Raw genomic sequence first — 112,350 nt, forward strand, 5'->3', positions numbered from 1 at the left:
CGCCGCCCTCCGCGCACAGGGCGACGGCGGCCTCGACCACTCCGCCCTCCTGCGCGGCGTCGAACGCCTCTCCGGACACACCACCGAAAGCTGAGCCGGTTCGGGAGAGCGTGCCCGGGGCCAGGCAGGCGTGATGGTCATCACGTCGGCGTTCTGGAACGCCCACCTGTTGTTCACCGTTCAAATGGGTGTGGGTGTTGAGGCACCCCTCCCGAGCCGCCCCGGCCAGCGTCCCCCCGTCTGGCCGGGGCTTCCTCTTGCCCGCAGCGCACTGCACCGCCCGACGGGCCTCGTGCGTCACCGGATCAGGCGCCGCTACGCCCCGTGCGTATCCAGCGGATTGGCGGAGATCCGCGCGGCGATGCCCTGGCGGACCGAGGCCGCGGCGGAACTGTCCGGCTTGCGCTCCGCCTGGTTCCGGAAGCACGCCAGGAACTCCTCGCCGAGGCCCAGCCGGGGGTAGCGCGCCAGCACCTCGGTGCGGAGGTCCGCGGGCAGCGCATCAGGGCGCTGTCCGGAGATGTCCAACGAGGTGGAGAACACCAGCAGATGTGCTTCCGGATCCATTGCCACGTCCACCGCGTCCCACATGTGCCGGACGATCACTTCGGACGCCCGTACCCGCCGCTCCACCGGCCACCCGGCGCCCGCCCCGAACACCCACGCCACATGGCCGCCCGCCCCCTCGAAGGGCACGGTGTGGCTGTCGAACTCCTTCACCAGCCCGATGTCGTGGAACATGGCCGACACGTAGAGGAGTTCCGGATCGAAGGCGATGTCGTTGGCCGCGGCATAGCCGGCTGCCCAGAGGTACGCCCGGACGGAATGGTTCAGCAGCGCGGGCGAGCAGTAGGCACTCGCCACTTCCCGTGCGGCACGGCAGGCCCGGGTATCGGGAATCACAAGATCATCCATGGTCATGCCCCTGATTGTCCCGTAGGGCATGATCATCGGTGGAGTATCGCGGGAATGCTCGCAGGCCGCGCATCAAGCGCATGCGCCGCCGGTGGGATGGCGTACCGCGACGGCGGAGGATTGACGCTCACGGCGGCTGCCGAAATGCGCGAGCGCGGAGCCCGGCGCAGTCTGGAGGCATGACCGAGCATCCGCCTGTCATCGTGCACCCGCCGACGCCGTCCGGCGGCCGACGGGTGACCGTGCGTGGGCAGATCGTCGGCCTGGCCCATGGCCGCGGCGATGTTGCCGAGTTCCTCCGCCGCGCGGGCGTCGCCGCCCCGGCCGGGGACATCGCGCTGGACGACCCCCGCCTCGTCGAATGGCGCGGTGGCTCGCTGGACGACTGGCCGATGCCGCCCGCCTGACGGGCGTCCCCACTCGGCAGGAGTCCTGGCTCCGGCCGGCTCGCGGACGCGGGCCCCGTGCCGTGCAGCCGCCGGCCGGTACCTGTCTCAGCCCGAGGCGACACACATCCGCCACCATCAGCTGCCACCATGAGCCGTAGCCGTAGCCGTAGCCGTAGCCGTAGCCGTAGCCGTAGCCGTAGCAGGGGCCGGGGCCGGAGTGGTAGCCGTCTCTCGGCGCCGCGGGGTGGGGGATACGCTGATGACCGACGATGGGAACGCCGTCGGCTGGTGAGCTGACGGCGGGGGAGTGGGAGAGCGGGAGTACGGCGTGAGCGACAGCGGAGACAGCGGGAACAGCGACGACAGTTCCGACAGCGGGTACTCGATGCCGAGCAGCGGGTCGGGGAGGTCGGGGAGGTCGCTGGATTCGAATGTTCTGCAGAGGGCGATGCGCTGGGAGACGTTCGCGCTGGTCGCGTTCCTGGTGATCCTCGCGGTAGTGGCGTCGTAGGGCCGGTTCGACACGGCGGGATTCCTCAACTCGGTTGACTCGACGACCTCGGCCAACTCGGCTAACTCGGCCAACTCGGCCAACTCGGATAAATGTCCTGGGAGTTCGGGTCCCGAGCGTTGACCGGGATCCGAACGCCACGAGCGGGGGCGCGAACGGGGAGGGACGTGAGCCCCGCACGCCCACTGCTTTTGGGACCGTGCGGTCCGCAGAACCGCGCAGACCCACGGCGCCCCACCCCACCCCCCGAATGCTCCGTCCGATTTCCGCCAGCACCGCCGCCTGACCTGCTGCACAGTGGACTCTGTGAGGAACGAGGACAGCAGATACGAGGCGGTGCGCAGCAGGGACGCCAGATTCGACGGCGCCTTCTTCTTCGCGGTGTCCACGACCGGGATCTACTGCCGGCCGAGCTGTCCCGCCACCACGCCCCGACGCCGGAATGTCGCCTTCTTCCCGACCTCCGCGGCCGCCCAGGGCTCCGGCTTCCGTGCCTGCCGGCGCTGCCGCCCCGATGCGGTGCCCGGATCGGCGGAGTGGAATGCCCGCGCCGATCTCGTCGGACGGGCGATGCGGCTGATCAGCGAGGGTGTGGTCGACCGGGAAGGTGTCTCCGGCCTGGCGGCGCGGCTCGGCTACAGCGCCCGGCAGGTCCAGCGCCAGCTGAACGCCGAGCTGGGCGCCGGCCCCGTGGCCCTGGCGCGGGCACAGCGCGCCCACACCGCCCGGGTCCTGCTGCAGACCACCGGGCTGCAGGCGGCCGAGATCGCCTTCGCGGCGGGCTTCGCCAGCGTGCGGCAGTTCAACGACACCATCAAGGAGATCTACGCCCTCACCCCGAGCGAGCTGCGCGCCGCCCGCCCCGGAAAGGGGACTCGGTTCGGCCCGGTGGCGCCGCCCACCACCCCCGGGGTGCTGCCGCTGCGGCTGGCCTTCCGTGGGCCGTATGCGGCGCGGCAGCTCTTCGACCACCTCCAGCGGCGCGCGATCACCGGTATCGAGGAGGTCAGCGGCGAGCCCGGTGACCGTACCTACCGGCGCACCCTGCGGCTGCCGCACGGAACCGGGATCGCCGAGGTCGACGAGGTGGCCGGTGACGGCTGGCTGGACTGCCGGCTGCACCTGACCGAGCTGCGGGATCTCACCACCGCCAGCCAGCGGGTGCGCCGCCTCTTCGATCTGGACGCCGATCCGTACGCGGTCGCCGAGCGGCTGGGCGAGGACCCCGTCCTGGCACGACTGGTGGACCGGCGCCCCGGCCTGCGCTCCCCGGGCGCTCCCGCCCCGGACGAGCTCGCCATCCGTGCCGTTCTCGGTCAGCAGGTCTCGGTCGCGGCCGGCCGTACGCTCGGCGGCGCCCTGGTCGCCGCCTACGGAGAGCCGCTGCCCGAGCCGGCCGGCGCGCTCACCCACCTCTTCCCCGCGCATCGGCGATCTGGCGCAGGCCACTCTCACCGAACTCGGGATGCCCGAGTCACGGCGGGCGACCCTGCGTACCCTGAGCTCCGCACTCGCCGACGGCACGGTTGTCCTGGACGCCGGAGCCGACCGTGACGAGGCCGAACGCGCGCTCCTCGGGCTGCGCGGCATCGGCCCGTGGACCGCCGGATACATCCGGATGCGGGCCCTCGGGGACCCCGATGTCCTGCTGGCCGGCGATGCGGCCGTACTGGCCGGCATGCGCCGGGCCGGTGCCCCGACAGCCAGTCTGACGGAGCGGGCGAACGGCTGGCGCCCCTGGCGCTCGTATGCGATGCACCACTTCTGGAACGTGCCGGTCACGGAACCGGCGAGCCCCCGCCCCACCACCACGGAAAGCACCGGACCATGACGCTCTACACCACACTCGACAGCCCGTTGGGCGAACTCCTGCTGGTGGGCAAGGAATCGGCCACCGCGCCGGGCGGCACCGCGCTCGCTTCGCTGTCCGTGCCCGGACAGAAGGGCGGGGTGACCGTCCAGGACGGCTGGACGCACGACCCCGCTGCCTTCGCCGGCATCGCCCACCAGCTCCGCGCCTACTTCGACGGGAAGCTGACCCGCTTCGGCATTGCCTACGCCCCCACTCGGGGCACGGACTTCCAGCGGCGGGTGTGGCAGGCGCTGGAGGCCATTCCGTACGGCACCACCACCACGTACGGGAAGATCGCGGCCGACATCGGTGCGGCGCGGGGTGCGGTGCGCGCCATCGGCACGGCGATCGGCGCGAATCCGCTGCTCATCGTCCGGCCCTGCCACCGGGTGATCGCCGCGGACGGTTCCCTCTCGGGTTACGCGGGCGGGCCCGTACGCAAGCGGCAGCTCCTCGGCATCGAGGGCGCTCTGCCGGATGCCCTCTGAGCCGCCCGACGCCGGCGGGATGGCCGGGCGCCGCCCCTCCCATGCCCCACTGGAGCATTCCATGACCACTACGGCCACTACGGCCACTACGACCACCGGGGACACCACGGACACCACGGCCACCAAGCGCCGCGCCCGCCCCGGCACGCTCGCCCAGCGCGTCGCCGCCGCCGACTGGACGGCGCTGGCCGGCGAACTCAACACCCTGGGCTGCGCAGTGACCCCACGTCTGCTCGGCCCGGCCGACTGCCGCGCCCTCAGCGCCCTGTACGACGAGCCCGCCCCGGCTCATGGCCCGGCATCCGGAAGCCGGGCCCAGGGCGCTGCCCGGCGGAGTCAGAGCAGGGAGCCGCCCGTGACGTCGAGGCGCTGGCCGGTGATCCAGCGGGAGTCGTCCGAGGCGAGGAAGGCGGCCACGTCCGCGATGTCCTGGGGCTTGCCGATCCGGTTGAACACCGAATAGGCCGCCAGCGTGGCCCGCCCCTCGGGTGTCGCCCGCCGCGCCGCGGTCACATCGGTCTCGACCCAGCCGGGGGAGAGGGTGTTCACCGTGATCCCGCGTGCCCCGCACTCCTTGGCGAGGGCGAGCGTGAGGGTGTCCACCCCGCCCTTGGAGACGCTGTAGGCGATCTGCCACGGGTGCGCCGTACTGGTCACCGCCGACGAGATGTTGATGATGCGTCCGCCGTCCCGCATCCGGCGCAGACCGTGCTGGGCGATGAAGAGGGGCGCCTTGATGTTGACCGCGATGGTGCGGTCGAACTCCTCGGGGGTCACCTGGTCGATGCGCCCGGGGAAGTTGAGCGCTGCGTTGTTGACGAGAATGTCGAGTCCGGGTTCCGCACCGCAGGCGGCGAGTTCGGCGTCGAAGCCGGCGAAGAGGGCTTCGACATCACCGGCAACCCCCAGTTCCGCGCCGACGATGAAGGCCCGCCCACCCGCCATGGCGATGCTCTCGGTCGTTTCCTTGGCCGCGGTGTCATTGCTGCCGTAGTGGACGGCGACCAGCGCACCGTCCTTGGCGAGGCGCTGGGCGATGCTCCGGCCGATGCCCCGGCTGGATCCCGTCACCAGCGCGGTCTTTCCGTTGAGGTCACCCATGAGTGTGATTGGCCTTCCGTGTACCAGCGGCGGACGTGCTGCCGCCTTGACCTTCAAATTGCTGTGCTGTGCTGCGGTTCGGCTGCCGGGGGCCGGCTGCCTCTGCTTCAAGAGCCGCCACCGCTCGTGATCTGCGGTTGCCGATCGCGCGGTGCGGCGGCCATGCAGTGCGGATGTCCGTCACGCGGCACGCGGCTCGTGAGCAGTGCGTTCAGCGCCGGGTGTCCAGCGCTGTCAGGGTGGAGACGAACACTGGCTGCCCGTCCTGGGAGCCGGTGACCTGGATCGTCGTGGTGCAGGGGAGCGCGGACGGGACGCGGTGCGCCTTGAGGACGCAGGGGATGCCGTGCTCGGCGTAACGGCGGAATTCCGTGCCGAAGGCGTACGGCACGAAGGCCCGGGGCGCGGTCAGTGCCCGGGCCGCCTGCTGTGCGGCGTCGAGCAGCAGCATTCCCGGAATATGGTCGTTCGCCGGGTTCACCATCGCGGCATGGCCGGGCGCGATACGCAGCTGCCAGCGGTCGGGCCGGTCGGTGGGGGAGAGCAGGACATCGCTGTCGTGGGCGCTGCCGGTCAGGTGGTGCGGTACGGCTGTGGGGAGCGGGCCGAGCGGCCGACGTGCGGCCAGCCGGTCGCCGCGGATCCGGCGGTAGACGGCGGGGGAGGTGACGGTGACGTCGGAGTGGCCGGTCGCGACGATCCGGCCCGCCTTGCGGATGGTCATGTCGAAGTGCCCGCTGGTGAGCGTGCCCGCCCGCATCCGCATCCGGCTGCAGGTGACCTCGATCGCCAGCCGGGTGGGGCCACTGCCAACGACCAGATGCTCGGGGTGGGTTGTATATACCAGGTCCCCGAGGATGAAGTGATGGCCGACCGGAACGCCGAGTTCGGTGTGACACAGCAGCAGCCCGGCCTGGCGAATGGTCTCGCCGGTGAGAATGAGATGGTGACGGCCATGTACCGGAGTGAAATACCCGTGATCGTGCGGCCACTGGGCGGTCAGCGAGAAGTGGGATGTGTCCCGGCGGTGCCATGAGGTGACCAGAATGTCGTCGATGAGGGGACGGTGCACGAATTCCCGTGGGACACCGGGACCATGGCGATGCCCGGCGGTGCTGTGGTGGTTCCGCTTCGGCTGCGTCTGGTGTGGAGCCCTGGGCTGAACAGTGCCGCTGACGTGCATCGTGTCGCTCATGACTGCCCCCAGGCGTCTCAATGGGATGAGGTCCGGCGCTGTTAAGATACGTACCATCCGGTTTTATTTTCAATGCCGGGCGACGAAATGGAACAAGTGGCTGGTCCAGGCGCGACTTGAGCGGTAGCTAACTGATGCGGAACGTGAAAAACATCGAGAGACAGGAGGCGTCCTGTGGCGCAACAGGACCGCGCGATCCGGACTCGGCGACTCATCTTGGAGGCGGCCGCCTCGGTCTTTGACGACCTCGGCTACGACCGCGCGACCATCGCCGAAGTCCTCGAGCGCGCCGGCGTGACAAAGGGCGCCTTGTACTTCCACTTCGCCTCCAAGGAGCAGCTCGCGCTCGCGGTACTTGACGAGCATGTGCTGGACATCGCGGTGGAGCCGCAGAAGATCAAACTGCAGGAGTTCGTCGACGCGGGACAGGTGCTGGCCTACCGGCTGCGCAGCGACCCGATGCAGCGCGGGGCGGCCCGATTGGCCGTCGAGCAGGGCTCCAACCACCTTGACCGCAAGCAGTCGATGCTCGCCTGGACCCGGTTCGTCGAGGAGTTGCTGAACCAGGCGCGGGATCGCGGCGAGATCCTGGAGAGCGTCGTCGTGCCCGAGACCGCCGAACTCTTCGTCGGAGCATTCGCCGGCCTGCAGCTGATGTCGCATGCCCTGACCAATCAGGCCGACCTCAGCCACCGCCTGACGATCTTCTTCCAGCACACCCTCCCGAGCATCGCGGTGCCTGCCATCCTCGCCAAGCTCAACCTGGACCCGGAGCGCGGGGCGAAGCTCGATGCCGCCCTGCAGGGGAAGGCGCTGGCGGGTGTCGCGGACGATACCGAGGCCGACGTCGCCACGGGGTGAGCCCGGCCGGGCGGCCGGGAGCCGGGACAGGTCACGTGGGCTGTTCGGTATCTTCAGGGCGGCAAAAACATACCGCGCAGACGGTGTTGAATGGTGAAGTGTGTGCAAGTCGTGGATGACTTGTGCAGGTCAGAGGCGTCGCGGAGGAATCGCGGCGCCTCTCGCGGTTGGCGGGTACGGCAGTGCGTGAGCAGTCGCGAGCGGTGGCGGCGGGGGTGATGGCCGCTGCCGCACAGATGGTCAGTACGGATTGTCAGTGGTGTGCGGTTCACTGGATTCCATGGGTTTGCTGGATCCGGCGGGTTCACGGGATTCGGCGGGTCCGCTGAATCCAGCGGGTTCAGTCGATTCGGCGGGATCAGTGGATCCGCATCGAGGGTGAGATCAGGGGGAGGTCCGATGAACGGGGCGGGGGAGTGCAGGGGTCGTGGCGGCGTGAGGCGGATCACGGACGGCGGGGTGAGAAGCGGGGCCGCGCGGCGGAATAAGGCTCCCGGATAAAGCGTTCGTCATGCATGTATCAGCCTGGTGCGTAATCGACCCGCCCTCTGTCCACGGCCTGATCGTGCCCGTGCCCATGCCCATGCCCGTGGACAACGCCCTGTGCCCGAACGACGGCCGCTCGCCCTTGCTTCGCCAGCCCCCTGACGACACCCACCACCTCTGCCGCCCTGGAGGCCGCACGCATGAACCGGACGACGACGGACCAGCTCCCCGGAAGGACGGCGGGCGCCGCAGCCGTGCCACCGGTGCCCGACCCGGCCGTGGGCGGGCAGCGCAGAACCCCCGGCGGCATCGTTCCGGTCCTCGCCTTCTCCGGCATCGTCGTCGCGGTGATGCAGACGCTGCTCGTGCCGGTCATCAAGGACCTGCCGGTGCTGCTCAACACGACGCCCAGCAACGCCACGTGGGTCATGACGGCCACCCTCCTCGCCGGCGCCGTCTCGACCCCCATCATGGGGCGCCTCGGCGACCTCTACGGCAAGCGGCGGATGCTGCTGGTCAGCCTCGCGGTCATGGTCGTCGGCTCGCTGATCTGCGGCTTCACCAGTGATCTGGTCACCATGATCGCGGGCCGGGCGCTGCAGGGCTTCGCCATGGGCGCTATTCCGCTCGGCATCGGCATCATGCGCGACGAGCTGCCGCGTGAACGGCTCGGCTCGGCCATGGGCCTGATGAGCTCATCGATCGGCGTCGGCGGCGGACTCGCACTGCCGGCCGCGGCCCTGGTCGCCCAACACGCCGACTGGCACACCCTGTTCTTCGGTGCCGCCGGGCTCGGCGTGCTGTCGATGCTGCTCACTCTCCTCGTCGTACCGGAGACCTCGGTACGGGCCCGGGGGCGGTTCGACGTGGCGGGTGCCATCGGGCTGTCGGCCGGTCTGGTGGCCCTGCTGCTGCCCCTCACCAAGGGCAGCGACTGGGGCTGGGGTTCGCCGACCACCCTCGTACTCTTCGGTGTTGCGGCCCTGATCCTGGTGCTGTGGGGCGTGCTGGAGCTGCGTCTCGCCGATCCGCTGGTCGACCTGCGGACCACCGTGCGCCGTGAGGTGCTGCTGACCAACCTCGCATCGATCACGGTCGGTGTGGCCTTCTATGCGATATCCCTGGTGCTGCCGCAGCTGCTGCAACTGCCCACGTCGACCGGCTACGGCCTGGGCCAGTCGATGGTGGTGGCCGGGCTGTGCATGGCGCCGCTGGGCCTGACGATGATGTTCGTCGCCCCGCTGTACGCGCGGATCGCCGCGCGGCGCGGCCCCAAGGTCTCGCTGCTGCTCGGCATGCTGGTCATCGCGATCGGCTACGGCGCGGGCATCGGCCTGATGGATGCCCCCTGGCAGACCGTCATCATCGCGGTCGTCGTCGGCGCCGGCATCGGCCTGGCGTACTCCTCGCTGCCCGCACTGATCATCGGTGCCGTCGACGCCTCGGAGACCGGCGCGGCCAACGGCCTGAACACCCTGATGCGTTCCATCGGCACCTCGGTGTCCAGCGCGGTGATCGGCATGGTGCTGGCCGATATGTCCCAGAAGGTGGGGCCGGCCACGGTGCCCACGCTGGCCGGCTTCCGGGTCTCCTTCCTCATCGCCACGGCTGCGGTCCTCGTCGGCGTCGCCCTGGCATGCTTCCTGCCGTCACAGCGGAAGACGTCCCGTCCGACCCTGGTCGCGCAGAGCACCGATGACGCGGCGGACGCAGTCGACACCGGCAGCAGCACCGACACCGACACCGGCACTCACACCGGCACCGGCACTGACACCGGCACCGACGGGGCGCGCGGTGCGGCGCGTCCGGCGGCGATGCCCGATGCGCCGACCGCCGTCACCCTGCCCGCAGACGGTGGCCCCGCCGCAGCGGCCGAAGGAGCCGAAGCAGCCGAACCGGCCGGGCAGATGGCCCCTTTGGTGAAGTCGGTACCGTCCTGGGCGCAGCCGGTCACCGAACGGCATACGGCCCTGGCCCCGCCCGCCCCCGACGCGGCGACCGCGAGCGCCGGCGCCACCGGTTTCCGGGGCCGGGTGGTGGACACCTCCGGCGGCCCGGTCCCCGGTGCGAGCATCACCCTGATCGACCGGCAGGGCCGCCAGGCCGGCATCACCACGGCCGACGCCAACGGCCATTACGCGCTCGAAGCCCCCGGGGCCGGCACCTACGTCCTCACGGGCGCTGCGCCTGGCCACACCCCGCACGCGGCCTCCGCCACGTACCACGGTGAGGGCGGTGCGACCCGGGTCGACCTGATCCTCGCCACCACCGGCCGACTGGGCGGCACCTTGCTCGGTGGCACCGAAGGCACCCCGCTGGCCGGCGGAAGCGTCGTCGTCACCGATGCCGAAGGCACTGTGGTGGTCCGTACGACGTCCGGCGCCGACGGGAGTTGGGACGCCCCCCAGCTGCCGCCCGGCCGCTACACCCTGGTCCTCGGCGCCGCCGGCCACCAGCCGCAGGCCCGCGCCGTGGAACTGCCCGGCGGCGCACCGGAACGGCAGGACGCCCGCCTGCAGCCGACGGCCGCCGTCCGCGGCACGGTGCGGGGCCCGGACGGCCGGCCACTCCCCGACGCTGCTGTGACGCTCGTCGAGGACGGCACGGTCGCCGGACACACCGTCACCGGACCGGACGGCGCCTTCGCCTTCTCCGACTTGAGCGGCTCGCACTACACCCTCACAGCGGCCGGCTACCCGCCACACGCCGCCCCGATATCCCTCACCGCCGGCGCCGCCGAAACCCTCGACCTGGAGCTCGCCCAGCGACCGACAGCCGCAGGCTGACGTGCTCCGGCGCGCGGAGGCACCCACGCCTGCGCAAGCGCACGCCTACGCAGAGGTGCGCAACCCGCTCCGCGGTTCCCCCTCGTCCGCTTCCCTCTTTCTCTGCTCTCCTTCTCCTCCCTCCCGCAGATTTGCCGGATGGGGGAGGAGGAGGGAAGCACCAGGGCAAGGCTCCCTACGGTTCGCCTGAGAGCGGCGAGCCGAGCATGGGGCGGAGAGCCGGGTGGCGGGGGCGGCCGGGGTGACGCGCTGGCTGACGCCCGGTGCCCGGCGCGCCCGACACCGACACCCGACACCGCCACCCGTGCCGACACCCGACACCGCCACCCGATGCCGCCCCCCAGACCGCTCAGCCCTGGTACTCCGTGAGATCGATGCTGTGCACCGTCAGCGCATGGCCGTACTCCGGATGTGTCGCCTCGCGTTCGAAGGCCATGCCGAGTTTGCGTACGACGTTCTGTGAGGACTCATGGCCGAGCCGGTTAATGGCGATGACGCGGTCCAGGCCGCGGTCCTGGAGGGCGAACTCCAGCACGGCCTGGGCGGCTTCGGAGGCATAGCCCTGCCCCCAGTACTGCCGGCCGAGGCGCCAGCTGATCGCCACCTCGTGCCGGGCCTCCGGCAGGAACTCGGGTACGGACAGACCGGCGCATCCGGCCAGTTCGCCCGAGGCGAGCAGTTCGACGGCGAAGAGGCCGAAACCCTCGTCGTCCCACTCCTCCTCCCACCGTTCGATCTCCTCGGCGGTCCGGTCCAGGTCGAGGGTGGAGCCGTCGCCGATCCAGCGCATGACGAGCGGGTCCGCGTTGATGTCCGCCAAGGGGGCGAGGTCGTCGTCGGTCCAGCGGCGGAGGATGAGGCGGGGGGTGCGGATCTCGGTCATGCCTCCCATCCTGTCGAATGCGGGGGTGTGGCGGTAATCGGCGGGTGTCTGTCGGCGGGCCGTGCGGCGCAGGTCAGCGGCCCAGCAGCTGCGCCAGTGTCTCATCGAGTTCGGTCTGCAGGACGCGGCTCGCCGCCTCCCCGTCGCCCTCTGCCACGGCCTCGACCAGTGCCGCGTGCCGGGCGTCACCGTGCTGCGGATCCTCGTCCCCGAGCCCCAGCAATTCCACCAGGTCGATCAGCCCCTGGCGCAGGGCCGGCGCGAACTCCGTGAACAGATCGGTCAGTACGGGGTTGTGCGCGGCACCGACCACGGCCGTGTGCAGCGCGATGTCCGCGTCCACGAAAGCCGCGTGGCCGGCTCCGGCGGCCGTACGCCGTCCCTCCAGGGCGGCGCGCATCGCCGCGATATCGGCCTCCGTGCGTCGGGTGGCGGCCAGCCGGGCGGCCTGTACCTCGACCATGGCCCGGACCTCGTAGACATCGGCGACGGCCGCGCGGCGCAGGCGGGTGGGCCAGTCCTCGGTGGGCTCGGTGGCGATCACGAATACGCCGGCGCCCTGGCGTGGCTGCACCAACCCGGCGCCGGCCAGGGCCCGTACGGCCTCGCGGACCGTGGAGCGGCCGACGCCAAGGGTTTTGGCCAGCGTGGTTTCGCCGGGGAGTTTGGTGCCCACCGGCCAGTGTCCGCCGGTGATCTGGTCGCGCAGCCGCTGGGCGGCCTGTTCGACCAGGGGGCTGGGGCGGAGAGCTTCGAGCGACATCCCGTCATACCTCTCAGGTTGTCTGAGGAGTTGTTCCGTGGTTAGTGTACCGGCCATGAAGCTGCGTGGTCTCCTTCTCGGCCGCCGCGGCGGGGCCTGACGCGACCGGCACCCCGCCGCGGGGCTCGGTGCTGCCGGTCTCCCACCGGCTTGTGAAGGACTGTCATGCCCCGTACCAGCTCCGCCGATCCCACCGCCGCGCGCGCCATCCCCACGCTCCGTACGCCCGCCGGCCCGGTACCCGCCGACGCGCCGGCGTGGAATCCGCAGCGCGGCAGCGCGATGCCCGCCCACCGTTACCGGCCCGCGCAGGACCGCGTCGAGGTTCCGCTGACCGGACGGTCCTGGCCCGCCGCCCGGATCGAGCGGGCCCCGCTGTGGGTGCCGGTCGATCTGCGCGACGGCAATCAGGCGCTCGCCGAGCCGATGGACACTCCCCGGAAGCGACGGATGTTCGACCTGCTCGTCGCGATGGGCTTCAAGGAGATCGAGGTCGCCTATCCCTCCGCGAGCCGTACCGACTTCGACTTCGTCCGCCACCTGGCGGACAGCGGTGCGGTGCCGGACGACGTGACGGTGGTGGTCTTCACCCCGGCCCGCCGGGAACTGATCGAGCGGACCTTCGCGGCCGTCGAGGGGCTGCCGCGCACCGTCGTGCACCTCTACACGCCCACCGCACCCACGTGGCGTGAGGTGGTCCTCGGCCGCAGCGGGGCGGAGGTGCGCGACCTGGTACACGAGGCCGCGACGCAGATGGCCCGACTGGCCGCGGCACGGCCCGGGGCCGACATCCGGTTCCAGTTCTCGCCGGAGGTCTTCAACCTGACCGAGCCCGATCTCGTGCTGGAGATCTGCAACGGTCTGACGGACCTCTGGGATGCCTCGCCGGACCGTCCGGTGACCCATAACCTGCCGGCCACCGTCGAGGTCGCCACCCCCAATGTGTACGCCGACCAGATCGAGTACATGCACCGTCATCTGGCACGGCGGGATGCGGTGGTCCTCTCCGTGCACCCGCACAACGACCGCGGTACCGGGGTGGCCTGTGCGGAACTCGCCGTGCTGGCCGGGGCGCAGCGGGTGGAGGGCTGCCTGTTCGGCAACGGGGAGCGCACCGGCAACGTCGACCTGGTCACTCTCGCCCTCAATCTGCACACCCAGGGCGTCGACCCGATGATCGACTTCTCGGATCTCGGCACCGTCCGCCGCACGGTGGAGGACTGCATCCGGCTGCCCGTCCACCCACGCCACCCCTATGCCGGAGAGCTCGTCCACACCGCCTTCTCCGGCACCCACCAGGACGCCATCAGCAAGGGCCTGGCCCACCATGCCCGGCGCGCGGCCGGCCTGGGCGTACCGGAGTCCGAGGCGCCCTGGACGGTGCCGTATCTGCCCGTCGACCCGGGCGACCTCGGCTGCAGCTACGAGGCGGTCATCCGGGTCAACAGCCAGTCCGGCAAGGGCGGGGTCGCGCACCTCCTGCAGCTTCACCACGGCCTGGACCTGCCGCAGGACCTGCGGCCCGACTTCTCCCGCACGGTGCAGCGCGCCACGGACGACAGCGGCCAGGAGGCCACCCCGAAGGAGCTGTGGGAGCTCTTCCGGAGCACTTATCTCGCGCCGGGCGAGGAGGGCCCACTGACGCTCGACTCCTGGAGCGCCACCGAGCCCGCGCCGGGTGAGCACCGTGTGCTCTGCGACCTCGGCGGGGGCGACACCGGGGACGGCTGGGGGCGCTACGAGGGCTCCGGCAACGGCCCGCTCGCCGCCTTCGCCGACGCGCTGGCCGCCGCCGGGCACCCCGTCGGCATCATCGGCCATGCCGGACACGCCCTCGCTTCGGGTCCGGACAGCGCCGCGGTCGCCTACGTCCAGTGCCGTATCGGCGGTGCCACGTACTGGGGTGCGGGCCAGGACACCTCCGTCCTGATGGCCTCGGTGCGGGCGGTGCTGTCGGCCGTGAACCGTGCGAAGGGGGAGGCCCCGTAGGGGCAGCGGACGGCGGGCGCTCCACGGCGCCCGCTCTCCGGGGCATGGACACGGGTGCACCACAACGGTCCGTCGCCCCCGATGATGTGCGGCTGCGCACCCGTTTCCCCGGCCCTGGGCGCGGGCGTACGTGTCCCGGGCGGGGGCGACCGCGACTTCTACGGCGATCCCGTCCCCGACCCGCCGGACATCGGTGCCGGCCAGGGACACGGGCAGGAGCGGGCCCGGCTACCCGCAGGTCCACCGGGGCCGATGGGCCTGAAGGGACCAGTGAGGCCATTGATCCGGGTCGGCGGAACGGCCGAACTCGGCGGTGCCGCATCCGCAAATCGGGAATTTTCTGCGAGTCTGAGCGGCACGCCCCAAAACCCGGCTGGTCACACCGGTTGCCGGGGTGATCGGCGTGCCGCGCACACCAGGTCGTTAGTGGTGTGTTAGTGCCTCGTTAGCGGACTGGCAGTGCCCAGGGCCACGCTGGAAAGAGCAACGGACGGACCGCACCCCACTACGAGAGCTCGCACCTACCAGACGAGGGGGACACTTATGTCGCTCACCATCAAGACGCTCGGCCGCGGTCGTCGTGTCGCCGCCGGATCGCTGATCGCCGTCGCGGCGCTTGCGCTCACGGCCTGTGAGGGCGGCCCCGACGCCGCATCCCGCCCCTCGTCGGCTGCCGCACCCGTCACGTCCCACGACAAGGCGAGCGGCGGATCCAAGACGTCCCATGGCAGCGCAGAGCCGACCGGTGCGAAGGCGCAGTCCTCTGCAGGCGGTCAGCGGCCGTCGGCCAAGGCGGCAGCCTCTCCGGGCGGTAAGCCGACGGGCAAGGCCCCGAGCGCCGCGGAGGCCAACACCTCCACCGCGGCGACCTCGGACCGCTGCACCGCCGCCGATATGTCGCTGCGCCTGGGGGCCTCCGATGCCGGTGCGGGCAACATCCGCTACCCCCTCGTCTTCACGAACAAGGGCAAGAAGGCCTGTTCGCTGCGTGGCTTCCCGGGGGTCTCGCTGATCAACCGGGACGGCTCGCCCGTCGGCAAGCCCGCCACCCGCGAGGGCGGCGCCGGCGGTGCCGTCCGGCTCCAGCCGGGCCAGAGCGCACACGCCCTGCTGCACACCCTCAACGAGGGTGTCTCGGACACCCCGTGCTGGGCCAACTCGCAGATCGTTTTCGTCTACCCGCCCGGCTCCAAGGAGTCGATGACCACCGGCAGCCGCGGCCTGCGGGTATGCGGCGGGCGGTTCGACGTGACCGCGGTGGCGCCCGGCTCCCTGGGCTGACGGCCCGGTCCGCGGACCCGCGACAAGGACGGCCGCGGACGACCTCACACGACAGCACGCCCCCGGCGCACCGTGCGCCGGGGGCGTGCTGTCGTGCGGGGCGGACCGGCACCGCTCGCCCCCACGGGGGACGGTGGTCGACGGTGACCCGCTGTGGTGCTGTGGCCTTTGGTTCGGACGCTCGGGTGGTACGTCACCGCAACGGCCCCTGGTGACCGCCCCGTGCCTGCGGATCGGTGTTACCAAGGTGGATGGAAGCCTTGAATGAGCGCTTTCGTTGCAAATCTGCCTAGGAGACATCCCCATGTCTGCAGCTTCGAGCGTGGCCGACCAGGCCGCTGCGAACGGAAAGCCGTCCGCCGAGGACGAGTCCCCGATCCACATTCTCTGGATCAACGCCGGCCTGAGCTGCGATGGCGACTCCGTGTCGCTCACCGCCGCGACGCAGCCGAGCATTGAGGAGATCGCGCTCAGTGTGCTGCCGGGGCTGCCCAAGATCGCCGTCCACTGGCCGCTGATCGATTTCGAATGCGGCCCGGTCGGCGGCGCGGACACGTTCATCGAGTGGTTCTTCAAGGGCGAACGCGGCGAGATCGACCCGTTCGTGCTGGTCGTCGAGGGGTCCATCCCCAACGAGTCCATCAAGCCGGAAGGCTACTGGTGCGGCTTCGGCGACGACCCGGAGACCGGCCAGCCGATCACCACCAGTGAGTGGATCGACCGGCTCGCCCCCAAGGCGCTCGCCGTGGTGGCGATCGGTACCTGTGCCACATACGGCGGTATCCATGCGATGGCGGGCAACCCGACGGGGGCCATGGGGGTGCCCGACTATCTGGGCTGGGACTGGACGTCCAAGGCCGGGATCCCGATCGTCTGTGTGCCGGGCTGCCCGATCCAGCCGGACAACTTCTCGGAGACGCTGACCTATCTGCTGTACCAGGCGACGGGCGCGGCCCCGATGATCCCGCTGGACGACCAGCTGCGGCCCACCTGGCTCTTCGGGGAGACCGTGCACGAGGGCTGTGACCGGGCCGGCTACTACGAGCAGGGCCAGTTCGCCACCACCTACGACTCGCCCAAGTGTCTGGTGAAGCTCGGATGCTGGGGTCCCGTGGTCAAATGCAACGTGCCCAAGCGGGGCTGGATGGACGGCATCGGCGGCTGTCCGAACGTCGGCGGCATCTGTATCGCCTGCACCATGCCCGGCTTCCCCGACAAGTTCATGCCGTTCATGGACGAGCCGCCCGGCGGCAAGCTCTCCAGCAGCGCCAGCGCCGCGTACGGCAGCGTCGTCCGCCGTCTGCGGAGCATCACGGCCAAGACCGTCGATCACGAGCCCAAGTGGCGCCACCGCGGCGACCAACTGACCACCGGCTACCGGAAACCGTGGTGAGCACACCCCGCCCGTAGCCGTCCGGCACCTCCCGGACCCTCCGTCCGACCCCACCTCCGCGCGCAAAAGAAGGGCACGGCACTCACGATGGCACCGAGAACGAAGGCGGCCGACGGCAGCGGTCTGACGGAGATGTCCTGGGATCCGATCACCCGGATCGTGGGCAGCCTCGGCATCCACACCAAGATCGACTTCAAGCAGAAGCGGGTGGCCGAGTGCTACAGCACCTCGTCCGTCTTCCGTGGCTACAGCGTCTTCATGCGGGGCAAGGACCCGCGTGACGCGCACTTCATCACCAGCCGCATCTGCGGCATCTGCGGTGACAACCACGCCACCTGCTCGGTGTACACGCAGAACATGGCCTACGGGGTGAAGCCCCCGCACCTGGGGGAGTGGATCATCAACCTCGGCGAGTCCGCCGAGTACATGTTCGACCACAACATTTTCCAGGAGAACCTGGTCGGGGTCGACTACTGCGAGAAGATGGTCCGCGAGACCAACCCCGGTGTGTGGGAGCTCGCCCAGCGCACCGAAGCCCCGCACGCGGGCGACCACGGCTACCGCACCATCGCCGACATCATGACCTCCCTCAATCCCATCGAGGGCGAGTTCTACCGCGAGGCCCTCCAGGTCAGCCGCTACACCCGGGAGATGTTCTGCCTCATGGAGGGCCGCCATGTGCACCCCTCCACGCTCTACCCGGGCGGTGTCGGCACCATCGCCAGCGTCCAGCTGTTCACCGACTACCTCAGCCGGCTGATGCGCTACGTCGAGTTCATGAAGCGGGTCGTCCCGCTCCATGACGACCTGTTCGACTTCTTCTACGAGGCGCTGCCCGGGTACGAGGAGGTCGGCCGCCGACGCGTCCTGCTGGGCTGCTGGGGCGCGCTCAATGACCCGGACCACTGCGACTTCACCTATCGCAACATGACGGACTGGGGACGGAAGATGTTCGTCACCCCGGGCATCATCGTCGACGGCAAGCTGGTCACCAACGACCTCACCGAGATCAACCTGGGCATCCGGATCCTGCTGGGCAGCTCCTACTACCAGGACTGGGAAGGCCAGGAACTGTTCGTCACCCACGACCCGCTCGGCAACCCCGTCGACCCGCGCCACCCGTGGAACCAGCACACCATCCCCGCGCCGCAGAAGCGGGACTTCAACGACAAGTACAGCTGGGTGATGTCCCCGCGCTGGTTCGACGGCAAGGAGCATCTGGCCCTGGACACCGGTGGCGGCCCGATCGCCCGGCTGTGGTCCACCGCGCTGTCCGGGCTCGTGGACACCCCGTACGTGAAGTCCACCGGCCACAGCGTCACCATCGACCTGCCCCGCTCCATGACCCGGCCCGCGGCCCGCTTCGAGTGGAAGATCCCCAAGTGGAGCAACGCGCTGGAGCGCAACCGGGCCCGCACCTACTTCCAGGCCTACACCGCCGCCATGGCGCTGCACTTCGCTGAGCAGGGTCTGGAGGAGGTCCGCGCCGGACGCACCCAGACCTGGGAGAAGTTCGAGGTCCCCGACGAGTCCATCGGCTGTGGCTTCACCGAGGCGGTGCGCGGTGTCCTCTCGCACCACATGGTCATCCGGGACGGGAAGATCGCCAACTACCACCCGTATCCGCCGACCCCGTGGAACGCCAGCACCCGGGACACCTACGGCACCCCCGGCCCGTACGAGGACGCCGTCCAGAACACCCCGATCTTCGAAGAGAACTCCCCGGAGAACTTCAAGGGCATCGACATCATGCGGGCGGTGCGCAGCTTCGACCCGTGTCTGCCCTGCGGCGTCCACATGTACGTCGGCAACGGGCAGTCCGTGCAGAAGATGCATGTGCCCACCGGTCTGAGCGGGCTCTCCGGATGAGCGCCGGGGCCACCACGGCGCCGGCCACCACGGCGCAGTCCGCCGCACCGCAGTCCGCCGCCGTGCCGAACGCCGAGGCCACCGGCCGGCGCGTGGAAGAGGTGCTGGACCGCCTCGCGCAGCGTGACGACCGCGAGGCGAGCGCCGCCGCCGAGGAGCTCGTCCGGGTCCTGATGGACTATTACGGCGCGGGACTCGCCCGGATCGTGCACCTCCTGGGCAGCGGCACGGACGACAGCGGCCCCGGGGCGGCGCTGCTGCGCGACGAGCTGGTGACCAGCCTGCTGGTACTGCACGATCTGCACCCCGAGGACACCGCGGCCCGGATCGGCCGCGCCCTGGACAGCGTGCGCCGTCAACATCCCGCCGAGGTCGCGGAGTTCGACGCGGACACCGGAACGCTGCGGCTGCGTTCCGGCGACTCCGGCGGCTGCGGCTGCCCGAGCACCGACCAGCGGGCCCAACAGGCCGTCGAGGCCGCGGTGTCCTGCTTCGCGCCCGAGGTGACCTCGATGCGGTGGGAGGCGGCAGGCGACCGGGCCGAGCCGGCGCTGCTGCAGATCTCCCGTCGCCCGCCGACCGCCGCCACCGCCTCGTGAGCGGCCGGCCGGCGGCACCCCCGCGCCTCGGACCGCCGCCCGCCCACCGCGGCCTGCGCCGCTTCCGGGCACCGGTGCCGGCCGCTCCCGAACGCTGCGAACTGTGCGCCGTGGTGCTCGCCGAACACAACCACCGCCACCTGGTCGACACCGAACGCCGTGCGCTGGCCTGTGCCTGCACCCCGTGCGCGCTGCTCTTCGACCGGCCCGGCGCCGGCACGGGACAGTTCCGTACGGTCCCCGACCGCTATCTCGTCGACCCCGGCCACACCCTCGACGACGCGGCCTGGGACCAACTCCAGATCCCCGTCGGTGTCGCCTTCTTCCTGCGCAACGCCGACCAGGACCGGCTGGCCGCCCTCTACCCCAGCCCGGCCGGCGCCACCGAGAGCGAACTCGACGCGTCGACCTGGCAGACCGTGCTCTCCGCCAGCCGGCTGGCGGCCCTCCTCCGGCCCGATGTGGAGGCGCTGCTGCTGCGCCGCTCCGAGGGCCGCATCGACTGCTATCTGGTGCCCGTCGACATCTGCTACGAACTCGTCGGCCGGATGCGCCTGTTGTGGCAGGGTTTCGACGGCGGTGCCGAGGCACGCGCCGCGCTCTGCGACTTCTTCACCAAGGTCGCCCGCCGGGCCCGCGAGCCGAAGGGGGCCGACCGGCCGTGACCGAGCTGTCCTTCGTCTGCACCGGCGTACGCGCCGACCGCTATGCCGCCGCCCCCACCCTCCTCTTCCGGCTGCGCATCACCGCCGCCGAAGCGGCCCGGGTGCACGCCCTCGCGCTGCGCTGCCAGCTCCGCATCGAACCGGCCCGGCGCGGCTACCGTCCCGACGAGGCCGAGGCGCTGTCCGACCTCTTCGGCGAGCGGTCCCGGTGGGGAAACACCCTGCACCCCCTGCAATTCGCCCAGGTCTCCCTCGTCGTGCCCGGTTTCACCGGCGAGACCGAGGTGGATCTTCCCGTCCCCTGCACCTACGACCTGGACGTTGCGGTCGGCCGCTACTTCCATGCGCTGCGCGAGGGCGAGGTCCCGCTGCTGCTGCTGTTCTCCGGCACGGTGTTCGCCGGCGCCGGCGGCTTCCAGGTCCAGCCGGTGCCGTGGAACAAGGAAGCGTCCGTGCGGATGCCGGTGGCCGTCTGGCAGGAGATGACCGAGACGCACTTCCCCGGCTGCGGCTGGCTGCGGCTGCCCCGCGAAACCCTCGACGCGCTGCTCGCCTACCGCTCCCGGCGCGCCCTGCCCTCCTGGCAGGCGACCGTCGAGTCGCTGCTGGCCGCCGCCGACGGCACCGAACCGCCGGCGCCGCGCGCCCGGCTCTTCCCGGGCGCCGCCGCCCGCCCCGCCAGCGAGAGGACCGCGCCGTGACGACCCGCGTGCTGCCCGAGGAGACGGCGGACCGCTTCGCTGCCGCCCGCCAGGTGGCGGACGCCGTGCTGTTCGAGGGCTATGTGCTCTACCCGTACCGCGCGTCCGCCGCCAAGAACAAACTTCGCTGGCAGTTCGGGGTGCTCGTCCCGCCCCACTGGGGCGCCGGCAGCGCCGAGCACTCCTTCCAGCGCACCGAATGCCTCATGGAGCCCCGCTCCGGGGCACGGCTCTCCGCCGAGCTGCGGTTCCTGCGCGCACAGCGGCGTACGGTCCAACGCCGTTGTCCGGACGGCGGGTTCGAGACCGTGGCGGAACTCGAACTGCCCGACCGGGTGCTGGTCCCCTGGGACGAGGGCGTCGAGGAACGCGTCACGCTCGTGGCCGATGTCTCCAAGCTGACCGGCGAGGGCGTCACCGTCCCGTTCACCCGGCCCGCGCGTGAGGAGACCGAACAGGTCCACGACGCCGACGGACAGCTCGTCGGCCGCCTGCTGCGCCACAGTGCCGAGCTCGACGGCCGGGTCCGGCTCACCGCGAGCGAACTCGACGGCCCGTACGCGGCGTTCCGGCTGACCGCGACCGTCGAGAACACCAGTACCTGGCAACCGGACGACGCCGATGCCGACCGCGCCGCGGCGCTGCCCCGCTCGCTGGTCGGGGCCCATCTCCTCCTCGGCCTGAGCGCGGGCGCGTTCGTGTCCATGACCGACCCGCCGGAGTGGGCCAGCGGCGCCGTCGCGGCCTGTCGTAACGAGCACGCCTGGCCCGTGCTGGCCGGCGAGTCCGGCCGCGCCGATGTGGTGCTCTCCGCACCGATCATCCTGGAGGACCACCCGGCCATCGCCCCGGAGAGCCCCGGTGCGCTCTACGACGCCCTGGAGATCGACGAGATCCTGGCCCTGCGCACCGCGGCCCTCACCGACGAGGAGAAGCGCGAGGCCCGCGGCACCGACCCCCGCGCCGCCGAGGTCATCGAGCTCGCCGACACCATGCCGCCCGAGGTGCTGGAGCGACTGCACGGCGCCGTACGGGCACTGCGCGAGGTCACCGGACCCGGCCCGGCCGCTCCGGACGAGCTCGCCCCGGATGTGCCGGGCCTCCGCCCGGACACCCCCTGGTGGGACCCGGAGAGCGACCGCAGCGTCGATCCCGTACGCGACCGGATCACCGTCGACGGGCGGTCGGTCGGCGCCGGCAGCCGGGTGCTGCTGCGCCCCGGCCTGCGTCGCACCGACGCCCAGGACCTCTTCCTCCAGGGCCGCACCGCGCACGTCGAGGCGGTCCTGCACGACGTCGACGGCGGGGTGCACCTCGCGGTCACGGTGGAGGGCGACCCGGGCGTCGACATCCGGCGCGAGCAGGGCCGGTTCCTCTACTTCCAACCCGACGAAGTCGCTCCCCTGGAGGACGCGTGAGTCCCGAGGCAGCCGCCGCCAAGCGGCCCGCGAAGACGCTGATCGCCGGCGTCGGCAACATCTTCCTCGGCGACGACGGCTTCGGCGTCGAGGCCGTCCGCAGGCTGGATGAGCACCAACTCCCCGACGGCGTCGAGGTCGTCGATGCCGGCGTACGGGGCGTACACCTGGCCTACCAGATGCTGGACGGCTACCACACGGTGCTCCTCGTGGACGCCTCCGCGCGCGGCGGTGAACCCGGCACGGTGTACCTCCTCGACGCCACCACCCCAGCCGCCCACCCGCCGGCCACCGCGCTGGACGGGCACCACATGACCCCCGACGCCGTGCTCGCGCTGCTCGACACCCTCAGCGCGGGCACCGGCGGCCGGCGCCCGGAGCGCGTCCTGGTCGTCGGCTGCGAACCCGCCGATGTCGGCGAAGGCATCGGGCTCAGCGAACCCGTCGACGCCGCGGTCGACGAGGCCGTACAGCTCATCCTGCGGCTGGTCGGCGCCGAGGAACCGGCACCGTCCGCTGCCGGACCGCACACCAGTGAGAGGAACACGACACCATGCTGAAGCTCGCCCTGAGCGGGGCGCTCGCCGCCGCGCTCGCCCTCGTCGTGAAGTCCGTGCTGCCCGACATCAAGCGCTATATGCGCATTCGGTCCATGTGACGGGCGGGCGCTGCACCGAACGGTGTACGCCACCGCGCCGCCCCGGCGAGGCACCCCGGCCCCCCTCCGGACGCGCCGTCTAATGAAGCCGAGCGGCACCCGTCGTCCCCGCACCGGAGAGGGACCGATGCACGAGATGTCCATCGCGCTTGCGGTCGTGGACCAGGTCGAGAGCGCGGCCCGGCCCGCCGGGGCCACCACCGTCAACAGTGTCCGGCTGCAGGTCGGCGAACTGGCCGGGGTGGTCCCCGACGCGCTGGCCTTCTCCTTCGAACTCGCCTGTGCCGGAACGGTACTGGAGGGGGCGGAGCTGCTGACGGAACCCGTCGTGGCCCGCGCCCGCTGCGGCCCCTGCGCGGACACCTGGCCGGTGGGCATGCCACCGCAGCTCAGCTGTCCGGGCTGCGGCGGTGCCACGGCCGAGCTGCTGTCCGGCCGTGAACTGCAGATCGTCAGTGTGTGCTGGAACGACGCCCCGGTACACGTACCGACTCACGAGGAGCGCTGAACCATGTGCCGTGTCGTCGACCTGCAACAGGCGGTCCTTGCCAAGAACGACGCCTGTGCCCACACCCTGCGCGAGGACCTCGCCGACCGTGGCACCGCGCTGGTCAATCTGCTCTCCAGTCCCGGCAGCGGCAAGACCGCGCTCCTGGAACGTGAGCTCACCCTGGCCCGCAGCCGGGGCATCCCCGTCGCGGCGCTCACCGCCGACCTCGCCACCGAGAACGACGCCGTCCGGCTGGCCCGCTCCGGAGTACCCGTCAAACAGGTGCTCACCGACGGGCTGTGCCACCTGGAGGCCGAGATGCTGGGCGGGCACCTCCACGGCTGGCTCCCCGCGGACACCCGCCTGCTGTTCATCGAGAACGTCGGCAATCTGGTCTGCCCGGCCTCCTACGACCTCGGGGAGACGCTGCGCATCGTGCTGGCGTCGGTGACCGAGGGCGAGGACAAGCCGCTGAAGTACCCCACCGCCTTCGGACTCGCCCATCTGGTCGTGGTCACCAAGACCGATATCGCCGAGGCGGTCTCGTTCGACGAGAAGGAGTTCCGCGCCAACGTGGAACGCATCAACCCGGGCGTGGAGGTCGTCCTCACCTCGGCGCGCGGCGGTGAGGGAGACGGTCTGCTGCTGGACCGGGCGCTGGCGGCGCGTGACGGCGCGCCGGTGCACATCCCGGTCATGACCCGTAAGTCGCACCACGTCCATGACGCCGAGGACGGCCAGCCGTGCGACGAGGACCACACCCACGAAGCAGGCCACCCGCACGGCGGGGAGCACACCCACGGCGGTGAGCACTCGCAGAGCGGTGCGCACTCGCACGGCGCTGAGCACACCCACGCCCACCGGGTGCCGGGCGGCCCTGCGCACACCACCGACCCCGACACCGTGGCGCCGAGCCGCTCATGACCACCGGGCAGGCCGAGGGAGCCACCGCGACGGCCCCTCCCACAGCCGCCGCACGCCGCCGGATCACCGTGCGCGGCGTCGTCCAAGGCGTCGGCTTCCGCCCGTTCGTCCACACCCTCGCCACGGAACTGGGCCTGACGGGCCATGTGACCAACACTGGCGAGGGCGTCGTCGCCGAGGTCGAGGGCGCCCCCGCGGCGCTGGCCCGCTTCGGCGAGCGCCTCAGCGGCGAGGCGCCACCGCTGGCCGTCGTGGAGACCGTCGACGGCCAGGACATCGCCGTGGCCGGCGAGGCCGGCTTCCGTATCCTCCCCTCCCGCGCCCACGGCCCCTCCCGCACCCTGGTCGCCCCGGACGCCGCCACCTGCGAGGCCTGCCTCGCCGAGCTGACCGACCCGGCCGACCGCCGCCACCGGCACCCCTTCCTCAGCTGCACCCACTGCGGGCCGCGCTTCACCATCGTCACCGCGGTCCCCTACGACCGTGCGCTGACGACCATGGACCGCTTCCCGATGTGCCCCCGCTGTGCGCGGGAGTACGCGGACCCGGGCGACCGGCGGTTCCACGCCCAGCCCATCGCCTGCCATGACTGCGGCCCCCGGCTGCGGCTGCTGACCGCGGACCCCGCCGACCGCACCCGGCCGCCGCGCCCGGCGCCCGGCGCCGACCCGGTCGCCGACACCCGGCGGCTGCTCGCCGACGGCGCGATCGTGGCCGTCAAGGGCCTCGGCGGCTACCACCTCGTCTGCGACGCCTCCAACGACACCGCCGTCGCCCTGCTGCGCCACCGCAAGGCCCGCGGGGACAAACCCTTCGCGCTGATGGCCCGTCATATCGCTGATGTGGCACACCTGGTGCGGGTGGGGACGGAGGAGCGCGCGCTGCTCACCGGGCCCGTGCGCCCGATCGTCCTGCTGCGCCGCACCCCGCATCCGGCACCGGCCCGGGGCGCCCCCACGCTGTCCGATGCCGTCGCCCCCGGCAGCCCCGACCTGGGCGTCATGCTGCCGTACACCCCGCTGAACCACCTGCTCCTCGGACTGCCCGGCGACCCTCCGGGGCCGCGGCTGCTCGTCATGACCAGCGGCAATGTCGCGGGCGAACCGATCGTCACCGATGATGACGAAGCCGTGGGGCGCCTCGCGCACCTGGCGGACGCCTGGCTCACCCACGACCGGCCGATCCGCATTCCGTGCGACGACTCCGTGGTCCGCATCAGCGACGGGGAGCCGCTGTTCGTACGCCGCTCCCGCGGCTATGCGCCGTTCCCCGTCCCGCTCCCGGTGCCGGTCCGGCCCGCGCTTGCGACCGGCGGCGACCTCAAGAACGTGCTCTGCCTCGCCGAAGGGCACCGCGCCTGGCTGTCCGCGCACATCGGCGACATGGACGATCTGGCGACCCAGCAGGCCTTCGAGCGGGCCGAGGCGCATCTGGAGACGGTCACCGGGGTGCGCCCCCAACTCCTCGCCGCCGACCGGCATCCCGGCTACCGCTCCGGCCGGTGGGCGCAGTGCCACACCGACGGCCGGCCGCTGGTGCGCGTCCAGCACCATCACGCCCATATCGCCGCGGCCATGGCCGAACACGGTCTCCGCGACGGCCGCCCCGTCATCGGGGTCGCCTTTGACGGCACCGGCTACGGCGACGACCACGCCGTCTGGGGCGGCGAGATCCTGCTCGCCGACTACGACGGATACCGCCGCTTCGGACAGCTCGCCTATGTCCCGCTGCCCGGCGGCGACACCACCGTACGGCGTCCCTACCGGATGGCCCTCGCCCACCTGCGTGCCGCCGGTATCGACTGGGCCGAGGACCTGCCCCCGGTGGCGGCCTGCCCGCCGGACGAGCGGCCGCTGCTGGCCCGGCAGCTCGAACGCCACCTCAACTGTGTGCCCACCTCCAGCATGGGCCGGCTCTTCGATGCCGTCTCCTCGCTGGCCGGGGTCTGCCACCACGCCGGATATGAGGCCCAGGCCGCCATCGCCCTCGAAGCCGCGGCCCTGACCGCGGGCGAGGACCACGGTCCCGGCTACGCGTTCGCGCTGCGCGCCGGGCCGGCGGGGGCGACGGGCGCCGACCTCGTCGCCGACCCGGCACCGGTGCTCACCGCCGTCGTCGAGGACCTTCGCGCGGGCACCGCCGTACCGCTGATCGCGGCCCGCTTCCACACCGCGGTCGCCGGTCTCGTCCGGCGCGGCTGCGCGCTGGCCCGGGAGCGCACCGGCCTGACGATCGTGGCCCTGACCGGCGGAGTCTTCGCCAACACCCTGCTGGCCGAGGCCACCGCCGGCCTCCTGCGGGAGGACGGCTTCACCGTCCTGCGCCACCGCCGCGTCCCGCCCAATGACGGGGGACTGGCGCTCGGCCAGATCGTCGTGGCGGCGCGCATGGCAGGAGCCGCGGTGCGCTGAGCGGCACCGCGGCACGGCGGACGCAACGTACCCACGACGAGGAGAGGCCCCATGTGCCTGGCGGTACCCGGCAAGGTATTGGACATCGAGGAACGGGACGGCACCCGCATGGCGACCGTCGATTTCGGCGGTGTGGTCAAGGAGGTGTGCCTGGAGTACGTCCCCGACCTGAAGGTCGGTGAGTACGCGATCGTCCACGTCGGCTTCGCGCTGCAGCGCCTGGACGAGGAATCGGCCCGGCACACCCTCGCCCTGTTCGAGGAACTGGGCCTGCTGCAGGAGGAGTTCGGCGACCCCTGGGAGGCGGCAGCCGCCTTCCAGGGCGGGGACGGGGCGGGCGGCACACCCCCGGCCGCCCGCAACGACGGAGCGCGGGAGACGAGCCGGTGAAGTACCTCGAAGAATTCCAGAACCCCGAGCTGGCCCGGCGGCTGCTCGACGAGATCCGGGCCACGGTGACCCGGCCCTGGGCCCTGATGGAGGTCTGCGGCGGACAGACCCACACCATCATCCGTCATGGCATCGACCAACTCCTGCCGGATGAAGTCGAGTTGATCCACGGGCCGGGCTGTCCGGTCTGTGTGACGCCGCTGGAGGTCATCGACAAGGCCCTGGAGATCGCCGCCCGCCCCGACGTGATCTTCTGTTCCTTCGGCGACATGCTCCGGGTGCCCGGCAGCGACCGCGATCTGTTCCAGGTGCGCAGCCAGGGCGGCGACGTCCGGGTCGTCTACTCCCCGCTCGACGCCCTGAAGGTCGCCCAGCAGAACCCGCACCGTGAGGTGGTGTTCTTCGGCATCGGCTTCGAAACCACCGCGCCACCCAACGCCATGACGGTCCATCAGGCCCGTAAGCTCGGCATCCGCAACTTCAGCCTGCTGGTCTCGCACGTCCGGGTACCGCCCGCGATCGAGGCGATCATGACGTCGCCCAGCTGCCGGGTCCAGGCGTTCCTCGCCGCCGGTCACGTCTGCAGCGTGATGGGCATGGGGGAGTACCCCGAACTGGCCGACCGGTTCCAGGTGCCGATCGTGGTCACCGGCTTCGAACCACTGGACATCCTGGAGGGCATCCGCCGCACCGTCCGCCAGCTGGAGCGCGGCGAACACACCGTGGACAACGCCTATCCGCGCGCCGTCCGCAGCGAGGGCAACCCGGCCGCTCAGGCCATGCTCGCCGATGTCTTCGAGGTCACCGACCGTTCCTGGCGCGGCATCGGCACCATCCCCGACAGCGGCTGGCGGCTGGCGGAGCGCTACCGCGACCACGATGCCGAGTACCGCTTCTCCGTCGGCGGCATCACCACTCGCGAACCCGCCGCCTGCCGCAGCGGGGAGGTCCTCCAGGGGCTCATCAAACCGCACGAGTGCGAAGCCTTCGGCACCACCTGCACCCCGCGCTCCCCGCTCGGCGCCACCATGGTCTCCAGCGAGGGCGCCTGCGCCGCCTACTACCTCTACCGCCGACTGGGCATCACGCCCACCCCGCAGGAGGCGAGCCCCGTTGCCTGACACCAAGCACCCCACCCCCGGCGGCCCCACCCCGGCCGACCGCGGTCTGCCCACCGTCGACATCTCCGGCTGGACCTGCCCCACCCCGCTCCGTGACCAGCCCCGCGTGGTCATGGGGCACGGCGGCGGTGGCGCACTGTCCGCCGAACTCGTCCAGCAGATCTTCGCCCCCGCTTTCGGCGGCGAGATCCTCGCCCAGCTCGGCGATTCCGCGGCGGTGTCCCTCGGGGGCGTCCGCCTGGCCTTCTCCACCGACTCCTATGTCGTCCGGCCGCTCTTCTTCCCGGGCGGCTGCATCGGCGACCTCGCCGTCAACGGCACCGTCAACGACCTTGCCATGAGCGGCGCCAGGGCCGCCTATCTCTCCTGCGGCTTCATCCTGGAGGAGGGCGTCGAGATGCCGGTGGTCGCCGGGGTCGCGGACGCCATGGGCGCGGCCGCGCGGGCCGCCGGCGTCGAGGTGGCCACCGGCGACACCAAGGTCGTCGAGGCGGGCCACGGTGACGGCGTCTACCTCAACACCGCCGGCATCGGCCTGATCCCGGCGGGCGTCGATCTGCGCCCGCAGCGTGTGGTCCCCGGCGATGTGGTGATCGTCAGCGGTGACATCGGCCTCCACGGCGTGGCCATCATGAGTGTCCGTGAGGGCCTGGAATTCGGCGTCGAGATCGAGAGTGACTGTGCGGCCCTCGGCGGCCTCGTCGAGTCCATGCTCGCCGTCACCCCCGATCTGCATGTGCTGCGCGACCCCACCCGCGGCGGGCTGGCCGCGGCCCTGTGCGAGATCGCCACCGCCTCCTGTACCGGCATCGTCATCCAGGAGCGGGCCATCCCCGTGCCGTCGGCCGTCGCCAATGCCTGCGCCATCCTCGGCCTGGATCCGATGTACGTCGCCAATGAGGGAAAGCTGGTGGCGTTCGTCCCCCGCGAGCACGCCGACGCCGTGCTGGACGCGATGCGTGCGCACCCCCTGGGCGCCGGCGCCACGATCATCGGGGAGACCGTCGAGACCCACCCGGGCATGGTCGTGGCCCGCACTCCGCTGGGCGGCACCCGGGTCGTCGATCTGCCGCTGGGCGAGCAGCTGCCGCGGATCTGCTGAGCACCGTTCCCCCGGAACTCCTGCGCCGCTGACGGTGGGCAGACCCGGGATACGGCCGAGGGCGGCGCCCGGTTCGGGCGCCGCCCCGGTGCGTGCCGCCGGACCTGCTCAGGTCTTCTGCAGCAGCTGGGAACCGAACCAGTCGTCGGCGTCCCGTACCCCGGGCAGAACGAAGAAGTAGCCGCCGCCGATCGGGGTGATGAACTCGGACAGCGGCTCGTGCCGGAGACGCCGCTGCACGGTGGCGAACTGCCGCTCCGGGTCCTGCTGGTAGCCGCAGAAGACCAGCCCGAGGTCCATCCGGCCCTTGCTGTCGTAGCCGGCGTCGTAGTTGTAACTCCGGCGCAGGAAGCGGGACTTGTCGGTCTTCTCGGTGCGGGGGTTGGCGAGTCGGATGTGTGAGTTGAGCGGGATCTTTTTGCCGTGCGGGTCCTCGCGGTACCGCGGCACATCCGACTCGTGCTTGCCGTCCAGGGGCGCACCGCTCGCCTTGCGCCGGCCGAAGATCTTCTCCTGGCGGGCCACCGGCACCTTGTCCCACTTCTCGATGTGGAAGCGGATCAGGCGCAGCACCTGATAGCTGCCGCCCAGCGCCCAGTCCGGCTCCCCGTCGGGCGGGGTCACCCACAGCAGCCGGTCCATCTCCCTGTCCGAGCCGGTGTCCGGATTGACGATCCCGTCCTTGAAGCCGACGAAGGTGCGCGGCGAACCCGAGGGCCGCGACGGGTTGAGAAAGGCGTCCGCACGCCAACGGGGCCGCAGCAGACCCTCCGTCTCCCGCGCCAGATCGCGCAGCACATGGACGACGGCGTCCGGGTGCTGGGCGCAGATCTGCAACGACAGATCACCGTGACAGCGGGCCGGCTCCAGCCGGTCGTCGGGGAACGCCGGCATCGCCTTGAGGTGCCGGGGCTTGTGTCCGGAGAGGCCGAAGCGGTCGTCGAACAGTGAGGCGCCCACGCCGAGGGTGATGGTGAGGGAGTCGGGGGTGGGCTCTTCCGAGGCGACCTGCTCGTCCTGCGGCTTCACGCCGGCCGCCAGCACCCGCGACCGCCTGCTGAGCCTCTGGAACAGGGCGGTCAGGCCGTCGCGGTCCTGGGCGAGCACATCGAAGCCGACAAAGCCGGCGAAGAGCTGCTGCGGGGTCACGATGCCGGCCTGATGGCGGCCATGGAAGGGCACCTTGTCGGGCAGCAGCCCGCCGTCGCGCAACCCGCCCACCGGCCGGTCCGCCGACGCGGCGGACGCCTGGCCGCCGAGTCCCGCGGCGGCCACCCCCGCGACCCCCGCCGCACACTTCAAAAACCCCCGGCGTCCGTCGTGCCGCGGAGGGGCACACCCGTCGTCGGCCTGATCACGTCTCATGGTCCCGCCATCCTGACTGCGTCATCCGGCAGCCGTGTGCCAGCACATACCTGTGCGCGATGCTCGCCGCCCCAGAGGTGAGGGCCGGGAGCAACACGGCCGCGGCCCCCGATATCACGCCTGGGCCGCCGGCGGGTCGTCCGAATGGCGCAGCAGGCGGGCCCACCGCGCGACAGCGTCCCGGTGTGCTTCTAGCGTCGGCCCTGTGACCTGCCCGAACACCCACCGCGCACCGCCGGGCGGTACGTCACGCACCGCGCACCACCACCGAGCCCATGGACCCCCACACATGAGCACATCCACCGACGCGAGCACCGTCATCAGCGAGGCCGCCCCCCTCGGTGAGGGCAGCACCATCGAGGAGCGCGCAGTCAACGGCGCCGCCGCACCCGCCGGCGCGGGCACCTCTGTCAACGGTGCCCCCTCCGTCAACGGGGACGCCTCCGCCGACGTGGGCACGGCCCTCGACGAGAGCACGGCCGCAGGCGAGGGCACACCCACCGGTGGGGGCACGGCCGCCGGGGAGGGTACCGCCGTCGGCCATGCCCCGCACCCCGACGGGAGCGTCCCCGCCGACGACCCGCCCATGTCCTGGCTGCGGATCGAGAAGGGCCATGCCGAGCCGGAGGAAATCGCGGCGATCAGCGTTGTGCTGTGCGCCCAACTCGCCGGACTGCGCGCCCTCGCCGAAGACGGCCGGTCCGCGGAGCAGCCCCCGGGCCGTGCGCACCCTCCGCGCCGCTCCGCATGCTGGTCGGGCTGCTGGACCTGCGGCTGAGCCCCTGGGCCGGGTCCGACGGACGGTCAGCCGAAGAAGGTCAGGAGCGCCGGCACCGGGTGGTCACGCGGCCTCGTGTGTGCCGCGGCCGGCCCGGCCGGCCCGGCCGGCGCCAGGGCCGCAGCGTGCGGCGAGGGCCGCCGCGATGAGGAATCCCGCGGTGCCGATGACCACCGTGAGGGGCGAGGACCTTCGGCGTCCCGGCCGGCCAGGTCCCCTGGCCGTCGCCCGGCGTCGCACCGCACTCAGCGCCGAGGGGAACCGTGCAGGTCAAAGCCGTTGTCAGTGGTGCCGCTCACCCTTCTGATCATGAGTGGGCGGCGCGCGCACCGATGGCACTCTCCAGCACCCCGGCGCTGCGCTGCGTGCCGGAAGTGTCCGCTGGTGGAACGCGAAATTCCTCTCCGGAGATCGTCGAGTAGGGTCCGGCGAGCCGGAACAGTGAATCAAGGAGGCCGTTCTCGTGACGGAGCGTCAGGTATCGGGTGAGGGCGACGGGACCGATGTCCCGGAAGTGCAGGCGCAGGAGCGCCGATTGCGCCGTGACCTGGGCTTCTGGGGACTGACGGGCATCGGCTTCTCCAATATCGTCGGCTCCGGCTGGCTGTTCGCCGCCATGTACGCGGCCCAGACAGCCGGCCCCGCGGCGCTGCTCTCCTGGGTCGGGGCCGGTCTGCTGTGCGGGCTGGTCGCCCTGGTCATGATCGAGCTCGGCGCGTCCCGTCCGGAGGGCGGCGGTACGGTCCGCTGGCCGCTGCTCGCCAGCGGCCGGCTCGTCGGCACCCTCATCGGCTGGTCGACGCTGCTGTCGGTGGGCGGTACCGCGGCCGAGATCAGCGCGATCATGCAGTACGCGGCGCACTACCTGCCGGGCATCTACAACGGCCACACCCTCACGCTCTCCGGGCTGGCACTGGCCGCCGTACTCAGCACCGTCCTGACGACGCTGAACTGGTTCGCGGTGCGGATGTTCGCCCAACTCAACAACCTGGTCTCGGTGTTCAAGATTGTGATCCCGGTGGTCACCGTGATCGCGCTGATCGCCTCCGGCTGGCACTCCGGCCGCCTGACGGACCACGGCGGCTTCGCCCCGTACGGCTATGTCGCCTGCCTGACCGCGCTGGCCGGCGGCGGCATCGTCTACTCCGTCAACGGATTCCAGGCCCCGCTGGACTTCTCGGGCGAGACCCGCAACCCCCGCCGGACCATTCCCGCCGCGGTGCTCACCGGTATCGGCCTCGCCGTCATCATGTACCTGGCCCTGCAACTGGCGTTCCTCTTCACCGTCCCCGAGCATCTGCTGGGCAATGGCTGGAAGGGCGTCTCCTTCGAGTCGCCGTTCGGCCAGCTCGCCCTGATCCTCAATCTGCACTGGCTGGCCAGCCTGCTGTACGCGGACGCGGTGATCTCGCCCGGCGGTTCGGCGTACGTCGGCGTGGCGATCAACGCGCGGCACACCTACGCGCTCGCCAAGAACGGCACCATCCCCCGGTACTTCATGAAGGTCAACGAGCGGTTCGGCATCCCGCGCCGGGCCCTGGCGATCAACCTCGTCGTCATCATGGTCTTTCTGCTGCCGTTCGGCGGCTGGCAGGACATCGTGAGCGTCATGGGCACCATGTATCTGCTGATCTACGCCGCCTCCGCGGTCGCGGTCGCCGTGTTCCGCGCCGAACCGGGCGGCCGCACCGCCGGCTGGGTCCCGGGGCTGCGCTGGATCGCGCCGCTCAGCTTCGTGGTGGCCAGCGAGTTCGTCTACTGGTCGGGCTGGCACGACCTGCGCCTCGCCCTGCCCCTCGTGCTCGGCGGCCTGCTGATCTTCCTGGCCATGCGCCGCCCCGGCGCACGCGACAAGGCCGCCCTGGAAAGCGACGGCGCCGGCCCGAGCCGCCCGCTCGGCGCCGAACTCCGTACCGGTGCCTGGCTGGTGGCCTATCTGATCGCCCTGACGGTGCTCTCCTGGCTGGGCACCTTCGAGGGCTCCGGCCGGCTGCCCGCCCCGTACGACTCGATCACCGTGGGCGCCCTCGCGTTCGGGGTCTTCTTCTGGGCTGTGCGGTCCGGCGTCCGGCATCTGGAGGTGGCCCGTCCCGAGACCGCCTGAACGCAGCCGCAGGAGCGGCTACAGAGGGTGACGGCCAGATGTCGGGCCGCGGTGGGCGGGGCCGTCAAGCGGAAGTCACACCGCAGAAATATGATGAATCGGGAGAGGCGGGCTCCCCAAGAGCCCCCATGAGGCCAGGTCAGGCGGCCACCGCGGAGACGCACGAGCGCGCCCCGCAGTGGCCCATGCACCGACGCAGCTGGGAGCGGTCCATGCTTCGGCGTCGTCCCCCGCGGTCGGCGAGCGCGGACGATCTGCTGACCACGCTCGGGCGACTGACCGCCCAGGCGCGGGAAGGAGCCGAGAAGCAGCGGGCCCGCGTCGAGCTCGCCGAGGCGCTGCAGCGGGAGATGCTGCCGGCCGTACTGCCGGCGATACCGGGGCTGCGCGCCGCCGCCACCTACGCACCCGCCCGGCACGGTCTGGACATCGGAGGCGACTGGTACGACGGCTTCCCCCTGCCCGACGGATCGCTCGCCTTCTGCGTCGGCGATGTGCAGGGCCATGATGTCGAGGCGGCCGCCTTCATGGGGCAGATCCGCTTCGGGCTGCGGGCCGTCGCCGGTCACGCCGCCGATCCGGGAGAGGTGCTGAGCCGGGCCAACGACCTGCTGCTCTCGGTCGACTGCGGGCTCTTCGCCACCTGCACCTTCGTCCGCTTCGACCCGGTCGCCTGGGAGCTGACCAGCGCCCGTGCCGGTCATGTACCCGGGATCTGGGCCACCACCGACGGCCGCTCCGGCCTCGCCGACGACCCGGGGGGCCTGCCGCTCGGCATCGTGCCGGGGGAGAGATACCCGGTCACCCGCCGCCGGTTCGCCACCGCGGGAGCGTTTGTGCTGCTCACCGACGGGGTCGTCGAAGGGCCCTCGTTCCCGATAGAGGCGGGACTGACACAGGTGACCCGTCTCGTCAGCGCCAACGCCGACGGCGATCCGGCCACCGTCGCGGATGTGGCGATGAGCGTCGCCGAGTTCACCGGACACACCGACGACTCCGCGGTCCTCGTGCTGCGCTTCGACGCGGCGCCGCCCAGAGCCGGGTGAAGCGCGAGCCGGGCGTGCGTGTCGCGGACGGCGCCCGGCGGTCCGCGTTGTCTGATGGCTGATGTGGTGCGCACCGAGGAACTCCGCCGTCTCGCACCAGCAGCCCTGGCGATCCTCGTGCTCGCCGGCGTCTACTACGGGACCGCACGGATCGGGCTGCTGGAGCAGGTGGTGATCGCGGGCGCCCGGGTCACACCGCTATGGCCGCCCACCGGCATCTCCCTGAGCTGTCTGCTGCTTCTGGGCCTGCGGACCTGGCCGGGCATCGCCCTCGGCACGCTGCTGATCGTCGCCTCCCTCAGCCCGCTCGATGTCTCGGTCCTCGGCATCATGGCGGGCAACACCCTGGCCCCGGTGTGCGCCTTCCTGATGCTCCGGCGGGTGGGCTTCCATACCGGACTCGACCGGCTGCGCGACGGGGTGTCGCTGGTCGCCCTCGGCGCCTTCGCCGGGATGCTGATCAGCGCGACGCTGGGCAGCGGGACGCTCCTCCTCAGCGGCGCGCTGCCGGCCGGCGGCTTCTGGCGGACCTGGGCGGCGTGGTGGGTCGGCGACGCCATGGGCATCCTCGTCGTCACCCCGCTCGTCCTCGCCTGCCGCAAGGTCCGGTGGCTGCGGGGCGTCCCCGTCTATCGGTGGGCCGAGGCCGCAGCCCTGCTGATCACCTCGGTCGTGGTCTCGCTCGTGGCGGTCACCAGCGAGCTCTCGCTGCTGTTCCTGGTCTTTCCGCTGATCGTGTGGGCGGCGCTGCGCTTCCAGCTCGCGGGGGCGGCGCCCTGTGTGCTGCTGGTGTCCGTCCTGGCCATCAGGGCGGCGACCGGCCGCACCGGACCGTTCGACGGCCAGAGCCTGCTGGAGGCGATGGTCAACCTGCAGGCCCTCAACACGTCCGCGGCGCTCACCGCGCTGCTGCTGTCGGCCATCGTCACCGAGCAGAACAGCATCCGCCGCAAGATCGAGCAGGCCTGCCGCGAACTGGCCGACGTGGTGGACCGGCTCGCCCCCGGGGAGAGCAGGCGCCGATGGCCGCCGGAGGGGAACGACAGCTGACCCGGCGCCGGGACGGTCGGTGCGCTGCCCGTACGGTCAGGCCCGCAGCAGCTCCGCCAGGTCGTAGCCCACCGGCTCCTCCAGCTGGGCGTAGGTGCAGCTCTCCGGCGTACGGTCGGGACGCCAGTGGCGGAACTGGGCGGTGTGCCGGAAGCGGCTGCCCTCCATATGGTCGTACCCGACCTCGCACACCCGCTCCGGGCGCAACGGCACCCACGACAGATCCTTGCCGCCGCTCCAGCGGCTGGGCCCGCCCGGCATCCGCCGCGACGCATGCGCCGCCTCGTCGGTCCACTCGCCCCACGGATGGCCCGAGACCTCGTCCATCCGCAGCGGCGCCAGCTCCTCGACCAGCGAGCGCCGCCTGGCCATGGGGAACGAGGCGCACACCCCGACATGCTGCAACTGCCCGGCGCTGTCGTGCAGCCCCAGCAACAGGGAGCCGACCACCGGCCCGCTCTTGTGCAGCCGGTACCCCGCGACGACGCAGTCGGCGGTGCGGGCATGCTTGATCTTGAACATGGCCCGGTCGCCCGGCCGGTACGGCAGATCGAGCGGCTTGGCGACCACCCCGTCCAGACCCGCCCCTTCGAACTGCGTGAACCAGCGGTGCGCCAGCTCCTGGTCCCTCGTCGCGGGCGCGGTGTACACCGGCGCACGGGCCGGCCGCAGCGCCTCGACCAGGGCTTCCCGGCGCGCCGACTGCGGCTCGTGCACCAGCGCGGCGGAGTCGAGGGCCAGCAGGTCGAAGGCGACGAGCGAGGCGGGTGTCCGCTCGGCGAGGGTACGGACCCGGGAGTCCGCCGGGTGGATGCGCTCCAGCAGCTCCTCGAAGTGCAGCCGTCCGTCATGGGCGATCACGATCTCGCCGTCGACGACGCAGTGCCGGGGCAGCTCGGCCCGGGCCGCCCGGACCACCTCGGGGAAGTAGCGGGTGAGCGATTTCGTGGTACGGCTGGCGATCTCGATGTCCTCGCCGTCCCGGAAGACGATGACGCGGAAGCCGTCCCACTTGGCCTCGTACTGCATGCCGGCGGGAATATCGGCCACCAGCTTCGCGAGCATGGGGGAGACCGGGGGCATGACGGGCAGGTCCATGTCCCGATCCTGCGGGCTGCGGACGCATCCCGCGCGCCGGGGCGGCCTGGCCCAGCGCCCGTCCGGCGCGCGGCGGCGCCGCACGGTACTTAACGTGGAGTCATGGCCGGAGCCGGAGCTGTCGAACTGGACGTCGCGGGGCGAAAGGTACGCCTGTCGCACCCCGACAAGACGTATTACCCGGAGCGCGGCTTCACCAAGATGGACGTCGCGCAGTACTATCTCGCCGTCGCCGACGGGGTGCTGCGGGGCCTGCGCGACCGGCCCACCACCATGCAGCGCTTTCCCGACGGCGTCGAGGGCGAGTTCTTCTACCAGAAGCGGGCGCCCAAGGGGATGCCGGACTGGCTGCCCACGGCCCGTATCGCCTTCCCGAGCGGACGGTTCGCCGACGAGATGTGTCCCACCGAACCAGCGGCCGTGCTCTGGGCGGCCAATCTGGGGTGTCTGACGTTCCATCCCTGGCCCGTCCGCCGCGGTGACACCGAGCACCCCGACGAGCTGCGGATCGACCTCGACCCGCAGCCCGGCACCGACTTCGCGGACGCCGTCAAGGTCGCCTTCGTCCTGCGCGAGCTGCTGGCGGAGCACGGGCTGCGCGGCTGGCCCAAGACCTCCGGCGGCCGCGGGCTGCACGTCTATGTGCCGATCCAGCCGCGCTGGACCTTCACCGAGGTCAGACGGGCCGCGATCACCGTGGCGCGGGCGCTGGAGCGCCGGATGCCGGATCTGGTGACCTCGGCCTGGTGGAAGGAAGAACGCGGCGAGAAGGTCTTCGTCGACTACAACCAAGAAAAGCGCTCTGACCTGCGGAAACCTGGGCCTTAATGGGTAACGGTACGACTGCCCCAAAGGGCCGTCAAGACCCGCATTCGAACGCACATCCGAATTTGTGTCTCAGATCCCGGGTTCCCCAACATGCAGGAAGCTGCATGCGTATACTCGTATTGAACCTAGACAGGCAGGGCTTGACTGTCTTCCCATTGACAGTTAGTCAGGCGCCTGGATAGCTTGATCAGCGAGCATCCCCCACTTCGAAGGACCCCTTATGCCGGCCCCTAGACAGCTACCAACGAGCGACGTACTGAGAAAGCACCGCTCGGACGGCAAGACGTACCAACAGATTGCGGAAATGTACGGGGTAACGAAGGGGGCTGTGTACTGGCAACTTCGGGATGCCGGCCTAGCGCAGAAGCGGCCGGATCATTCGAAGTACCTCCCCTGGAAGGTCAAGACGGAGCACGCGCATGCGCGGCCCGCGATGATGCTGCGCCTTCTTTCGCGCCGGGATCAGGGCGACGCTGTGCCTGACGTGAAAGAGCGGATGCTAGATAAGTGGCTTGGCGAGGTGAAGGCCGCGAACGTCGTGGTTTGCTACCACCGAGACATGGCCCCCAATCCAGCGAATCCGACGACTGGTGGCTTCTACTACTCGAAGCGTCGACCGACGGATGGGGAAAGCCTTGTCCGTGATACGAGCGATGACGATACTTCCAACCTGCCCAAGATCGTAGATCCTTCCGGTTCACGATAGGGCGTGTAAACGATTTACCGGGGGAGCGAATCCGGGCCGTCCCAAGCATGATGGGGCGGCCCTTTCTGCCGCCCTGAAGCTAGTATTTGACTCCGCCAGGGGGGCCGGGCGAAGATGAATGTGTCAGCGAGGGAAGCCACGGAGGAACCGGCGGGAAGTCGGGGACGTGCGCAAAACCAGCGGCCAAACACCCCCGGCATAAGTGAGGCGTCTTGTCGTACCCCTGCGAGGTCAATCCCGAATTCTGGTTCTCCGAGAATTCCCGAGACATGGCACACGCGAAAGAAGCGTGCAGTCACTGCCCGGCCCGCATCGAGTGCGCCGAGCTGGGTGAAGATGAGGAATTTGGCATATGGGGCGGACTGTCCCCGGATGACCGAAAGGCCGCCAAGCGGTTTCGGGTGGTCATGATCGAAGAGACGTTGAACGCGAAGGTCAGAGGCATGCAGGCCGACGGTATGTCGATCTCGGCCATGGCGCGCGAACTCGACATACCCCGTAAGACCCTGGCGGACCGGCTGCGCCGAATCAGCGGCCTTGCCGCATAGAGGGACTTGAACCCCCCTTGAGGTAAGGCGAAGCTAAGTATAACGATCACATAACGCGCTAGTTGAAACGTCAAGGATGTGTAGAGCCTGTGAACTCTACGCGGTAAGCTTTGGTTCCGGGTGCTACAGACGGCGCGCGGGAGTCCGAATTCATATTGGTGTGGTAACGGCCGCCGGGAAATCAAAGAATGCTCGTAGACAGCTCGACCGGGATTGACCTTAACAACGCGGGTGAAGACCTTCAGGGGATTGATGTCCTCATGGATGTTCCCCAAGTGATCTCGGTCGTGAGGGTTCGATACGCTAACGGAACGCGGCTCGAAATCTCTTACTGCGGTAGAAATACCGAAGGTGAAGACGTACAGACCGCCCGCGAAATGATGCCCACCAGAGCCATAGCCCTTAAGGGCTGGTATAGCGACACGCTCGGGTGCGATCACGGCGACGAGTACACGAACGCATATTGGGTTTTTGAGTAACCCAACGTTGGATAACTGAATACTGAATCAGGGGCAGCTAGTCAGGCTGCCCCTTCTGCTTGCCCTGAAGCTAGTATTTGAAAGAGAGAGCCTGTATGACTGCCTTCGACGCTGCGAGCAACCCCCGCACGATGAACTTCACTGACGTTGACGGCCGCCCCGTGACGGTGCGCCCGATCCATGACGCTGGCCTCGGCCGGAACGTGGTCGAGTTGGTCGTGCACGGCGCGACCGTCCGCCTCTCGAACGGTGTCGTCCCCAAGTTCGTGGACGGCGTGACCATGGCCGCTTTCCTCGGCGAGATCGAGAACGTCGCCACCGGGAACCACACGCCCTCTGGGGCGTGACGGTGGCCCATCGCTCCGTATCGCAGTACGGCAGCTTCGTGCGCTGCGGTGAGGCGTACCGGCTAGAGAAGATCGCCAAAGCCCCCCAGAATCAAGCGGGTTGGTTCATCCAGGGGACGGCCTACCACGAAGCCGTAGAGAAGTGGGAGAAGAGCCACCGGGCCTACGGGCCCGACCAGATGGCCGAGTGGTTCGAAGAAGCTTGGGAGCGCGAGCACGCGGCGGCCCTGGCCGTCGAGCCGGACGTGTCCCGATGGCTCACCGGGGGCACCACGAAGCCTGAGAACGACCTGAAGAAGCGCCGTGAGCGCGGACGTGACCAGGTCGAAGCGTACTTCGAGTACGCCATAGAGGCGCCCGAACGTGTCTGGGAGCCGATCGAGGGACAGCCGGCCGTAGAGCTGCCTTTCACGCTCATTCTCGACGGCATCGAAGTCCGCGGCTTCATTGATCAGGTAGTGGAGTACCCCGACGGTCACCTTCGGGTCAGGGACCTTAAGACCGGGACGAAGTTGCCCGACACCGCCTTTCAGTTGGCCGTCTACGACCATGCGCTGAATGCCATGTTCGGTGAAAAGCCGGGGTTCGGTGACTTCTTCATGGCGAAGAACAACCTTCCTACCGACCCGTGGAACCTTCAGGACTACTCGCTGGAGAAGGTGACCAGATGGTTTCGAAACATGGATAAGGCCGTTCGCCTCGGCCTGTTCCTCCCCAATCCTGGCGACGCTTGCCGTACCTGCACGGTCCGGCGCTTCTGCGACTTCAACGGCGTGGACGCACGCCAATTCCCCTACGAGGAGAGTGTGAATGCCTGAAATCAGCGTGACCATGAAGGCTCATGGTGCCCATGACGCTTCCTGGGTTGTGGTCAAGGCCGAGAGCCTGGGAGAGCTGACCGACATCCTCGACGGCTACACGAAGTGCGGGATCTCCGCTCTCGTCGGCGAGGCCGTCACCGCCCTTCGAGCCGAAGAGACCCTTGGGGCGCAGCTCGGCGCGCGGCCCGTCGAGCACCCCGGCAACTACGACCGCGGGGGCCAGAACGGCCCCCAGGCTCCGGCCCAGACCCCCGCCCAGGCTCCGGCCGGCCAGACCCCGTACGGCACTCCGCCCACCTGCCCCCACGGACAGAAGAGGTTCCTGGAGAAGCCGTACAAGAACAAGCCGGGAACCTGGCGGGCCTGGGCCTGCCCGGCGCCGCAGGGAACCCCGGACGCGTGCTCCCTGGAGTTCATTCGGTAGGCCCGAACCTAGTATTTGGAATGGCAGGGGCGCGACTGCCAGGCCGCACGGCCGCCCAACGCGCCTTTCTCATGCCCGTTTAAACCCGCTCAGGGAGCACGCATGCCTACGAAGCTCGACGCCCAGAAGAACCGTGATGCCGCTATCGCCCAGGTCGACAAGAACGCGGACGACGACTGGAGGCGGTACGCCCTCGGCTTCGTCGCCGAAGTGTCCGGCGTCCTCGACGACTTCACTACTGACGATCTCTGGGACCTGGGCTTGATCAAGCCGCGCGAACCGCGCGCCCTCGGCCCGGTGATGCGTCGAGCCGCGAAGCGCGGACTCATCGCTACGACCGGCGAATTCCGTGCGAGCCGCTACCGGAACTGCGCGCCGCTCCCCGTCTGGGCCGCCGCGTAAGAACCTTCCGGAGGACCGCCCTTGTACACGATCGTTCGAGCTAAGGGCGACGCCGGAAAAACCGGTGAGCCCCTTCCCGTTCTCTTCAAGACTTTCGCCGCGAATACCGTGCAGTTCCGCCGAGGGCAATTCACGATCATCTCCGCGGCCCCTGGTGTCGGTAAGTCGGCCCTTTCCATGGCCCTGGCCCTTCACGCCCGCGTGCCGGCCTTCTATTTCAGTGCGGACACCGACCCGCAAACCATGTTCGTTCGCTGTGCCGCGAACGTCTCGGGCTGGTCTACGCGCGACATCGAGAACGCCATGGAGAACGGCAACACCCGTGCCGTAGAAGCCCAGTTGGACGGCTTCGATCACCTGCGGTGGGACTTCACTGCGAGCCTCACTATCGACGACCTAGAAGCCGAGCTGAAGGCTTTCGCCGTCACGTATGGCGCCTGGCCCGAACTCATCATCGTTGACAACCTGAGCAACGTTGTACCGGACGCCGAGGGCGACAGCAGCTCTTACGTGGCCCTGGAAAAGGTCTGCGAGTACCTGCATGAACTAGCCCGCGAAACGGGCGCGTGTGTGGTAGCCCTGCACCACGTCAAGGGCGACAGTAACGACGGCAACCAGCCCGTTCCGTTGAGCCAGATCAAGGGGCAGATAGGCCGCGTGCCGGAAATGATCCTCACCCTTCACCGGATCGGCGAAGACGGTTCCCGCCAGATGGGCGTATCCGTCGTGAAGAACCGTACCGGCAAGGCCGACGCCTCCGGCCAGATGATCCTTTATCTCGATGCCGACATGGAGCGAATGAGGCTCACCGGATGATCGAGATAGACGTGATCGGCACCCCCGCCCCCCAGGGCAGTAAAAGGCACGTTGGCGGGGGTCGAATGGTGGAGTCCTCGAAGAAGGTCAAGCCGTGGCGTAACGCCATATCGACCGAAGCCCTGAACCACACCTTCGGCACCTGGCCCTACGTGGCCGTGTTCGCCACCTTCAGGCTGAAGCGACCCAAGAGCCATTACCGCACCGGTCGCTTCGCCGACCAACTCAAGGCGGACGCCCCCGAGTACCCGGCGAAGTACCCGGACGTAGACAAGCTCTGTCGGTCGACGCTCGACGGCCTGAAGGCCGGCGGGGCCTTCGCGGATGACGCCCAGGTGGTGAAGCTCTACGCGCACAAGGTCTATGCGACCCGCGAGGAAGAACCAGGCGCACTGATTCGTGTCTACCCCGTTCTTTGATTCCGCCACCCACGCGAAACTAGTATTTGGAATGTGAGGCGGATGGAGAAACCGGCGATTGCGGAAGTGCTGGAGCACTACGGAGCAACCGACGTTCCGGAAGGGACGCGCTTCCGAAAGATGAAGTGCCCGTTTCACGAAGACCGGAACGCTTCAGCGTCGGTCTGCACCGAAGAGAACAAATTCCGGTGCTTCGCATGCGACATCTCGGGCGACAGCTTCGACGTAATCGCGGACCAGGAAGGATGCCGTGACTTCGCTTGTACCCGATCCTGCGCTGAAAAGCTTCTTGGAGGAAGCTACGGCCAGGTACGAGGGAGATCTGACCCGCAGTACCGCCGCCGTGGAGTATTTGAAGAAGCGCGGCCTGTCCGAGGACAGCGCAGCCTTCTACAGGCTGGGATACGTAGAAAACCCCTTGCCGGGCCATGAGGCGGCTCGGGGGATGGTATCGATCCCCTATCTCACCAGAGCCGGGGTTGTGACCATTCGATTCCGTCGAATCGGGGACGGGGACGGGCCGAAATACCGATCCGTCCCCGGTGACCCTCCCCGTATCTACAACGCGAACGCCCTTCTCATCCCGAGCGACTATATCGCCATCTGTGAAGGGGAATTCGACACGATCGCCGCACACGAAGCCGGCGTTCGAGCCGCTTCGGGGCGGGCCGTCGAGCTTGCCCTACCGGCCGTAGGGGTCGCCGGAGTGAGCGCGTTCAAGCCCTACTTCGCCCGGTGCTTCAAGGGGTACAAGGCCGCGTTCATGCTCGCCGACGCGGACGACAAGGGGCAAGGAATGGCGTTCGCCGACAAGTTGGCCGGACTCGTCAAGAACCTTCGAATATGCCCTATGCCGGCCGGACATGACGTGAATTCCTTCGTGCTCGAACACGGCTCTGAAGCCCTGCTAGACCTTTTGGAGATCAAGCGATGACCAGCGACGAACTCGCCGACGAAGTAGGCCACTTCATCCGGCAGTGCCGAGGGCGAATCCTCGGAATCGGGGCCGAGCAGTACGAGGAAGGCGGGCGGCAGAAGTTCGAAACCATGCCGCTAGTTGAACTGGTCGTGTACGCCCGTGAAGAGGCGCAAGACCTGGCCGTTTATGCGGCCATGCTCGATATCCGACTGAAGCGACTCGAAGAAGCCCTTCGAGAGAAGGGCGTAACGCTTTGAAGCGCATTGTTGTGCTGTCCGACATGCAGATCCCCTATCACGATAAGAGGGCCGTCCGAAACGTCCTCGGCTTCCTGGCCGAGTACAGGCCGGACGAGATAGCCAGCGTTGGCGACGAAGTCGACTTCCCTCAGATCAGCCGATGGACTCGCGGGATGGCCGGTGAGTACAAGGGAGATCTTCAGGCGCACTGTGACGCCGGTAAGCGCGTCCTGGCCGGCCTTCGCGCCGTGCACGACGGTCCCATTCATGTCAGCCGTTCCAACCATATGGACCGGCCCCTTACCTATGTGCGCACGCGTGCCCCCGGCCTCATGGGCTTGAAGGCCCTCGAAGTGCCGTCCCTTCTCGACTTCGAGAAGTACGGGATCACCTATCACGAAGAGCCGTATGAGATCGCCCCTGGTTGGCTTCTCGCCCATGGCGACGAAGGCGCATCGTCCCGGATTCCCGGCGGAACCGCCATGGCCCTTTCCCGCAAGTGGGGTTACTCCGTCGTCTGCGGCCACACTCACAAGCTCGGAATTCAGCACGAACACACGGCCGTGAATTCGAAGGTGACGCGCGAGCGATTCGGCTTCGAAGTCGGAAATCTCATGGACATGAAGAGCGCCAGCTACCTGAAGGCCGGTCATGCGAACTGGCAACAAGGTCTGGGGATTCTCTACGTCGAGAAGAACCGCGTGACCCCCGTCCCCGTATTCATCCGCCCCAATGGCTCCTTCGTGGTCGAAGGAAAGACGTACGGCCTGAAGGCCGCCTAGGAGATGCCCGTGATTGACTGGACGAAGTTCGAGAAGATCGCCGATAGCGTCGCCCGGAAGGTGTCCGACGAATACCCCGGCATCGAAGCCGAGGACATCCGACAGGAGATCCTTCTTCACGCTGTCGAGAAGCGCGCCGTGTACGAGAGTGCCAACTACCCGGATGGACAGCTTCGGAACAACTTCCGAAAGATCGCCATCAGCTACGCGGGCCGGGAGCGGTACACGTACATCTACCACTCGGCGGAGTACGTTTACACGTCCTCCGAAGTGCGTCAGCTCTTCGAGAAGGCTTTCTTCCAGCCTGAGCTTTGGGAAGCCGCCCCGACGAAGGAAGACGGCGTTTCCGTCACGGCTGGCGGCGTCGTGGTCGCCCTCTGGGATCTCGACCGTGCGTATACCTCCCTGCCCGTCCTCGACGCCGAAGTTATCGCGAAGCGGTACGAGCACGGGGAGGCCCTTTCTTCCGCCGAGACCATGCGGCTCTCTCGCGCAATCGACAAGATCGTTCGCGTTCTGAACAACGGCGTTGTTAAGCGGCAGCAGGAGATGAAAGCCCATTCCGGCGCTCAGCGTCGGACCGTCGGCGCGACCGCCTAACCCCCTGAAGGGAATCCTCAGAATGCGCACCATGAATCGCGTGAAGCGAGTCGCTGTTGCTCTCGCCCTGGCTCTCCTTGCCGCTATCGGCATCGTGTCCTGCGACACGGACCGCGCGTGTGCGGCCCCCGTGGGGTTCAGCGCCCCGCGGCCCGCCCCGCGTCCTCCGTCCTTCTCGAAGCCCGCTCCGGCCCCGCGGCCGGCGCCCGGCCCCCGGCCGGTCCGGCCTGCCGCCCCGCAGCCTCACGGCGGCCACACGACCACCGTCGTTCCCATCTATACCGGGGGCGGCTGTTGAAGATACTCGTCACCGGTTCCCGAGACTGGACCGACGCCCGGAAGATCGAATTCGAGATCTTCCGGGCGCTGTATGAGGCGAAGACGCCATTCAACGACGCCGTTCTGATTCACGGAGCGTGCCCCACCGGGGCCGATGCGCTCGCCGACGAATACGCCCGCGCCACGGGCATGCACATCATCCGCCGCCTGGCCGACTGGGACCGGTGGAGGAAGCGCGCGGGCGCCATCCGCAACGCCGAGATGGTCGACCTACAGCCGGATATCTGTCTGGCCTTCATCCGCAACGGAAGCCGGGGGGCTTCCATGACCGCCGATCTCGCCTCGAAGGCAGGGATCGAGACCCGGAGGTTTCTCGCATGAACCCGTACCGTACGGCCGCCGCCATGACGGCCGAGCTGATCACGGCGGCCGAGGCCCTGGCCGCGTTCTTCGACGCGCTGAAGAGCGCTGGCTTCTCCGAGGCCCAGGCGTTCGCTCTGGTGCGCGATGTGGCCCGCACGGGGGGCGCCCAGTGATACAGGTGATCATCGACAACCCGCACGCCTACTACCCGAAGTTTCCGCGGGTGATCGAGGGCGAAACCGAAGAGGCTGTTCACCGCCAGGTGCAGCGCTGTCTGTCCGGCATGAAGGGGCAGTACGGCGCGAAGTTCGCGAAGACCACGGTCACTCGCGTTGTGGCAACCGAGGACCAGTCGGCGCCGTACGTCCTCGGGGGCGTCGAGTGAAGGCTTACCACCGCACGAAGCTCGGGCATCCGTTCTGCCTGTATCTCGACGGCCAGGAGGCGGAAGCCGTCGAGCGGGAGCTAGAGCGACTTGACCCCGAGGACTTCCCCGCCCTGACGAAGGTGGAGCGATACCTAGCGCGCGTCCACGGGGCCGCTAGTGAGTGAGTTGGTCGTGGTCCTGGCGGGAAGCCTGGCCCAGTTCCGGCAGTGGTGCCGTTCCGCCGGCCTCGACCCACATTCCCGCAGGATGATCTATGCGCGCGACGCCGAGGCCCTGCGGGGCCTTCGCGGCGCCCGTGTGGTTCGCTGCGGAACCTGGTATTTGCGGCCCGACGCGTCCTCTCTGGAGGATGCCGCCCGTCGACTCGAAGCCTGAACCGAAATGGATTCCGCCGGAAGGCTTCCGGTAGTCTCGACCCCGCACCCTCCCCTTCTCTCGCTGACACGGTGAAGGTCGGTGCAGCGGCCCCCGCTTCGGCGGGGGCCGTTTCCGTTCCCCCAACCTAGCATTGAATCCAGCTCGTTTAAACGTTGCGCTTCACTCCAAATGCTAGTAACGTTCTTCCTGTCAGCGAGACGGGGGCCGGAGCGGCCGGCCTCCGGTGGAGAAGGGGAAGAATGATGAACGTTGTTTCGGTGCTCGGCGGCAAGGTGCACACCCGTCAGGAGTTCGGTGGGGACGGCCCGGAACATTTCTTCCCCCTCTGCCGTACCGGCTCCATGACCAACCGGGGCACGAAGTACCGGGGCACGGACGTTGAGGTGACGTGCACGGTGTGCCTCTCGTACGACGCCCCGAAGCCCGAGGTTGAAGAGGCCGCGCCGATCGCCCCGAAGGGTGCTCCCGAGCGTCGCATGACGCGGGAAGAGTGGCTTCATCTGGCGATTGACGCCCTGCGGCCGGAATTCGAGAAGATTGAGTTCCCCCTTCCCGAGCGAATTCACGTCTCGGTCGGCTTCGGGTACGGCGCTAAGCGCGAGTCCGCGACGATCCTTGGTCAGTGCTGGGCGCGTCGCGTGTCCGAGGACGACGTGAACCATATTTTCATCTCGCCCGAGATGAACGACACGGCCCGCGTGCTCGACGTGCTGATTCATGAGCTGGTGCACGCGGCCGACGACTGCCAGAGCGGCCACAAGGGGGCCTTTGCCAAGGCCGCCAAGGCCCTCGGCCTCACGGGGAAGATGACCGCCACGATTGCTACCCCGGAACTGACCGAGAAGCTAAGGGAGTTGGCCAAGACTCTCGGCCCGTACGCCCACGCCACTCTCTACCCCATGGGTAAGCCGCTCCAGCCCAAGGGAGAGCCGAAGCCGGAAGACCCCGAGGAGTCCCCGGAAGAGCCGCCTGTTTCCTCCGGTCCGAAGAAGCAGGGAACCCGCATGATCAAGGTGACTTGCAACTCGAAGTGCGAGTGTGGTGGGTACGTCGTCCGTACTACCGCGAAGTGGATCGAAGTGGGAATGCCCGTCTGCCCCTTCGGGACGGTCATGGAAATTGCCTGACCCTCACCAAAGCCCCCGCTTCGGCGGGGGCTTTCTTCGTTCCCGGAAGCTATGACTTGAAATAGTGGTGCGCCAAGTGCTAGATTCCCAATGTCAGCGAGAAACGGCCTTCGGGCCGGAAGGGGAATCCATGCAGAGAACTGACCGGGCCGCCGCTAGCGTGGTGGCGGGAATTGCGGCAGGCGCCTTCACCCTCTCTTATGAAGCGCTCCGGCGCGTGTACTTGGAGAGCACCGGGAATCATGACCTTTCGGTGGTCTACCCCCTGATAGTGGAAGGCTTCGTCACGGTGGCCGTTTGGGTCGCCTATCGGCTCCGTGACTATGGCTGGAAGGCCACGGCCTACCCGTGGACCCTGGCCGCTCTGTTCTTCGCCTACTCGTTGTGGTCCAACTCGTTGCCGGACACGGTTCCGGCCCCGGTAATCCGCGGAGTGCCGTCCCTGGCCGTTCCGTTGGCCGTGCATCTCTTCACGCACTTGGTGAAGTGTAGGGAGCCTGCCCGCGTCGAGCTGGTCGAGCTGGTCACCGACCACGGCCAGGACGACGAAGAGCCCCTGTCGGATGACCCTTGGCCGGCCTGGGACCTTCCGCCGGTCACGGTCGAACAGGTCCCCATCTTCGAGGCCGTACCGGCCGCCGCACACGTCTCGACGGACACCGGGCCGCTCATCCGGTCTTGGGCGCGGCGCAACGGCTACGACGTGAAGGACACGGGCCGGATTCCCGAGGCGGTCATTCGAGCCTTCGCGAAGGCCCATGGCGGGGATCTGGTGCACGCGTGAGAAAGCTCGGATGGTGCATGACCGGCCATCACCCGACGTGCCCCGTAGAGACGGTTAGCGGAACTCGTTGCGGCTGTCCCTGCCACGCTGATAGACACGACAAAGTCACTGCGCAATTCAGCGCGAACAAGAAAGAGGACGAACAGACCATGGCTCAGAAGGTAATCACGCTCCTTACGGATGACCTCGACGGCACCGAGGCGAGCCAAACCGTGCTCTTCGCCCTCGACGGGAAGTCCTACGAAATCGACCTGAACGACGCCCACGCGGAGAAGATCCGTGAGGCCCTGGCCCCGTTCGTCGGCAACGCCCGGAAGACGTCCGGGGGCCGCGGCACCGTGCGACGCATGGGCAGCAGCAAGCCCAACGAGGACACGGCCGCCGTCCGCGCGTGGGCGAAGGACAACGGCTATGACGTGAACGACAGGGGCCGCGTGCCCGCGAACATCCGAGAGGCGTACGCGAAGGCCCAGAGCGCGTAAGGCGCGACCAGCTCGACCCCGGCCCCCGCTTCGGCGGGGGCCTTTGCGTTGCGGCACAGACCGCCTGTGCGCCTCCCTGGGCCCCTGCTTCGGCGGGGGCCTTCTCCATGCCCGCACTCGCCCCGAACGCCCCTCCACGGCCCGTGGGACGACCCGCGACCGGCAAGGCCGGCCATCCTCCCTGAACCCGCCCGGATGCTAGCACTTGGAAGACGTTTAAACGCGTGACCTTGATCACGTCGGTATAGGTTGCTCGTCTAGTTTCAATGCTAGTAACGTCAGCGCCGCACGGTCTGAGCGATCAGGCCGTGGCCGCGCACGACGGCCCCGAGGGATGGCACCCAGGGGAGACGACATGCCAAGGGAGAGCGGCCCCAGGAAACCGCCCTGCGGCCCCGGGTTGACGCCCCGGGGAGTCCAGAGAGTCAGCGGTGAGAGAACGGCCCCGCTACACCAAAGGTCCGACCCCGGATTCAGCCACCGGGAGGTAGAGAAGCCCCGGAGGGGGCGTGACGGCATACCGAGTGACAGACAGACCGGGTGAAGGCAGGCCCGGACCGGTGCCCCCGCAGAGGGGGCGGGCATGCGGCCCCTAGCTCTGATCACACATCCCGGCCCTGCGGTGAGGCTAATTCCCTTAACCGGTCCTGTAAGCGACATACCGCGACAGGCGTACCGAGTACGGCTGACAGGCTCCCCTCTTGAAGTGAGCAACCTCCATGCGTGGGGGGCCTATTGCTTGCTTCAAGGGGGGTCCAATCCACTCCACCCTCTCTAGGCACCCGAGGCATGGAGAAAGACGAAAGGCAACAGCAACAACCCAACCACCTAGCCGTTAGACAGGGATTCCAAATACTAGTAACGTTCCCCCTGTCAGCGAGAGACGGCAAGGGAAGGGTGCAGCAATGGCGAAGGTCAAGCGGACTCCGGAAGGTCTCGCAAAGGCAATCAAGGCCGAGGGATTCAAGGTCGAGTGGAGAACTCACGGTTGGCTTTGCTATCCGAAGGCTCCCCAGTCTCCGACCGAATGGATAAGTCGGAACACCGGGGGCCGAGGACAGCGCAACAATGAGGCAGTAGCCCGGCGGTTCGGGATTCTGTAGCCTCCACGGGGGTCGGGCAACCGGCCCCCTTCACCGTGTCAGCGAGAAAGAAGGTTTAAACGATGCGCGACTATCAGGCCGTTGTCAGAGTGAGGCACCAGGGCCTCAACCTTGCCGAGCATCCCCGCGAACTCGACGCCGTGACCGGCGAACTGGTCGACTACGGGGCCACGGCCCAGATGTGGGACGGCGTGACCGAGTGGACCTTGACCGTGCGCGTTCCCTCCCTGTGGGACGTTGCGGCCACGGCCGGCCGAGCGGTGCGAGCCGCGTACCACTCGGCCGGGTGGACCGTGAACGTCGTCCGAGCGGACGCGTGGCAGGTCACCGAGTGGGAGCAAGCCAAGGGGCTAGGCGAATGACTCACGCTCCGCGGCGACGCCCCGAAGGCCGGCACCAGTGCACGCAGTGCCGGGCCGCCTGGACGGATGCGGCCTCGGCCTCGCGCTCCGCATCCCCCTGCCCTGGAGTCCCGTTGGCTCATGGCCACCCGTACAGCCGTGAGCACGTCGTCTATCCGGCGTCCTGGGCATCCCGCGCGGGCAACTGCCGCGAATGGGAGTGCACCGAACCGGGCTGCCCCGGATGGCACGGGCCTGATAGCCGCTTGTGCGACGACTACGGCTGCGGACGCTGCGTTGGGCATCACTGCGATTGCGACGCGTGCACGGGGAAAGTCGACGCCCCGGGGTTGAGGGTCCTTCTCGACGTGTAGAGGGGGTGCGCCAGGGCCGGGAAACCGGCCCTTCTCTCTGCGGCGAAGCTAGCATTTGGAATCCCGTTTAAACGCTGCTACCGTCTCCCTTGTCAGCGAGAGAAGCCCCCGGAACGGGGGTGATGAAGGGAAGATCAATGGCCGTCAATCTCCGCAAGGGAATCCACCGGTGGGTGCACTTCTACGAGGAGAGCGTCACCTTCTGCCGGATGTGCGGAAGCGTCCTCGATGCGGGGGACTCCCCGGCTAGCGAACTCTGCACCGTCCTGCACGATGCACACTGCGCTTGCGACCGGTGCCGAGAGCTGATCAACGGATAGAGAAACACCAAAGGGGGGCCGGGAAACCGGCCCCCCTTTCTCGTTGCCATAAAGCGGCCCCTGCCATCCGCCACGGGGGTCAGCAGACGGCAGGGGCCTATGTGGTGCACGGCTCGACCGACCGGCCAAGGTAGGAGCCGCGCACCAGCCGGAGAGCCCCTGTGGGGCGTCGAGAGATCCCCGCCCGCCGGCCTCGGGGAAGAAGCCGGCGGGCAGGGCCTCCGGGGGCAATGCGGGCCCGTTCAGGGCCCTGCCCCCTCATCCTCTAAGGCGAACTCCCGATGGCCGCCTAAGAGGGCCACTCCCCCGCCCCGACCGTCTGAACCTCCAGGGTTCGCCGATCGGTTTGGGCGTCCGCGCCTGGCCCGACTGGGCTAGGCTCGCTCTATGGCTGAACCCTTCGTCAACGGTGACGTTCTGCACCTTGCTTGCGGTGTTTGCCCTTCGCGTCGCTTCCCCGTTGGGGAATTCGACGTATTCGAGCGACCGACGAAGGAATGCCCGTTCAATCAGGCGGACGGCCATCGGTACCTCAGCGACGGCACCCCGGTTTGCGTCCACCCGGAAAAGGTCGGGCTGCCTGCGGCTCGCTACAAGAGCGAAAACGTGCCACTTACCGCAGAGTTGCATTTGCCGCCCGACCCTTCCGCGCTGGTGCCGTACTTGCACGACGTGCTTTATGGCGCTGCACCAGTCCTACTCGACCAGCTCATTGCGCAAGCCTCAGCGGAAATCCGGCGACAGTTCCCGGACCTCGACCCGCTTGACGTGCTGCGCCGTGCGTTGAGCTGACGACTACGCCGCGGCGAAGTCGATTCGGTGCGCCTTGCCCGACCGGAGGAACCCCGCCGCCTCGTACTTGGCGTCAAGGATCTGAAGCCGTCGCTGCGCCTCGGTGTGGTCGACCCAGTAGCGCGCGTTGGGCTCGCCCCACGCGGCCATGTACGCCTTGTGCGTGAAGTCGCCCGGCACGTAGTCGTGGTGCTCCTTGTCGGTCTGGTGAATGACCGACACACCGATCCGCCTTGCGATCCGGTCGAGAAGCTGAGGCTGCGCGATCATCGCGTGCATCATTTCGTCCACGGGAACGGCGACGGGGATTTCCGTCATGTCCTCGTCCTGGCCGCCCAGCTCGTACACAGCAGCCTTGAGGGAAAGGGCCCGAAGCCCCTCCGTGAGAAGCGGACGCTTGTCGGCGTCCAAGTCCCAATTGGCGATGACGGGAAAGCCAGTGAAGCACGTCCACGCTTCGTCATACTTGAGCGCGGCGGCACAGAACGCGTCGAACTCCGGGTCAGCCTCGAAGGCCGACATGATCTCTTTCGCTCGCTCCGCTACCCTTTCGGGCGCGGGAAGGGTCGAACTCATTTCGTGTTCTCCTTCGGTTGCGTGCATCTACTAACCCGCCCGACTGCCGCTGTCCATCAAGACAACCGGGCGGGGCCTTGCCCGCCCCCGCTGAGTCTCGACAGAAGTTCGGGAGAACATTCCGGAAGTCTGACAGCGGGGGCGGAGTCTATGGAGGCGCTACTTACGTCCTTCGTCCTTCACCACATAGTTCGGCCCGCACTTATAGACGCCCTCGGCACCGGATGCGCGAACCAATGTCGCGTCATGCGTCGTGCATGCCGGCTGTCCACCAGCGTCTTCGCCATCGGCGTTGCACGGAAGTTCATTCTCCGCCATTTTGCCTAACTTCTCTGGTCGGTTGGAACCCGCCCCGGAAATGGGGGAGTTCAGGAAATGCAGGGTGGGACGATTTGGTGGCCGCCCGAGGCTGCTCCCGTGGCCTCGGGCGGCCTTCGCGCTCCCCTCTTCGTCTCCCAGACGACAGCGGGGGAGACTGGGGCCGACGGGGATGGTTGGGCCCACTGTGAGGAGCGCGCCCGGCGGACTCGATCGCCGGGGGTCTAGGTGGTATTCAAGAACGACCAGAGCAGAACCGACACGGCTCTTTACCCGCCCGCTTGGCCCTTGTGAGAGAGACGACGTGAGCCTTGGGCGAGTTGCACCGACCAAGAACCACGCAATCGCCAGCCATGTGATATCGGCGGCCACTCGGAATGACGTAAACCGATGTGGTCGTTGCCTGCTGTCCGCTCATGGTTTTCCCTAAAATTGGCTACGGAAACTCGTAATTCAGGTACGGCAACTTGCCCACGATCTCTCGCCCTTCCCTGCGGAACACAAGCAGAGGGAGCGAGGTACTGGAGCTGAGCTTGAACCCGTATTGGTTACACAGTCGTTCAAGATCATCCTTGAACCTGTCAAAGGCTGCCCTGTCGGCGGGCGTTGACATCATTAAGTTCCCAGGCAGGACGGGCAATTCACGTTGCGCGCCCACTCATAGACAGGCTCATTCGGTTCGCCGGCCCCACACTTCGGCCTCAACTTTTCGTCGGAATCGACCAGTTCATGAACCGTGCGGACCTCCGCGCCCACGGTCCCGGCCTTCACGTATGCGTCCCCTTCGACCCGGGCCCGCATCCGCGCCAACAAGGCCACTTTCTCAGTGAATTGCTTGTCCGTGTTCCGGTCATGCTTGTCGCACTTCGCATCATTCTTGGCGCTGACCTTCGGCTTACCGAAGTGAAGCGGCCTGCTCATTGCCCATCCCCTTGTCGTTACATGTTTCCCGTGGCGCCCAGCATTAGTACCAAACCGCAGAGGGCGCCCACCGAGAAGGCGAAACACCGCCAAAAGATGCGGCCGAGGAATCGCTTCACCATTTGATCGGCTCCAATATCCCGCCAGAGCACTGAGGGCATGGCACTTGGTACGTGAAAGCACAGGTGTCGCACCCCGCGAAGCCGCAGCAATCCGGGCACCAGATGGCCTGGTGGCCCGTGCACGTTCCGCAGTACGCCACCAGCTCGGGTATCGCGGGCTTCGTCGGGGCGCGCGTCGTACGGCTGGGCCGCCGCTTCCGCTTCCGCTTGCGGGTGCGCTCGGTCGTCGCGGCCGGCGGAGTCACGGGCGCCCACTCGGCCGGTGCGGGTGGTTCCGAAGCTCAGAAGTGCAACGCTCAACAGCGGCAGGGTTTCCGGTGCTACGGGCCTCTTCACGCTGGCCCGCCAAGGCGCCGCACACGTCGCATCCGGGGACGGGAGCGGGTTCGCGACCCAGCCCCGAGGGCGGCTGCGCGGCCATAGTGAGTGCCGTCCGCCCGCTCATGCCGACCCCCGAAGGCAAACGCCGCGTGTCCCCGCTAGCTCTCGCGCGATCACGCGCTCAGGGATGCGAGGCACCGCCAGCGTGGCGAAGACCCACTTGCCGCAGCCCGCGGGCTTCGTGCCGCACTTGCCGCCCCTCTCGGCGGTAAGTGCCTCGACCAGGGCCAGGCCGCGACCACTCTCCGAGTCGGCACTGACGGCCTTCCGGGCGGGCACCTTCGGATTCTCGTCGTAGACCTCGATAGCGAACATCCCGCCGAGAACGGCGAATCGGACGATCGCGCAGATTGAAGCGGGGGCATGCCGTATCGCGTTGGTCACCAGCTCAGAGGTGAGGAGCGTGGCCGTGTCGATCACGTCGTCGTTGTACTCCCACGCGGATAACGCATTGCGTACGGCCCGACGCGCTTGACCGGGCGCCTTCTCGTTGTTCATGAGCGTGATGTACCGCTCCACTCTGGACACGCGCCTACCTCCCAAACGGCGTTGGGGCGCGACGAACTAGCGGCAACGGACGTTAGGTTGATCAATCGTCAGTTGCCGTCGAGCCGATGCGCTGGCTTCGTCGGTAGCATGAAGCACAGGGAAGCCAAGTTGCAAGCGGTACAACTTACTTGTTCACCAAGACGGGTGATTGGCATATTCAGTCGCTTGCGGTCACAACCGATCGAGAGGGAGGGTGACGCATGGCTGTAGTGCAGCGACCAACCGTGCGGCGGCGCGTCCTGGCCGCGAATCTGCGCAGGTTGCGCGAGGAACGCGAGCTTCAGCAGGAGGACGCCGCCCGGGAGCTGAGCTGTGACCCATCGAAGATCAGCCGGATCGAGAAGGCAGAGTCAGGCATCCGGCAAGTCGACCTGAAGCTCCTGCTTCAGCTGTACGGCATCAAGGGCAAGGGCGACCAGGAAGGTTGGCTTGCCCTGGCGCGCGAGAGCCGCAAGCGCCGTTGGTGGCGCGACTTCGAAGACCGGCTTCCGAACGACTTCCTCGATCAAGTCGGCCTCGAAGAAGACTCGTCGCACTGCCGCGGCTTCGAACCTGGAGTGGTGCACGGCTTGCTTCAGTCCCAGCCCTACGCCGAAGCCGTCATTGGGCGCGGTGAACCTGGGCCGCTCAGCGAGGAACGCCAGGCGCGGGTGCAGGTCCGGATGGAGCGACAGAAGGCCATCACCCGCAGCACGCAACCACTTGAGACGTGGATGATCCTCGGGGAAGCCGCCTTGCGGCAGGAGTACGGCGGGCCGGCCGTCCTCCGGGACCAGTTGCGACACCTGACCGAGCTGTCAGAACTTCCGAACGTAACGTTGCAGGTACTACCCTTTTCCGCAGGAGCGTACAGAGGCGGGCCGTTCCCCTTCATGATCTACCGCTTCCCGGAGCCATCGGAAATGGAAGTGGTGGCACTCGAAAACCACACGTCTCAGACCTACTTGGAGACACCGCGTGATACTGGATACTACGGAGATGTCTTCAATCATCTCCGAGCTTCAGCGCTCGGCCCGATCGAGTCACAGTCCCTGATAAGGGAAATCGCTGGGCAACTAAGCCATTAAGGGAAAGAACGTAAATGCACGCAAACAGGTCCGAATGGTTTAAGAGCAGCTATAGCGCCGAAAACGGCGGCTGCGTAGAGGCACGGTTCCGAGTCAACGGGGTGGGCTGTCGCGACTCGAAAGATCCCGAAGGCCCCGCGCTACTGTTCCAGCCGGAGCAGTGGCAAACCTTCGTGGACGATGTGAAGGCAGGCCGGTATCCGGCCCTCGGAGCCTAAATGCTTCACGCACGCGGGAGCGTGTAAACGCACCGACCGGCCAACCCCGCGTGCAGAAACGCGAAGAGCCCCCGACCCTGTGAGGGTCGGGGGCTTCTTCGTCCGCAGGCGAACGAAATGGAGGTACAGGCTATGTCTGCATCCTATGGAGTCCAGCGGCTTTTAAACGGCCTCAGAACACGGCACGTCCGGTGGGTGCTCCCCGGAACCAGCCGTCACGGGCTGGTGTCCAGCAACGGCGTCATCGTGTGGTTTCACGGCAGCGTCCTGGACGTGACCCTTCAACGCGCTTTGGTGGAAGGGCTGGTCACCCTCGGGGCGCCGGCCACCGTGCCGGAGTACGAGCAGGGCCGGGGGCCCTGGCGGTACGAGGAGGGGCGGACGGGCAGGCCGATCGACATCACCGAGGCTGGCTTCCGAGCGGACCGCGGACGCTGACCGGTCGCGGTGGAGCGGCCTATGATCGACGAGAGCCCCCGGCCGCCCAAGAGGGCGCCGGGGGTCCGGGCATCAGCCTTCGTCCGCCAGGTCGACGTGCCCAGGCGACGGAGTGAGAAGAGCGTCACGGGTCTTCGCGTCCTCGACGCGCTGAACGGCCTCACCACCGATCAGGCCGAGGACGGCCGCGACCACGCCGAGAACCTGCCCCTCGGGGACATGCACGCCGAGGGCGGCCACCAGGCCGAGGACGGCCACGGCCAGCGCGTAGACGCGCGCCGGATGGGTCTGGAGAAGCTTCACGGTGATCCTTACTTGCCGTAGGCCAGGGTGAAGAGGTGGGCCCAACCCTTCGGGCCAATCGCTACGTCCCAGGTGGACCCCTGGGCCGCGTACTGCGGGTACTTCCGGAGGAAGAGACCCACGCCTTCCTGAGTCTTGGGGCCGTAGTTGTCCGACTCAGGGACGCTCTTGTTCATGAAGCCCGCAGCCTTCAGCGCACGCTGAAGCGACTTCGCCGAGGGGGTCGAACTGTTCGGCTTCAGCCCGCTCGGGAAGGCCGGCGGGGTGTACCGCGACGGCTTCGGCTTCGAGGGGGACGGGGGAGCGGGCTTCTTCGGGGCCATGTGCGCGCTCACACGCGAAAGGAAGTGGTCCCAGGGGAAGTTGGGCCCGGGGTCCGAGTGGTCAGTCTGACCGTAGGCCGCCGACACGTCGCGGTGACCGACGATGCCGCGCTGACCGGCCTTCAGGTCGGCGACGGACAGCTTCCGGGCCGGGATGTTGTGCTTCTGGCACCAGTCGGCCACGATGCGCGCGGCCTGGTCGAGCACGCCCTTCGAATACTGGTCGAGCCATTCGCCCCGAGACTGCCGCGCGTACCCGGCAAGCTCGATGCCCAGGCCGTCACTGTTCGCCCCCGGCGCGTGCCAGGCCCGGTCACCATCGGCGACGCAGCGAACGGCGCTGTTGCTGTCGACGCAGACGTGAGCGGAAGCCTTCGAGTCCGCGCTCATGGTTGCGAACCAATGCGCGATGTTCTCCGCGGTGAGCGGCCCCTCGGGCGCCTCCATGTCGTGAATGACGATCACGCGGATAGGGACGGTACGGCCGGGGCCGTACCACTTAGCCTGTACGAAATCCATCAGGGTGCCTCCGAACGGAATAGGGAAGTAAGTTCCTGGTGCTGAGCCACGACAAGGGATCGAAGCTCAGCTATGGCGGCTTGGCCGGTGACCAGCTCGGAAAGGTGCCGGTTCTCGGCTTCGAGTCGAGCGACACGGCCGCATAGTTCGTCTAGTTGCGCTTCGAGCCGATCGGCTCGGGCCTTTTGCGCCTCCGCTTCGCCCTTCCAAATCTCCGCCGTTTGGTTGTCGACGGAGGATCGGACGCGGACGTACGCGGCGGCCAGGGCGCCAACGGTGGCCAATGCACCGAACGCCCAACCGGCAAAGCCGATAAGTGTCATCGGGGATGTTCTTTCGAGTCGTCCATCACGCGGTGTTGTTCGTGCCAACCCAACGGGCCATAACCCCGGTGACGCGTTCGCCGGAATCGAGTCCCAGGTTTCCGCCGCTCGATTGAGTCACGAATAGCTCGACGTAATCGCCACCGTTCGTGATCAGGAGATCGAAGGTCCGGCTGATAGACGTGGAAGTCGTAGGGCCAGCGGCCTGGGCGAAAGTCGTGAGCGTGCTCCCGAGGCCAGGATCACCAGCGCTGTTCAGGCGCAAGTTCATCTGGCGATAGCCAGTCGCATTCACCTTGAACCGCGCGAAGATGCTGACCTCGTACAGGCCAGGGGTGTTGAACACAACTCGACTCGGGTTCACCGTCGTCGAGTGCATGGAATCCGTATCCCAGCCTTCAGTGCCGAAGGGGATCAACGTCGCGGTGCTGGTCGCAATCATGTCCGAGGCGATGTCACTCGACCTATAAGCAACGGAACACCGGGGCGGATTCATCAGGAAGTCAATCGGGGTCTTCGTCGCGGCCGTCAACTTCGAGGCCGTGACTTTCTCCCCCGCGAGGAAAGTTTGAGTAGCCGGAACGGTAGCCATAGCGGCCGTGACTCCAAAGGGGATAGGCATGCTGAGGGCGGCCGGCCGGCCGCCCTCAGAGCGTGTAAACGGGCTAGTAGGCCAGGACCGTTGTGCGGTCGAGCCTGCCTAGCGTTGGATCTTCGAGAACCCACACATCGGAATTCTCGGCAGGCGAGAGCGCAAGTGTGGTGACCCATTGCAGCGTTCCACCGTCGACCGACACATCAGTTTCGATGGCCTCGACGTAGTAATCGAGGCTGGATTCCGGGGCCTGGGATGGCAGATCGGAAAGCGTGATCCGGTCGCCGATCTCGACACCTAGCGCGACCATAAAAAGGCCCGGGGTGGCCGTAGCGTTCAGCGTCACCGAATCGCAGCGAACAACAGGTGTCGAATAGTGATTCAGCAAGGTATACGCAGCATCCTGAACCGCGCTGTCCGAACTCAGCCGAAGCTCAATACTCTTCGACTTTCGGCCGAACGCATCGACAGACACTTGATCCTTCACGACACCTTCGGTGCCGTTGGTCCGCTTGTACGAGACTTCATTGATGATGCGGTCTTCGTCCATCTCGAACTGAAGCCCAGGCTCGTAAGGCAAGCCCAAACTATCGCTCAGTTCGTATCGGACCGCGGCGCCCTGCCGCCGGTCGCGGTTGTGGTAGGTGAGCCGTCCATCACCATCCATGAAGAGGTATCCGGAAGCGTCCTCGGCCGTCTGCTGAAGCTCATCGAGCGCGCTCGCGCCAGCAGACCAATCCGGTCCCTGTAGCGTGCTCATACCGCCGTCATACGCCGTCTCGCCCCAGAAGTTCGCCATAGTGGCAATGCGGGCAATGCGCGTTTGCTCATCCTCGGGGAAGTCGGCCCCGCTGTTATCGCCCAGGCGCCAAATCTCGTCCAACTCAGCGAAAGTAATGCACCTATCCCAGATGGCCAGATGAGCCATCCGCCCGTTGGCGTACTCCCCATAGATCGACCCGGCTTGCCGGCCAGCGAACGAAGCCCACCGAAGGTCTCTGATGTCCTTGTTCGTTGGCGTAGGCCCTTGGTCCAGTAGCCGATAGATCCCGTTCAGGTAAACCCGCGTGACGCCCCGTTCGATCGTGACAACCACGAAGGAAGGGGTCGACGTACTGAGAGATGGCCACACCGGGAAAGTGGTCTGAGTGCCCTCGGTGTACGTCGTGCTTATCTGAAGGTTCCCGTTGGAGTCGAGCCGAATCCAGAGGAAGTCAGCCGCTGTATCAGACCACCCGGCAAAGAGCGTCGTATAGAGCCCCGGGGAGGGGCGGACAGGAAGGCACCAGAAAGCCACCGAGAAATCAGTTCCGAGCGGATACCGCCTCTGCCCGCCGTCGCAGATATCAACGACCGTGCCCTGATTGCTCGCAACGTTTGCCAGGTTGTAACAGGTAGTCGCATCCTTCTTCACGATCGAGTCCGCACCGAGAAGGGGAGTCCCCGCACCGTACTTCGAGGCGACCAGCCGTGCCGGTTGCTGGTCGTTGGCCAGGTTCTCAAGTCGCGTCGAACCCACGGGGTCACCTAGCGGCCAATATCCGAGGGGCCCCGTAGTCAGGATCTCCGCTTGCAGGGCGCCGCGGAGATCGGTGTTCGACAAGACGGAGAAGCCGTCAACGGCGGAAACCTCGACCGTGGCGGTCAGGCCCTCGGAGGTCACCGGCCACTTCTCGATGTAGCCGTGGAAGATGGAACCACCGGGGTTCCAGTCGGCGAGCGTCGCCCCTTGCTCGAACTGAATCTCGTCAATGTAGAAGTACCCGTGGCCCCCTCCGTCTCCGCCGCTCGTACCGATGGAGAGGCCGGCCCAGGCGGCGCCAGCCGGGGCCGTGACGGTCGACAGGGTGACCGGTAGCCACTGACCCGAGACCAGCGCGACAGTTGGACTGTCGCCCGTGCTGGACAGGTAGGCCCCGCTCGCGTCGTACCAGCGGACGAGTTGCTTCACGCTGAGCTGAGGTGAAGCCTCCCCTTGCCGGACCTGGACGCGGGCACTGTACGTCTGGCCGGGGGCAACCCTCGCCAGGCCCACGGGCTTGCCGTTGTCCACGTAGCCGCAGCGGATCGAGGATGCATAGTCAGCGGGTCCGTTGGAGCCACAGTTGAAGAGCACCGACCCCACCCCGGACTTGTGGAATCTCGTCCAGTCGCTGGTAGCCCCTGGGCTGTGTGACGTGGAGAACTGGGCGGATGTGTGGCTGATGTCCCCGCCTGTAGAAACGTCCTTCGGGCTGAGGTTCGCGGTCCGGACGCGCACCCGTCGCCGAGGAATCACGTACGGGTAGTAGGGCTGAGTTTTGTACCACTCGGCCTTCTCGCCGTAAGCGGTAAGACCCGCGTTGCCTTCGGGGTACGTGTCCGCGTAGAGGTACACAACCGCGGTGGCGACCCCGGCCGGCGGGGTCTCTTCGTGCGTGTAAACGGCCGGAGAGGAGTCGGCAACGAACCGCGTGCCCGCCACGAAGCGGAGGGTGCTCCCCGAGGCGTCGAGCCACTTCACTGCGAAGTAACCGGCCACGGGTGCCCCGGACGTGTAAACGGTCCGTGACATGACCCGCGGCTTCTGGTCGTCATCCACCTGGCCCACGTTGATGGAGGACATCACCGTATTGTTCGCGCGGCCGTTCAGGTCCCATATGACTTGGCCCAGGTTGCCGGAGAGGATGTTTCCTCCAGCCTTCCGCTTCCCGGGGGTGAAACGGCCATCCGAGTTATCAAGCGTCACCGAAAGGGTTCCGGCCTCGATCCGGTCCAACTCGTTGTTCCGGCCCCTGCGAACCTGGAATCCCTTCACATAGTCGCTGATGTCCGTCCACGTATACGCAGCGGAGAAGGGGCCACCGTCAAAGGCGACTTCGACAGTGACCTTCGGGATAGAAGCCATGCTTAAAGTCCCGTCCTTCCCCCGTTGCGTTTTCCGTTACGCACGATCTCGTCTCGAATGGTTGAAGCGATGGACTTCGCTAGGGCCTTCTCGGCCGTGACGTTGCCCTGAACGGTGACGTGAACCACCGGGGCAGAAGCCGACTTATCGGCCCGTGCATGGGCTATAGACCTGTTAGCCAGGCGCCCCGTGGGACGGGTGCCAGCCAGCGAGTTGACCGCGTCCTGCACGGCGTCCGCCTGGTCCTCGATGCCGAGGGCGAAGCCGAGGCCCGTGAAGTTGCCCTGAGCCCGAAAGACCCGCGAAGGGGACCGGATGCCCAGCTTCTTCTTCAGGGTCTTCACCATGGACTTCGCCATGCGCTCAATAGCCTTCGTCAGGCTCTTCTCTTGAGTCTGAAGGCCCTTCACAAGGCCGCTCACGGCGTGAATGCCCGCGTCGTAGTAGTTCCCCGACACGAACTTTCCGAGCTGGTCGGACTGCTTCCCGATCTGAGAGTAGGTCGAGTTCAGATCCTTGATCTGACTACCGCCAGCGTTAAGAAGAGCCTGGGCCATCTGGCCGCCCTCTTCCGGGCCGGCCTGGGCTATCTGATTGATGATCCCCTTGCCGAGGCCGCGCTTCGCGAGAGTCTGAAGGTTCTTCCGGAAATCTATGATCCCCTTCAGCTTCCCCTTCAGCCGGCCAATGATCGCGCTAGCCGAGTTGTCCCCGTACTGCGAAGTGTCCAAAGCCCCCATGAAAGAGCCGAAGTCCTTCGCCTTCGTGGAGACCGAAGACGCCATGTCGGCCTTTGCCTTCTTCAGATCGTCCAGCTTCTTTTGCGCGCTCTTCAGCCTGGCCGCGACCTTCTCGCGCTTCGCTGCCAGCCGGTACAGCTTGGTGTCTTCCCGGTGAAGCCAAGCATGAAGGCTCCTGTTCCTTCCCCGGCTGATCTTCCCGGCCTTGAAAGCCTGCGTCACCAACTGGTGAAGCTTCGTCGCGGTCTTCTGCACCGACTTCGTACCGCCCAGCATGCCCTTAACGAGACCGGCCGTGATCCATTTTCCGATCTCAGCCATAACCCGTGAAGGCGAGTGGATTCCCAGTGCCTTCCGGATGGGGCCAGGGATGTGGTCAACGATTGACCGTGCAGCACTCATGACCGCACCCAGGGAGTTTCGAATACCGCGAACCAGGCCCTGAATCACGTTCCTGCCGATCGTGACCAGCGCACCAGGAAGGCCGGTCAGGACGCCCTTCACCTTGCCGGGAATCTCCCGCACCGCACCGACGACGGAAGAGAGCTTTCCCTTCACGGCGTTGTAGAGAGAATGGAATCCATTCACGAAGAAGTTCTTCACAGCGCTAACGCCCGAAGACGCGTAGCCGCGAAGCCTTCCCATCATGCCGGAAAAGAAGCCAACGATGCCGTTCCAAAGTCCGCGAAAAAAAGAGCTGATGCCTTTCCACGCGAGAGACCAAAGCCCCTTCACGGCGTCGAGTCCGAGCTTAAGAATCGTCTTGAGGGTGTTCCAGACGGCCCGAAAAACGCCAACGATGACGTTCCAGATTCCCGAAAAGATCTGCTTTACGCCTTGCCAGGCGCGCGACCAATCGCCCGTGAAGATGCCAATGAAGACGTTATAGATTCCCTGGATGACGGAAAGGACGCCGCTGATAACCTGCCAGATCGCGGACCAAGCGGTTTTCACATAGCCGAGAATCGTGGCGCCGAAAGTCTGCCAAAGCCACTTGACAACGCCGATAAAGCCTTGAATTGCCAACTTGATCAAGTCTAGGTACGTCTTGAAAGTGGACCAGAGTTGAACGAGAACCGGCTGAGCCTTCGCCCAAAGCTCTTGAAAAATCGGCATCAACTGAGTCCGGAAGAAAGTCACCAGACCGCCGAGGGCCGGGCCCACAATCGCCCAGATTCCCGAAAGCTTCTGCCCGAGCTGGTCAAGGGCCGTACGAGCGGCCCCAGTCTCGAAGCTGGTTTTGATCTTCGAGCCGATAGCCCCGAGGCCCCGCATGAAAGGGGCCGCGGCCTTCCCCACCTTGTCGAAGATGGGAGAAACCTTTCTGCCAAGCCCCTCAAGGCCGGTGATCGCGCCGGCCGCCGCATTCGTGAAGCCGTATTCAAGCTTTCGCTTGAAGGTATCGACTTTCGCCGCAGCGTTGTGGTGCATGGTGTCGGCCATCTGCTGAGCCGCACCCTTGACCTTCCCGAGAGAGCCAACGGCACTCTTCGGGTCGATGGAATACAAAGCCTTTCCAAGATCCTCGGCCTGTGTTCCAAAAAGCTGCACGGCCGCCTGGCCCTGCTTCACCGGGTCTTTGATCCCGCGAAGCTTGTCCATGGTTTCCTGAAGCGCGGAAGAGGCAGACTTGCCGCCCTTACCTATTCGCTTCGCCATGTCCCCGGCATTCAGGCCAATGGCTTTGAATCCATCGGCGGTGGTCGTGCTGCCATCGACCGCGCGTATGGAGAATTCCTTGATGGCATCCGCGACAAGATCCGCATCCCGGGCGCCGCCCTTAAGACCCTGGGAAAGGATGCCGGTAGCCGTAGCCCCGTCAAGGCCCATCTTCCGGAATTGGGTTCCGTACTCATTGAGCGTATCTAGGAAGTCTTCGCTCTTGTCGACACCGTGAGTGAAGCCCGCAGCGACAATATCGAGCGCTTCATTCGCGTTCTTCGCCAGGCCGTTTCGCATCAGGTTTGCGACGGCCCGAGTAGTGCCGCCCACGTCCTGATCCATGACCTTCGAAACGGTCGCGACCTTATTGGCTATCGGCTTGAAGTCGACGGAGTTAACCGACATGTTCAGGTCGTCGTGAACGCGCTTAACGATCTGGCCAGTCTCGGCCGTCGACTCGCCGAAGCCGGAAACGTAAAGGTCTCCAGCGAGTGAGCCGGCCTTCGCCGCATCGGCTCCCGTAAGGCCCATTGAAGCCGCGGTCTTCGCGCGGTTGGAAATCTCGTCCAGGCCCTTGCTGAAGGCCATGAGACCGGCCAGGGGAAGGGCGGCCAAGACCGTAGCCCCGAGGCCGCCCAACATCCCCTTGAACTTGCCGAACTTCCCGCCCATGGCCTCGACCTGGCCGCCCGCATCCTCGGATGTTTCGGCAAGCCCCTGAATGGCGTTCTCGGCCGAATCCGCGTTACCAACAATGACAACGCGAAGCGTTCTCGACTCGGCCATTAGAAGGACTCCCGGCTAGCGTGGTATTCGTTCATGTACTCGCAGAAGGCGCGATACTCGGCGGCCGAAAGGCCGCGGACTTCGCCGGGGGTCATCCGGTAGAACCGGCAGAACGCCGCCCGTTCCTTTAGGCGTTCTGCGCGTCGCCGTTTCCCTGGCCGTCCTCGGTGCCGACCAGCTCAAGGGCGGAGACGCGAACGTTCCGCGCGTCGTCAAGGGAGAAGGAAGGGTTGTCGGCCCGCTGCGTAATCCAGATCAGGGCCTTAAGGGCCTTCGTCGGGATCTTCGTCTCAAGCTCGGGGCGGCCCTTCTCGTCAAGAACCTTCTTCCCATCCGGACCGATCACCGGCCGAGGAGAAAGAACGTCGTAGATGGCGGCGCCCACAACGTCCTCGAAATCCTCAAGGTCACCGATCGTCAGAACGTCCGGGTCAATGCGAAGGGAAATGGTCTGCGGGGTCTCGCTCATTCGGGAAAAGCCTCCGACATTAGGCGGTCAATGTGGTTCATGTACTCGCGAATAAGGGCCGGGCCCTTCTCGCGAATCGAGGGGTGCAGGAAGTAACCGGGGCCGCCGTTCCAGCCGTCGAATTGGTTTCCCCTCCAAGGGCGGAAACCGCGGGCAACTCGGCCACGACGCGTGAGCTTCTTTGCGCCGAACTCGGCGCCCAGGGCGTATGGCTTTCGAGCCGAACCCATCCGGACCGACGCATAGTTCTGCGTCTTCGTGGCACGGAGGGATTCGGCCGCGGCCCGCTGTTGGCGGGTTAGGCCGGCGGCCTTCTCCTTCGCGGCCCGGGTCAGCTTGTCGGCGACATCGAAATTCGCCTGTTTCACTTCCTGCTTCGTGCCGTCGACACCGGCACGGGAAAGGGCCCGGGTGAACTGGGCTAGGCCCTCGACATTCGCGTAAATGCCTTCAGTGGGCATAGCCCAGCACCGTTCCAAATACTAGGTTCAGGGCAAAAAAAGAGAGCCCTTACGAGATCGCCTTGTAGGTGATCGTGACGGGAGATGCCGTGCCGTCCGTGAGGGCGATACCGGAAAGATCCTGGCCGACTACTTCAAGGCCGCCCACGGTTACCGGTCCCTCATCGAACCGGGCAAAGGGCATGTCTACCTTGAACTGCGAACCGTCCGGCCCATCCCAAAGAACCGTTACCTGAGCGACAGCCCCACTCGCGAGAGCCGCAGCGACACGCTGAATGTGCGTGGTGCCGTTGAACTCGCCCTTCACGCTCCACTCGTACTTGCGAAGGTCGGACTCCAGCGGCTCACTCTTCTTGCCGCCCGACCGGATGAAGTAGCGATCATCCTTGAGGCCGCTGGAAGCCTTCAGCGAGAAGTCGTTGATCTCGAAGGCCGAACCGCCCACGGTGACCGTGCCGCCACCGAAGCTGAAGAGCTTCGTGTTGGCGACGAAAGAGGGCGTCGCCAGGGCATAAGCCCCTGTACCAGCCCCGATGGTCTCCTTAGCGAAGTCGCACGTCACCGAGACCTTCAGCAGCTCGTCAACGGCGTTCGTAAGCTCCCATTCCTTGACCTTGCCACCCTCATAGGTGAACGGGGTCTTCGTGCCGGTGTTGTCGACGCGGCCGACCTGGGCCGTAAAGCTCTTGCCGTTCAGGTCGCCGAGGGTCGCCGTGTAGGTGGTGAACCCGCCGGACGGGGCGCCGGCCGACACGGAGCCAAGCATGTGCTTAAGCCAGAAGTCGAAGCCGCCCGAAAGGACTTCCATCTTCACGTCACCCTCGGCACCCTTCGCGTTCGGCGCGAAGCGGTCCGCCCGAAGGACGCGGGTACCGGCACGAATCGCTTCGCTGTCGATACGCTCGTACTTCCCCTCAATGCCTTCATCGGTGAACTCGAAGAACTTCGTGGGGGCAACCGCAGTGCCGTAGGTGGACTCGTCCGCCGCACCAAAGTAGGAATCGTGAATGGTGGCCATTACTTAGCCGTCTCCTTCTTCGCCTTGATCTCCTGCCAGCCCTGGCGAATAAGGGTCTGGGCAACATCTTCGGCAACCTCGATCGGGTCGTCCTTCGCAGCGGTGAGCCCCAACGAAGGGACTTCTACCGCCGCATAGGGCCCGCCGTAAGCAATGGTCTTCAACTCAAAGTCTCGCCTTCACGCGAACAACCGCCTCGAACTGGCCTTCATAGACCTGATCTGACGGGAAGCTAGAGAGCTTCTTGGGAACGAAGTCGGTAGTGACTACGCACTGAATGCCGAGATTGGGGGTGGCCTTCATGCCGTCCTCGATACCGGCGGCCATGCGCTGAAGCTCCCCTTCGACTTCTTCCGAAGTCGCTCCGGAGATCTGACAGTTCACAATCACACTGATCTCGAAGACTTCTTCGCGGCTTCGGTTCGTAACCCATTGGGAATCCGGCCACTGAACTTCGCCGACGAACACCCAACGGCGTTCAGGGTTCCTACTCGGGTAGCCCCAGGTGACCTGATAGCCAGCGAGGGCCGGAAGGCCCCTGATCATGTCCCGAAGGGCGGCCTTCGCCTCGAAGGCGCGCGTACTCACTTGGCCACCCCGAACACGTCATAGAAAATCCCGTACTTGTACCGCTTCAGAACCGCGTCTACTTCGGGAAGACCTGTTTCCCAGCCGTTCCGGCCCGCCGTAGCCAGCGTGAAATTTCCGCCCTCGGCGGCCACGAAGGCCGTTGCCCGGTCCGGAATGCCGGACCGCTCGGCCGTGAGGAACGACCGAAGCCGCAGCAAGCCAGCGCGCTTCACGTCCTCGGGGACCTGGCCGAAGCCGTACCCAAAGGTGACCGTGTACCGGTCGCCCTCGGGAAGCCCGCAGGGAGCACGCACGAAGCCCGTAGAGTCGACGCCCCACCCGGTCATGTCCACAGCCCCAGACGGGCCGCTCACGGCCTTCAGCTCTGCCACATCGAAGTAACCGAGATACAGGGTCGGTGTCCCGTCCGCCTCGACCTCGACGCGCGCCGTCCGCGGCACGAACGACCGGGCAGTGATCCGCTCAAACTCGTCTTCGACAACCTCGCGGTAGTGCTTCAGCTCGGCCGTGGAGAAGCGAACCGTGTCCGCTAGGTCCATGTCCGACTGTCGGGCCTCGGGGAGGCTGAACAGGTAGCCACCGACTACCTCGAAGCCGCCCTTGTCGACGGCCAGGCCGGCCGCCGTCCAGTCGACCGTGTAAACGCCTTCCGGCAGGGCCGGGAGTGTGGCCGCCCACTCGTCACCCGAGCTGGTCGCGTCACCCGTGTAAACGGTCTGCCCAGTGGCATCCCGCACGGTCACCGACACGGCAGGGACGACCAGGGGCGATTCGTCGTCAAGGAAGGTGTGCGTCAGCTTGACGCCCCTACCGCTCAGAAACCGCACAGTGCCCCCTTACGCGGCCTTCCGCGGCCTACCCGGACCGCGCTTCTCGGGGGCCGCCGAAGCGGCCGTCTCGCGCTTCTCTGCGGCCTTCTCGGCCACGACTTCAGCGCGCTTGTCATTGATCAGCGACAGGGCAAGCCCCGAAGGAAGCTCGACCTCTTCGCCGACAGAAGGGAACGGGGTTCCGTCGAGAAGCCCCGACCCGCTCACAAGAATGCGAACCTTCATTGCCTCAACTCCCTTTGGAATGACCGAGGGGCCGCCCCGAAGGTCGGCCCCTCAAGCCGCTTACGCGGTAACGGTCAGAGCCTTGACGGAAGCCAGGTCGAAGAGGTCACCCGAACCACGCCAGGTGATCTTGAAAGCGACCACATCACGGTCAAAGCCGTACTCGTCCGAGCGGACAACCCGGAGCGACTTCACCTGACGAATCAGGTACTTCGACGGATCGCCGTAGACGAGAACCTTCGCGCCCGCACCGGACGTGACCACGTTCGGGTCAGTCATGATCGGGGTGCCGAGGATCGTGTCCGGGGCGCCCGCCGTAAGCGCCGGCTGCCAGATGTAGTTACCGGTGCTGTCCTTCAGCTTCCGAAGACCCTGAATCGCGGTGTCGCTGGTCATGAAGACCGCGTTCCGCCTGTAGGGCTTCAGGATGGAGTGCTGAAGGTCAATCAGGTTGTCGGTAGTGACACCCGCGAGGCTGCCCGCGTTCACCGCGCCGGTAGATCGGGTGATCCAGCCCCAGGGCTTACCGGTGCCGTTGCCGACCAGGAGATCGGCCATGACCTTGTCCGCGACAGCCTCGCCCGCGTCCTCGGCGAGAATGCCGAGGATGTCGAGCTGCGAGTCATCCACGATTTCCTGAGTGGCCTCGACAATGACGCCGTACTTGTACGCGCCAATGTTCGTCTTCGTCCAAGAACCGTCGCTCTTGCTGTAGGCCGCGTTCTCGGCCACCTGGGCGGCGGTAGGACGGCCGTTCTTCACCGGGTACTCCAGCGTCTCACCGGAACCCGTGGTGAGAGTGCGGGCCTTCGAGAAGAAGTCGCTCCGCACGCGCATGGCCTCGATGACCTGGGCGACGAACGAAGTCGAGTAGGTGTTGCCCGCGTTGGTCGCGTTCGAGGACTGAGCGGTTCGAAGGTCGAAGTCGACACCGGGCACCTCACCGCGGGCAACGGCGCGAAGCTCGGCCGCCTCGTCGCGCTCGCCCTGGCGGGCCTCGGGAGTGCCGGGCAGGACCAGGCCGCCGGCCCGCTCCGCCAGGGCGCGAACTTCAGCCTCACGCTCGCCACGCTCGACGGCCTCTCGGGCCTCGACCTCCAGGCCGCGAAGGTCAGTGTCGATGCGCTCGACGCGCTCGCGCTTCTCCGCGTCAGACAGGGAACCGTCAGCCTCGACAGACCGAAGCTCGGTCACCAGCGCGGCCCGCTTCTCCAGCGCGGCCTTCGCCATAGCGGCGAAATCCATGTTTGCTCCAAATACTAGGTTCAGGCCAAAAAAAGGGAAGCGACTAGAGCCGCGCCGCACGAAGGGCAAGCGAAAGCGTCAGAGCTTCGTGGTCCCGGATGTGCAGATCGAGGGGCAGGGACCGCGCTTCGCTCAGCGCCGGATCACCGCTGCCCCCTCGGATTGCGGCCCGGATCGCTTCCGGCGAATCCAGCCGCGCTACAGAGAGCCCGCGCTTCTCGGCCAGAAGCTCAAGCGCACGGGAGCCGACACCCGAAGTGGAGTCGGCATAAGCCGGGTAGGTGACCGGCGACACGTCGAACAGAGCGACCCGCTGAAGAGTCCGAAGCGGGAAACCGTCGTCGTCCTCGGCCCAGGAATCACCCTCGGGCCCAGAGGTCTTGAAGCCGAAGCTCGACTGTGAAACGTCCCCCCGCTCCATGGCCGTGGCCAGGTCTCGGGCGTAAGTCGTGTCGGGCATGTCGACTTCGTAATGAAGTCCGGTGCTGTCCTCGGAAAGCCGAAGCGTGCCGCTTCGGTTCCGGCCGAGAATCAGGTTCGGGTCGTGGTTGAAGAGTGCGCGGATGTCGTCGCGCTGGATGCTCTCGGCAGTCGCCCCCTGGGCGACTCGCTCGCGAAAGCCGCCGAGGTTCGAGGAACGGGCGTCCCACTTCAGCGCGTAGCCGTAGAAGTTGAACGCCCCGCCCTCGGATCGAACCTCGAATTCGGTAGGGACTGCCCTACGCTCCATCTGCATTCTGTTGGTCCTTCTGATCCGTAGCGTTCGGGTCCTGTTGCGCGTTTGGGTCCGCGTTGGGATCAGGAGCGACCGGAAGAACCGGCGGGGCCGGTGCAGGTTGGCCGGCCTCGGTCTTCTTCGCGTCCTTGTCTTCGTCGCCCACCACGCCGAGATTCAGCGGCCGGTAATACGCCTGCCCCAGCTTCTTCGGGAGCGGGGCTAGGTCTTCCATTGCGCGAATCTCATCCGCGTTCAAGAACCCGTTGTTCAGGGCGACTTGATACGCCTCGTACCGATCCTTTGTCTTCGCGCGAAGCCGCGCGTCGACGTTGAAGCGGATGTACTGAAGGCCCGGAAGGAGAAACGTCGACACGGCCTGTTCAATGCGAACAATCCAGGGCATCAACGTTTGGTCTACGAAGAACTTGTTCTGTTCCTCAATACCGGTTCCCCAGGTCGAGCTAACTGAGCTGTCGACCAGATACGCCGGAACGCGATACAGAAGAGCGATCTCGGCCTTCTGGAACCTTCGCGTTTCAAGGAACTGCGCCTGTTCTGGACTGAGCGTGATCGGCTTGAAGGAAGCCCCACCAGTCAGAACGCCGACACTGTGGGAGTTCTTCACTCCCGCGTGCGACTTCCGGAACATTGCGCGGAGAAGCTGAGCTTCATCCGGTCGGGGAGTTCCTGGATGCTCGATGACGCCGGCCATCGTCGTTCCCTGCTCAAAGAACCGGGAACCGAATTCCTCGGCCACCAGGCCCAGGCCGATGGCTTCTCGGGCCATGTCGATGGGGGAAAGCCCGCGGCTTGTGCCCGGTACGGTGAACGCCGGAATGTGGAGAAGCTGAGACCGATCGAGGGTGCCTTGAACCGCTCCCTGAGCGTCGCTCACCTGATATCTGTTGTCGCCCAAGGGGCCGTCGACAATGCTGACGTACTGCGGGTGAAGGCAGTACAGGGCCGAGACTTCGCCCCTGTCGTTCCGAAGCGTGTAGAGGAACGCGTTCCCGTCGGACAAGAGGCTGACCACCACGCGAAACCAGAACTCGTAAGAGGTCTGGAAGGGGTTCGGCTGTCGAATCCACCGCGGCGAACGCACCGGATCGAAGCTTTCCTTGCGTCCGTTGGCCTTCGTGTAGTGGTCCACAGGAAGAGAAGCGACCGCATCCCCAATGAGGGACTGGCAGGCGTAAACCGCCACCATCTGAAGGGAGTTGCCGCGAGACACCTTCCGCCCCGAAGAGGTGCGAACCATGCCGACCGACTCGACATCACGCCCCCAATCGGAAGCCGCGCCAGACATGGCCGCGCGAAGCTCACCGATGCGTGTAAACAGGCTCACTGCCGCTTACCCCCGTCCGCCGCGTAACCGATAAGCCCGAGGCACACGGCCACCGCGAAATGCCCGAGAGGGCGCGCAACGTCGTAGGCAGCCACGGCAACGAAGCCGAGGCTGCCCACCTGAAAGACGTTCGGGACAAACGAATTGGCGACCGACCGGAGCGAGCGGCCCAGCTTGGGCCGTTCCATGAATCTCCTAATCGTCGTCTTCTAGGAAGTAATCCCTCTGCCGAACGGCAGGAGTAAGGAGAGCTTCCAAGTCGGAATCCGAGTACTCTTCGTTGAAGTTCACGAAAGTGACGTGAACTTCCTCTTCCGCCGGAAGGGCAGTAAGGAAGAAGGCGTTAGCCAATGCCGCGATACCGTCGATCTTCTCGCCGCTCTTAGCCTTCGAGGGCTTCACCAAACCGTCTCCGGTCACGTCAAGCTCGACGTTGTCCGCCATCCACCGAAGAACGGGGTGCCCGCCGTGGTGCAGTTCCCGACCCGCTAGCGCGCTCTCAATGGCCTTGCTCGGGTCGTTGAGCCTGGCCGCCGATTGAGGCACCTTCACGGCCGTAAGGCCCTGTTCCTCAAGCTCGTTCACAAGCTGAGTGGCATTCCACGGGTCGTAGCCGAAGCACCGAAGGCGGAACGCTTCAGCGTCCCGCGCGATGTGGCGGAAGATGGCCTTGAAGTCCGTGGTCGGCCCCTCGGTCACCGTCAAGTAGCCTTCGCGCTCCCAGACTTCGAAGCTCGACTTCATCGCGCTTCTCTTCTCGACCGCCGGCCGAGGAACCCAGAAGTGGGGGACAACCGTCCACCCATCCGCTTCGGGATCTGTGGGGCTTCCTGGGAAGAGCAGAACCCAGGCGTTGAAGTCGCCTGTTGCGGCCAGGTCGATTCCCGCATAGCAGGGCCGGCCCTTCAGCCGGTCCCGATCCACCTTCAGGGAACCGTTCTCGTCCCAAAGGTGCATGTCGAGCCAGCGATTCGCCTGAGACACCCACTGATTCAGCCGGAACACGCGGAAGGCGTTCTGAGCAGTAGGCTTCTCGGCCGCCTCCATGGATTCAGCCCGAAGGTTGTTGATGTTGAGGAAGGAACCGAGGGCGGGGTTCGCGAGATACCAGCCCGTTCCCTTTGGATGCTCGGCCGAGGGCGGTTTGCCTTCGTCCTTCCAGTCCCAGTCATCGGGAACGTTCCGCGCGAACACGAACCGGGCGGGGTCTAGGTTCTGATCCTCGCGAACCCGAAGCGAGTGTTCGTGTTCCTCAAGCGCGAAGGCCGCGGTTCGATAGGCCGCTGTCGTGGCCGCAATCATGATCGGCTGTCGACGGGTACCGAAACCCTGCCGCATGGAGTCCCAAAGGTGCCGGTCCTTCTGCGTCAGAACCTCATCAAACAGAACCATTGAAGGGTTCGTTCCGAGGGCGCCCGCAGCGTCACCGGGCAAGACCTGATAGAACGAATTCGTCTTCCGGTCGATGATCCGCTTCTTCGAGTCGATGATTTCGAGTCGGTTGTTCAGAATCGGATTCAGCTCGACCATGCGCTTCGCCGTGTTGTAGACGAGTCCGGCCTGATCGCGGTCAACCGCGACCGAATACACTTCGGCGGATTCCTCGAAGTCTCCAACAAGACCGAGCAAAGCGAATGCGGAAAGAAGCTCTGACTTCCCGTTCTTGCGTGCCATTTCGAGCCACGCAATGCGGTACTGACGAACGTACTCGTCGTACTGATCGTCATACATGACCGTCCCGAAGAGCGGTCGAACGATCTCCTGCTTCTGCCAAGGATCGAGAAGGAACGGGGCGCCCGCATGGCGCCCCTTCGTGTGCACAATCAGCTTCTCAATGAAGTTGATGGCGTGAACGGCCTTCTTCTCGTCGTAGTAGAAGAAGCCTTCACGCGCGTTCACGGGCCCGAAGGGGGAAGGAACGATAGCGTCGCCCACTGTCCACCCCCGCCCTTATCGTCTTTGCATATCCCAAAGACCCGTTAAGGGGCGGAATACCTCACACGCGATTTCCCTTGCTGCTGTTGCAGCCGAGATGTGCAGCCTGGCAATTGCTTTCGACATGCCCCGGGGTTCCGGGGCCGTGAGACAGGGGAACGATGTGGTCGAGCGACTTACTGAGCGGCTTCGGGAACCGAATCACCCTGTCGATCGGATCGCCACAAAGCTGACAAACCCAGCCGTCGCGATTGAAGACCTTCGCCCGACTCACCTTCGAGTACGGAACACCCCACTCTTCACAGCGAAGCTTTATGGCGTACTCGCGACGCGACAGCCACCCCGCCGGCCTACGCCTACGGCGCTTCTTCTTCACGGCCTCGGCCATCGGGCGGGTACTCCTCTGCTAAGGGGCTATCGGGTAAAGGTGGGCGCTCTCCGAAGTCGTCTCACTGACCACCGTGGAACCGTAGAAGTCGAGAGAGCGGGTGTTCATCACCCGGCCCGGATTCACGGCCGCGTAGAGCGCAAGCTTTGCGCTCATGTAGTCCATGGCGATCTGATCAAGCTCGGGCGTACGCTCTACGTCCGGCGAGAAGGGAAAGCCTTCGCTCGGGATGTCCTCGGCGAAAGAGAACCGGTATTCGCGCGCGGAAGTCGTCTGAGTCATTGCGGAGCCTCGATCCGGGAAGACGTGTAAACGCATTGGGGCGCACTGCGGGATTCGAACCCGCGTTACCTCCCGGAAGGGGAGGAGTCTTAGACCGCTAGACGAAGTGCGCGTTCCCTCCGTCAGGTGATCAGCCCGAGTTTCAGGAACAGGGGAGCTACCCCATCGCTGGTGTGAAAGGAATCGAACCCTCGACGTGCGGGTTTGGAAGCCGCCGCTCTACCACTGAGCTACACACCACCGGGCGCCAGCGCTTCGCCGAGAGGCTGACTGACGCAAGACATGAAGGGAGCCCCCACGGACCGCGACCGCCCTTCGCGGGTCAACGTGGGGGCTCAACCCCGGCGCCTGGGAGGGCGCCTGAACGCCCCTCTCAGCTCAGGAGAGAGAGAACCTGAGCGTCGGGGCCGTCCTCGGAATCCGGGGCCACAGAGAGCCGCGTACGGTCGCTAGGCGACAGTCCAAACCGGCTACCGAACTTCAGCATCAAGTCCGCGGCATCCCGCATGACTTGAGCCGCAGGATTCTTGACCAGGCCGCCGTCCCGGCCGGCCACAAGCGGGCCGTACTCGGCCATAGCTTCCCGAGCAACGTTGAACGTCGCCCAGGCTTCGCAGTAGGCCACCAGATACGCGCGGTCGACCTTCGACAGAAGGCCCAGGCGGTCAAGCTCGGGGACGATCCGGCCCCACTCGGCCAGGGCTTCGCCCTTGAGGTCCGCGGGCGGCCTGGGGGCGCCCCTCGTTGGCTCCGGTTCGGAGCCGCTGAGCTTCTTCTTCGAGGGGTTCCCCTTCAGCTCGACAAGCCGCGAAGGGGTCGGGGGCGGTCCGGGCACGGCTGCAACCTCTCTCGGTCTGAATTCCCCTCTCTGGGAAACAATTCTGTTTATCGCGCGGAGTCATCCGCGCTGGTCAACGGCCTAGGCGGTTGCACGCTCGCTCATCCGGAGCCAGCCGGATTCCCACGAACTCAGGCGAACCCCCGCGCGCTCACAGAGAGGGAAGGCGGCGGGTGCGGAGAAGGCGCCCCAGATCCTTTCGACCTCCCCCTACCGGCCGTGAGCGGCCGAGACTCTGAACCAGGATGCTCTTCAGTGCTTGATCTGGTGTGGTCCCGGCCGGGCCGTAAGCAGGGCGCCCGACTCCCCGACGGTGGCGGTCGCATCGGGTGCTCTGCTGTCTGCGTGTCGAGCCTTTCGGCTCGATGGGGGGATACGGAGGGGCTAGTACCGATCCCCTTTTCGGTAGTCGTTCTCTCTTCGTGTATTGCATGACCGACAGAGAACGCGAACGTTATCGAGCGTGTTCGTGCCACCTTCCTTCAATGGAAGGATGTGGTCTCCGGTTAGGTCATTGCCTGTACCGCAGAAAGAACAGAAGGGCTGAAGCCTAATGGCTTCTGCTCTTACCTTCTGCCATTGATAGTCGTAGCGTCCACGCGTGCGCGTGTTCTTGCTCTTGTGCTTTCGTGGTGCGGTAGCACATTGGGCACAAGATGTGCCGAGGGGATAGAGCTTCTTGTGCCTTTGGCACATGCTGTATGGCATGGGGAATGGGCACCCTTCTGGGGGTGCCCCCTGTAGGGGCGGCCTGTCGGCCGCTCTTTCACTCCCTATAGACCTGTTAATAGCCAGGGCTTCTAATGCCCTGGCCTTCAGATACCTATCTATAGGGGCGGCCTCGGGAGGGCCGCCCTTCTGCTACTGCTCTCTTTCGTTCGCAGTAGCTCTATAGCTCTCTGGCCCCCGATCCCCCCGGTCTTCGCTCGCTCCGCTCACTCAGCCCGACCCCCTTACCCCCTGCGGGGCCTGTAGACCTGTTAGCTCGGCCAGGGCCCCACGATCGGGCCCCTGACCTGGGCAGCGTTGATTCCGCCAGGGCAGCGAAGCTAGGTTTTGGAACATCAGCAGGAACGGCGCCGGGCGCCTTCCTCTCACCCCGTCGACCAGCCCAGGCCGCTCAGCCGCGGCCCGCATCAACCTGGTTGATAACTAGTATTTGGAGCTGTGGCCGGTGACGCTCGCTAAGGCCGTCGACATGATCCGCCCCTTCGAGGCCCTGCCCCACCACGAAACCGCCGTGGCGCAACTGCACATGGCCGCCGGCCGAGGCAAGAGGGAGCTTCACCAGGCCGCCTATCGAATGCGAAACGCCTTCGTCGCCTACGACTACGCCGTGAGCTACGGAAAGGCCGATTCGTGAACGGCGAAGCCGCCGAAACCCTGCTGTACGGCCTAGCCCTGGCGGGGGTATTCAATCTGGCTCTGTTCGTGGTCCTGGCCCTGGACGAACTTCGGAGAGAGCGGCCTAAGAGGGGGAAGCACCGTGGACAGCGATGCGATTGAGCTAGGCAGTCTTCCGGCCGAGGAGCGAGAGCGAATCCTTCGAGATCTCTTCGAGGGGGTCGAGAACGACTGTGAGTAACGGGCTTTCTACGGCCCCCCGCATCTTGGAGCTATGTGCCGGATATGGCGGAGTCGGGATGGCCGTAGAGGCACTTACGGGGGGTCGCGTTACGTGGCTTGCGGACAACGACCCGAGCAAAGCGCTAATCCTTGCGCGGAGATTCCCCGGGGTGCCGAATCTCGGGGACATCACCCGAATCGACTGGTCGACGCTCTCTGATGACGGCGTAGACATCATCACGGCCGGGTTTCCGTGCCAGGACATCAGCAATGCGGGGAAAAGGGTTGGTATCGAAGGGGCGCGCTCGGGAATCTGGGCGAACGTTGCGGAAGCCGTTCGCGTGCTTCGACCGAGGCTCTTGTTCCTGGAAAACGTCTCCGCCATCCGAAGTAGGGGAATCGACCGCGTACTTGGGGACTTGGCCGCGTGCGGGTATGACGCTGTCTGGACGTGCTACCGAGCTTCCGCCGCTGGTGCCCCCCACCACCGCGATCGGTGGTTTCTCGTTGCCGCTCCTGCCGACTCCAACGGCGGCTGACGGCCGCCGAGGCCCCGACTATGCGAAGGCGGCCCGCCCTGGGGCCGGTGGCGACGATCTCGTAACCGCCATGGCTCGACTGTGGCCCCGAGACAAGACCGAGAAGCTACTGAAGACCCCTACCGCCAACTTGGGGCGCAACGGCGCTCCCCAGCATCCCGACAAGCGGCGGGCGGGCGGCCACGGGCCGAACCTCGAAGACGAAGCCTGTTTCCTGCTGAACGTTCAGCCCGGGGACGACTACGACGGAGATTTCAGCCCCTCGGGGTGGTGGGGCGGATTCGCCCCCGCCGTACGCCGATGGGAAGTCCTCACTGGGCAACCCGCGCCCGTGCCGGTCGAGTACGGGCCGCGCGGCGGCCTGCGCCTGGCCCCCCGCTTCGCCGAGTGGCTTATGGGGATCGTGCCCGGCTGGATCACGAAGGTTGACGGCCTCGACCGCGGCCAACAGTTGAAGGCCGTCGGCGACGGAGTGGTGCCGCAACAGGCTTTCGCCGCATTCGCTCACCTACTCGGAGAGCTTGAAAGGAGAGACGGTGCAAGCGTCGGTCACGCTGCCTAGCGAAGAAATGGCCAGGGCGGCGTACAACGCGCACGCCTTTCTTCCGGCCCGCAGCATGGTGAAGACCGCCCGCGTGCAGCTCGGCCCCGCCGGCCTTCGAGTCACGGGAACGGACGGGTACGCAATCGGCCAGGACACGGCCCCTGTTGAGGACTACGACGGCCCCCCGGGCGGCCTCACCCTGCATGTAGGCCGTGAGGCCCTGGCGGACCTCGACGCGGCCGGCAGGAGGGATAAGAAGGGCTTCGGCAGGCTCGAAGTGCGGCCGGGGGATGGGCTGGTGTTCCGGCCCGGCAACAACGACACTCCGACGGCCGCCCAGGACGCTTCGGCCCAGGCCGATGAACGACTCTGGGGGATGCTCGACAGCCTGTTTACACGCCTCGACGGGCGGCCACTGGCCGTACCCGAGCTGGTCGCCTTCGACCCCGCCCTACTGGCCCGGTTCTCGAAGGTGAAGGCCCCGAAAGGCAAGGACGGTCTAGGCCGCGCGCTAGACATGTGCGTCTTCGACTCGAAGGAACCGATCCTGTGCAAGATCGGCCCCACCTTCCGGGGCGTGATCATGCCGATAGACCGTGAAGTGCACGAAGAGAACGTTGGGCCAGACGGCCTTTGGTGAAGTGCACCCCGTGGGCTTTCTCGGCGACACCACAGAGCGCAAGAACCCCCCGACCCTTCAGGGTCGGGGGGTTCTTCGTGTTGGTCAGGCGTCCCTGCGTTCCTGTTCTTGGTAGGCGATAAGCGCTGCGCGAAGTCGGCGGCCCTGCTTAGAATCCGGGACCTTGATGCGATTCGCGTTCAGCGCCAGAACCTCGGCCTGGGCCCGCTCCATGCTCCGGCCACTTTCGACAGCCTCCCGAAGAGACATCAGCGCCATCACCACCTTCGCAGAAAGCTTGACGCCTCCCATCAGCGGCTTCGCGGCCTCGATCAGTTCAGCCGCTGCATCACTGGTCGCAGCCTTGGGGGTCTCGACCGTGGCAGTCTCAGGGGCCTCGACCGTGGCAGCCTCGGGGGCCGCCGCGGTCGACGGGGCCCAATCCTCGATCGCCACGACAGCGTGAGAGGTCCGCGCGCCCTTTCCGCTTCTGCGCCTCGGGGCCTCTTGCTCTGCGCCGAGGTCGTACAGCTCGACCAGCGGTCCTTTGTGCGTGCCGCAAAGGTCTACGTCCTTCGGCTCGCCGTCCCGGATGATCGTGAACCCTTCCACGTCATCCTCAGTCCCGCACCGGTCGCACCTGACCAGCTCAATGACCTCTTTAGCCACGGCCCGCCCTCCTCTCATCAAGCGGCACGATCTTACCGCCGCCGTCGACGTCGAGCGTAAGGAACGGCTGACCCTTCATGATCTTGTGAAACTGCTGCCGCTCGAAGTCCAAGCCGAGATAGCGCTCAGTCGTCTGAACCGACTTGTGATTGAGAGCGGCCTGCACGACCCGCAGAGCCGCGTCATGGCCCATACTCACGCACTGGTCGTAGAGGATGCGCGCGAAGGACCGCCGTACCGTGTGCCACCCGTCGCCCTCTTCCAGCTCAAGGCCGGCCCGCTCCGCGATCGGGGCCAGGATCAACCGCGGCTGCTGAATCGGCTGCACCATGTTGTACAGGCCGGCCGGGGTCATACCGCCGCCCTTCGCGAAGCGGCGCCCGTGGAAAGCCGGGAAGAGGTAATAGGTGCGCTTCAGCGGCCCCACCTGGGCCGAGTAGGCCGTCAGCCAACCGCGAAGCGCGCTCTCAAGGTCCGAAGACAGCGGATACGTGATCTCTTCGTGCGTTTTCGGAATGGTCACGTAAAGCTCGCTCTTCGAAAAGGACACATCCCTGACCCGCATGGCCAGGGCCTCGGAGATGCGCACTCCCGTGCACGCGACGAAGCAGACCAGCGCCACGTCTCGGGGGTCGGTCGCCTCGGCGAGAAGCTGACGAAGCTCGGCCCGCGTCATGCGGTACCGGTTGCGATTGACCCTGGTGGACCTCTCGCGGATGCCGTCCAGCAGCACATCGGGGGAGACTGGACACCATTCGCGGCGGTGCGCGAAGCCCAGGAACTGCTTCATCTCGTTGCGGTACTTGCCGAGGGTCTGAGACTGGCAAGTGTCGGAAAGGCCGCCTTCCCCGTACCAGAAGTCTTCCAGGTGGTGAGCCTTGACCGACCCCATCTTGCAGTCACGAACGCTGGTCTCGAATCGCCGCAGCAGACTGACGAAGCCGTACCGAACCTGCCGCGATGAAGTCTGGGCGGACCGTTGCTGCACGAAGGTGGCCGTCGCGTAACTGACATTTGGAGTGATGCGCCGAGGCATGGTTGGAGTCTCCTTCACAGGGCTGACACCCCAGCATTTCGGCAGGCCGAGCAGGGTTTCTATGATTGAGATACTAGCATTGGGAATGTAGTGGACTACAACCAGATGGCCCGGGACCGGACCATCGCCTCCGCCTACTCACTGCGCGCCCGGCCCCGGGCGACCGTCTCCACCCCGCTGCACTGGGACGAGCTGTCCGACGCCACCCCCGAGGACTTCGATCTGCGGACGGTCCCGCCGCGGTTCGCGGAACTCGGCGATGTGCACGCGGACATGGCGGAGCACGCCTTCGGCCTGGAGTCCGTCCTGGAGCTCGCGGACCGGCAGGCGGCGGACGAGGGGCTCGGCGATCTGCCCTATCCGCCCGATCACCCGAAGATGCCGGGGGAGCCGTCCCGGGTCCAGCCGAGCCGGGCCCGTAAGCGCTGAGGACGGGGCGGGGCGGGCCGGGGCGGGGCGGGCCGGGGCGGGGCGGGGCAGAGCGGGTCGGCATCGGTACCCTGGTGTCCTGCACCCTGCCGATGCCGATGCCGATGCCGATGCCGATGCCGATGCCGATGGCGTTGGCTTCGGCGTTGGCGATGCTGCTCGTCTGGACGGCGCTGTTCGTCGTCTGGCTGGCTGCTCGGGCTCCCCCTCGGACCGGGCTCTCCGACGCGCTGCCCCGAACGGTGGTACCCGGTGCGGCCGCCCCCGTACGGGACCGGCCTCGCCGTTCGCATGCCGACGGGGCACGTCGCCGCCCGTTCCCGGCATGCGGCCGGCCCGTCGGGGCGGGAACATTCCGCACGTGGCGTACGACAGGAACGCGCCGGAGGCGCGCCGCCGACGCGCACCGGAGGCACGACGGAACACCGGGGCGCGAGTGGCGCGGCGGACGCTCCCGCCCGCGGTCCCGCCCGTCGCGGTGCCGATGACCTTCCCGGGCCGGACGGCCGTCGCCGTCATGGCGCCGCACCGCACGGGGGAGCCGGCCCCGTCCACCCTCGGCAGCCGAGGGGTGGTCACCGCCGGTCCGCTCTTTCCGGCGGCGTTGGTCCGCGCCCGCCCGTACCCGGGGACCCGGGTGCCGGCCCCGTCGCCGGATGCGGGACGCCCGTGAGCACCTCCGGGATCGACTACGCGGCGGTCTTCCAGGCGCTGCCGGGCGGAGTACTGCTGCTCACCCCGGAGTTGGTGATCGCCGATATCAACGAAGCGCTGCTGCGGCGGGCCGGCCGCGAACGCCACCAGCTGATCGGCCGCTTCCTCTTCGATGTCTTCCCCGACAACCCCGACCACCCGGATGCGTCCGGTATGCGCAATCTCCGGGCGTCCCTGGAGCGGGTGGTGACCTCCGGCGCGCCCGACACCATGGCCCTGCAGCGCTATGACATCGAGGCGGCCGGCCGGCCGGGCGAGTTCGAGGAGCGTTACTGGAGTCCGGTCAATGTGCCGGTGCTCGACGCCGACGGGCGGGTGCAATTGATCGTGCACCGGGTCGAGGAGGTCACCGAGACCGTCCGGGCCGGTGCCGGGGACGGCGGCGGCGACCGGGAGCGGATGGCGGCCGAGCTCTACACCCGCGCCCAGGAACTCCAAGCGGTCAACGAGCGGCTGCGGCAGGCCAACGCCCGGGAGCGGGAGGTGGTGCTGGCCCTCCAGGAGGCGATGCTGCCCGCACCGCAGCACGTGGGGCACCACCGCGCCGCGGTGCGCTACCACCCCGCGGTCGGTGCGCTCAATGTCTGCGGCGACTGGTACGACCTGGCCGAACTGTCGGGGGACCGGATGGCGGTGGCGGTCGGCGACGTCGTGGGCAAGGGGCTGGCCGCCGCCTGTGTCATGGGCCAGCTCCGCAGTGCGCTGAGCGCCGCCGCCCGGGTCGTCGGCGGGCCCGCCCGGGCACTGGAGGTGCTGGGCGTCTATGCGCGCTCGGTGGACGGCGCGGAATCCACCACCGCGGTGCAGGCCATCGTCGACTGGACCGCGCACACCATCGCCTACAGCAGCGCCGGCCATCCACCGCCGGCCCTGCTGCACCCGGACGGCACCGTGGAGCTGCTGGACCGGGCGACCGACCCGCCGTTGGGCGCGCGGCCCGAGCATGTGGCCCGCCCCGAGGCGCGCGTGACATTCGCCGACGACGCCGTGCTGGTCCTGTACACGGACGGGCTGATCGAACGCCGCCGCGAGGACATCGACGTCGGTCTGGGGCGGCTGGCCGATGCGCTCACCCGGCACCGGGGCGCCGGTCCCGAGACGCTCGCCGACGCGCTGCTGGCCGAGCTGCTGCCGCCCGGCGGGGCGACCGATGACGCGGCCCTTGTCGTCGTCCGGCTCTGACCAGGACATTCAGCGGTTCGCTTTGCCGATTCATTACCGCGACTGGAGCAATTCTTGGGGCCGTTGGAGTGGCTCTCCGTCGTGTCTGCAGGGTTTCCGGTGAGGCGCGGTACTCATCGAATGTCAGATTTCCTGCCACACAGGAGAAACGCAATGCGCAAGTTCATAGGCCGCTCCGTGGCCACCGCGGCCCTTGCCGCCGCTACCGTCCTCCCGCTCGCCGGCATGGCTTCGGCCACCCCGCAGGCGCCGGCCGCATCGTCAAAGGGCGACCACCACGGTCGTCACCACCATGGTCGTCACCATCACCACCACTGGCACCACTGCTACAACAACGGCGGCTTCGGCGGCTACAACGGCTTCGGCGGCTTCGGCGGCTTTGGCGGCTTCGGCGGCTACAACGGCCACAACGGCCACCACGGCTGCGGCAACTACGGCTACGGCTTCGGGGGCTTCCCCTTCGGCCTGCTGGGCATCCTCTGACCGGCAGTAGCACTGACAGGCCGCCGCAGCCCTTGGCTGCGGCGGCTCGTCGCTGTCATGCCAGGGTGCCGGCCTCCTGCTCGGCCCGCCGGCGCAGCTCCTTCTTGTCCGGCTTGCCGGCATCGGTGAGCGGCAGCGCCTCGACGAAGGCGACCCGGTGCGGTTCGTACATCGCACCGCGCTGCGCGCACACCATCTCGCGCAGCTGCTGTCCGTCGACGCCGCTGCCGGGTGCCCGCACCACCGCGGCGTGCACCCGCTCCATCCGGTCGGCGTCACGGACCCCGAACACCGCGCTCTGCAGTACCTGCGGGTGCGAGTTCAGCAGGTCCTCCAGTTCGGTGGTGTACACATGGCCGCCGACCACGACGATCATGTCCTTGAGCCGGTCGACGATGGTCAAGTACCCCTCGTCGTCGAGGAATCCGATGTCCCCCGTGTGCAGCCAGCCGTCCCGCAGCACCTCGGCGGTCAGTTCGGGCTGCTTCCAGTACCCCTTCATGATCATGGCGGAGCGCACACAGACCTCACCGTGCTCGCCGGCCGGCAGATCGCGGCCCGCCTCGTCGCGGATCGCCACTTCGACCCCGGGCAGTACCTTCCCCGCCGAGCGCAGCCGGCCGGGACGCTGTGGATCGTGGTCCTCCTGGGTGAGCACGCTGATGCCGCCGGCCTCGTTCTGCCCGTAGAACTGCATCAGCACCGGGCCGAAGATCCGTACCGCGTCGGCTATCCGGGCCGGGGACGCCTGGCAGCCGCCGTACGTCAGCATCCGCAGGCCGGAGGTGTCGGTGTGCGGTGCGTCCGGGTGGTCCATCAACTGATAGAGCAGCGGCGGCAGCAGGAACATATCGGTGATGCGCTCCCGGGCGAGGGCGGCGAGCACCGTGCCGGGGTCGAAGTCGTCGAGCAGTACGACGGCGCCGCCCGCGTGCAGGGTGCTGTCGGCCATATGGCCCGCGGCGTGCGCGAGAGTGGTGCAGACCAGCTGCCGGCGGTCGTACCCGGGCTGCTGCGCCGGTGCTCCGTGGCCCCAGCGCGTCTGCTCGAAGGTGGTGCAGATGCCCTTCGGGTGGCTGGTGGTGCCGCCGGTGTGGCGGATGGTGCACACATCGTCGGGCCGGGCCCGGCTCGCGAACGGCTCGTCGGACTGTCCGGCCGCCAGCTCCAGCAGATCCGCGCCCAGCTTCGCGGGGCCGAGCACGAGGACGTCCGGCACCGGCGCCAACCCGGTGACCTCGGCGGCCCGTTCGGCATACCGCGGGTCGACGATCAGGGCCCGGGTCTCGACATCGCGGACGATGGCGGCCTGGGACTCGGCGGACAGCTTGTTGTAGAGGTGGTTGACCCGGGCGCCGAGCAGATTGGCGGCGTAGCGGGCGGCGAGGGTCTCCGGGAGGTTGCCGCTGAGCAGAGTGACCGTCGCTCCGCGGTCGACGCCCCGGGCGCGCAGGGCGCGGGCCAGGCGGTGGACCAGTGAGCGGAACTCGCCGGCGGTGATGCGGCGGCCCTGGTGGACCAGGGCTTCGCGCGCCGGGTCGGCGCTAAGTGCATCGAGGTTCTCCTCCACGTAGGTACGGAATGTCCGGGCGGCAGTGGGCATGATGTCGGGCTTCCTCCTGACGCCGGCGGGTGCGGGTGCCTTCGCCGGGGTGAGCATTTGGTTGCTAGAGGCAACCAAACTAGGGTAGTCTCTGGAGATCAACAACTCCAATCCGGACTGCCGGGAGCGGGGGTGCGCGGGCCGCGGCGGCCCGCCCGTCGTGCGGTGTGCGGCCACCGCCCCCGCTGCACGCCCCGAACCCCGGCCGGAATCTTCGCCCCGAATATCGTCAACGCGGTCGCCCACCTGGGAACCGCGTCGGATAATGCTCCCTCGCGCACGGGGCGCAGACGCCCTGCGGATCTCGCTCTCCCTGCGGGTCCGTCCCGTGTCGAGAGATGATGGGGAGCAACGGAAGCACAGCGAGAACCGGCCGATGTACGGAGAGCGCCACGGCTGTCGGTCTGCGATGACCGGCGGAAGGAGTGCCTGGATGGGTGCGACCGACGCGTTCCCCGAAGGTGCTGCCCCGGTGGGGGCCGCACCGGGGCAGCCCGGCGGCCTGCTGGATGTGCTGGGCGTGGCCGCGGTGATGCTGGACGCGGACGGACGGATAACCCTGTGGAGCCCGCAGGCCGAGGCGCTGTTCGGCTGGAGCGCGGAGGAGGCGCTGGGTCGGCCCGCCGCCCAGCTGCTGGTCGGACCGGAGCACTTCGATCTGGTGCTGGGGCTGTTTTCCCAGGTCATGGCGGGCGGCGAGAGCTGGGCGGGGGTCTTCCCGGTCCAGCACAAGGACGGCAGCACCCGGCTCGTCGAATTCCGCAACATGCGGCTGCTGGACGAGCGGGGTGAGTCCTACGCCCTGGGCATCGCCACCGACCAGGCCGTCCTGCGACGGGTGGAGCGGGATCTGGCGCTGTCCGTCCGCCTGGTGGCCCAGTCACCGATCGGCCTGGCGGTCCTGGACACCTCACTGCGGTTCGTGATGGTCAACCCGGCGCTGGAGCGCATCAACGATCTGCCCGCCGACCAGCACATCGGCCGCGATGTCCGGGAGGCGCTCTCCTTCCTGGACACCGACACCATCGTGTCCCGCATGCGCGAGGTCCTCGACACCGGTACGCCCCTGCTCGACCAGTTCACCGTCGGCCGCACCGCCGCCGACCCCCACGCCGAGCGGGCCTGGTCGGTGTCGTACTACCGGCTGGAGGACGCCCACGGCCGCGTACTGGGGCTGGCCACCTCCGTCGTGGACGTCACCGAGCAGCACCGGTCCGCGACCGAGGCCGCCCGCGCCCGCAGGCGGCTGGCCGTGATCGCCGACGCCTCCGCCACCGTCGGTACCACCCTCGACGTCGACCAGACCGCCCACGAACTGGCCGACGTCATCGTGCCCGAGCTGGCGGACATGGCCGCGGTCGATGTCCTCGACGCCGTACTGGACGGCCGGCGCCCGACCTCGCTGTCCCGCGGCGGCCCGGCCCGCTTCCGGGCGCTCGCCGTGTCCGCGGCCTACTCCACCGAAGCCGTCCGGGCCGCCGACCCCACCGGCCAGATCGCCTCCTACGAGGCCGACCGGCTGATCACCCGGTGTGTGACCGAGGCCCGTCCGGTGCTCGTCCCCCAGGTGAGCGCGGACGATCTGCCGCACATCGCCGCCGACCCGCAGGGCGCCGCCCTCCTCCGCAAGGCCGGACTGCACTCCTACCTCGCCGTGCCGCTGATCGCCCGCGGTGAGGTCCTCGGCGCGCTGTCGCTGTACCGCGTGCGCAATCCGGTGCCGTTCGACGAGGACGATGCGGTGCTCGCCGTCGAGCTGGCCGCCCGGGCGGCGGTCTGCATCGACAACGCCCGTTCGTACCAGAGTGAACGCCGTACCGCGCTCACCCTCCAGCGCCATCTGATGAACCACCGGCCGCCGCAGCCCACGGCCATGGAGATCGCCTACCGCTACCAGCCCGCCCAGGCGGCCAGCGAGGTCGGCGGCGACTGGTTCGATGCCATCCCGGTGGCCGGCGACAAGACCGCGCTGGTGGTCGGGGACGTGATGGGCAGCGGCATCAACGCCGCCGCCACCATGGGCCAGCTGCGCACCACCGCCCGCGCCCTGGCCGACCTCGACCTCGACCCCGACGAGGTGCTCCGCCACCTCGACCACATCGCCGTCGGCCTCGACCCGGCCTTCGCCACCTGCCTGTACGCGGTGTACGACCCGCACCGGATGGAGTGCCGGATCGCCGTCGCCGGGCATCTGCCCCCCATCGTCGTGCGGCCGGACCGGCCGCCCGAGTTGCTCGAACTGCCCACCGGCGCGCCGCTCGGGGTCGGTGGTGTCCCTTTCGAGCAGACCACGGTCTCGCTCCGCGAAGGCGACCAACTGGTGCTCTACACCGATGGGTTGATCGAAACCCGGGACCAGCCCATCGACGTCCGCCTGGACACCCTGCTGGAACTGCTGGCCGAACCCCAGCACGATCTGGAGGGCCTGTGCGACCGCCTCCTGGGCGCCCTGCGCGATGAGCACGACCACGACGACGTCGCGCTGCTCATCGCCCGCCTGCATGCGCACAAGGACTGACGGCGCGGGCAGCGGTTCCGGCGGATCGGCGACGGATCCAGCGGTTCCCCGCGGGGAATCCGTACCACTCGCCCGGACGCGGAATCCGCTTAATATCCACGATGGATCATGAATAAGCGTTCCGATAGCCTTCTCATGCTGCGGATTTCGTTGTCCGAGGGTCTTAACAAGACCTTGACGTGAGTCGTCGGCAGGGGTTTTATTCGGTCACCGAAGCGGTGCCTGTGGATGCCGGGTCCGCACCGCTTTGCGGCGCTCTTCCCCCGAAGTGCCACCCCTCCTGCCGCCCAGCACCGATGGGATACGGATACCGATATGCCCTACACGCCTGTTGCCGCCGCAGCACCTGAGCGGGACACCCGAAGCGCGACGGAGGGGGACGCCTCCACCACTCCCCAACTCACCCGGTCGATCGGTGTGGTCGGCGGCACGCTGCTCACGCTGTCCTGTCTGACCCCGGCGTCCTCGCTCTTCGTGATCGTGCCGGACTCCTTCGCCGGCCTGGGCACGGGCACCGCACTGACCATCGCCGTCGCGGTTCTGCTGTGCATCGGAGTGGCCTTCACCTACTCCGAGCTCGGCACGCTGATCCCCAGCTCCGGCGGTGAGTACGCCATGGTCGGCACGCTCATGGGCCGCCTGGCCGGGTGGCTGGTTTTCATACTCTCGCTGATCGTCGTCATGATCGTGCCGCCCATCATCGCCCTGGGTACCGCCGACTATCTGGCGCCGATCGTGCAACTGGATCCGCAGTACACCGCCGCCGCCGTGATGCTGCTGGCCACCGCGATGGGCCTGCTCGACCTGCGCGCCAACGCCTGGATCACCGGCATCTTCCTGGTGCTGGAAGTGGTGGCCTGCGCGGTCGTCGCCTTCCTGGGCTTCTCCCACACCCAGCGCTCCGCGTCCGTGCTCGTGCACCCGGTGATCGACGCCGGACACGGACAGAGCACCGCCGTCACCGCCGGTCTCATCGTGGCCGGACTGGCCACCGCGCTCTTCATCCTGCAGGGCTTCTCCACCGCCGTGTACCTCGCCGAAGAGATGGACAACCCCCGCCGCAACGTCTCCCGCACCGTGCTGTGGACCCTCGCCATCGGCGCGGCCGTCGTCCTCATTCCTGTGGTCGCGATCACGCTCGGCGCCCCCGACTTGAAGACCCTCGGTGCCGGTGACGTCGCCGGCATGGTGCAGGACTGGAGCAATTCGGGCATCGGCACCTTCGTCAGCCTCTGCATCGCCCTGGCGATCATCAACGCGGCGATCGTGATGGTGATCCAGAACTCCCGGGTGGTCTTCTCCTCGGCGCGTGACGCGGCCTGGCCGATGGCCGTCAACCGCGTCTTCTCGCACGTCGGCCGGCGCTTCGGGTCCCCCTGGGCGGCCACCCTCGCGGTGGGCGTCCCCGGCGCGGCACTGTGCTTCGTCAACCTCGACACCCTGAGCGAGGTCACCGGGGTGGCCGTCGCCGCGATGTATGTCTTCGTCGCCCTGGGGGCCCTGGTCGCGCGCCGCGGTGAGCACAAGCACCGGCCGGCCTGGCGGATGCCGCTGTGGCCCGCGGTCCCGGCGCTGCTGATCGTGGTGCTGGCGTGGGTGCTCTGCCAGCAGAGCACCAAGAGCCTGGTCATCACCGGCGCCATCGTGGCCGGGGCCGCGCTGTACTGGGTGTGCTATCTCCGGCCGCGCCAGGAGACGCACTGGGTGATCTCGGTCCCCGAGGAGGAGCAGGCCCCCGTGGAGAAGCCCGCCGGTTCGCTGCCCGTATAGGGCCGCAGAGGCCGCAGAACCGCCCGCCCGGAGCTTTTGCCCGGGCGGGCCTTCTTGTTTTACCGGCCGGTGAGCCGGGAGAGCGCGAGCGCGTCCAGGAGGAGGCACACGTGGTCGACGGCGTCCCGCCCGGCGGGGCCCTCGGCCACCGGTGCGTCGTCGAGCAGCCCGGCGGTTCCCCGCAGCAGGTTCAGCAGCCGATCGGTCATCTCGGCAGCCGGTTCCGTGTGCGCAAGGGCGGACCGGATCTGCTCGCCCGTGAGCGGCAGACCGGTTTCGAGGAAGCGGAACAGCGCCACGGCGGCACGCCGGTCGGCGTCGTTCGGCTTCCACAGTCCGAGCGCGTGGTGGTCGATGAGCGCGGCCGCCTCGGCTCGGATCTCCTCGGGAACATGCATGCCCACGAACGTCTCATACCGTCCCGACCGCCCGTATGAGGGCAAGGGTGCCCCCGGGGCCGTCCGCGGGCCGGCGCCGAGGTCCCGGTGAACCGGGCTGACCAGGCACGTTGCGCCGGCGCTGAGCTCACCCGACCGGCAGCGCCCGATCAGGCAAGCGGCCGGGCCTGTGGGAAGAGTTACATGAACCCTCCGCGCTCTGGGCGATTTGTTCCCGAGGGGGTGGCGCCCGGTGGCTGCCGGGTATGTCCTCTTCGTCGAAGAGGTTCGCATATGCGTAGCAGTGAAACCTACCTGGGGGTCTTCCCGCCCTCTGGCGCCCGGCCGCGGATCACGGGATCATCCTCGGACAGCCCGTGAAGCCGCCCGGCCGGGCGGGACATCGCGGACATGCCTGGTGGCTGCTGCGCTCCGCATCGCGCGGCTCGCCCACCGTATGCGGGAGGTGTAGAAAGAGGACATGGCCGGACGCTACGGCCGCCCGCGTTCGGTTCTCAGGATGCGAACTGTCGCAGGTCAGGTCTTTCTCCTGCAGGTGGCGATCGTGGTGTTGCTCGTCGCCGCCGCCATTGCGGCACTTGTGCTGCAATCCCGGGCCGACGGAGACCGCGAAGCCCGCAACAGGTCCGTCGCCGTCGCTGAAGCCTTCGCGAACGCGCCGGGCATCGAGGCAGCGCTGAAGAGCGCCCACCCGACCATCGTCCTTCAGCCGCGGGCGGAGGCCGCCCGCAAGCGCTCCGAGGTCGACTTCATCGTCGTGATGAACACCCAGGGCATCCGCTACACCCACCCCATCCCCAACCGGATCGGCAAGAAGTTCGTCGGCACGCTCCAGCCGGCGCTGGCCGGCCATGTGGTCACCGAGAAGATCATCGGCACCATCGGTCCGCTCGTCCAGGCCGTGGTGCCGGTCTTCAGCCACAGCGGCCCGGACAAGGGAAAGGTCATCGGGCTGGTCTCGGCCGGGATCACCGTCAACCGCGTCAGCGGTGTCGTCGACGACCAGTTCCCGCTGCTGTTCGGCGCCGCGGCCGGTGTCCTGCTGCTCACCACGGGCGGTACCGCACTGGTCAGCCGGCGACTGCGGCGGCAGACCCACGGCCTCGGCCCGGCCGAGATGACCCGGATGTACGAGCACCACGACGCGGTTCTGCACGCCGTACGCGAAGGCGTGATCATCGTGGGCGGCGACGGCTGTCTGCTGCTCGCCAACGACGAGGCGCGCCGGCTGCTCGGCCTGCCGCCGGACGTCGAAGGACGCCAGATCGCCGAGATCGGGCTCGACCCCGCCACCGCCCATCTGCTGGCGTCCGGCCGGGTCGTCACCGACGAGGTCCACCCGGTCGGCGACCGTCTGCTGGCCGTCAACCAGCGCTCGACGGACCAGGCCGGCGGACCGCCCGGCAGTGTCACGACGCTACGGGACACCACCGAGCTCCGCGCGCTGACCGGCCGGGCCGACGTGGCCCGCGGCCGCCTGAAGCTCCTCTACGACGCCGGCACCGAGATCGGCACCACCCTCGACGTGGTGCACACCTGCGAGGAGCTCGCACAGTTCGGCGCCACCCGCTTCGCCGATATCGTCACGGTCGATCTGGCCGAGGACGTGCTGATCGGCGAGGAGCCGACGGCCCCCGGCGGCGCGCCCCTCGAGATGCGGCGGATAGCCGCCCGCGGCGCCCCGCCGGACAGCGGCCTCTACCCCGTCGGCAGGCTGATCCGCTTTGAGCCGGCCACCGCCCTCGGCGCCGGCCTCACCAGCGGCAAGGCGGCCCTGGAAGCGGATCTGTCGGCGTTCTCCGGCTGGCATCTGCAGAGTCCCGAACGGGCCAGGAAGATCGTCCAGCACGGTATCCACTCAAGGATCGCGGTGCCGCTGCGCGCCCGCGGCGTCATCCTGGGCGTCGCGATCTTCTGGCGCGCGAACGAGCCCGAGCCCTTCGAGGAGGAGGACCTTTCCGTAGCCGAGGAGCTGGTCGCCCGCGCCGCGGTGAGCATCGACAACGCCCGCCGCTACACCCGCGAACACACCATGGCGGTCACCCTCCAGCGCAGCCTGCTGCCACGCGCCCTGCCGGAGCAGAACGCCGTCGAGGCCGCCTACCGCTATCTGCCCGCCCAGGCCGGACGCGGCGGGCTAGGCGGCGTCGGCGGTGACTGGTTCGACATCATCCCGCTGCCCGGCGCCCGGGTGGCGCTCGTCGTCGGCGACGTCGTGGGGCACGGGCTGCATGCCGCCGCCACCATGGGCCGGCTGCGCACCGCCGTCCACAACTTCGCCAACCTGGACCTGCCGCCCGACGAGATCCTCTGGCACCTCGACGAGCTCGTCACCCGCATCGACCAGGACGAGGGTGCCGAAGAGGCGGAGGGCTCGGTCACCGGAGCCACCTGCCTCTACGCCATCTACGACCCGGCGTCCGGGCACTGCACCATGGCGCGCGCCGGGCACGTCCAGCCCGTACTGCTGCGGCCGGACGGCACCGCCGAGGTTGCCGATGTGCCCGGCGGTCCGCCCCTCGGGCTCGGCGGCCTGCCCTTCGAGACCTGGCAGCGGCAACTGCCCGAGGAGAGCCGTCTGGTGCTCTTCACCGACGGCCTGGTCGAGGACCGGAACCGGGACCTCGACGAGGGCATGGCGCTGCTGAGCCGCACACTGGCCGATCACCCCGGCCGGACACCGGAAGAGACCTGCGAGGTCGCGCTCAGCGCGCTGCTCCCGGACCGGCCCAGCGATGACATCGCGCTGCTCGTCGCCCGCACCCGGGTGCTGGACACCGCGCATGTTGCCGACTGGGACGTGCCGCCCGACCCCTCGGCGGTGGGCCAGATACGGGCCGCGGCGGTCCGCAAGCTGATCGAGTGGGGCCTGGCGGAGGAGGCGTTCACCGCCGAGCTGATCCTCAGCGAGCTGGTCACCAACTCCATCCGGTACGCCGCCGGTCCCATCCGCGTACGGCTGATCCGCGACACCTCCCTGATCTGTGAGGTCTCCGACCGCAGCAGTACGTCACCGCATCTGCGGCAGGCCGCCACCACGGACGAGGGCGGCCGCGGTCTCTTCCTGGTCGCCCAATTGGCCGAACGGTGGGGGACCCGGTACACCACCAGCGGCAAGGTCATCTGGACGGAACAGGCGCTCACCGGCCTGGACGTGGTCGCGGTGGAGCCCGACGGCGAGGATCCTTGAGCTGACGGATGGATGAGCTCGGGGGCTCCCAGCGCCATAGGAGGCCGTGATGGACTACCCGCTGCTCAACGCGTTCTGGACCATGTGCCTGATCTTTTTGTGGGTCATGTGGCTGATCCTGCTGTTCCGCATCATCGGTGACATCTTCCGCAGCCATGACCTCAAGGGGTGGGGCAAGGCCGGCTGGCTCGTCCTGGTGATCCTGCTGCCCTTCCTGGGCGTCTTCATTTACGTGATCGCGCGCGGCCACGGGATGAGCGAACGGGAGGTCGCCCAGGCCGAACGGCAGCAGAAGCAGATGCAGGAGTATCTGCGAAAGACCATGGCGACCGGTGACGACGAGGCGAGCCGGCACGCGGATTCCCTGGCGAAGCTCGCCGAGCTGAAGAACCACGGCGACATCACGGAGGAGGAGTACCAGAAGGCCAAGGCGAAGGTTCTCGCCTGACCACGCATCACCCTGCGGAGGCGCCCGCCGCTGTCTGAGCGACTGCTACTCTCGAATTGCGCGGAACACGCAACTTGAGAGACATCCCTTCAGGACGAGCCGGACAGACGTGACAGCAGGCAGAGGCGGGCAGTGAAGTGAGCACTGGGGAACGCTCGGCCACCCGGCGCCGGCGCGAGCGGATGGTGGAGCTGCTCGGCGCCGGCGACATCAGCGTGCACGAGCTCGCGGCGGAGTTCGATGTCTCGCTGTCCACGGTCCGCCGCGACCTGGCCACGCTGGCCGCCCTGGGCCGGATCACGCGCACTTACGGCGGCGCGGTCGACCACCGGGCGGTGGAGCGCTCCTGGCACGACAAGGAGCACGAGCAGCGCGGCGAGAAGGACGCCATCGCCCGCGCCGCGGCGGCGCTGGTCCGCAGCGGCGATGTCGTGCTGCTCGACGCGGGCACCACGGTTGCCCGGCTGGCCCATGAACTGCGGGACCGCACCGACCTCACCGTCGTCACCAACGGCCTCTCCACCCTGGTCGAGTTGGCGGACGCGGAGGTGGAGGTCGTGGTGCTCGGCGGCCGGCTGCGGCGCCCCAACGAGTCGCTGCTGGGCACCCGGACCGAACAGGCGCTGCGCCGGCTCACCCCGGACATCGCCTTCCTCGGCGTCGACAGCCTCGATCCCCGGCGGGGCATCAACTGCCCCGACCCGGAGCAGGCCGCGCTGAAGGAGACGATGGCCGAGTGCGCCCGGGCCTCCTGGGTGCTGGCCGACCACTCCAAGCTCGGCGGGGGCGGGGGCTTCCCCTACTGGGCGGCGATGCCGGCGGGTACGGGCCTGATCTCCGGGGGCGAGGAGCGGGAGCTGGCCGCTTTCGCGGCTGCGGGGTGGGTGGTGCACCCGGCTGTGACGGACCCCGAGGACCTCGTCGAGGGCGCCCCGCTGCACACCTCTTGACAGTCCGTTCGGCGAGTCGCCACCCTGAGTTGCGTGAACCGCGCAATAAAAAATGCGCGGTTCGGTCACTTCGGGGTCGAGGCGGCACCGAAGCCGACGGGAGGAGACCGTGTGGCCCAGGTGCTCGTCATCGCAGACGACCTCACCGGCAGCAATGCGACCGGCGCGCTCTACGCGCGACGGGGGCTGCGGGCCGTCACCGTCGGCGATCTCGCCCAAGTGGCGCGCTACGCGGACCGGGTGGACGTCCTCGTCGTCAACACCGCATCGCGGCACTGGACCCCCGCCCGCGCCTACGCGGCCGTCCGCGCCGCCGCCGACACCGCGGGTGAGGTGCCCCTGATCGTCAAACGCGTCGACACCACCCTGCGCGGCAATCCCGGCAGCGAACTCGACGCGGTGGTGGATGTCCTCGCCGCCCGCAGGCCCTCGGCCCGGATCCGGACCCTGGCCGTTCCCGCCTTCCCCGACGCCGGCCGGACCACGGTGGGCGGCCTGCATCTCGTCGACGGCGTACCGCTCACCCGGACGGCCGTGGCCCACGACCCGTTCGACCCCGTCCGGCATGCGCGGGTCGCGGCCGTGCTGGGCGCACAGAGTCGACGCACCACCGGCGAACTGGCCCTGGACGTGGTGGAACGGGGCCCCGACGCGGTGGCCGCGGCGCTGCGCGAGAGCCCGGCCGGCATCGTGGTCTGCGACGCCACCGAGAACGCACATCTGGGCACGATCGCGGCGGCCGCGGCCCGCCTCGCCGCCGAGGACCGCACCCACTGGGTCGCGCTGGACTCGGGACCGTTCGGCGCCGCCCTCGCCGCCGAACTGGGCCTGCGGCCCGAAGGCGGCGCACCCGCCACCGTCCTCGCGGTCGTCGGCAGCCTCACGGACCGCACCCGCGCCCAGCTCGCCCGCACGGAAACCGCGCTCGGCGCCCGCTGGGCAGACCTCGACCCTGCCGACCCGGACCCCGGCCGGGTGCTGACGGCACTGCGCGCGGCGGCGGGGGAGGGGGCCACGGTGCTCGGTGTCCGGGTCGCCCCCGAGCCGCCGGGCGCGGCCGCCGGATCGGCTTCGGTGCCCGATCCCGGCACCGCGGCCCGCATCCTGCGCGCGCTGGCCGAGGTCGCCCGCCGGGCGGTCGCCGAGCTGTGCCCCGGCGGGCTGTACGCCTCCGGCGGCGATGTCGCCGCGGCGGTCACCTCCGCCCTGGGCGCCGACGGCTTCGCCATCGAGACCGAGGTGCTCCCGCTCGCCATCGCCGGACATCTGGTGGGCGGCCCCCACGACGGACTGCTCTTCGCCACGAAGGGCGGTCTGATCGGCGGCCCCGACGCCGCCCGCGACTGCTTGGAACACCTGCGCGCGGCCTGCACCCGGCACACCCTCGGCCCCACCTTGAGCGCGAAGTGAACACCGCACCCCGAAAGGCGATCGCCATGACTGACCCGCAGCACACGACCGGCGCGCGGACGGACCGTCACCGACCGGATACCGACGGCCCGCTGCCGCTCCTCGCCGTCACCCTCGGCGATCCCGCCGGGATCGGCCCCGAGATCACCGCCCGCACCCTCGCCGACCCGGCGATCACCGCACTCGGCCGCGGACTCGCCGTCGGCGACGCCGCCGTACTGCGCCGCGCCGTCGCCGTCTGCGGCCTGGACGTCGAGGTCCGTGCCATCGGTGCGCCCGGCGAGGCGCGGTTCGAGCCGGGCACCATCGATGTGCTCGACCTCGGGATCGCCCCCGCCGACCTGCCCTGGGGCACGGTCGACGCGGTGGCGGGCCGCTCCGCGGTGGCCGCGATCGAGGCCGCGACCCGCGCCGCGCTGGCCGGTGAGGTGGACGGCATCGTCACCTCGCCGATCAACAAGGAGGCCATCTGGGCGGCCGGTTCACCGCACCTCGGCCACACCGAGATGCTCGGCGAACTCACCGGCGCCGCACACTTCGACACCATGTTCGTGGTCCGCGGCCTCAAGATCTTCTTCACCACCCGCCACCTCGCCCTGCGCAAGGCGCTCGACCAGATCACCGAGGAACGGGTCGCCGCGAGCATCCGGCACGCCGCCACCGCGCTGCGCGTCTTCGGCCATGACGAGCCCCGGCTCGCCGTCGCCGCGATCAATCCGCACGGCGGCGAGGGCGGTCACTTCGGCGACGAGGAGATCACCGTCCTGCGTCCGGCGGTGGAGAAGGCGGCCGCCGAGGGCCTCGGCGTCGTGGGGCCGATCCCCGCCGACTCGGTCTTCCACCAGGGCCTCGAAGGCCGCTTCGACGGCGTGCTGTCGCACTTCCACGACCAGGGCCATATCCCCGCCAAAACCGTCGACTTCGACGGCACCGTCTCCGTCACCGTGGGCCTGCCGATCCTGCGGACCTCCGTCGACCACGGCACCGCCTTCGACATCGCGGGCAGCGGGCGCGCCTCGCACGGCACGATGGCCGCGGCCTTCCGCGCCGCCGCCGGCTTGAGCCGCTTCACCGACCGGATCCGGGCCGCGTACGGAACGGCGGCCGACCGGTGACCGAAACCGGCCCGCAGCCGATCCCGCAGTCGCCCCCGTCCACGATCCCCGCCAAGCGCTGGGCGTACGTCATTCCGGTCGCCGCGATCATGTACATGCTGGCGTATCTCGACCGGAACAATGTCTCCGTCATCCTCCCCTACATGCACGGCGAGCTGGAGCTGTCCAACGCCGACAAGGGGCTGGTCGGCGGCATCTTCTTCGTCGGCTATGTCTTCCTGCAGATCCCGGCCGCGATCCTCGCCCAGCGCTGGAGCGCCCGGAAGACCGTCCTCATCCTCATGGTGGCGTGGGGGCTGGCCGCTTCGCTGTCCGGTCTCGTACAGACCAAGTCGCAGTTCTACGTGGCCCGGTTCGTACTCGGCTTCTTCGAGGGCGGTGTCTGGCCGGCCGTACTGATCCTGCTCGCCTCGTGGTTCCCGCTGCGCGAGCGGGCCCGCGCCAACGCCCTGTGGATGGCCTGTCTGCCGCTCTCCTCGGTGCTCATGGCGCCGCTGTCGGGGTGGATGCTCGATCATGCGAGCTGGCGCTGGGTACTGGTGCTCCAGGGCGTGCCGCCCCTGGTGTGGGCGGTGGTCTGGTGGTTCGCGGTCGCCGACCGGCCCGCGCAGGCCCGGTGGATCTCCCGTGCCGAGGCCGACCATGTGCAGCGCTCGATCGCCGCCGACGAAGCCGCGAAACCGTCGGCGGGCAGCGGCTCATACCTCGACGCGGTCAAGCAGAAGTCGGTCCTCGTCCTCATCGGCGTCTACTTCTTCTGGATCACCGGCTTCTACGGCTTCAATCTGTGGCTGCCCTCGGTCATCAAGGAGCTGACCCACGACGGATCGTCCACCGAGGTCGGGCTGCTCACCGCGATCCCGTTCACGGTGGCGCTGGCCGTGATGATCGCCAACGCCGCCTGGTCCGACCGCACCGGCAGACGGCGCCAGGCGGTGGCCGTCCCGCTCGTCGTGGGCATCGCGGCGCTGCTGCTGGGACAGGCCGTGGACGGCGCTCTGCCCCGGATGCTGCTGTTGTGCGTGACGGCCGCCGCGGTCTATGCGCCGTACGGACCGTTCTGGGCGATCCCCGGTCAGCTGCTGCGCTTCGAGGTGGTGGCCGTCGCGATGGGCCTGATCAACGCCCTGGGGAATCTTGGCGGGTTCGCCGGCCCCTATCTGGTCGGCTGGCTGACCGACGCCACCGGCTCCAGCGTGACCGGCTTCGCGGTGCTCTCCGGCTTCCTCGCCGTGGCCGTGGCGCTGGTGACGCTGGGCCTGCGCCCGAGCACCCGACCCGTACACCGGTTGTCCGGGCAGGCGGCGGAAGAATCCTGACGAGACGTCATGTGATGTCCCCTCAGTTGTGCACACCAAGGCTTGCCCTGAAAGGCGTCCCCGCCGAGACCCTCGGCGGGGACGCTGCCGTTTTTCTCAACGGGCGGCGGCATCCGTGCGCCGAGTGGGAGGGCCTGCGGTGTGATCAGTTACTCCAACTCGCCCAATTCACGACGTGTCAGGTTTTGAGAGGTTAGATCATGGTGAATCCTGAAAAGGTCGATATACCCCCTTTGATCCTCTCGAGGAGCAGACATGCGCATCCGCGCCGCGATCGCAGCCAGCGCCCTGGCCACCACCATCGTCATGGGCGGTGCGAGCGCCGCCCTGGCCTGCAACATGGGCAAGGACCACAAGGACCGTCATCACCACCACCACTACAAGCACCACCACGGCCACGGCCACCACGCGTCCTGCTGGCTCTCCGCGGGTGTGCTCAACCACGTCGGCCCGGTCTTCAGTGAGGGCTGCGAGAGGGGTGGCTGGGGCTGGGGCGGCGGCGACGACAACGGCCGCCGGAGGTAATCAGAGAGCTTTTCCAGCCGGTGCCGGCCGATACGACCCACGGGTCCGTTCGGCCGGCACCGGCGGCATGTGCGGGCCGCACTCCGCGGCCTGCCCGGCAGGTCAGGCCCGGCCCGGTCCCCGGCCGGGCTTTCGCGCGGTCAGCTCCGGCAGCCTGGACAGGGTGTGCAGCGCCCTCAGGAAGCCGGCGCGGTCGGCAGCCGGAAGCTGGGTGAGCAGCCGTTCCTCGCCTTCCTGGATCGCGGTCTGTGCCGCATCCCGTACGCGCCGGCCCTCCGCCGTGAGTGACAGCAGGCGCACCCGGCGGTCCTCGGGATCCGGCTGACGGCGAATCAGCTCCCGTGCCTCCAGGTCGTCCAGGACGGCGATGATGCGGGTCTTGTCCGCCCGGATCGCCTCGGCCAGCGCCGCTTGCGTACGGATCGGTGTTTCGTCGAGGTGCAGCAGGACCGAGTAGGCCCACATCGTCAGGCCGTGTGCGTCGAGGACCGGCTGCTCGGCCGCCATCAGCGCGCGGCCCAGGGGCACGACCATCGCCGCCAGATCGGGACGGGTCGGCCGCCCGCCGGATGTGGTGCCCCTGTCGGCTGCGTTCTCGGCCATGGTCAAGAAAATACCCGTTGACAATTCATGTGCTGGAGCTGATCGTAAGCACATGCATATGAATATTGCGGATGCGTCCGCCGCGCACACGGACTTCGCACACCTCCGGCGGCTCCATGCCCAGGCGGTCCGGGACAGCGTGGCCCTGATCCGCCGGGTGACCCCTGACGATCTGTCCCGGCCGACCCCCTGCTCGGCGTGGACACTGGCCGACCTGCTCGCCCATATGACGGCCCAGCACCACGGCTTCGGAGCGGCAGCGCTGGGCAAGGGGCAGGATCCGGCGCACTGGTCGGTCCGGCCGATCGGCGCGGACCCCGTCGGGCCGTACACCGCCGCGGCCGAGCACGTCATCGCCGCCTTCGCCACCGTGGAGAGTCCGGACCGTGCGTTCGCCCTCCCCGAATTCAGCACCACCCGGACCTTCCCCGCCGCCCGCGCGATCGGCTTCCACCTCATCGACTACGTGGTGCACAGCTGGGACGTCGCCCGCACCCTGGGCCTCACCTACGCCCCGGGTGCCGAACTCCTGCGGGCCGCCCTGCCGATAGCCCGAGCCGTCCCGGACGGTGACTCCCGGCTCGCCCCGGGCAGCGCCTTCCGGCCGGGGCTGGCCGCGGACGAGGGCGCGGACACCCTGGAGAAGATCCTGGCGGCACTCGGCCGCTCACCGCACTGGCACGGCCCGGATCCCGGTGCGACGCCCCGCGACACCACCTGCTGAGCGTCGCGGACGCGGCCGGCGGCCTGGACTGCCCGCTCGCCCTTCGGCGCCGCACCGAATGGACGCCAGGCCATCAATTGGCCCTATAGAAAAGGGCGTTGGTGCACCGAGAGCGATGTCTCAGCGGCTCGCGCCGGAACTCGCGAGCTCGATCGTTGTAGCGCGCTTCCTGTCATGCTCCGGCCGGCGGATGATGGCGGCAAGCATCGCCGCCGCACAACACAGGGCTCCGGTGGCCATCCACACCAAGTCGTAGGATCCCAGAGCGTCCCGGGCCACACCGCTGCCGAAGGCGACCAGACCGGCACCCAGCTGGTGGGCGGCGAGCACCCATCCGAACGCAATGGCGCTGTCTTCGCCGTAGAACTCGCGGCACAGGGCGATGGTCGGGGGAACCGTGGCCACGTCGAGCACGCCGAACAGAACGACGAAGGCGACCAGCGGAAGCTGAACCGTCGGACCCATCATGGCGGGCAGGAACATCAGCAGCAGGCCCCGGAGGGCGTAGTAACTGCCGAGCAGCCAGCGAGGGTTGAGGCGATCAGTGAGCCAGCCTGAGGAGATCGTGCCCGCCACGTTGAAGATTCCCACCATGGCCAGGAGTGAAGAGGCCACCGTCACCGGCATGCCGTGGTCGTGAGCAGCGGGGGTGAAATGCGTCCACATGATCCCGTTGGTCGACGCGCCACAGATGGCAAAGGTGGTCGCCAGTAGCCAGAACGGCCCGGTCCTGACCACGGCGCAGAGCACATGCAGAGTGCGCCGGCCGGTTCCCGAATCAAGGGGAGGCTTGGGTACGAACTCCTGGGACCCATACGGCTTGACACCGACATCTGCCGGATGACTGCGCAACAGCAGCCACACAAAGGGCATCACCATCAACGAGGTCAGCCCCACGGTCACGGTGCCGGCCCGCCACTGATAGTGATCGACTGCCCAGGAAAGCACAGGCAGAAAAACGAACTGCCCGAAGACGCTCGCTGCCGTGAGGATGCCGGTGACCAGACCACGTCGCTGGACGAACCAGCGGTTGGTCACGGTCGCGGCGAACGCCATGGCCATCGAGCCACAGCCCAGTCCGACAAGGACACCCCAGTACAGGGTCAGCTGCCACGGCTCCGTCATGGCCGTCGTCAGTGCTGCGCCCGCAGCGATGACAGCCAGCGCACCAACGACCACGCGCCGCAGGCCGAAACGGTCCATCAGAGCTGCGGCGAACGGGGCGGTCAAGCCGTTCAGTGCCATGTTCACCCAGACCGCGAAGCTGATCTCGCCGTGCGACCAGCCGAATTCCTCCTGCAAGGGGTCGACGAGCAACCCTGGCATGGTGCTGAACGCGCCGGCGGCAATGATCGCCAGAGCTGCGACAGCGGCCACCCACCAGGCACGGTGCACTCGGGGTGGGTGAACGGAAGGCGAGTTCTCGATGCGTTGCGTCACCCTGATCATGGTGGGAGACCACGACTGGCGGAGCCAGCGGGCAAGCAGACAGCATCTGCAAGGATCTGGCCATGACCGCCTTCATACAGCCGGGTCGGCACCGTGTGGCCGTCCTCGTCCGCCACGGCCTGATGCCCATGGAGTTGGGCCTGGTCCATCAGATGTTCGGCCAGACCAGATCGGCCGACGGCGACCCGCTGTACGAGGTGATCACGTGTGCACCTTCCCGCGGTGAGATCCGTACCGACGCAGACTTTCCCATCTACGTCACACATGGGCCCGAGGCGCTGCGGGAGGCCGATACGGTCATCGTCCCGGCCTCGCACGAAGAGGACGAGACGGACACCGAAGGGCGGCTCGGCAGCACTCTCGCCGCAGCCTTCGCCGCCATCCGGCCCGGCACCCGGATCGCCTCGATCTGCACCGGAGCGTTCGTGCTGGCAGCTGCCGGACTCCTCGACGGCCGCCGCGCAACGACGCACTGGAAGTCCTCCCAGCGCTTCCGGGAACTCTTCCCGCGGGTCGCACTCGACCCGGACGTCCTCTACACGGATGCGGGCGACGTCCTGACCTCCGCCGGAGAGGCCTCCGGAATCGACCTGTGCCTCCACATGATCCGATGCGACCACGGCACGGCGATCGCCAACGACCTTGCCCGCACCACCATCGTCCCGCCACACCGCGACGGCGGACAGGCCCAGTACATCCGCACCCCGGTTCCTGAGCCAGAGTCCTCGTCCACGGGCAAAGCGCGGGCATGGGCCCTGGAACGCCTCGACCAGCCGCTGACCCTCGATGCACTGGCCGCGCAGGCAGCGATGAGCGTACGGACCCTCACCCGCCGGTTCCGGGAAGAAGTGGGCCTCACCCCGGTGCAGTGGCTGACCCAACAGCGCCTGGAACGCGCGCGTCTGCTTCTTGAGGGGACCGACCAGCCCATCGACAAGATCGCGGTGACCGCAGGCTTCGGAACCGGGACCTCATTGCGCCAGCATCTGCGAGCGGCGCTGGGGGTTTCACCGAGCGCATACCGCCGAACCTTCCGTGGGCCGGCAGCGTGCAGCAAGGCCGGCCCACGGACGGCAGACGGGTAGGCAGCGGACCTAAAAGGCCCGCAAGCACGAGGCCATGCTCGGCCAAGCGCTCAGTAGGAGGCGGCCACTTCATGCGGGGCGGTCGGCCAGCTGCCACCCACGCGCCCCCGGCCCGCCTTCCAGAGCGTGGCTGGTGCGGCGCAGCGGGGGCGCGGCCGTGGCGGAGTCAGGCGTCCGGCATGTGGGGACAAGCGTTCCGGTGAACTCGGGTGAACGCGCGCCTGGTGATCGGTAGTCGGGACCTGGGTGACCTGGGCGACCCGGGTGCGGCGAGCGGTCAGTCGGTGGCCGTCCGGGAGGCGTCGACGGGGGAGCGGCGCCGGTCCACGATCCCCTCGACGATCTTCATCAGACGGTCCCCCGTCCGGTCGATGCTTCCGTTCTGCGTGCTGACCTGCGCGCCTTCGAGTGCGAAGGTGATCTCGGCCGCGGCCTGCTCGGGGTCGTGCAGCCGGGCCTCGGTGCACAGGCCGACCATCCGGCGGGTCTGGCGCGCCTTGTGCTGCTCGATCACCTGCCGTGCGGGATGGGAGCGGTCGGGCAGTTCGGCGAGGGAGTTGATGAACGGGCAGCCGCGGTGCGAGATCGTTGGCAGCCCCTCGGCGATGAAGCGGGCCACCCCCAGGATCTGTTCCCCCGGCCGGCCGGGGTGTTCGGCCTCGACCCGGTCGAACGCCGCCTGGTAGTCGGCGGCGACGATCCGCAGCCACTCCGCGACGAGCGCGTCCTTGGTCTCGAAGTGCCGGTAGATCGCCATCTTGGTGGTCTCGGCCTTCTCGGCGATCGCCTGGACGCCCACCCGCCGGATCCCCTCGCTCTGGAAGAGCTCCTCCGCCGCGTCGAGGATGCGCTCACGAGGCGGCAGTTTCGCCACTCTGCTCGGTCTTCTGGCGGTCGATGCCATGGCTGCTCCGTGACCTCCGGTCGGTTGCGGGGCTCTCACTCCCTGCTACGGTACCAGCCTGTCCCGTTCGATACCGATCGGTATCAAGCGGAACTCACCGGTATTGTTCTCGATCCTGGGAGAGACCGTGAAAATCAGCGAGTATGTGGGCTTCGACGCGGTCGGGCTCGCGGAGCTGGTCGCCAAGGGCGACGTGACCTCGGCCGAACTGGAAGCGACCGCCCGCGAGGCCGCGCAGGCGGTCGAGCCGCGGATCAACGCGATCGTGGAGACCTGGTCGTCCGACGACGAGCCACGCCCCGGCGGCGCACCGCTGGCCGGGGTCCCTTTCCTGATCAAAGACCTGGCGGTCGCCATGGCCGGGCGGCGCATGGAGCTGGGCAGCCGTCTCGCGGCCGGTCACGTCTCCGGCGCCGACTCCTCCCTGATGTCGCGCTTCCGTCGCGCCGGTCTCGTGACGTTCGGCCGTACCGCGACCCCGGAGATGGCCTACAGCACCACGACGGAACCAGTGCTGTACGGCGCGACCCGGAACCCGTGGGACCCGGAACGGAGCGCGGGCGGATCCAGCGGGGGCGCGGGGGCGGCTGTCGCCGCCGGGGTGGTCCCGATCGCGCACGCGACCGACGCCGCCGGCTCGATCCGCATACCTGCCGCCTACAACGGCCTCTTCGGGCTGAAGCCCACCCGTGGCCGGGTTTCCGTGGGCCCTTTCTTCGACGAGATCTTCAACGGCCTGGCCGTGCACGGCAGCGTCAGCCGCACCGTGCGCGACAGTGCGTTACTGCTCGACCAGATGCGCGGCCCGGAGCCGGGCGACCCCTACTTCGCCCAGGAGCCGTCCCGGCCCTACGCGGAGGAAGTCACCCGGCACCCGGGCTCCCTGCGGATCGGCGTCCTCGCCCAGGCGTGGGGCGGACACCGCACCACCGCACCCGTGCTGGACGCCCTCTCGCGCACCGTGCGCCTGCTGGAATCCCTCGGCCACCGGGTGGAGGAGGCCGAGGTCGGCCTGGGAGTCGACTGGGAGGAGTTCCTCCTGGCCAACGCCCGGCAGTGGACGGCGAACCTCACGGCCTCGGTCGACGAGCTGGCAGCCGCCTTCGGCCGGCCCATCGACTCCACGACCCTCGAACCGCCGATCCTTGCCAGCTACCACTACGGGCAGCGGATCAGCGGCGCCGAGTTCGTGACCGCTCTCGCGGTCCGCAACCGGGTCTCGCGGAGCCTGGCAGGGTACTTCGACGCCTACGACATGCTGCTCACCCCGACCGCGCCGGAGCTGCCCGTGCCCCTGGGCACCCACGCCCAGGGGGCGGAGGCGCTGGACGGCCTCGGCTGGCTTCGCCGTCTCTTCGACCTCTCACCGTTCACCGCGGTGTTCAACGTGACGGGTACGCCCGCCATGTCCGTGCCCGTGACGGCCGACACCGGGACGGGCCTCCCGATCGGTATGCAGTTTGCCGCCGGTTACGGACTCGAAAGCCGCCTCTTCCGTTTCGCTGGACAACTAGAACAGGCAAGCCCGTGGTCGGCCCCAACCCCCACGGTGTGGGCCGGAAACCACACGGGCTGCTGAGAAGTGCTCCTGGAGTGCCGGGAGTTCACAGCGAGGACCGACCCTGCACTGAGCGACTGGAGGAATCACGTCGTGCACGTCGTCCCCGATTCCCGGCGTCGTGGGCTTGTCGACGGTGACGCGGCCGGTGGAGACGCTCACCGGGCTGGGCTGGTCGCGCTCAGCGATGGTCTTGGCCCATGTCCAGGGCAGCGCCGAGGTGGTCAGCCGATGGGGTTGACGAAGGTGGCCGGGCGGCGTCGTCAGTCCGGTCTCTGGGCGAAGTCGACGGCGGGCTCGGTGGCGTAACGGCTCATCACCTGGATACTCGCCTGTGGGGTCAGCGTCTGACCACCGGCGAACATCTCCTCCAGGTCCCGGAAGTACTGCACATACAGGTCCGGCGTGAAGGTGCTCAGCATGACGGCCGGCTGGTCGGTCACGTTGGCGAAGGTGTGCGGGGCTCCGGCCGGGACCATCACGAGCGTGCCGGCGGTCGCGTCGTAGTCCCTGTCGCCGACCGTGAACCGCAGCGTGCCGGAGATGACGTAGAAGCCCTCGTCGTGCTGGGCATGACGGTGCTGCGGTGGTCCGGGCGTGTGCGGCGCGAGGACGGACTCGGCGAGTCCGAGACGGTGCCCGGTGTTGCTGCCGTCCTCCAGGACACGCATGCGCGTGCTGCCCAGGAGGATCGTCTCGCCGTCGCCCGGACCGACCACCGATACGGCGGGGTCGGCCATCGGCTCGCTGGTCTTCGGTTCGTCAGTCATGCGCCGATTCCACTACCGGGGCAACGCGGCAGTCCAAGACCCATTCCGTGACATCGATACCGTATGGGTATCGTTGCGCCATGGAGCTACGCACGCTGCGCTACTTCGTCGCGGTCGCCGAGGAACTCCACTTCGGCCGGGCCGCCGTCCGGCTGCACATGAGCCAGCCGCCACTGAGCCGGGCGATCAAGCAGCTGGAGACCGAGGTCGGCGCCGCGCTGTTCGACCGATCGTCCGCCGGTGTCACGCTGACTCCGGTGGGGGCGGTGCTGCTCGATGAGGCACGCTCCCTGCTCGACCAGGCCGACCGGGTACGCGTACGCGTGGCCGCGGCGGCCGGCGCCGCGACCCTCACCGTCGGCATCCTGGGCGACAGCACCGACCCGGGCGCATCCCGACTGGCCGGCGCCTACCACCGGCTGCACCCGCGCGTCGAGGTCCGCATCCGCGAGGCCGACCTGACCGATCCGACCTGCGGGCTGCACGCCGGACTGGTCGACGTCGCCCTGACCCGCGGCCCCTTTGACGAGACCGGCCTGACCGTGCACGCGCTGCGCGCCGACCCGGTGGGGGCACTGCTGCGCGCCGACGATCCGCTGGCCCGCCACCGCAGCTTGAAGCTGGCCGACCTGGCCGATCGCCGCTGGTTCCGGTTTCCGGAGGGCACCGACCCCCTCTGGCAGTCGTACTGGAACGGCGGGGAACCTCGCGAGGGCCCGGTGGTGCGCGCCGTCCAGGAATGCCGGCAAGCCGTCCTCTGGAACGGTACGGTCGGCATGACCCTGCTGAACCATGAGCCGGCCGCGGGGCTCACCGTGGTGCCGCTGATCGATATGCCGCCGAGCCGCGTGGTTGCGGCATGGCACGAGGGCGACACGAATCCACTGATCCGCTCGTTCGTCCGGACCGCGAGCGCCGCTTACCACGACTGAGATCCTCACCGCCGGCACCGAACACAACCGGTCCGACACAGCCCACCCCCCTGGCCCAGGGCCGGGAGACCGCCCAGCCCGCGACGGCAGCACCGGCTCGGCCATCTCCGATACGTCGTCACTGCGTGATCCATGGCTATGGGCTCACACCGGCACGAACACTCAATCGGCATACCGAGTAAGACGATCAGCCGGGATTCACAACGTCGCGATACGGGCTCTTTACGGGCACGAGGCGGTGCCCTAGCGTCAACAGCCGGCCGTGCACCCCGTCCGAGCCCGATTTCGCACAGGGAAGCCGAGGACGTGTTGTGACCACCCTCCCGCAGCCGCCCGACATCCTGTCGCCGGAGTTCGCGGCGGATCCCTATCCCGCGTACCGCATCCTGCGTGCGCACTACCCGCTGTTCCACGACCCGGGCACCGACAGCTTTCTGATCTCGCGGTACGGGGACGTGGCACGGGCCTTCCGCGATCCGGTGTTCACCAGCGACAACTACGCATGGCAGCTCGAACCGGCGCACGGCGGCCGGACCCTGCCCCAGATGAGCGGCCGCGAGCACGCCGTACGCCGGGCCCTGGTCGCCCCCGCCTTCCGGGGCCGGGAGCTGCGGGAGAAGTTTCTGCCGGTCATCGAGCGCAACGCACGGGAGCTGATCGACACCTTCCGCGACGCGGCGGAGACCGATCTCGTGGCGCGGTTCGCGACCCGCTTCCCCATCAACGTGATCGTCGACATGCTCGGGCTGGACCGGGCCGACCACGACCGCTTCCACAGCTGGTACGCATCCGTCGTCGGCTTCCTCGCCAATCTGGCTCAGGACCCCGAGACCGCGGACGCCGGCCTGCGGGCCGGCCGCGAGCTCTCCGCCTACCTGCTCCCGATCATCCGGGAACGGCGGGCCACACCGGGCGACGACCTGCTCTCCAGGCTCTGCACCGCCGAGGTCGACGGCACCCGGATGAGCGACCAGGACATCACGTCGTTCGTCAGCCTGCTGCTCTCGGCCGGCGGCGAAACCACGGACAAGGCCCTCGCCGCCCTGTTCCGCAATCTGCTGGCCCACCCGGACCAGTTGGCCGCCGTACGCGCCGACCGGTCGCTGATCCCCGCGGCCCTCGCCGAATCCCTGCGCTACACCCCGCCGGTCCAGATGATCATGCGTCAGCCCGCCGCCGAGGTGACCCTGAGCGGCGGCACCGTCCCCGCGGGTGCCACGGTCACCTGCCTGATCGGCTCCGCGAACCGCGACGAGCGCCACTACGCCCGGCCCGACACCTTCCATGTCCTCCGCGGCGATCTGACGCCGGCCACGGCCTTCAGCGCCGCCGCCGATCACGTCGCCTTCGCCCTCGGCCGGCACTTCTGCGTGGGCGCGCTCCTCGCGAAGACCGAGGTGGAGGTCGCCGTCAATCAGCTGCTCGACGCGTTTCCTGCCATGGACTTCGCGGAGGGTACGGCGCCCGCCGACGCGGGCGTTTTCACCCGCGGGCCGGAGCGGCTGCGGGTGCGGCTGGTGCCGGGGGACGACGGAACCCGGGCGCGCGAGGCCTGACGCCCGACCGCGACGCCGTCGCATTCGCCGGCCATCTCGTCGAACGCGCCGCGTCCGGTCCGGGCCGGTGGAATGCGCGGCCCGCCACCGGTCAGTCCTCGTCGGCCGGCGGGTGCAGCAGTACGTAGAGGCCGACGGCGACGGCGAGCACGATGACACAGGCGGAGAAGGCCAGGCCCGCACCGCGCAGGCCGAGCGCCAGTGTGAGCGCACCGACCCCGACCACCGGCAGCGAAATGCCGAGATAGGCGACGAGGAAGAAGGCGGAGATGGTGCCGCCGCGGTGCTCGGGCGGTGCCGCGCGGCCCACGGCGGTCAGCCCGGCCCGGAACGCCAGGCCCTGGCCGACGCCGCCGCACACCGCGCCGATGACCAGCAGCGGCAGGGAGGTCACGGCCAGCGAGGCGGCCACGAGCAGGAGGCCCACCACCAGCACCAGACAGCCGCCCGGCAGCGCTCTGCGTACGCCGATCCGTTCCGTCAGGGACTGCCCGGCGGTGGAGCCCAGGAACACCGTGAAGACGATCAACCCGGCAACGGCCAGATTGTGCACCCCGAGCGTCGCGCCGACGAAGCTCGGCGCCACCGCGGTGAACAGCCCCAGGAGCGAGAAACCGGCGAACGCGGCGACCGCCGCGGGGGTGAAGACGCCCCGTACTCCGGGCGGGAGCCGAAGGCCCTGCGGCCGCAGTGTCCCGGGGCGGTGCGGAGAGCCGACGGTCTCCGGCAGGAACCAGGTCACCCCGGCCGCCCCGGCCACCAGGACGAGATGCACCAGGAACGGCAGGACCAGCGGCCACGGCGCGTACTGCGCCAGCAGCCCGGACAGCAACGGGCCGCAGCCGAGGCCACCCATGTTCGCGGCGGTGGCGGCGAACCCCGCATGCGCTTCCTGGCCGGGCCTGGCGAGCTCCAGCACGGCCGCCGTGGCGGCGCCGCTGAACAACCCGGCGGCGAAGCCGGACAACACCCGCCCCAGCAGCAGCATCGGCAGCCCGCCCTCGAAGAGGAAACACAGTGCGCTCGCCGCCGACAGACCCAGCGCGCACAGCAACACCGGCCGCCGGCCCACCTCGTCGGAGACATTGCCGGCGAGCAGCAGCACCGTGATCACGCCGAGGGCGTACACGGCGAAGACCACGGTCACCATCAGCTCGGAGAACCCGAGCTGTGCGCGGTAGAGCCCGTAGAGCGGGGTGGGAAGTGTCGTCCCGGCCATGCCGACGGCGAAGACGCCTGCCGCTGCCGGGTAGCCGAGCCGCCGGGAGCCGCTCGTCCGATCGATGATCATGGCCTCAAACGTAGGCTCCCGCCGCCACGCCGTCGAGGACCACCGGAGGGACCCCGGGCCGGGAAAACAAACGAGCGTGGTGCCCCCGCGACCGGCGGGGACACCACGCTGCGCCCGGTCCCGGAGCGGGTCAGTGCTTGGCGGAGGGCGTGTTGGACGCCTTCACGTTCACGGCCGCCCAGGCCTTGTTCACCGTCTTGTACGCGGTGCTCTTGGCGCCGTACAGGTCCTTGGCCGCATGCAGGGTCGCGGTCCGGGCGTCGTGGAAGTCGGTCGTGGAGACCATGTACCGGGTGAGCGCCCGGTAGAAGATCGCCGTCGCCTTGGTCCGCCCGATGCCGGTCACCTTCGAGCCGTCGTAGGTGGGGGAGTTGTAGGCGACACCGCCGATGGTCTTCTTCCCGCTGCCCTCGGCGAGCAGGTAGTAGGCGTGCGAGGAGACGCCGGAGCCGGCGTGCACCTCGGTGTCGTAGGAGGCCTTCGACCAGTAGTCGACCGCGCCTTCGAGCTTGTCGAGGGACGGCTTGTCCAGACGGCGCAGGAACTTCTGGTCGAGGCCGAGCTTCTCGCCCATCAGGTAGTTCGGCGGGTTCTTCGGGTTGTTGGTCGAGAACTCGACCGCGCTGCCGAAGATGTCCGCCAGCGACTCGTTGAGCGAGCCGGGCTCGCCGAACTGGCTGCCCTCGGCGTCGATGCGGGTGGGCTGGAGGTTGGCGGTCGCATCGACGACGCCGTGGGAGAGCTCATGGCCGGTGACGTCCAGGACGACCAGAGGCTTGGCGAACGTCTTGCCGTCGCCGTCGCCATAGAGCATGCAGCCGCATTCGGAGGACCAGAAGGCGTTGCCGACCTTCTTGCCGAAGTGCACCAGGGCACGCGCCCCGCGGCCGTCGTTCTTGATGCCCTTGCGGCCGAAGGTCTTCTTGTAGAAGTCCAGGGTGCTGGCGATGCCGTACTGGGCGTCGACGGCGGCGGTGGCCCGGCTGCTCGTGGTGCCGTTGCCCCAGCGGTTGGTGGTGCTGGTGAACGCCTTGCCGCTGCTGAACTTGTCCAGTTCCTTGTCGCCGGCGTCCCGGGTCTCGGTGTTGCCGCGGGTGGAGTCCTTCAGGGTGAAGGACTTCTTCGCGGTCTGGGTGGTGGACAGCGGCACACTGCCGACGAAGAAGGATGCGCCGGTGCCCTTGGCCGGGGCCGGGAAGCCGGCGCTCTTCGCCGCCTTGCCGGTGACGGGCGGGGCGGGCGTGAACAGCCCGGTCGCGGGGTTGAGCCGCTCGCCCCGCGCGCGCAGCTTGCGCTGGACGGAGGGCGACAGGAACGAGTCGTCGGCCTGGACGTTGCTGAGCACCGCGCCGGTCGCCGCGTCGAGGACGACCGTACGGGCGCCGCCGGACTCGGCGGTGCGGCTGTCGGCCACCTGCACCTGATAGGCCAGCGTCGTGCGGCCGTTACGGGCGTCCACGACCAGTTCGGTGTCGCCGGCCTGGCCCTTCGCCACGGCGGCGGCCTTCGTCCGGGCCTCTCCGGCCGACAGCTTCGGGTCCGTGCCGGTCACGTCCAGCTGATGACGGAAGGCCCGGGTCACTCCCTCGTACGCCGACTTGGCGGTCAGGTGGACGACGAGATCGCCGCCGAGCACCGGCATGCCGCGGTGGGTCCGTACGAAGCGGACATGCTGCCGGCCGTCCGGGTCGACGAGCGCGTCGGTGGCTTCGAGGGTGTCCTTCTTGCTGACTCCGGTGGCCGAGGCGTGCGCGAATGCGGCGTCGCGGGCCGCGTCGACGGCTGTCTGAAGGGCGGGAGTTGAGGAGGCAGCTACCGGCGAGGCCGGAGGGGTCGCGGAGGCACTGCCCGCCACACCCGCCGTCAGGGTTGCGGCCGTCGTCACAGCGACCGCGATGGCCAGGCGGTGTCTGCGTATGTGGGGTCTACGCACTGATGTGGGTCCTTAGCGCTGCGGGGGCGGTCGGCTGGCCAACCGCCCGTACGCGCGGTGCTGTTGTGCACCACGGGGGCCGCGTGGCCCCGCGCAAACCCTGGTCTGCCTGGCATGGGCATGTAAAGGGAAATGATCAGCAATCGAGATTCATGGGCGAAATTTAACAATTGATCAGCTATAGGTAGCCAACAGGTGACCAACTGTGGTCCAACTGAGGAGACATGGGGTGGCGCGAAATGGTTGCCCGGAAATCGAGCGGAACTTCGGACTGCTAGAAGGGCAGGCCCATCCGCCCCGAATGGCCGCCGCCGCGGGCCCGTTGGCCTGCGCCAGGGGCACTGCCGGTGCGGCTGCGACGAGTTGGCCGTTGTGACGCTCGTGGGCGGCGGCGCGACGGCGTTCGCGCGGGGTTCAGGCGTGGGGGAGGGCGCCCGCACAGGGGGAGATCGCGATGATCCGCGCCGCACTCCGGTCAGCGGCGCGGCCGGGTACGGAGAAAGGTGCGCGGGGTATCGGTGTCACGGCACTGGCGGTCGGACCGGCACTGCTCGCCGGCGCGGCGATGGGGGGCGGAGCGGCGCTGTGGGCCCCTACGGCGCCGTGGGGCGGTGCGGTGCTGTGCGTCGGTACGGTGACATGGGGTGCCATGGGGTGGCACGGCGCTGTGGGTCGGTGCGGCGTTCCGCGCTGCCACGGCTCCCCGGGGGCGCGTGCAGGGGCCGGAGCGCGGCGAGCGCTGCTTGCCGGGCCGGGGGAGGCGACCGCTTGCCGGGCCGGCCGGGGCAGGCGCCGGCCGGGTCAGGGCGATGCCCTAATGGGGAAAGAGTTCCTCAAGGGAGGCGTCGGCCCGCTCTCCGCCGCGTACGGCTTCGACGACGGCCTGGTGGAAGGTGCGGCTAGCCTCTTCGGAATCGCACGGGACGGGGCTGCCGGCCATGGTGTACCAGTCCGACGCCCCGGTGTATTGCACAGCTACGTGGGCCAGGTTCTCCGACCAGGTCGTGTGAATGGTCAGGTCACCGTTGATCACGCCGATCTCCGCGGTGCGCACCGCGCCGGGTAGGGCGTGTATCCCCACAGTGGTCCAAGATGCCCAGGTCATGATGTTCCCCTCGGCGACAAGGGCCCCGGCCGGCCGCCGGGCGCGGTCCCTCAAGTTTGGCACTTGAGGTGCGGCAGCGCACCGCATGCGGTGCCACGGATTCCGCACGGAGCGGCAGAGGCCGGGCCGGGCGCCGCTGCCGGGCCGGTCCCGCGCCCCGGAGGAGTGGGGTATCGGGCCGGTGCGCGGCGCTCAGCCCGCCTCCGCCGGCTCGTCCCCGGCGAGGTAGGCGTGGGGGCGCCGGACCCTTCGAGCATCGCGGTGGCGCGCCGGTGAGCTCGGCTTGCCGATGTCCGAGCAATGTGCGCAGGGCGTCGCACACCGAGGTGGGCCGCCAGCTCCCTGATCCGCAGGCCCGACCGCGGGACCGCGGAGTCGTCCGGAGCCTGTCCCGCATCGTTCGGTTCTCCCCCGGAAGATTCCTCAAAGATTTGAAGTTTGAAACTTCAAGGCATGGATGCCGGCCCCCTGACCGACCGCAGCCCACGCTTCATGGTCGCTACGGTCACCGAGGCCATCACCTGCCTGTGGGTGCTGTGGGTGCTGTGCGCGCGCATCGGTTCACCGTCCGTGCCCGGTCGGCGGGCGGCCCGGCAC

The 112,350-nt window shown here is 68.2% G+C and carries 113 protein-coding genes, 2 tRNA genes and 5 pseudogenes; 75 read left to right on the forward strand and 45 right to left on the reverse strand.

Features of this window, described 5'->3' with window-relative positions:
* Positions 1–94: pseudogene (locus AB0C46_RS00005) on the forward strand (2-hydroxy-3-oxopropionate reductase); the annotation flags it as partial.
* Positions 95–315: 221 nt separating this feature from the next.
* Here AB0C46_RS00005 and AB0C46_RS00010 read toward each other — a convergent pair.
* Complete coding sequence (locus AB0C46_RS00010) at positions 316–921, reverse strand: HD domain-containing protein (RefSeq protein WP_362824424.1); 606 nt, start codon at positions 919–921, stop codon at positions 316–318.
* A 173-nt stretch (positions 922–1,094) separates the two neighbouring features.
* On the opposite strand from AB0C46_RS00010, the gene AB0C46_RS00015 reads away from it, so the two are divergent.
* From AB0C46_RS00015 to AB0C46_RS00030, 4 genes and pseudogenes are all read left to right on the forward strand, one after another.
* Positions 1,095–1,322, forward strand: coding sequence for a hypothetical protein (locus tag AB0C46_RS00015; RefSeq protein ID WP_362824425.1), 228 nt, complete (start codon positions 1,095–1,097; stop codon positions 1,320–1,322).
* A 310-nt stretch (positions 1,323–1,632) separates the two neighbouring features.
* Entirely contained in the window at positions 1,633–1,815 is a 183-nt protein-coding gene (locus tag AB0C46_RS00020; protein ID WP_362824427.1) for a hypothetical protein, read from the forward strand.
* Positions 1,816–2,121: 306 nt separating this feature from the next.
* A pseudogene (locus tag AB0C46_RS00025) lies at positions 2,122–3,646 on the forward strand (AlkA N-terminal domain-containing protein).
* The gene (locus tag AB0C46_RS00030) at positions 3,643–4,155 is read left to right on the forward strand and encodes a methylated-DNA--[protein]-cysteine S-methyltransferase (RefSeq protein WP_362824428.1); all 513 of its coding nucleotides are present in this window, start codon (positions 3,643–3,645) and stop codon (positions 4,153–4,155) included. Before AB0C46_RS00025 ends, AB0C46_RS00030 begins: the two are co-directional and overlap by 4 nt.
* A gap of 336 nt (positions 4,156–4,491) precedes the next feature.
* Here the strand turns inward: AB0C46_RS00030 and AB0C46_RS00035 are convergent, their stop codons facing one another.
* Together AB0C46_RS00035 and AB0C46_RS00040 are read right to left on the reverse strand one after the other, a co-directional pair.
* Positions 4,492–5,256: an SDR family oxidoreductase gene (locus tag AB0C46_RS00035; protein ID WP_362824430.1), complete on the reverse strand. Its 765-nt coding sequence runs from the start codon at positions 5,254–5,256 to the stop codon at positions 4,492–4,494.
* A 211-nt stretch (positions 5,257–5,467) separates the two neighbouring features.
* Positions 5,468–6,508, reverse strand: coding sequence for a ScbA/BarX family gamma-butyrolactone biosynthesis protein (locus tag AB0C46_RS00040; protein WP_362824432.1), 1,041 nt, complete (start codon positions 6,506–6,508; stop codon positions 5,468–5,470).
* Positions 6,509–6,625: 117 nt separating this feature from the next.
* On the opposite strand from AB0C46_RS00040, the gene AB0C46_RS00045 reads away from it, so the two are divergent.
* Both AB0C46_RS00045 and AB0C46_RS00050 read left to right on the forward strand, forming a co-directional pair.
* A complete protein-coding gene (locus AB0C46_RS00045) occupies positions 6,626–7,312 on the forward strand; it encodes a ScbR family autoregulator-binding transcription factor (RefSeq protein ID WP_362824434.1) in 687 nt (228 codons plus the stop codon).
* Between the two features lie 686 nt (positions 7,313–7,998).
* Positions 7,999–10,584 (forward strand): MFS transporter, encoded by a 2,586-nt coding sequence (locus AB0C46_RS00050; protein WP_362824436.1) that lies wholly within the window; start codon positions 7,999–8,001, stop codon positions 10,582–10,584.
* A 349-nt stretch (positions 10,585–10,933) separates the two neighbouring features.
* Here AB0C46_RS00050 and AB0C46_RS00055 read toward each other — a convergent pair whose 3' ends face one another.
* Both AB0C46_RS00055 and AB0C46_RS00060 read right to left on the reverse strand, forming a co-directional pair.
* Positions 10,934–11,467 carry a GNAT family N-acetyltransferase gene (locus tag AB0C46_RS00055; protein WP_362824437.1) on the reverse strand — a complete coding sequence of 178 codons (534 nt, stop codon included), beginning with the start codon at positions 11,465–11,467 and terminating at the stop codon, positions 10,934–10,936.
* Between the two features lie 73 nt (positions 11,468–11,540).
* Complete coding sequence (locus AB0C46_RS00060; protein WP_362824438.1) at positions 11,541–12,230, reverse strand: FadR/GntR family transcriptional regulator; 690 nt, start codon at positions 12,228–12,230, stop codon at positions 11,541–11,543.
* A 165-nt stretch (positions 12,231–12,395) separates the two neighbouring features.
* Between AB0C46_RS00060 and AB0C46_RS00065 the strand changes: the two genes are divergently transcribed.
* The 15 genes from AB0C46_RS00065 (at position 12,396) to hypE (ending at position 29,241) form a co-directional block, all read left to right on the forward strand.
* The gene (locus AB0C46_RS00065) at positions 12,396–14,219 is read left to right on the forward strand and encodes a 2-isopropylmalate synthase (RefSeq protein WP_362824440.1); all 1,824 of its coding nucleotides are present in this window, start codon (positions 12,396–12,398) and stop codon (positions 14,217–14,219) included.
* A 543-nt stretch (positions 14,220–14,762) separates the two neighbouring features.
* Positions 14,763–15,500, forward strand: coding sequence for a DUF4232 domain-containing protein (locus tag AB0C46_RS00070; RefSeq protein WP_362824441.1), 738 nt, complete (start codon positions 14,763–14,765; stop codon positions 15,498–15,500).
* A gap of 304 nt (positions 15,501–15,804) precedes the next feature.
* The gene (locus AB0C46_RS00075; RefSeq protein WP_362824443.1) at positions 15,805–16,893 is read left to right on the forward strand and encodes a hydrogenase expression protein HypE; all 1,089 of its coding nucleotides are present in this window, start codon (positions 15,805–15,807) and stop codon (positions 16,891–16,893) included.
* 87 nt (positions 16,894–16,980) lie between these two features.
* Positions 16,981–18,762: a nickel-dependent hydrogenase large subunit gene (locus AB0C46_RS00080; RefSeq protein WP_362824445.1), complete on the forward strand. Its 1,782-nt coding sequence runs from the start codon at positions 16,981–16,983 to the stop codon at positions 18,760–18,762.
* Positions 18,759–19,361 (forward strand): hypothetical protein, encoded by a 603-nt coding sequence (locus tag AB0C46_RS00085; RefSeq protein WP_362824446.1) that lies wholly within the window; start codon positions 18,759–18,761, stop codon positions 19,359–19,361. Before AB0C46_RS00080 ends, AB0C46_RS00085 begins: the two co-directional genes overlap by 4 nt.
* Positions 19,362–19,414: 53 nt before the next feature.
* Entirely contained in the window at positions 19,415–20,026 is a 612-nt protein-coding gene (locus AB0C46_RS00090) for a DUF5947 family protein (protein ID WP_362825131.1), read from the forward strand.
* The gene (locus AB0C46_RS00095) at positions 20,023–20,727 is read left to right on the forward strand and encodes a DUF6084 family protein (RefSeq protein WP_362824448.1); all 705 of its coding nucleotides are present in this window, start codon (positions 20,023–20,025) and stop codon (positions 20,725–20,727) included. The genes AB0C46_RS00090 and AB0C46_RS00095 overlap by 4 nt, the downstream gene beginning before the upstream one ends.
* The gene (locus AB0C46_RS00100; protein ID WP_362824449.1) at positions 20,724–22,145 is read left to right on the forward strand and encodes a hypothetical protein; all 1,422 of its coding nucleotides are present in this window, start codon (positions 20,724–20,726) and stop codon (positions 22,143–22,145) included. Before AB0C46_RS00095 ends, AB0C46_RS00100 begins: the two co-directional genes overlap by 4 nt.
* On the forward strand, positions 22,142–22,705 hold the full coding sequence (locus AB0C46_RS00105; RefSeq protein WP_362824450.1) for a hydrogenase maturation protease: 564 nt from the start codon (positions 22,142–22,144) through the stop codon (positions 22,703–22,705). Before AB0C46_RS00100 ends, AB0C46_RS00105 begins: the two co-directional genes overlap by 4 nt.
* A gap of 225 nt (positions 22,706–22,930) precedes the next feature.
* Positions 22,931–23,311 (forward strand): hydrogenase maturation nickel metallochaperone HypA, encoded by a 381-nt coding sequence (locus tag AB0C46_RS00110; RefSeq protein ID WP_362824451.1) that lies wholly within the window; start codon positions 22,931–22,933, stop codon positions 23,309–23,311.
* A gap of 3 nt (positions 23,312–23,314) precedes the next feature.
* Positions 23,315–24,217, forward strand: coding sequence for a hydrogenase nickel incorporation protein HypB (hypB, locus tag AB0C46_RS00115; RefSeq protein WP_362824452.1), 903 nt, complete (start codon positions 23,315–23,317; stop codon positions 24,215–24,217).
* Positions 24,214–26,628, forward strand: coding sequence for a carbamoyltransferase HypF (gene hypF / locus AB0C46_RS00120; RefSeq protein ID WP_362824453.1), 2,415 nt, complete (start codon positions 24,214–24,216; stop codon positions 26,626–26,628). Before hypB ends, hypF begins: the two co-directional genes overlap by 4 nt.
* A 51-nt stretch (positions 26,629–26,679) precedes the next feature.
* Complete coding sequence (locus AB0C46_RS00125; protein WP_362824455.1) at positions 26,680–27,018, forward strand: HypC/HybG/HupF family hydrogenase formation chaperone; 339 nt, start codon at positions 26,680–26,682, stop codon at positions 27,016–27,018.
* Entirely contained in the window at positions 27,015–28,139 is a 1,125-nt protein-coding gene (gene hypD / locus AB0C46_RS00130) for a hydrogenase formation protein HypD (RefSeq protein ID WP_362824457.1), read from the forward strand. Before AB0C46_RS00125 ends, hypD begins: the two co-directional genes overlap by 4 nt.
* Positions 28,140–28,185: 46 nt before the next feature.
* Entirely contained in the window at positions 28,186–29,241 is a 1,056-nt protein-coding gene (hypE, locus tag AB0C46_RS00135) for a hydrogenase expression/formation protein HypE (RefSeq protein ID WP_362825133.1), read from the forward strand.
* A gap of 108 nt (positions 29,242–29,349) precedes the next feature.
* Here the strand turns inward: hypE and efeB are convergent, their stop codons facing one another.
* Positions 29,350–30,606: an iron uptake transporter deferrochelatase/peroxidase subunit gene (efeB, locus tag AB0C46_RS00140; RefSeq protein ID WP_362824458.1), complete on the reverse strand. Its 1,257-nt coding sequence runs from the start codon at positions 30,604–30,606 to the stop codon at positions 29,350–29,352.
* 289 nt (positions 30,607–30,895) lie between these two features.
* Between efeB and AB0C46_RS00145 the strand changes: the two genes are divergently transcribed.
* The 4 genes from AB0C46_RS00145 (at position 30,896) to AB0C46_RS00160 (ending at position 35,584) form a co-directional block, all read left to right on the forward strand.
* On the forward strand, positions 30,896–31,384 hold the full coding sequence (locus AB0C46_RS00145; RefSeq protein ID WP_362824460.1) for a hypothetical protein: 489 nt from the start codon (positions 30,896–30,898) through the stop codon (positions 31,382–31,384).
* A gap of 463 nt (positions 31,385–31,847) precedes the next feature.
* Positions 31,848–33,488, forward strand: a complete 1,641-nt coding sequence (locus AB0C46_RS00150; RefSeq protein ID WP_362824461.1) for an APC family permease — start codon at positions 31,848–31,850, stop codon at positions 33,486–33,488.
* 212 nt (positions 33,489–33,700) lie between these two features.
* Positions 33,701–34,534, forward strand: coding sequence for a PP2C family protein-serine/threonine phosphatase (locus tag AB0C46_RS00155; protein ID WP_362825134.1), 834 nt, complete (start codon positions 33,701–33,703; stop codon positions 34,532–34,534).
* A 63-nt stretch (positions 34,535–34,597) separates the two neighbouring features.
* Positions 34,598–35,584 (forward strand): MASE1 domain-containing protein, encoded by a 987-nt coding sequence (locus AB0C46_RS00160; RefSeq protein WP_362825136.1) that lies wholly within the window; start codon positions 34,598–34,600, stop codon positions 35,582–35,584.
* Between the two features lie 36 nt (positions 35,585–35,620).
* Here the strand turns inward: AB0C46_RS00160 and AB0C46_RS00165 are convergent, their stop codons facing one another.
* Positions 35,621–36,682, reverse strand: a complete 1,062-nt coding sequence (locus tag AB0C46_RS00165; protein WP_362824462.1) for an ATP-dependent DNA ligase — start codon at positions 36,680–36,682, stop codon at positions 35,621–35,623.
* 102 nt (positions 36,683–36,784) lie between these two features.
* Here AB0C46_RS00165 and AB0C46_RS00170 point away from each other — a divergent pair.
* The 24 genes and pseudogenes from AB0C46_RS00170 to AB0C46_RS00285 form a co-directional block, all read left to right on the forward strand.
* Positions 36,785–37,474 (forward strand): annotated as a pseudogene (locus tag AB0C46_RS00170) (DNA polymerase domain-containing protein); the annotation flags it as partial.
* 364 nt (positions 37,475–37,838) lie between these two features.
* Positions 37,839–38,216, forward strand: a complete 378-nt coding sequence (locus tag AB0C46_RS00175) for a hypothetical protein (RefSeq protein ID WP_362824463.1) — start codon at positions 37,839–37,841, stop codon at positions 38,214–38,216.
* A gap of 212 nt (positions 38,217–38,428) precedes the next feature.
* Positions 38,429–38,764 (forward strand): WhiB family transcriptional regulator, encoded by a 336-nt coding sequence (locus tag AB0C46_RS00180; protein ID WP_362824464.1) that lies wholly within the window; start codon positions 38,429–38,431, stop codon positions 38,762–38,764.
* Positions 38,765–38,952: 188 nt separating this feature from the next.
* Positions 38,953–39,243 (forward strand): hypothetical protein, encoded by a 291-nt coding sequence (locus tag AB0C46_RS00185; protein ID WP_362824466.1) that lies wholly within the window; start codon positions 38,953–38,955, stop codon positions 39,241–39,243.
* A 95-nt stretch (positions 39,244–39,338) separates the two neighbouring features.
* Positions 39,339–39,590, forward strand: coding sequence for a hypothetical protein (locus AB0C46_RS00190; RefSeq protein ID WP_362824468.1), 252 nt, complete (start codon positions 39,339–39,341; stop codon positions 39,588–39,590).
* The gene (locus AB0C46_RS00195; protein ID WP_362824470.1) at positions 39,587–40,408 is read left to right on the forward strand and encodes a PD-(D/E)XK nuclease family protein; all 822 of its coding nucleotides are present in this window, start codon (positions 39,587–39,589) and stop codon (positions 40,406–40,408) included. The genes AB0C46_RS00190 and AB0C46_RS00195 overlap by 4 nt, the downstream gene beginning before the upstream one ends.
* Positions 40,401–40,835 carry a hypothetical protein gene (locus AB0C46_RS00200; RefSeq protein WP_362824472.1) on the forward strand — a complete coding sequence of 145 codons (435 nt, stop codon included), beginning with the start codon at positions 40,401–40,403 and terminating at the stop codon, positions 40,833–40,835. The genes AB0C46_RS00195 and AB0C46_RS00200 overlap by 8 nt, the downstream gene beginning before the upstream one ends.
* 102 nt (positions 40,836–40,937) lie before the next feature.
* Positions 40,938–41,237: a hypothetical protein gene (locus AB0C46_RS00205; RefSeq protein ID WP_362824474.1), complete on the forward strand. Its 300-nt coding sequence runs from the start codon at positions 40,938–40,940 to the stop codon at positions 41,235–41,237.
* Positions 41,238–41,258: 21 nt separating this feature from the next.
* Positions 41,259–42,053 (forward strand): DnaB-like helicase C-terminal domain-containing protein, encoded by a 795-nt coding sequence (locus tag AB0C46_RS00210; protein ID WP_362824475.1) that lies wholly within the window; start codon positions 41,259–41,261, stop codon positions 42,051–42,053.
* Positions 42,050–42,472: a RusA family crossover junction endodeoxyribonuclease gene (locus tag AB0C46_RS00215; protein ID WP_362824476.1), complete on the forward strand. Its 423-nt coding sequence runs from the start codon at positions 42,050–42,052 to the stop codon at positions 42,470–42,472. The genes AB0C46_RS00210 and AB0C46_RS00215 overlap by 4 nt, the downstream gene beginning before the upstream one ends.
* A gap of 42 nt (positions 42,473–42,514) precedes the next feature.
* Positions 42,515–42,709 (forward strand): annotated as a pseudogene (locus AB0C46_RS00220) (CHC2 zinc finger domain-containing protein); the annotation flags it as partial.
* Positions 42,710–42,722: 13 nt separating this feature from the next.
* Positions 42,723–43,406 (forward strand): toprim domain-containing protein, encoded by a 684-nt coding sequence (locus tag AB0C46_RS00225; protein WP_362824478.1) that lies wholly within the window; start codon positions 42,723–42,725, stop codon positions 43,404–43,406.
* A complete protein-coding gene (locus tag AB0C46_RS00230; protein ID WP_362824479.1) occupies positions 43,403–43,648 on the forward strand; it encodes a hypothetical protein in 246 nt (81 codons plus the stop codon). Before AB0C46_RS00225 ends, AB0C46_RS00230 begins: the two co-directional genes overlap by 4 nt.
* Positions 43,645–44,412: a hypothetical protein gene (locus AB0C46_RS00235; RefSeq protein ID WP_362824481.1), complete on the forward strand. Its 768-nt coding sequence runs from the start codon at positions 43,645–43,647 to the stop codon at positions 44,410–44,412. Before AB0C46_RS00230 ends, AB0C46_RS00235 begins: the two co-directional genes overlap by 4 nt.
* 9 nt (positions 44,413–44,421) lie before the next feature.
* Positions 44,422–45,012 carry a hypothetical protein gene (locus tag AB0C46_RS00240; protein ID WP_362824483.1) on the forward strand — a complete coding sequence of 197 codons (591 nt, stop codon included), beginning with the start codon at positions 44,422–44,424 and terminating at the stop codon, positions 45,010–45,012.
* Positions 45,013–45,306: 294 nt separating this feature from the next.
* Positions 45,307–45,672, forward strand: coding sequence for a DUF2493 domain-containing protein (locus tag AB0C46_RS00245; RefSeq protein WP_362824485.1), 366 nt, complete (start codon positions 45,307–45,309; stop codon positions 45,670–45,672).
* Positions 45,669–45,827, forward strand: a complete 159-nt coding sequence (locus AB0C46_RS00250) for a hypothetical protein (protein WP_362824486.1) — start codon at positions 45,669–45,671, stop codon at positions 45,825–45,827. Before AB0C46_RS00245 ends, AB0C46_RS00250 begins: the two co-directional genes overlap by 4 nt.
* A gap of 5 nt (positions 45,828–45,832) precedes the next feature.
* Positions 45,833–46,039 carry a hypothetical protein gene (locus AB0C46_RS00255; RefSeq protein ID WP_362824487.1) on the forward strand — a complete coding sequence of 69 codons (207 nt, stop codon included), beginning with the start codon at positions 45,833–45,835 and terminating at the stop codon, positions 46,037–46,039.
* Between the two features lie 620 nt (positions 46,040–46,659).
* Complete coding sequence (locus AB0C46_RS00260; RefSeq protein WP_362824489.1) at positions 46,660–47,547, forward strand: hypothetical protein; 888 nt, start codon at positions 46,660–46,662, stop codon at positions 47,545–47,547.
* A gap of 130 nt (positions 47,548–47,677) precedes the next feature.
* Positions 47,678–48,331, forward strand: coding sequence for a histone-like nucleoid-structuring protein Lsr2 (locus AB0C46_RS00265; RefSeq protein WP_362824490.1), 654 nt, complete (start codon positions 47,678–47,680; stop codon positions 48,329–48,331).
* A 149-nt stretch (positions 48,332–48,480) separates the two neighbouring features.
* Entirely contained in the window at positions 48,481–48,813 is a 333-nt protein-coding gene (locus AB0C46_RS00270) for an Lsr2 family protein (protein ID WP_362824491.1), read from the forward strand.
* A 1,165-nt stretch (positions 48,814–49,978) separates the two neighbouring features.
* Positions 49,979–50,278 carry a hypothetical protein gene (locus tag AB0C46_RS00275; protein ID WP_362824492.1) on the forward strand — a complete coding sequence of 100 codons (300 nt, stop codon included), beginning with the start codon at positions 49,979–49,981 and terminating at the stop codon, positions 50,276–50,278.
* A 490-nt stretch (positions 50,279–50,768) separates the two neighbouring features.
* Positions 50,769–50,951, forward strand: coding sequence for a hypothetical protein (locus AB0C46_RS00280; RefSeq protein ID WP_362824494.1), 183 nt, complete (start codon positions 50,769–50,771; stop codon positions 50,949–50,951).
* 387 nt (positions 50,952–51,338) lie between these two features.
* Positions 51,339–51,743, forward strand: a complete 405-nt coding sequence (locus AB0C46_RS00285; protein WP_362824495.1) for a hypothetical protein — start codon at positions 51,339–51,341, stop codon at positions 51,741–51,743.
* 3 nt (positions 51,744–51,746) lie between these two features.
* On the opposite strand, the gene AB0C46_RS00290 is transcribed toward AB0C46_RS00285, so the two are convergent.
* From AB0C46_RS00290 to AB0C46_RS00300, 3 genes are all read right to left on the reverse strand, one after another.
* A complete protein-coding gene (locus AB0C46_RS00290) occupies positions 51,747–52,319 on the reverse strand; it encodes a hypothetical protein (protein ID WP_362824496.1) in 573 nt (190 codons plus the stop codon).
* Between the two features lie 933 nt (positions 52,320–53,252).
* Positions 53,253–53,558, reverse strand: coding sequence for a hypothetical protein (locus AB0C46_RS00295; RefSeq protein WP_362824498.1), 306 nt, complete (start codon positions 53,556–53,558; stop codon positions 53,253–53,255).
* 563 nt (positions 53,559–54,121) lie between these two features.
* Positions 54,122–54,559, reverse strand: a complete 438-nt coding sequence (locus AB0C46_RS00300; protein ID WP_362824499.1) for an ATP-binding protein — start codon at positions 54,557–54,559, stop codon at positions 54,122–54,124.
* Positions 54,560–54,810: 251 nt separating this feature from the next.
* On the opposite strand from AB0C46_RS00300, the gene AB0C46_RS00305 reads away from it, so the two are divergent.
* The 3 genes from AB0C46_RS00305 to AB0C46_RS00315 all read left to right on the forward strand — a co-directional run bounded on the left by AB0C46_RS00305 (position 54,811) and on the right by AB0C46_RS00315 (position 56,333).
* Complete coding sequence (locus AB0C46_RS00305; protein ID WP_362824501.1) at positions 54,811–55,677, forward strand: DUF5753 domain-containing protein; 867 nt, start codon at positions 54,811–54,813, stop codon at positions 55,675–55,677.
* Between the two features lie 14 nt (positions 55,678–55,691).
* On the forward strand, positions 55,692–55,895 hold the full coding sequence (locus AB0C46_RS00310) for a DUF397 domain-containing protein (RefSeq protein WP_362824502.1): 204 nt from the start codon (positions 55,692–55,694) through the stop codon (positions 55,893–55,895).
* 273 nt (positions 55,896–56,168) lie between these two features.
* Positions 56,169–56,333 carry a hypothetical protein gene (locus AB0C46_RS00315; RefSeq protein ID WP_362824503.1) on the forward strand — a complete coding sequence of 55 codons (165 nt, stop codon included), beginning with the start codon at positions 56,169–56,171 and terminating at the stop codon, positions 56,331–56,333.
* Between the two features lie 72 nt (positions 56,334–56,405).
* Here AB0C46_RS00315 and AB0C46_RS00320 read toward each other — a convergent pair whose 3' ends face one another.
* From AB0C46_RS00320 to AB0C46_RS00435, 24 genes are all read right to left on the reverse strand, one after another.
* Positions 56,406–56,636, reverse strand: a complete 231-nt coding sequence (locus AB0C46_RS00320) for a hypothetical protein (protein WP_362824505.1) — start codon at positions 56,634–56,636, stop codon at positions 56,406–56,408.
* Positions 56,637–56,644: 8 nt separating this feature from the next.
* Positions 56,645–57,478 carry a peptidoglycan recognition family protein gene (locus tag AB0C46_RS00325; RefSeq protein WP_362824506.1) on the reverse strand — a complete coding sequence of 278 codons (834 nt, stop codon included), beginning with the start codon at positions 57,476–57,478 and terminating at the stop codon, positions 56,645–56,647.
* Positions 57,478–57,801 (reverse strand): hypothetical protein, encoded by a 324-nt coding sequence (locus tag AB0C46_RS00330; protein WP_254741506.1) that lies wholly within the window; start codon positions 57,799–57,801, stop codon positions 57,478–57,480. Before AB0C46_RS00330 ends, AB0C46_RS00325 begins: the two co-directional genes overlap by 1 nt.
* Before the next feature lie 25 nt (positions 57,802–57,826).
* On the reverse strand, positions 57,827–58,393 hold the full coding sequence (locus tag AB0C46_RS00335; protein ID WP_362824507.1) for a hypothetical protein: 567 nt from the start codon (positions 58,391–58,393) through the stop codon (positions 57,827–57,829).
* Between the two features lie 73 nt (positions 58,394–58,466).
* Complete coding sequence (locus AB0C46_RS00340; protein ID WP_362824509.1) at positions 58,467–61,283, reverse strand: LamG-like jellyroll fold domain-containing protein; 2,817 nt, start codon at positions 61,281–61,283, stop codon at positions 58,467–58,469.
* Between the two features lie 2 nt (positions 61,284–61,285).
* Positions 61,286–64,471 carry a phage tail tape measure protein gene (locus AB0C46_RS00345; protein ID WP_362824510.1) on the reverse strand — a complete coding sequence of 1,062 codons (3,186 nt, stop codon included), beginning with the start codon at positions 64,469–64,471 and terminating at the stop codon, positions 61,286–61,288.
* A 127-nt stretch (positions 64,472–64,598) separates the two neighbouring features.
* Positions 64,599–64,940, reverse strand: coding sequence for a hypothetical protein (locus tag AB0C46_RS00350; protein WP_362824511.1), 342 nt, complete (start codon positions 64,938–64,940; stop codon positions 64,599–64,601).
* A complete protein-coding gene (locus AB0C46_RS00355) occupies positions 64,937–65,401 on the reverse strand; it encodes a hypothetical protein (protein ID WP_362824513.1) in 465 nt (154 codons plus the stop codon). The genes AB0C46_RS00350 and AB0C46_RS00355 overlap by 4 nt, the downstream gene beginning before the upstream one ends.
* Before the next feature lie 49 nt (positions 65,402–65,450).
* On the reverse strand, positions 65,451–66,419 hold the full coding sequence (locus AB0C46_RS00360; RefSeq protein ID WP_362824514.1) for a phage tail tube protein: 969 nt from the start codon (positions 66,417–66,419) through the stop codon (positions 65,451–65,453).
* On the reverse strand, positions 66,419–66,583 hold the full coding sequence (locus tag AB0C46_RS00365; protein WP_362824516.1) for a hypothetical protein: 165 nt from the start codon (positions 66,581–66,583) through the stop codon (positions 66,419–66,421). The genes AB0C46_RS00360 and AB0C46_RS00365 overlap by 1 nt, the downstream gene beginning before the upstream one ends.
* A 1-nt stretch (position 66,584) precedes the next feature.
* Complete coding sequence (locus tag AB0C46_RS00370; protein WP_362824518.1) at positions 66,585–67,007, reverse strand: hypothetical protein; 423 nt, start codon at positions 67,005–67,007, stop codon at positions 66,585–66,587.
* Positions 67,004–67,837 carry a hypothetical protein gene (locus AB0C46_RS00375; protein ID WP_362824519.1) on the reverse strand — a complete coding sequence of 278 codons (834 nt, stop codon included), beginning with the start codon at positions 67,835–67,837 and terminating at the stop codon, positions 67,004–67,006. Before AB0C46_RS00375 ends, AB0C46_RS00370 begins: the two co-directional genes overlap by 4 nt.
* 9 nt (positions 67,838–67,846) lie before the next feature.
* Entirely contained in the window at positions 67,847–68,065 is a 219-nt protein-coding gene (locus AB0C46_RS00380) for a hypothetical protein (protein WP_362824521.1), read from the reverse strand.
* 60 nt (positions 68,066–68,125) lie between these two features.
* Positions 68,126–69,310 (reverse strand): phage major capsid protein, encoded by a 1,185-nt coding sequence (locus AB0C46_RS00385; protein ID WP_362824523.1) that lies wholly within the window; start codon positions 69,308–69,310, stop codon positions 68,126–68,128.
* Positions 69,311–69,353: 43 nt separating this feature from the next.
* Positions 69,354–70,046: an HK97 family phage prohead protease gene (locus tag AB0C46_RS00390; protein ID WP_362824525.1), complete on the reverse strand. Its 693-nt coding sequence runs from the start codon at positions 70,044–70,046 to the stop codon at positions 69,354–69,356.
* Positions 70,030–71,373 carry a phage portal protein gene (locus AB0C46_RS00395; protein ID WP_362824527.1) on the reverse strand — a complete coding sequence of 448 codons (1,344 nt, stop codon included), beginning with the start codon at positions 71,371–71,373 and terminating at the stop codon, positions 70,030–70,032. The genes AB0C46_RS00390 and AB0C46_RS00395 overlap by 17 nt, the downstream gene beginning before the upstream one ends.
* Positions 71,370–71,561, reverse strand: coding sequence for a hypothetical protein (locus tag AB0C46_RS00400; RefSeq protein WP_362824528.1), 192 nt, complete (start codon positions 71,559–71,561; stop codon positions 71,370–71,372). The genes AB0C46_RS00395 and AB0C46_RS00400 overlap by 4 nt, the downstream gene beginning before the upstream one ends.
* Before the next feature lie 7 nt (positions 71,562–71,568).
* Complete coding sequence (locus tag AB0C46_RS00405; protein ID WP_362824529.1) at positions 71,569–73,272, reverse strand: terminase TerL endonuclease subunit; 1,704 nt, start codon at positions 73,270–73,272, stop codon at positions 71,569–71,571.
* A 97-nt stretch (positions 73,273–73,369) separates the two neighbouring features.
* Entirely contained in the window at positions 73,370–73,696 is a 327-nt protein-coding gene (locus AB0C46_RS00410) for an HNH endonuclease (protein WP_362824530.1), read from the reverse strand.
* An 18-nt stretch (positions 73,697–73,714) separates the two neighbouring features.
* Positions 73,715–73,978, reverse strand: a complete 264-nt coding sequence (locus tag AB0C46_RS00415) for a hypothetical protein (protein ID WP_362824532.1) — start codon at positions 73,976–73,978, stop codon at positions 73,715–73,717.
* 36 nt (positions 73,979–74,014) lie between these two features.
* Positions 74,015–74,090, reverse strand: a tRNA-Glu gene (locus AB0C46_RS00420).
* Between the two features lie 56 nt (positions 74,091–74,146).
* A tRNA-Trp gene (locus AB0C46_RS00425) sits at positions 74,147–74,218 on the reverse strand.
* A 133-nt stretch (positions 74,219–74,351) separates the two neighbouring features.
* Positions 74,352–74,813: a phage terminase small subunit P27 family gene (locus tag AB0C46_RS00430; RefSeq protein ID WP_362824534.1), complete on the reverse strand. Its 462-nt coding sequence runs from the start codon at positions 74,811–74,813 to the stop codon at positions 74,352–74,354.
* 387 nt (positions 74,814–75,200) lie between these two features.
* The gene (locus AB0C46_RS00435; protein ID WP_362824535.1) at positions 75,201–75,524 is read right to left on the reverse strand and encodes an HNH endonuclease signature motif containing protein; all 324 of its coding nucleotides are present in this window, start codon (positions 75,522–75,524) and stop codon (positions 75,201–75,203) included.
* A 466-nt stretch (positions 75,525–75,990) separates the two neighbouring features.
* Here AB0C46_RS00435 and AB0C46_RS00440 point away from each other — a divergent pair, with 466 nt between their 5' ends.
* The 4 genes from AB0C46_RS00440 (at position 75,991) to AB0C46_RS00455 (ending at position 78,105) form a co-directional block, all read left to right on the forward strand.
* Positions 75,991–76,179: a hypothetical protein gene (locus AB0C46_RS00440; RefSeq protein ID WP_362824536.1), complete on the forward strand. Its 189-nt coding sequence runs from the start codon at positions 75,991–75,993 to the stop codon at positions 76,177–76,179.
* 280 nt (positions 76,180–76,459) lie between these two features.
* The gene (locus AB0C46_RS00445) at positions 76,460–76,921 is read left to right on the forward strand and encodes a DNA cytosine methyltransferase (RefSeq protein ID WP_362824537.1); all 462 of its coding nucleotides are present in this window, start codon (positions 76,460–76,462) and stop codon (positions 76,919–76,921) included.
* 70 nt (positions 76,922–76,991) lie between these two features.
* On the forward strand, positions 76,992–77,483 hold the full coding sequence (locus AB0C46_RS00450; RefSeq protein WP_362824538.1) for a DNA (cytosine-5-)-methyltransferase: 492 nt from the start codon (positions 76,992–76,994) through the stop codon (positions 77,481–77,483).
* Entirely contained in the window at positions 77,458–78,105 is a 648-nt protein-coding gene (locus AB0C46_RS00455; protein WP_362824539.1) for a hypothetical protein, read from the forward strand. Before AB0C46_RS00450 ends, AB0C46_RS00455 begins: the two co-directional genes overlap by 26 nt.
* Before the next feature lie 84 nt (positions 78,106–78,189).
* On the opposite strand, the gene AB0C46_RS00460 is transcribed toward AB0C46_RS00455, so the two are convergent.
* Both AB0C46_RS00460 and AB0C46_RS00465 read right to left on the reverse strand, forming a co-directional pair.
* On the reverse strand, positions 78,190–78,753 hold the full coding sequence (locus AB0C46_RS00460) for a hypothetical protein (RefSeq protein ID WP_362824540.1): 564 nt from the start codon (positions 78,751–78,753) through the stop codon (positions 78,190–78,192).
* The gene (locus AB0C46_RS00465) at positions 78,746–79,789 is read right to left on the reverse strand and encodes a tyrosine-type recombinase/integrase (RefSeq protein WP_362824541.1); all 1,044 of its coding nucleotides are present in this window, start codon (positions 79,787–79,789) and stop codon (positions 78,746–78,748) included. Before AB0C46_RS00465 ends, AB0C46_RS00460 begins: the two co-directional genes overlap by 8 nt.
* Before the next feature lie 90 nt (positions 79,790–79,879).
* On the opposite strand from AB0C46_RS00465, the pseudogene AB0C46_RS00470 reads away from it, so the two are divergent.
* The 4 genes and pseudogenes from AB0C46_RS00470 to AB0C46_RS00485 form a co-directional block, all read left to right on the forward strand.
* Positions 79,880–80,218, forward strand: a pseudogene (locus AB0C46_RS00470) (ATP-dependent DNA ligase); the annotation flags it as partial.
* 361 nt (positions 80,219–80,579) lie between these two features.
* Positions 80,580–80,891, forward strand: a complete 312-nt coding sequence (locus AB0C46_RS00475) for a hypothetical protein (RefSeq protein WP_362824542.1) — start codon at positions 80,580–80,582, stop codon at positions 80,889–80,891.
* Positions 80,888–82,114: a SpoIIE family protein phosphatase gene (locus AB0C46_RS00480; protein WP_362824543.1), complete on the forward strand. Its 1,227-nt coding sequence runs from the start codon at positions 80,888–80,890 to the stop codon at positions 82,112–82,114. Before AB0C46_RS00475 ends, AB0C46_RS00480 begins: the two co-directional genes overlap by 4 nt.
* Positions 82,115–82,267: 153 nt before the next feature.
* A complete protein-coding gene (locus AB0C46_RS00485) occupies positions 82,268–82,597 on the forward strand; it encodes a hypothetical protein (RefSeq protein ID WP_362824545.1) in 330 nt (109 codons plus the stop codon).
* 55 nt (positions 82,598–82,652) lie between these two features.
* Here AB0C46_RS00485 and AB0C46_RS00490 read toward each other — a convergent pair whose 3' ends face one another.
* Positions 82,653–84,200, reverse strand: coding sequence for an AMP-binding protein (locus AB0C46_RS00490; RefSeq protein WP_362824546.1), 1,548 nt, complete (start codon positions 84,198–84,200; stop codon positions 82,653–82,655).
* A gap of 433 nt (positions 84,201–84,633) precedes the next feature.
* Between AB0C46_RS00490 and AB0C46_RS00495 the strand changes: the two genes are divergently transcribed.
* Together AB0C46_RS00495 and AB0C46_RS00500 are read left to right on the forward strand one after the other, a co-directional pair.
* On the forward strand, positions 84,634–86,718 hold the full coding sequence (locus tag AB0C46_RS00495; protein ID WP_362824548.1) for a SpoIIE family protein phosphatase: 2,085 nt from the start codon (positions 84,634–84,636) through the stop codon (positions 86,716–86,718).
* A 315-nt stretch (positions 86,719–87,033) separates the two neighbouring features.
* The gene (locus AB0C46_RS00500) at positions 87,034–88,488 is read left to right on the forward strand and encodes an APC family permease (protein ID WP_362824550.1); all 1,455 of its coding nucleotides are present in this window, start codon (positions 87,034–87,036) and stop codon (positions 88,486–88,488) included.
* A gap of 59 nt (positions 88,489–88,547) precedes the next feature.
* Here AB0C46_RS00500 and AB0C46_RS00505 read toward each other — a convergent pair whose 3' ends face one another.
* A complete protein-coding gene (locus AB0C46_RS00505; protein WP_362824552.1) occupies positions 88,548–88,886 on the reverse strand; it encodes a hypothetical protein in 339 nt (112 codons plus the stop codon).
* 460 nt (positions 88,887–89,346) lie between these two features.
* On the opposite strand from AB0C46_RS00505, the gene AB0C46_RS00510 reads away from it, so the two are divergent.
* The 7 genes from AB0C46_RS00510 (at position 89,347) to AB0C46_RS00540 (ending at position 97,843) form a co-directional block, all read left to right on the forward strand.
* Positions 89,347–92,076, forward strand: coding sequence for a SpoIIE family protein phosphatase (locus AB0C46_RS00510; RefSeq protein WP_362824554.1), 2,730 nt, complete (start codon positions 89,347–89,349; stop codon positions 92,074–92,076).
* A 49-nt stretch (positions 92,077–92,125) separates the two neighbouring features.
* Positions 92,126–92,524 (forward strand): SHOCT domain-containing protein, encoded by a 399-nt coding sequence (locus AB0C46_RS00515; RefSeq protein ID WP_362824556.1) that lies wholly within the window; start codon positions 92,126–92,128, stop codon positions 92,522–92,524.
* A 137-nt stretch (positions 92,525–92,661) separates the two neighbouring features.
* Positions 92,662–93,474, forward strand: coding sequence for a DeoR/GlpR family DNA-binding transcription regulator (locus AB0C46_RS00520; RefSeq protein ID WP_362824558.1), 813 nt, complete (start codon positions 92,662–92,664; stop codon positions 93,472–93,474).
* 111 nt (positions 93,475–93,585) lie between these two features.
* Positions 93,586–94,884, forward strand: coding sequence for a four-carbon acid sugar kinase family protein (locus tag AB0C46_RS00525; RefSeq protein ID WP_362824560.1), 1,299 nt, complete (start codon positions 93,586–93,588; stop codon positions 94,882–94,884).
* A 26-nt stretch (positions 94,885–94,910) separates the two neighbouring features.
* Positions 94,911–95,999 (forward strand): 4-hydroxythreonine-4-phosphate dehydrogenase PdxA, encoded by a 1,089-nt coding sequence (pdxA, locus tag AB0C46_RS00530; protein WP_362824561.1) that lies wholly within the window; start codon positions 94,911–94,913, stop codon positions 95,997–95,999.
* The gene (locus AB0C46_RS00535) at positions 95,996–97,318 is read left to right on the forward strand and encodes an MFS transporter (RefSeq protein WP_362824562.1); all 1,323 of its coding nucleotides are present in this window, start codon (positions 95,996–95,998) and stop codon (positions 97,316–97,318) included. The genes pdxA and AB0C46_RS00535 overlap by 4 nt, the downstream gene beginning before the upstream one ends.
* Positions 97,319–97,573: 255 nt before the next feature.
* Positions 97,574–97,843, forward strand: a complete 270-nt coding sequence (locus AB0C46_RS00540) for a hypothetical protein (protein WP_362824564.1) — start codon at positions 97,574–97,576, stop codon at positions 97,841–97,843.
* Between the two features lie 102 nt (positions 97,844–97,945).
* Here the strand turns inward: AB0C46_RS00540 and AB0C46_RS00545 are convergent, their stop codons facing one another.
* A complete protein-coding gene (locus AB0C46_RS00545) occupies positions 97,946–98,446 on the reverse strand; it encodes a MarR family transcriptional regulator (RefSeq protein ID WP_362824566.1) in 501 nt (166 codons plus the stop codon).
* Between the two features lie 52 nt (positions 98,447–98,498).
* On the opposite strand from AB0C46_RS00545, the gene AB0C46_RS00550 reads away from it, so the two are divergent.
* The gene (locus AB0C46_RS00550) at positions 98,499–99,170 is read left to right on the forward strand and encodes a TIGR03086 family metal-binding protein (protein ID WP_362824568.1); all 672 of its coding nucleotides are present in this window, start codon (positions 98,499–98,501) and stop codon (positions 99,168–99,170) included.
* 120 nt (positions 99,171–99,290) lie between these two features.
* On the opposite strand, the gene AB0C46_RS00555 is transcribed toward AB0C46_RS00550, so the two are convergent.
* Positions 99,291–100,610 carry an MFS transporter gene (locus tag AB0C46_RS00555; protein WP_362824569.1) on the reverse strand — a complete coding sequence of 440 codons (1,320 nt, stop codon included), beginning with the start codon at positions 100,608–100,610 and terminating at the stop codon, positions 99,291–99,293.
* A 71-nt stretch (positions 100,611–100,681) separates the two neighbouring features.
* On the opposite strand from AB0C46_RS00555, the gene AB0C46_RS00560 reads away from it, so the two are divergent.
* A complete protein-coding gene (locus tag AB0C46_RS00560) occupies positions 100,682–101,704 on the forward strand; it encodes a helix-turn-helix domain-containing protein (RefSeq protein ID WP_362824570.1) in 1,023 nt (340 codons plus the stop codon).
* Positions 101,705–101,981: 277 nt separating this feature from the next.
* Here the strand turns inward: AB0C46_RS00560 and AB0C46_RS00565 are convergent, their stop codons facing one another.
* Positions 101,982–102,608 carry a helix-turn-helix domain-containing protein gene (locus tag AB0C46_RS00565; protein WP_362824572.1) on the reverse strand — a complete coding sequence of 209 codons (627 nt, stop codon included), beginning with the start codon at positions 102,606–102,608 and terminating at the stop codon, positions 101,982–101,984.
* Between the two features lie 127 nt (positions 102,609–102,735).
* On the opposite strand from AB0C46_RS00565, the gene AB0C46_RS00570 reads away from it, so the two are divergent.
* On the forward strand, positions 102,736–104,187 hold the full coding sequence (locus AB0C46_RS00570; protein ID WP_362824573.1) for an amidase: 1,452 nt from the start codon (positions 102,736–102,738) through the stop codon (positions 104,185–104,187).
* 242 nt (positions 104,188–104,429) lie between these two features.
* On the opposite strand, the gene AB0C46_RS00575 is transcribed toward AB0C46_RS00570, so the two are convergent.
* Positions 104,430–104,936, reverse strand: coding sequence for a cupin domain-containing protein (locus AB0C46_RS00575; RefSeq protein ID WP_362824575.1), 507 nt, complete (start codon positions 104,934–104,936; stop codon positions 104,430–104,432).
* 80 nt (positions 104,937–105,016) lie between these two features.
* Here AB0C46_RS00575 and AB0C46_RS00580 point away from each other — a divergent pair, with 80 nt between their 5' ends.
* A complete protein-coding gene (locus AB0C46_RS00580) occupies positions 105,017–105,868 on the forward strand; it encodes a LysR substrate-binding domain-containing protein (protein WP_362824576.1) in 852 nt (283 codons plus the stop codon).
* 311 nt (positions 105,869–106,179) lie between these two features.
* A complete protein-coding gene (locus AB0C46_RS00585; protein ID WP_362824577.1) occupies positions 106,180–107,424 on the forward strand; it encodes a cytochrome P450 in 1,245 nt (414 codons plus the stop codon).
* A 91-nt stretch (positions 107,425–107,515) separates the two neighbouring features.
* Here AB0C46_RS00585 and AB0C46_RS00590 read toward each other — a convergent pair whose 3' ends face one another.
* The 3 genes from AB0C46_RS00590 to AB0C46_RS00600 form a co-directional block, all read right to left on the reverse strand.
* A complete protein-coding gene (locus AB0C46_RS00590) occupies positions 107,516–108,715 on the reverse strand; it encodes an MFS transporter (protein ID WP_362824579.1) in 1,200 nt (399 codons plus the stop codon).
* A 130-nt stretch (positions 108,716–108,845) separates the two neighbouring features.
* Positions 108,846–110,648: a M4 family metallopeptidase gene (locus tag AB0C46_RS00595; protein WP_362824580.1), complete on the reverse strand. Its 1,803-nt coding sequence runs from the start codon at positions 110,646–110,648 to the stop codon at positions 108,846–108,848.
* Between the two features lie 814 nt (positions 110,649–111,462).
* The gene (locus AB0C46_RS00600) at positions 111,463–111,753 is read right to left on the reverse strand and encodes a hypothetical protein (protein WP_362824582.1); all 291 of its coding nucleotides are present in this window, start codon (positions 111,751–111,753) and stop codon (positions 111,463–111,465) included.
* Positions 111,754–112,350 lie beyond the last annotated feature (597 nt).

Source organism: Streptomyces sp. NPDC048637 (genome assembly GCF_040650675.1).
In the GTDB taxonomy this organism is placed as follows: Bacteria; Actinomycetota; Actinomycetes; order Streptomycetales; family Streptomycetaceae; genus Streptomyces.

Bases quoted from the DNA above. Each gene is read 5' to 3' on its own strand.
- AB0C46_RS00575 (WP_362824575.1), bottom strand. From the start codon at position 104,936: ATGACTGACGAACCGAAGACCAGCGAGCCGATGGCCGACCCCGCCGTA.
- AB0C46_RS00580 (WP_362824576.1), top strand. From the start codon at position 105,017: ATGGAGCTACGCACGCTGCGCTACTTCGTCGCGGTCGCCGAGGAACTC.
- AB0C46_RS00075 (WP_362824443.1), top strand. From the start codon at position 15,805: ATGTCTGCAGCTTCGAGCGTGGCCGACCAGGCCGCTGCGAACGGAAAG.
- AB0C46_RS00600 (WP_362824582.1), bottom strand. From the start codon at position 111,753: ATGACCTGGGCATCTTGGACCACTGTGGGGATACACGCCCTACCCGGC.
- AB0C46_RS00215 (WP_362824476.1), top strand. From the start codon at position 42,050: ATGATCGAGATAGACGTGATCGGCACCCCCGCCCCCCAGGGCAGTAAA.
- AB0C46_RS00415 (WP_362824532.1), bottom strand. From the start codon at position 73,978: ATGACTCAGACGACTTCCGCGCGCGAATACCGGTTCTCTTTCGCCGAG.
- AB0C46_RS00360 (WP_362824514.1), bottom strand. From the start codon at position 66,419: ATGGCCACCATTCACGATTCCTACTTTGGTGCGGCGGACGAGTCCACC.
- AB0C46_RS00410 (WP_362824530.1), bottom strand. From the start codon at position 73,696: ATGGCCGAGGCCGTGAAGAAGAAGCGCCGTAGGCGTAGGCCGGCGGGG.
- AB0C46_RS00335 (WP_362824507.1), bottom strand. From the start codon at position 58,393: ATGGCTACCGTTCCGGCTACTCAAACTTTCCTCGCGGGGGAGAAAGTC.
- AB0C46_RS00230 (WP_362824479.1), top strand. From the start codon at position 43,403: ATGACCAGCGACGAACTCGCCGACGAAGTAGGCCACTTCATCCGGCAG.
- hypF (WP_362824453.1), top strand. From the start codon at position 24,214: ATGACCACCGGGCAGGCCGAGGGAGCCACCGCGACGGCCCCTCCCACA.
- AB0C46_RS00055 (WP_362824437.1), bottom strand. From the start codon at position 11,467: ATGACCGAGATCCGCACCCCCCGCCTCATCCTCCGCCGCTGGACCGAC.
- AB0C46_RS00275 (WP_362824492.1), top strand. From the start codon at position 49,979: ATGCGCGACTATCAGGCCGTTGTCAGAGTGAGGCACCAGGGCCTCAAC.
- AB0C46_RS00260 (WP_362824489.1), top strand. From the start codon at position 46,660: ATGATGAACGTTGTTTCGGTGCTCGGCGGCAAGGTGCACACCCGTCAG.
- AB0C46_RS00050 (WP_362824436.1), top strand. From the start codon at position 7,999: ATGAACCGGACGACGACGGACCAGCTCCCCGGAAGGACGGCGGGCGCC.
- AB0C46_RS00250 (WP_362824486.1), top strand. From the start codon at position 45,669: ATGAACCCGTACCGTACGGCCGCCGCCATGACGGCCGAGCTGATCACG.
- AB0C46_RS00355 (WP_362824513.1), bottom strand. From the start codon at position 65,401: ATGCCCACTGAAGGCATTTACGCGAATGTCGAGGGCCTAGCCCAGTTC.
- AB0C46_RS00490 (WP_362824546.1), bottom strand. From the start codon at position 84,200: ATGCCCACTGCCGCCCGGACATTCCGTACCTACGTGGAGGAGAACCTC.
- AB0C46_RS00565 (WP_362824572.1), bottom strand. From the start codon at position 102,608: ATGGCATCGACCGCCAGAAGACCGAGCAGAGTGGCGAAACTGCCGCCT.
- AB0C46_RS00385 (WP_362824523.1), bottom strand. From the start codon at position 69,310: ATGGATTTCGCCGCTATGGCGAAGGCCGCGCTGGAGAAGCGGGCCGCG.
- AB0C46_RS00330 (WP_254741506.1), bottom strand. From the start codon at position 57,801: ATGACACTTATCGGCTTTGCCGGTTGGGCGTTCGGTGCATTGGCCACC.
- efeB (WP_362824458.1), bottom strand. From the start codon at position 30,606: ATGAGACGTGATCAGGCCGACGACGGGTGTGCCCCTCCGCGGCACGAC.
- AB0C46_RS00495 (WP_362824548.1), top strand. From the start codon at position 84,634: ATGGGTGCGACCGACGCGTTCCCCGAAGGTGCTGCCCCGGTGGGGGCC.
- AB0C46_RS00030 (WP_362824428.1), top strand. From the start codon at position 3,643: ATGACGCTCTACACCACACTCGACAGCCCGTTGGGCGAACTCCTGCTG.
- AB0C46_RS00380 (WP_362824521.1), bottom strand. From the start codon at position 68,065: ATGAAGGTTCGCATTCTTGTGAGCGGGTCGGGGCTTCTCGACGGAACC.
- AB0C46_RS00505 (WP_362824552.1), bottom strand. From the start codon at position 88,886: ATGCATGTTCCCGAGGAGATCCGAGCCGAGGCGGCCGCGCTCATCGAC.
- AB0C46_RS00450 (WP_362824538.1), top strand. From the start codon at position 76,992: ATGGCTCGACTGTGGCCCCGAGACAAGACCGAGAAGCTACTGAAGACC.
- AB0C46_RS00200 (WP_362824472.1), top strand. From the start codon at position 40,401: ATGCCTGAAATCAGCGTGACCATGAAGGCTCATGGTGCCCATGACGCT.
- AB0C46_RS00540 (WP_362824564.1), top strand. From the start codon at position 97,574: ATGCGCATCCGCGCCGCGATCGCAGCCAGCGCCCTGGCCACCACCATC.
- AB0C46_RS00085 (WP_362824446.1), top strand. From the start codon at position 18,759: ATGAGCGCCGGGGCCACCACGGCGCCGGCCACCACGGCGCAGTCCGCC.
- AB0C46_RS00350 (WP_362824511.1), bottom strand. From the start codon at position 64,940: ATGAGCGAGACCCCGCAGACCATTTCCCTTCGCATTGACCCGGACGTT.
- AB0C46_RS00285 (WP_362824495.1), top strand. From the start codon at position 51,339: ATGGCTGAACCCTTCGTCAACGGTGACGTTCTGCACCTTGCTTGCGGT.
- AB0C46_RS00155 (WP_362825134.1), top strand. From the start codon at position 33,701: ATGCTTCGGCGTCGTCCCCCGCGGTCGGCGAGCGCGGACGATCTGCTG.
- AB0C46_RS00060 (WP_362824438.1), bottom strand. From the start codon at position 12,230: ATGTCGCTCGAAGCTCTCCGCCCCAGCCCCCTGGTCGAACAGGCCGCC.
- AB0C46_RS00340 (WP_362824509.1), bottom strand. From the start codon at position 61,283: ATGGCTTCTATCCCGAAGGTCACTGTCGAAGTCGCCTTTGACGGTGGC.
- AB0C46_RS00500 (WP_362824550.1), top strand. From the start codon at position 87,034: ATGCCCTACACGCCTGTTGCCGCCGCAGCACCTGAGCGGGACACCCGA.
- AB0C46_RS00190 (WP_362824468.1), top strand. From the start codon at position 39,339: ATGACTGCCTTCGACGCTGCGAGCAACCCCCGCACGATGAACTTCACT.
- AB0C46_RS00310 (WP_362824502.1), top strand. From the start codon at position 55,692: ATGCACGCAAACAGGTCCGAATGGTTTAAGAGCAGCTATAGCGCCGAA.
- AB0C46_RS00070 (WP_362824441.1), top strand. From the start codon at position 14,763: ATGTCGCTCACCATCAAGACGCTCGGCCGCGGTCGTCGTGTCGCCGCC.
- AB0C46_RS00290 (WP_362824496.1), bottom strand. From the start codon at position 52,319: ATGAGTTCGACCCTTCCCGCGCCCGAAAGGGTAGCGGAGCGAGCGAAA.
- AB0C46_RS00550 (WP_362824568.1), top strand. From the start codon at position 98,499: ATGCATATGAATATTGCGGATGCGTCCGCCGCGCACACGGACTTCGCA.
- AB0C46_RS00545 (WP_362824566.1), bottom strand. From the start codon at position 98,446: ATGGCCGAGAACGCAGCCGACAGGGGCACCACATCCGGCGGGCGGCCG.
- AB0C46_RS00080 (WP_362824445.1), top strand. From the start codon at position 16,981: ATGGCACCGAGAACGAAGGCGGCCGACGGCAGCGGTCTGACGGAGATG.
- AB0C46_RS00590 (WP_362824579.1), bottom strand. From the start codon at position 108,715: ATGATCATCGATCGGACGAGCGGCTCCCGGCGGCTCGGCTACCCGGCA.
- AB0C46_RS00560 (WP_362824570.1), top strand. From the start codon at position 100,682: ATGACCGCCTTCATACAGCCGGGTCGGCACCGTGTGGCCGTCCTCGTC.
- pdxA (WP_362824561.1), top strand. From the start codon at position 94,911: ATGACTGACCCGCAGCACACGACCGGCGCGCGGACGGACCGTCACCGA.
- AB0C46_RS00270 (WP_362824491.1), top strand. From the start codon at position 48,481: ATGGCTCAGAAGGTAATCACGCTCCTTACGGATGACCTCGACGGCACC.
- AB0C46_RS00145 (WP_362824460.1), top strand. From the start codon at position 30,896: ATGAGCACATCCACCGACGCGAGCACCGTCATCAGCGAGGCCGCCCCC.
- AB0C46_RS00485 (WP_362824545.1), top strand. From the start codon at position 82,268: ATGCGCAAGTTCATAGGCCGCTCCGTGGCCACCGCGGCCCTTGCCGCC.
- AB0C46_RS00280 (WP_362824494.1), top strand. From the start codon at position 50,769: ATGGCCGTCAATCTCCGCAAGGGAATCCACCGGTGGGTGCACTTCTAC.
- AB0C46_RS00035 (WP_362824430.1), bottom strand. From the start codon at position 5,256: ATGGGTGACCTCAACGGAAAGACCGCGCTGGTGACGGGATCCAGCCGG.
- AB0C46_RS00010 (WP_362824424.1), bottom strand. From the start codon at position 921: ATGACCATGGATGATCTTGTGATTCCCGATACCCGGGCCTGCCGTGCC.
- AB0C46_RS00065 (WP_362824440.1), top strand. From the start codon at position 12,396: ATGCCCCGTACCAGCTCCGCCGATCCCACCGCCGCGCGCGCCATCCCC.
- AB0C46_RS00265 (WP_362824490.1), top strand. From the start codon at position 47,678: ATGCAGAGAACTGACCGGGCCGCCGCTAGCGTGGTGGCGGGAATTGCG.
- AB0C46_RS00325 (WP_362824506.1), bottom strand. From the start codon at position 57,478: ATGGATTTCGTACAGGCTAAGTGGTACGGCCCCGGCCGTACCGTCCCT.
- AB0C46_RS00015 (WP_362824425.1), top strand. From the start codon at position 1,095: ATGACCGAGCATCCGCCTGTCATCGTGCACCCGCCGACGCCGTCCGGC.
- AB0C46_RS00185 (WP_362824466.1), top strand. From the start codon at position 38,953: ATGCTCGTAGACAGCTCGACCGGGATTGACCTTAACAACGCGGGTGAA.
- AB0C46_RS00510 (WP_362824554.1), top strand. From the start codon at position 89,347: ATGGCCGGACGCTACGGCCGCCCGCGTTCGGTTCTCAGGATGCGAACT.
- hypB (WP_362824452.1), top strand. From the start codon at position 23,315: ATGTGCCGTGTCGTCGACCTGCAACAGGCGGTCCTTGCCAAGAACGAC.
- AB0C46_RS00435 (WP_362824535.1), bottom strand. From the start codon at position 75,524: ATGCCATACAGCATGTGCCAAAGGCACAAGAAGCTCTATCCCCTCGGC.
- AB0C46_RS00165 (WP_362824462.1), bottom strand. From the start codon at position 36,682: ATGGACCTGCCCGTCATGCCCCCGGTCTCCCCCATGCTCGCGAAGCTG.
- AB0C46_RS00390 (WP_362824525.1), bottom strand. From the start codon at position 70,046: ATGCAGATGGAGCGTAGGGCAGTCCCTACCGAATTCGAGGTTCGATCC.
- AB0C46_RS00205 (WP_362824474.1), top strand. From the start codon at position 40,938: ATGCCTACGAAGCTCGACGCCCAGAAGAACCGTGATGCCGCTATCGCC.
- AB0C46_RS00125 (WP_362824455.1), top strand. From the start codon at position 26,680: ATGTGCCTGGCGGTACCCGGCAAGGTATTGGACATCGAGGAACGGGAC.
- AB0C46_RS00400 (WP_362824528.1), bottom strand. From the start codon at position 71,561: ATGGAACGGCCCAAGCTGGGCCGCTCGCTCCGGTCGGTCGCCAATTCG.
- AB0C46_RS00465 (WP_362824541.1), bottom strand. From the start codon at position 79,789: ATGCCTCGGCGCATCACTCCAAATGTCAGTTACGCGACGGCCACCTTC.
- AB0C46_RS00300 (WP_362824499.1), bottom strand. From the start codon at position 54,559: ATGAACAACGAGAAGGCGCCCGGTCAAGCGCGTCGGGCCGTACGCAAT.
- AB0C46_RS00515 (WP_362824556.1), top strand. From the start codon at position 92,126: ATGGACTACCCGCTGCTCAACGCGTTCTGGACCATGTGCCTGATCTTT.
- AB0C46_RS00345 (WP_362824510.1), bottom strand. From the start codon at position 64,471: ATGGCCGAGTCGAGAACGCTTCGCGTTGTCATTGTTGGTAACGCGGAT.
- AB0C46_RS00040 (WP_362824432.1), bottom strand. From the start codon at position 6,508: ATGGTACGTATCTTAACAGCGCCGGACCTCATCCCATTGAGACGCCTG.
- AB0C46_RS00110 (WP_362824451.1), top strand. From the start codon at position 22,931: ATGCACGAGATGTCCATCGCGCTTGCGGTCGTGGACCAGGTCGAGAGC.
- AB0C46_RS00445 (WP_362824537.1), top strand. From the start codon at position 76,460: ATGGCCGTAGAGGCACTTACGGGGGGTCGCGTTACGTGGCTTGCGGAC.
- AB0C46_RS00295 (WP_362824498.1), bottom strand. From the start codon at position 53,558: ATGAGCAGGCCGCTTCACTTCGGTAAGCCGAAGGTCAGCGCCAAGAAT.
- AB0C46_RS00305 (WP_362824501.1), top strand. From the start codon at position 54,811: ATGGCTGTAGTGCAGCGACCAACCGTGCGGCGGCGCGTCCTGGCCGCG.